We start from the raw sequence: 115,343 nt of genomic DNA on the forward strand, positions 1-115,343 counted from the left end.
TTTCTGCGGAAGTGTTCGTAGGCACATCCAGCTGTACCGGCAGACGGTCTTCAGCTCTTACGCTGGTCACCGGTATGTTACCGGCGTTCCGTACAGTGATGCGGTAAGTCAGGTTCTGACCCATGCGGTAAGGCCCTGTTGCCGGTGCGATGATCTCTTTCGTGACGATCAGGTCACCAGCCAATTTATCGTTGTCTGTGATGGTTACAGTGGCTGCGCTGGCTGCACCTGCGGTGAAGGTGTAGCTGGCGGATTTTCCGCCGTTGAGCATGAACACCACTGTTTCCGGTGATTCTATTTCATTATCGTCCAGCACATTCACGGGAACGGTTACACTGTTGGCTCCTGCCGGGATGGTGATAGTACCGCTGATGGCTGTGTAGTCAGCATCCGGTGTGGCACTGCCGCTTATCATGTATTGTATGGTGATAGCTTCTGCCGTACGCTTGCCACTGGCCAGACTGATGGTGAACGCTCCGTTGATATTTGGCTCGCTGGCGTCAGGCTTGCTGGCGATAACAAGCAGACTCAGATCGGTGTTATCATCATCCGCAATGTTGACAGTAGCCGTGTTGTTAGCGCCTACGGTGTAGTTAATGTTAGCCGATTTACCACCGGAGATCGTGAGTACCACTGTTTCCACCGGTTCTATCAGATCGTCGTCTGTTACATTAACTGGTACGGTTACACTGCTTTGACCTGCCGGGATGACTGCCGTGCCGGTGAGGGCTGTGTAGTCCGCGCCGCTCGTGGCAGTACCCGCCACCGTATAGGTAACCGTGATATCTGCCGCCGGTATTTTTCCGCTGGCGAGGCTGATGGTGAATTCCCCTGCGGTAGACGGTTCTGCCGCATTGGCTTTGCTGGCAGTAACCATCAGGTCGAGGTTGGTATTATCATCGTCGGCGATGATTACGGTAGCAGTATTGCTGGCGCCAGGTTTGAGGACAAGGCTGCCTGCATTGCCGCCGGTACCGGTGATGATCACGGTTTCATCGCCTTCAATCAGCTGGTCATCGATCACTATCACGGGCACGGTTACACTGTTCTGGCCTGCAGGGATGACTACGGTGCCGGTGAGGGCGGTGTAGTCTGTGCCACTGGTAGCAGTACCTGCCACAGTGTAGGTGGCGGTGATATCCATCGCGGCGGTTACTCCGGTCGGGAGACTGATATTGAAGCTACCGTTGGTGGCCGGTTCTGCACCATCTGCGCCTTTGGTGATGTTCAGCACCAGGTTAGCGTCGATGGTTTCATCATCCAGGATGTCCACAGTGGCACTGCCTGCGGCAGTGAAGGTGAAGTTGGCCGAGCTGGCGCTGGTCTGTGTCAGGATCACTGTTTCAGTCCCTTCTATTATTTTATCATCCTGTACAGTAACCGGTATGCTGATACTGTTCTGACCAGCCGGGATAATAACCGTACCTGTAAGGGCAGTGTAGTCTGCGCCCGCAGTAGCGGTACCTGCGACGGTGTAGTTGACTGTGATATCTTCTGAAGAAGTGATACCGGCAGGCAGGCTGATGGTAAAGTTGCCATTAGTAGCCGGTTCGGCACCATCTGCGCCTTTGGCGGCGGTCAGCACCAGCTTAGCCGGTGTGATGCTTTCATCGTCAGCGATATTCACAGTGGCATTACCATTGCCGGTGAAGATGAAGTTGGCTGAAGTACCACCGTTGAGCGTAGCAACTACGGTTTCAGTTACTTCTATGATCTGATCATCTATTACTATTACGGGAACGGATACACTGTTCTGACCTGCCGGGATGACTACGGTGCCGGTGAGGGCGGTATAGTCTGCACCAGCGGTAGCGGTACCAGCCACGGTATAGTTCACGGTGATATCTTCCGAAGAAGTAATATTTGCCGGCAGGCTTACTTTAAAGCCGCCGTTGGTAGACGGTTCTGCGCCATCGGTATCTTTGGCGATGCTCAGTACCATGCTCGCCGGTGTAATGCTTTCGTCATCGGCGATGTTGACAGTAGCATTACCATTACCGGTGAAGGTGAGGTTGGTGGAAGCACCACCGTTCAGGGTCATGATCACGGTTTCAGTCTGTTCAATCACCTTATCATCTATTACGGTAACCGGTACATCTACACCCGTTCCACCCGCAGGGATGGTGATCGTTCCGGTGATGGCTGCATAGTCAGCACCGCTGGTGGCGGTACCACTTACGGTGTAGTTCACCCTGATGTCTTCGGAGGCACGGATGCCGTTCGGGAGACTGATGGTGAAGGCGCCGTGGGTGGCTGGTTCAGCCGCATCTGCTTTTTTCACAATATTCAGTATGCGGTTACCTACTACGTTCTCATCATCTATGATGTTCACCGTAGCACTGCTGCCACCGGTAAAGGTGAAGCTGGTGGAGGTGCCTCCTGTGAGGGTCATCACCACCGTTTCGGTAGTTTCCAGGAGATTATCATCGATTACCGGTACCGCTACGGTCACTTTATCCAGACCCGCAGGGATAACTACGGTTCCGCTGAGGGCGGTGTAGTCTACTCCACTGGTGGCGGTACCGCTGATGGTATAGTTTACGGTAACCGGTTCGGAAGAAGCGATACCGTTCGGCAGACTGATGGTGAACTCACCTGCTGTACCTGGTTCTGCGGCGTCTTTGGTAGCCGTTACCGTCAGTACACGGTTAGCTGCGATGTCGTCATTATCAGTAATATTCACAGTGGCGTTGGTGTTACCGGTGAAGGTAAAGTTGGCAGAAGAACCGCCAGCCAGTGTCATCACCACTGTTTCTGTATTTTCTATCAGTTGATCATCGATCACCAGTACCGGCACGTTTACGCTGTCCTGACCGGCAGGGATTACCACAGTGCCGCCCAGTGCCATGTAATCGGTACCTGCGGTGGCGGTGCCGCCGATAGTATAATTCACGGTTACGTTCTCGGCTACGGTGATACCCTTAGGAAGACGGATCGTGAACACACCATTGGTAGACGGTTCTGCTGCATCGGTTGTTTTTGTTACCGTCAATACCCGGTTAGCCACTACGTCATCGTTATCGGTAATATTTACGGTAGCGTTGTTGTTACCGGTGAAGGTGAAGCTGGTAGATGTTCCGCCGTTCAGTGTCATGATCACGGTTTCTGTTGTTTCAATCACCTGATCATCCTGTACGATAACGGGGATGGTTACACTGGGTTGATTGGCCGGAATGGTAATTACTCCGGTGATGGCGGTATAATCTGTACCTGCCGTGGCAGTACCAGTAATGGTATAGTTGACCGTGATGTCCTGTGCAACAGTAACACCTGCAGGCAGGCTGATTTTGAAGCCACCGTTGGTACCTGGTTCTGCTGCATCACCATTGTTAGTCACCGTCAGTACGCGGTTGGCGCTTACATCATCGTCATCCGCAATATCCAGGCTGGCAGTGCCGCTGGTAGCGCTGGCGGTGAACGCAAAGCTGGTGCTGGTGCCGCCGGTGAGGGTCATGATAACGGTTTCGGTGCCTTCAATGATCTTATCATCGATGACTGTTACTGGTATATCAACGCTGCCGGGTTGTCCCGCAGGGATTACGACGGTGCCAGTCAGGTTGGCGTAGTCAGTGCCGTTTTGGGCAGTGCCGCTGATGGTATAATTCACCGTGATATCTTCCGATGCGGTGATACCGGCAGGCAGGCTGACAGTGAAGCTGCCGTTAGTACCCGGCTCTGCACCATCTGCTTTTTTCGTTACCTGCAACACACGGTTGGCGTTGATGTTGTCATCATCATCAATCGTCACGGTAGCATTACCGTTGGTAGCGCTGGCAGTGAAGTTAAAGCTGGTGCTGGCGCCGCCGGTGAGGGTCATCACCACTGTTTCGCTGTTTTCAATGATCTGATCATTGATCACATTCACAGGTACGAATACCGTGTCTTTTCCAGCCGGGATGACTACTGTGCCGCTGAGGGCATCATAGTCCACGCCGCTGGTGGCGGTGCCGGTTATGGTATAGCTGACGGTAATATCTTCGGCCGAGGTTACTCCCCCAGGCAGGCTGATGGCGAACCTTCCGTTAGTAGTCGGTTCAGCTGCATTGCCTTTGTTGGTTACGCTCAGCACCCGGTTAGCTGCCGTGTTATCGTCGTCTGCGATATTCACAGTGGCGCTTCCGCTGGTGCTGCTTGCCACGAGCGTAAAGCTGGTGGAAGTCGCCCCTGTCGCCGTCAATATTACTGTTTCTGTATTTTCTATGATCTTGTCGTCAATGACTGTTACTGGTACCTGAACGCTGCCGGGTTGTCCCGCAGGGATTACCACGCTGCCGCTCAGGGCAGTGTAGTCACCACCCGCTGTGGCAGTGCCACCTACGGTATAGTTCACCGTGATGTCTTCTGATGCGGTATATCCTGTAGGCAGGCTGACAGTGAAGGAGCCGTTGGTGGACGGTTCTGCGCCGTCAACAGGGTCTTTCACAATGATGATCAGGTTTGCCGCTACATTATCATCGTCTGCTATGTTCACCGTAGCATTACCATTGGTAGCGCTGGCCGTGTAGCTGAAGTTGGTGCTGGTACCGCCGGTGAGCGTCATCACCACTGTTTCGGTGGTTTCAATCACCTTGTCATCAATGACAGGCACAGTTACTGTTGCGTCGTTTTTACCTGCCGGGATGGTCACGGTGCCGCTCAGCGCAGTGTAGTCCTTGTCGCTGGTGGCAGTGCCGCCGATGGTATAGTTCACGGTGATGTCTTCCGATGCATAGATATTTACCGGCAGACTGATGGTGAACTCACCATTGGTGTTTGGTTCTGCAGCATCGGCCGTTTTCTTAACAGACAGTACGCGGTTGGCCGCTATGTTATCATCGTCTGCAATATTCACCGTGGCGCTGCCATTGCCGGTTAACGTGAAGTTGGTGGAGTTACCGCCGTTGAGGGTCATGATCACGGTTTCTGTATTCTCTATCAGCTGATCATTGATCACCAGTACTGGTACGGTAACACCTGGATCACCTGCTTTAATCACGGCGGTGCCGGAAAGGGCGGTGTAGTCCGCGCCACTGGTGGCTGTACCGGAGATAGTATAGTTTACGGTGATGTCTTCTGATGCAGTATATCCTGAAGGCAACGTAATGCTGAAGGCACCATTCACCGTCGGTTCTGCTGCATCGCTCACTTTAGCAACGCTCAACACAAGGTTGGCCGCCACATTATCATCGTCAGCAATATTCACGGTGGCATTACCCGTACCAGTGAAGGTAAAGCTGTTGGATGAACCACCCGCGAGGGTAGCGATGACGGTTTCTGTCGGCTCAATGATCTTATCGTCTGCCACCAGAACAGGAATAGCGACACTATCCTTACCAGCCGGGATAACTACTGTTCCGCTTAAGGCGGTGTAGTCAGCGCCTGCGGTAGCGGTGCCCATCACGGTATAGTTCACCGTGATATCTTCTGAAGCGGTGATACCGGTAGGCAGACCAACTTTAAAGGCGCCATGGGTAGACGGTTCTGCTGCATCTTTATCCCGCGCGATACCCACTACGAGGTTGGCCGGATCAGTGCTCTCGTCATCAGCGATATTAACGGTGGCGTTGCCTTTACTGCTGCTGGCCACAAGATTGAAGTTTGTGCTGTTGCCGCCTGTTAAGGTAACGATCACGGTTTCTGTCGGCTCTATGATCTTGTCGTCTATAACAACTACTGGCAGGTCTATGCTATCCTTGCCGGCAGGCAACACGATGGAGTTGCCGATAGCTCCGTAGTCAACGCCACTGGTGGCCGTTCCTGCTACAGTATAGTGTATGGTGATATCCTGAGATGCAGTATAACCTGCAGGCAGACTGATGGTAAAGGCTGCATTGGTGGATGGTTCTGCACCATCTTTCTTTTTATCGATGTTCAGCACGAGTGCCGCCGGTGTGTTGTCGTTGTCCACTATATCCATGGCTGCACTACCGTTGATGGTGCTGGCGGTGAAGTTGAAATTAGTGCTGGCACCACTGTTCAGTGTCATGATCACGGTTTCGGTGGTCTCAATGATCTTATCATCGATCACATTTACTGGTACAGTCACATCAGGTTGGTTAGCCGGGATCACTACGGTGCCGCTGAGGGTCGCATAGTCAGTGCCATTCGCTGCGGTACCGGTGATGGTATATTGAACCGTCACGTCTTCCGCTACCGTCACACCTGCAGGCAGACTGATACTGAACGCTCCGTTAGTGGAAGGTTCTGCGGCATCGGACTTCCTGATCACACTCAGCACCAGGTTTTCCGGTGTGTTGTCGTCATCGGCAATGTTTACGGTAGCGTTGCCGTTGGTGGTGCTGGCGGTGTATGGCGCAGCGCCGGTGCCACCGGTGAGGGTCATAATCACCGTTTCAGTGTTCTCAATGATCTTATCATCTATCACATTAACGGCTACGGACACACTGGGATCTCCGGCTGGTATCACCGCGGTATTGGTAAGGGCGGTGTAATCCGCGCCGGCGGTGGCAGTACCTGCTACGGTATAGTTCACGGTGATAGGCACTGCTGCGGTATAACCGGCAGGCAGGCTTATAAGGAACTTGCCGTTGGTGGCCGGTTCCGCGGCGTTGCCACCGTTGGTAACGCTCAGCACCCGGTTGGCAGCTATGTCATCATCATCGGCGATGTTCAGCGTAGCGTTGCCATTGGTAGTGCTGGCAGTGAAGGTAAAGTCCGGAGAAGCGCCACCTGTAACGGTGAGGATCACGGTTTCTGTCCCTTCTATGATCTTATCATCTGCAACGATAACAGGCAGGTCTACACTGTTCTGATTGGCGGGTATTACCACTGTACCGGAGAGGGTGTTGTAATCTGTTCCGTTGATAGCAGTACCTGCAATGGTATAGTTCACTGTTACCGGCAGGGCTGATGTTACATTAACAGGCAGGCTGAAAGTGAATGCACCGTTAGTGCCAGGTTCTGCTGCATCTGTTTTCTTCGTGATGCTGATCACCTGATTGGCCGCTGTATTATCGTTATCGGTGATATCCACGGTGGCGGTACTGTTACCGGTTGCCGGCGTGAAGTTAAAGCTGGTGCTGGTTCCACCGGTAAGGGTCATCACCACGGTTTCTGTACCTTCTATGATCTTGTCGTCGTTCACGATTACCGGTACGGTAACGCCAGGTTGACCGGCAGGTATTTTCACGGTAACTGGCAGGGTCGTATAGTCATAACCTGCACCAGGAGTAGCGGTACCGCCCACAGTGTAGGTTACGTCGATGTCTTCCGATGCGGTATAACCAGCAGGCAGACTGATGGTAAACTCACCAGGGGTACCTGGTTCAGCGCCATCGGCCGTTTTCTTAACAGACAGTACGCGGTTGGCGGCTGTATTGTCATCATCGGCGATGTTCACAGTGGCATTGTTGCCAGCCGGATCTGCCGTATAGGCGAACGAGTTAGCATCAGTACCGCCTGTAAGGGTCAGTATGGCCGTTTCGGTATTCTCGATGATCTTATCATCTATTACCGTCAGCGGTATGCTAAAGCTGTTGGTATTGGCTGGCAGGGTTACGGTGGTAACTGTGTAATCGGTATTACGGACAGCGGTACCACTCATGTTATAGGTCAGTGTGATATCTGCTGCGGAAGTATAACCGGCAGGCAGACTGATAGTATAAGCTCCGTTAACAGAGGGTTCTGCAGCATCGGTAGTCTTCTCCACTTTCAGTACCTGGTTGGCAGCAACGGCATCGTCGTCTGCTATGTTGACGGTAATATTATCCTTAGCCGGGTCTGGCGGGAAGATAAAGGCTTGCGTGCCACCATCTGTAGCGCTACCCGACAGGAGTTTGAATTTCATGGTTTCAGTAGGCTCGATGATCTTGTCGTCCAGTACATTGAGATCTACTGTTACGCCATCGACACCAGCCGGGATCACAATAGTGCCCAATGCCTGGTAGTCCACACCGGATATGGCTGTACCGGATATGCTATATCCTATAGTAACAGGCCATGCGGAGGTGGCACCACCTGCCAGCTGTACCCTGAAGGTACCTTTGGTGGCTGGTTCTGCTGCGTTGGTACCGGCAATTACCTGTATAGGTGTGCTGCTGGCAGCATTGGCATCTATGATGTTCACCACCGCGCCATTACCTGATGGGTCTATGGTGAACGGATAACTACCGGAGACAGCGTTCGTGAGGGTCAGTATTACTGTTTCAGGTCCTTCGATGATACCATCATTAATGGCGTCTACATCTATGAACACCTCATTGGCTCCTGCCGGTATCACAATATTGCCGGAAGTCAGGCCCAGTAAACTGTAGTCTGTTGTATTGATAGCTGTTCCCGCCAAGGTAAAGCTAACCACCACATCCTGGGAGCTGGTAATACCCGGAGGCAGGGAAATCCTGTACTGGCCGTGGACACTACCTTCTACCGCATCGGATACTTTGGTGAGCAGCACGATATTGCTATTACCTGCGAAATCATCATCAGCGATGGTTACGGTAGCGGAACCTCCTCCACTGGCTACGGTATAGGTGAACTGTGAATCATTACCACCGGTGATATTCAGGATCACCGTTTCATCCGGTTCTATCACTTTATTGTCTATGACATTCACTGGAACGGCTACACTGTTTTTACCTGCGGGTATGGTGATGGTACCGGTAATAGGCTGGTAGTCTGCACCAGGAGTAGCGGTACCGGCTACAGTATAAGTTACCTGGATATCGCTGGCTGAGGTGACACCTGTTGGCAGGCTCACGAGGAAGCCGCCGTTGGTGGACGGTTCTGCAGCATCGGCTGTTTTGGTAACAGCCAGTACCTGGTTGGCGGCGGTATTATCATCATCTGCTATATCTACGGTAGCGCTGCCATTGGTAACGCTGGCGGTATAGGCAAAGCTGGTGCTGGTGCCGCCGGTGACAGTAAGGATTACTGTCTCCTGACCTTCGATAATCTTATCGTCGATAACAGTAACAGGAACGGCTACACTGGATTGACCAGCCGGGATGGTAACAGTACCAGTCAGCGCGTCGTAATCTTTGCCACCGGTGGCTGTTCCACCAATGGTATAAGTAACAGTGATGTCTTCTGACGGTTTGATACCGTTAGGCAGACTGATTTTAAATCCGCCGTTGGTGCCCGGTTCTGCAGCGTTGCCGTCGTTGGTAACGCTCAGCACGCGGTTGGCCGCGGAATTTTCATCATCAATAATATTGACAGTAGCTGTACCATTGGTTGGGCTGGCTGTATAAGTCAGGCCAGCGCCTGTACCACCGGTAATTGTCATGATCACAGTCTCGGTGTTTTCCACGAGCTGGTCATCCATCACCAATACCGGTACGGATACACTGGGTTGTCCTGCAGACAGGACCACAGTGCCTGTCAGCGCGGTGTAATCAGACCCACTGGTGGCTGTACCAGCTATGGTATAGTTGATAGTAATCGGCGCAGCTGCAGTGTAACCGGCAGGCAGGCTGATCTTAAAGGCGCCATTGGTGCTTGGTTCAGCGGCATCGCCGTCGTTGGTCACACTCAATATCTGATTGGCAGCTACATTATCATCATCCGCAATATCAGCGGAAGCGCTGCCATTGGTCGGGCTGGCGGTGAAGGCGAAGCTGGTGCTGGCGCCACCGGTAAGGGTGAGGATCACGGTTTCTGTACCTTCTATGATCTTATCGTCCGTTACAGTCACCGGAATCAGTACGGCATTCTGCTCTGCAGGCAACACTACGCTGCCAGTCAGCGTCGTATAGTCGGTACCGTTGATACCAGTACCGCTAATGGTGTAATTAACAGTCACCGGTTCTGATGAAGCTACCGTTCCAGGCAGCGTAACCTTGAAGCTTCCGTTAGTGGAAGGCTCGGCGAGGTCTGACAATTTCACGATGCTGAGCACACGATTCGCTGCTGTATTATCATCATCCGCGATGTTAACGGTAGCGCTGGCGTTGGTTGTGCTGGCAGTATAAGTGAAGTTAGCCGAAGTACCACCTGTAACTGTGGCGATGACTGTTTCTGTATTTTCAATGAGTTGATCATCGATCGGGTTGACGGACACGTCCACGGCGCTGGCGCCGGCAGGGATGGTAGCTGTACCGGTGAGGGCAGCGTAATCCGTACCGCCGGTAGCAGTACCGGCAATGGTATAGTTGACCGTAATATTTTCAGAAGCCTTGATACCGGCTGGCAGGCTGATGGTATAAGCCCCGCTGGTATTCGGTTCTGCAGCATCGGCCTTTTTACTGATGCTGAGCACACGGTTCGCTGGTATATCGTCATCATCGGCAATGTTCACCGTTGCGCTGCCGGCGGTGGTGCTGGCAGTGAAGATGAAGTTAGTGCTGGCGCCACCGGTGGCCGTCAGTACAACGGTTTCTGTCGGTTCGATGAGCGGGTCATCTATCACGGTAACGGGAACGAACACGGTGTCTTGTCCGGCCGGCAGTACAACAGTGCCGCTCAGCGTTGCGTAGTCTGTACCGTTAATGGCGGTACCGCCGATGGTGTATTGGATGGTCACCGGTTCTGATGAGGTAATACCTGCCGGCAGACTGATACTGAAGCGACCGTTGGTGGACGGTTCTGCAGCGTTGCCCATGTTGGTCACTGTGAACACACGGTTAGCAGCGGTATTGTCATTATCAGCGATATTGACAGTTGCCGAAGCGTTGGTGGTGCTGGCAGTGAAGGTAAAGCTGGTGCTGGTACCACCGGTAACGTCGAGTGATACGGTTTCTGTTGTCTCGATGATCTTATCATCGATGACTGCTACCGGTACATCAATGCCGTTCTGACCTGCTGGTATTACCACCGTGCCAGTGAGTGCTGTATAGTCAGTACCGGCGGTAGCTGTACCCGCTACTGTATAATTTACAGTGATGTCTTCGGAAGCGGTTACGCCCGTTGGCAGACTGATAGTAAAGGCGCCATTGGTAGCTGGTTCTGCGGCATTGGCCTTGTTTTTAACACTGATAACGCGGTTGGCTGCAGTGTTATCATCGTCGGCAATATTCGCAGAAGCTGTAGCATTGGTGGTGCTTGCGGTATAGCTGAAATTTGTGGAGCTGCCGCCGGTGAGTGTCACCACCACGGTTTCTGTATTTTCTATTTCCAGATCGTTGATTACAAAGACAGGCAGTGAAATGCCGTCTTGTCCCGCAGGGATGGTCACGCTGCCGCTTAAGGCAGTATAATCCTTGCCGCTGGTAGCGGTTCCTGCTACGGTATAATTCACGGTAATATCCTCGGAAGGGAAAACACCTGCAGGCAGGCTGATCTTAAACAGTGCATTGGTGGATGGTTCTGCGCCATCGTTGGTTTTAGTGATGCTCAGTACACGATTGGCCGCTGTGTTATCATCATCCAGGATATTCACAGTAGCATTACCGTTGGTAGTGCTGGCAGTAAAGGCAAAGCTGGTGCTGGTTCCGCCGGTGAGCGTCATGATAACCGTTTCGGTGTTTTCCATCAGCTGATCATCGATGACAGTCACAGGAACGGATACACTGTTCTGGCCAGCCGGGATAACTGCGGTGCCAGTCAGTGTCGTATAATCGGTACCGTTAATAGCGGTGCCGCTGATGGTGTAAGTCACGGTAATGGGCTCAGCAGCGGTAATATCATCAGCAGCGGTGGCGCCTTTAGGCAGATTGATTTTGAACTTGCTATTGGTAGCCGGTTCTGAAGCGTCTCCCCCATCGTTGCTCACGCTGAGCACACGGTTGGCAGCTGTATTATCGTCGTCAGCGATGTTGGCAGTGGCACTGCCATTGGTGCTGCTGGCGGCGAAAGTAAAGCTGGTGCTGGTACCGCCAGTCACCGTTGCAATGACAGTTTCAGTGTTTTCAATGATCTTGTCATCGATAACGGTGATTGGCAGGGTAATGCTGTTCTGTTTTGCAGGCAGCACCACCGACGTTCCCAGAGCGGTGTAGTCTGTGCCGCTGGTAGCGGTACCGGAGGATGTATAGGCTATGGTTATATCTTCAGATGAAGTGACGCCAGCAGGGAGACTAATCGTAAACTCCCCGTTGGTGGCCGGTTCCGCGGCATCAATTGTCTTTTTGATGCTTAATACGCGGTTGGCGACGGTGTTGTCATTATCTGCAATGGCCACGGATGCGTTGCCATTGGTAGCGCTGACGGTATAAGTAAAATTAGTACTGGTGCCGCCGGTGAGTGTTACCACCACTGATTCCGTGTTTTCAATGATCTGATCATCGATCACATTAACGGGCAAGGCTACACTCTTCTGACCAGCCGGAATGGTAACGGTGCCGGTAAGGGCGGTATAATCAGACCCACCTGTGGCTGTACCGCCAACGGTATAGCTGACGGTAATGTCTTCCGTAGGTGTAATATTGGAAGGCAGACTGATGGTGAATCCGCCATTCACGGCCGGTTCCGCCGCGTCGGCAGCTCTGGCTATGCTCAGTACGAGATTGGCCGGTGTGTTTTCATCGTCGATGATATTTACAGTGGCGTTGGTAGCGCCGCTGCGCGGAGTCAGCGTAAAGTTGGCAGAGCTGCCACCTGTTACGGTAACCACTACTGTTTCAGGGCTTTCCAGGAGCTGGTCATCTATTACTACAACCGGTAATACCACACCGTTCTGGCCTGCAGGAATCACTACGGACCCGCTCAGCACATTGTAATCCGCACCCGGTGTGGCTGTACCGGCAACTGCATAGTTCACTGTAATGTCTTCCGATGCAGTCACACCTACCGGCAGGCTGATGTTAAATGCACCATTGGTAGCCGGTTCTTTTGCATCCTTACCCCAGGTTACCCCTACTGTGGTTTTAGCAGGGTCATTGCTGTCATTATCAGCAATGTTCAGCGTAGCCGTAGTCTGTGTGCTGCTGATATTATAGGCGTTACCGCTGGTGGTGCCGAAGGCGCCGTTCAGCGTAACAGTTACATTTTCTGTTGTTTCGAGGATGTTATCATCGGTCACTATTACGGGCAGGGCTATACTGTTGCTGCCTGCCGGGAAGGTCAGGGTACCGCTCAACGCCGTATAGTCGGTACCGTTAGTCGCAGTACCTGTCACCGTATAGTTCACGGTGATGTCTTCCGTAGCGGTCACGGTGCCAGGCAGACTGATATTGAAGGAGCCGTTCTGTGCTCCTTCTTTGCCGTCCTGACCTTTGGTGATGGCCAACGTCTGATTAACAGCGGTCACGCCACCGAAGGTGGAGAAATTCTGTATGCCGCTGAATTCAACGTAATCTACGCCATCCTGTTGACCAGTGGCTGAAGGAGTAAGCTCGTTAATATTAGCCAGCCCTTCAGGAGCCAGATCGGCCAGTGTAGCGGTAATATCACCGGTATGTTTGAACCATGTCCAGCGTTGTGTGCCTGTTACGCCACGGGTACCGGAGAGCATATTCTCTGCATTGGTTCTTTCAGCCGGGTTCCAGAAGAGGCGGAGCGTAACGCCGCCGTTCAGCGTCATGTCTGTACCGGTGTAGCTGATTTGTACCAGCCTGCGCATTAACTGTGTACCGTAGTCGGTGCCAACGTTCTTGCCCAGCGCTGCATTCATATTCCTGTTCACATCTACAACAGCAGACAGTTTGGTTACATCCATGGTGTTGCCATTCAGGGCAATGGAGGCGATGTATTTGTTCGCATCAGTAGGATCAATGAAATACAGGGTGCCCTTGTCGATACAGGTAGCCGCTACTGTTCTCACCGTAGCATCCGGCACCAGGTTAGCGGTACGCTGGAGATGACTGGTGATGAGCGTAAACACTACATTATCTTTCAGGGCGCTCACGTTTTCAAAACTCACGATACCGCCGTTAAAGCTGGTAGCAGGTATTTCGGTCACCGTACCGGTAGCGAAGTTACCGTCGCCGTCTTCGTCGATCATGATCGTGAAATCCGCCGCTGAAGTGCCTTTTACGGTGATGCCGTTCAGATCGAACTGCATGCTGAGCGGCTGGGTGCTGATATCGTAATTGGTGAACTGTGTTTTCCATTCCTGCGTGAGGCGCTCAGGGATACAGCTGCCCACGGGCAGATCTGTTCCGCCAACAGTAAGAGCGTTGCTGTTACTTCCCAGCAGGATATAACTTTTATCTGCACCAAAAGTATTGGTATTATCCGCATTGGTGGCGGCAATAGCGCGCATGCCGACAGTCAGGATGGAGCCGGTATGTACGCTGCGTGATTGTTTCTGCACTAAGGCTTCCCTGTCATCCCGACCAATACCGAAGATGTTGTTTTTATAAATGTTATTGGCAGTAGCATTCCAGATCACGGAGCCATCTGTAGCCAGGTAGTTCTGTGCAGTGCTCTGGTCGAGCGTGATGCCATATTTAATACCGAGGTATGATTCTACCTGTCGGGCTTCAGTAGCCGTGAGGGCAGATTTGTATACGATCACCTCAGGGATTTTACCGTTGAAGATGCGGTTATCAAGAGCTGCGTTATCTGTGGTACGACCGCCCACTTCAAAGAAAGAGCCGCCTGCCTGCGTACCGCAGCTAGCGCCGAGAGGACTTTGTTTGCCATTCAGCCAGGTACTTCCATTCAGCGCATTGTTGGCATTTACATACACGCCACGTACGAGATTAGGAGCTGCATAAGGAGGAAAAGATGGCGCCACAAGGCATCCGCCGCCGTCCAGGGCATAATTAACGCTGGTTGTATACACCAGTCCTCTGCCAGCATTAGCTGATGCCGACCATTCGCCGTTGGTGGTGAAAATACCTACCAGACCATTGACTGCAGGACCTTCCGGAGTACTAACAGAGAAGATGGACAGGTTAGGTGTAGAGTTCCAGTTGGCATCGGCATTACCTTTCAGAGATTTGCCTACTGCGCCAGAGAAGTCAACCGCCGGGTTGAAGTTGATGCCATTGGGCACACGAATAATGTCTGCCGAAGCAGCGATAGGATCTGTATGAGCAACAGGTGTCGCACGCAGTTCAGTAGGCATAGCGCTGCTTTGGTTCAGCCATTGCTCTACCTGGTTGCCTCCATTCACCTGTAAGTCGGCGTCTGCTTTCACCCACAGCATGTCACCAGACACACCGCCCGGTGAGGTCACGAAGCTGGCGAAAGTGAAGTATTGGCCGCTAGTCATGTCCAGTGTGGTGGAATAACTAGGCACGCCATTCACGTCACCGTCAGCCAGCTGTATGAACTGGTCCGTACCGTCAAAAGTAGCGTCGTTGCTGATGATCAGGTAAGGCCTGTTTGCGCTGCGAGGCAATTGATCTTTGCGGATGGAGATGGCCACCGTACCTACAGTACCGGATTCCTGCACTTTCCATGTTCTTGCCATACGGGTGGTTACAGCGGAGTTGCCGGTAACAGCCGTGGTGAAGGAAGTGCTGGCGCCATCATCGCCCCAGACCATATATGATTTATCTGCGGAGAATGTATTCGTATTGCTAAGGTTGTCTGTCGCGATGCTGCCCAGACCCACTATGGGCTGGAAGCCGGTGTTGATGCTCTGGCTTTGCTTCTGCGCAAGGCCTTCCACATCATCGCGGCCGATACCGGTTATGTTATTTTTATAAGTAGCATTGGCGGTGGCATCCCATACTTTGGTGGTGCCATCGGTAGCCAGATAGTCTCTTGCTGTAGTTTGATCCATCGTGTAGCCGTACTTGATAGCCAGATAAGTGGACACCCGTTGCAGTTCGTTGGTGCTTAACGCGGCGGGATATACGATCACCTCACCGATGGTACCTCTCCAGGACTGGTTAATGTCCCAGGGAGCACTACCGACTTGTGCACCGCCAATGGTTGTGTTCCAGCTCTTAGCCGCCGATCCCAAAGTCGCCATTTTGCTGTAGAGCGTGGCTGTGCCGTTAGCACCGCCGGCCCATACACCGACCATTTCATTAAACATGCCTGGCTGCCAGTTGCCTGCGGGGCTGATAACATCATTAGCCCAACCCACAAAATCGGCGGTACCGTTGCTGCCTACGAGCGCAATACCGACACCCTGACTGGTAGTGGCCCCACCGTATCCGAGTATATACTGATTGGCCCCGCTGACAGCCGGTACGCTACCTGCACCGAAGAATGTTCTGGCGCTGGTGCCCATTGGCAGTTTGTTGATATCGAGATTCAGAAAATCTGCCCCGTCGAATTTCACTACAGGGTTAAAGTTGGCATTGGTCGTTGCGTTCCTCATGTACAGCGGCTGGTTGACAGCGGTAGCTTGTGTACCGTTGTTCAGGTCTGAAGCATAATCTGTCCAGCCGTTGATAGCACTATTGTCAGTGGTGCTGGAAGTACCTGCATCTGCACGCAACCAGAGGGAAGTGCCCACTACCCCACCCGGTGTTTTGATAGACGCACCATAGGTGAAGTATTGGCCATTAGCCAGGTCCACATTGGCGGCGTAATGTTTCACGCCATTGAGCGTCATGGCGGTCACCGGAATGAACTGGTCCGTTCCGTCGAAAGTAGCGTCATTGCTGACGATGAGGTAAGTCTGCGCAGCATTGGGCAGCGCGTCATAAGGCACTGCCACCTGTACAGTACCGACAGTGCCGGATTTCTGTACTTTCCAGACTCTTCCCATGCGATAATTGGCTACAGGGTGACCTGTCAGCGCGGTTTTAAAGAGACCGCTGCCGGCGTTGTCGCCCCATACCATGTATGATTTATCAGCAGTGAATGCATTGGCATTGCTGTTGTTTGTTTCTGAGAGGCTATTCAGACCGATCGCCAGCTGCATACCGCTCATGGTATTGCGGGATTGTTTCTGGTTCAGGTCTTCTGCGTCATCACGACCGATACCGGTAATATAATTACCGTAGCCGGTGTTAGTGGCAGCATTCCATATCGCGCTGCCGTTAGTGGCCAGGTAGTCGGTAGCGCCGTTGTTCAGCGTGATACCATATTTGATGGCCATGTAGCTGTTCACCTTCTGCTGTTCAACCAGCGTAAGCGGCGTGGTATATACGATCAGGTCGCCCATACGGCCGTTATAGGAACCAGGGCCATTCCAGCCAAGCTGGAATGGAATGCCACCACCGGTGATGATATCAGTCTTATTAGAATTGGCCACATTCAACCCATTCTTGTAAATAGATTGTTTGTTAGCAGCAAGGCTTACATTGTTGGTGGCTGTCCAGAGAATTACCTGGTTATTAATATCCCCTGCATTAAAGGTAAGGCGGTTGTTGAGATACGGGGCATCCCAATACACCACATTATCATTCCAGGTAGCATGTAATGTAAACTGGTTAGTTCCGGCAACAGGAGCTGGTTCCGTAAAGATAACGGTGGGATTGGCGACAGCCTGACAACCCGCATAAAAAGCATAAGCAGTATTGTAAGTACCAGTCTTCAGGAAAGAGCCGCCTGCCATCGCATGAGGAGCGCCATTAAACTTCACCACCGGGTTAAAGTTCAGGTTGGTCGCGGCATTATCCATATATATCGGCTGATTGGCCGGCGTAGCCTGCGCCACGTTATTACCGTTAGGGCTATAGTCGTTCCAGCTGCTGATCGGCGTGTTGTCAGCCGTGGCAGAAGTAGCAATATCTGCGCGCAACCATATCAGGTTGCCGCTGGCTACGCCACCGGGGTATTTCACAGCTGCGCCGAAGGTGAAATACACACCTTTAGGCAACAGGCTGGTGTTGAGGGTAATGGTTTTGTCTGCATTCAGCGGCAGTTCCTGATTGATCGTTGCAAAAGTAGGATCTGTGCTGATCAGCAGATATACCTTGGTGCCTACCGCACTGGCTTTCAGTGTAATGGCCTGATCCGTCCAGTTGGTTTTATCCACTTTCCATACGCGGGAAAGACGGCGGGTGGCATTAGTGCCGCTTATAACTGTTGTGTAAGAAGTAGCTGACAGCCCGTTATCTCCAAATACAAAGAAAGATTTATCGTTGGTGATGGTATTGGTATTCTGTTCGTTGGTGAGCTGAATATTGTTACCCAGCGAGAGGGTCACAAAACCGGTGTCTACACTGAGTGATTGTTTGGTATTCAGCGCCGTGGCGTCATCTCTACCTATGCCGGTTATACGGGATTTATAGGTTGCATTGGCGGTCCAGTATTTGGAACCGTCTGTGGCCAGGTAATCGCTGGCGCCGTTGTTGATGGTGATACCGTATTTCAGGCCGAGGTAAGACTCTACGGACTGGCGCTCTACGTCTGACAATACGCGGTCATAAGCAATCACCTCTCCCATTTTGCCCATCCAGTAGAACCCTCTGGCGGCGATGGTACGAGAACCTATGGAAATAAGATTACTGGTAAGCGGCGTTAAATTGATAGTACCCTGATTGTCAAGCGCATAGTTGCCAAATATACGTACGCCATTGGCAGTATTGTTGGCCTGGGCGGCACTGAAAATATAGGGTTTGTCGGAGAGGTAAGTAGCGCTTCCGCCTATGCCAACCACCGATCCGGCGTTCTCCAGGTAGTTCAGTTGTCCGGTGCCGACAAGCCGGAATTCCATACCATGTGCCGAACCTACTGCTCCGCTGCTGACAAGGTCTCTTACTGTGGCAAATCCGGAACCGCTGGCAACCGCAAAAATAGTAGCGGTGGAAGGATTGATGCGGGTAGTGGTAATATCCAGAAAATCGTCTGTACCATCGAACACAAGGCCGTAGTTGAAGTTGAGTGCTTTCGCGTCGGTAATAGGCTGGCTGGCTACTACACCCTGTAATGCGTCATTACCGAGGTTGCTGTAATCGCTCCAATTGTTGCCACCGGATACACCATCATCTGCGCGCAGCCAGAAGGAAACGCCATTGTTTACGCCATTCGGTCCGGTGATATTTTTCGCAAAAGTGAAGTAAGCACCGTCGGGCAACAGGCTACTGTTAAGGGTCGTAGTACCATCAGCATTCAATGCATAAGCAGCATCTCCTGCACCGAAAGTATTGTCTGTGCTGACAAGCAGATAGATACGTGCATTACCGCCGGATAATCTGAAAGTAATGTCCTGATCTGCCCAGTTATTTTTCTGCGCTTTGAAGATGCGGGTCATGCGGCTGTTCACCTTATTGATACCGGCAACCGGTGTCAGGTAGGTAGTAGCGGCGCCATCATCTCCAAAAGAGAAGAAAGAAAGATCATTGGTGATATTGGTGGTATTGGCTTTATTGGAAGTAGCCACTGCTGCACCCGCAGCGAGGGTTACGATACCAGTGTCTGCGGCCACGGACTGCTTCTGCAGCAACATGCCTCTGTCATCACGGCCTATACCGGTGATATGTTTGGCGTAAGCACCGCCGGCAGCGGCTTTCCACATGGTGGTGGTACCGTCGCTGGCGACATAATCCATTGGTGTGCCTATGCCCAGTGTCAGGCCATAACGCAGCGCCATATAGGATTGTACCTGCTGACGTTCGAGCGCGGTCAGCTTGCGGGAATATAATATTACCTCTGGGATATCGCCATTCAGTACCGCATTGTGGCCGGCGCCGATATAATCCTTGTTCCCGGCTGGAGAGAGGAAACTCACAGCATTGGGATTGGCTGTCAGCAATACTTTACCGTCCACACCAGCCGCCCAGTCGTTGGTAGCGCTCCAGATGTTCAGCATATGCGCATTGCGTATGCTCACACCCGCGGGATAAGCGAAGTTCATACGACCGGTGTTGGTACCGAAATAAGTAAATTGATTATTGTTGGTGTAGTTATAAAACGCTGCTCCGCCGGCAAGGGTACCTCCAAATTCAAAAGGATACATCGCGTTACCGGTGTTGTCAACGTTGGATGTTTGTACAGAGAATACTTCACCTGCGGTAAAGGTATTGGCTATCTCCGGCTGCTGTATGAAATAGTTGCCGGTGGCGCCTGCTCCACTGAAGCTGATGCCCGGGTTAAAGTTGAGAGAAGCCTCCTTCCAGGGGAGTGCTCCCGTGGTAGCGAGCGTCCATGTACGTCCAGAGGCGCTCAGTTCTTTCCATTGGGTAGCGTTACCTCCACTTACCACCACCGCACTGTCGGCCCTGGCCCATACTTCCAGTCCCCCAGCTACACCAGCCGGAGCTGCCTGCGTATTGGCGAAAGTAAAGAAGGCGCCGTCAGGCAGCAGATCGCTGCTCAGGGTAAGCTGGCCGTTGGCATCCAGTGCATACGCTTTATCTCCTGCCCCAAAGGTTTCGTCGGTGCTTACCAACAGGAAGTTGGAGTTGTTACCACCGGTCAATCCCAGTCTGATGGAACTGGTAGCCCAGTTGGTGCGGTCTATTTTATAGATACGGCCCATGCGTGCAGTAACATTCCCCAGGCCTGTAACGCCCTGGCTATACGTAGCGGGCTGACCGTTATCGCTGAAAGTAAAGAAAGAAAGGTCGTTGGCGACAGTGGTGTTATTCTCTGCATTGGAGGCAGCCAGACCAGTGCCTGCACCAATAGTTACATTGGCACCATCCAGCTGTGACTGGCTTTGCTTCTGTAGCAGGGTACCGTTATCATCTCTGCCGATACCGGTGATACGTTCACCATAACCGGTATTTTTAGTCGCAGTCCACATTTTAGTACTACCATCACTGGCGAGGTAATCGGTAGAAGCTCCTGCGGCTGTCTTCAACGTGAGGGCGTATTTCAGGGCCAGATAACTGTTCACCTGTGCACGCTCAGCGGCGTTTAACTGCCTGTTGTAGAGGATCACTTCCGAAATGCGGCCATTGAAAATAGAATTATGTCCTGCGCCGATAGCGGAATTCAGCCCTGCCCCTCTGCTGAAAGTAACCGGGAAGGTAGTGCTGCTGCCGATGGTTTTGCCATCGAAGTTGACTGCCCAGTTGCCAGGAGCGCTCCAGTTATTTAATATATGTGCCTGTTGTATATTAATACTTCCCAGCGGATAACCAGGCCTTGAGTTGGTACCAAAGTGCGTATAGTGGGCCCCGTTATAAACATAAAACTGTTGGGTAAGTGTAGTGGGATCGCCGCCAAATTCAAACGGGAAGCTCGCTATGGTAGAGGTAGCCGCGAGGTTGGAAGCCTGCACAGAGAAGATTTCCCCAGCGGTATAGCTTTCCGTAAACCTGGGTACGCTGAAATAGTTATTTCCCAGGAAGTTGATAGCAGGATTATAGTTAATAGCATTCTTTTGCCAGCTGAGGGGCGCATTGGCAACACCGAGCGGCCATTCCCGCTGCACGGCCTGGTCCTGCCATGTGAGGATGCTGCCGTCCACTACCGATGTACCAGCGTCTGCTTTCACCCATGTCTGCAGATTGGTGGCTACGCCGCCTGGGAATCGCTGTTGTTGGCCGAAAGTAAAGAAAGCACCATTGGCCAGGTCTGCACCGGAAACGGTGACAGTTCCTGTGCTGCTCAGTTTCAGCTCTTTGGTAACAGTGCCGAATCCAGCGTCTGTACTGATGAGCAGATAATTATTCCCGGTGCCACCTGCCAGTTGCAGTGTTATCTGCTGGCCATTATCCCAGGAAGCAGTTTTCTGTATCTTCCAAACCCGGCCCATGCGGCGGGTAGCGTTCGCACTGGTGACTGCTGTAAAGTAGCCGGTGCTACCACTATTGTCACCAAAGACCAGGAATGACTTATCCTGCGTAAAGGTATTGGAATTGATGGCATTGGAAACAGCAATGGCATTTCCCAGCGCAATGGTCACGATACCGCTATCCTGGCTCAGGGATTGTTTCTGATTCAGTATGCTGCAATCCTCACGGCCAATGCCGGTAATGCGTGTGCCATAACCTGTGTTAGCGGCAGCCGTCCATATTTGTACGGTGCCGTCGCTGTTAATATAATCGGTTGCGCCGTTATTGAGCGTGATGCCGTATTTGAGCGCCATGTATGATTCAATGCGCTGTATTTCGGCAGGTGTAAGGTCTCGGTTGTAGATGAATACTTCCGGAATAAATATTTTTGAGTATTCAGCATAAGCATTGCCGCCTACGTCCAGTGTCCATCCGGAGGCGCTTGAGGTGGGGCCGTTTTTCCGTAATACGCCGTTGCTTTTAAATTCGTAGGCACCACTGGCCGCTCTTTCAAAAGAGTAAAGTTTTCCTTTTGCAGTAATGGCATTACCCGGATCGATCCAACCTTCCACATATGCGCGGTTTTCCATCCCGGCGTGCCATCCCATCAATTCATTGCTGGAAGAACTGGTGAATACGCGGCCGGTCTGCGACCCTTCCAGTAAGCCCATACCCATAATGGAGTATGCCCCGGAGACGCCTGCCGAAGCAGGCACCAGGTGGGCATCATTACCATCGTAGTAAATAGCAGGGTTGAAGTTGACCATGCCGGTGGTATTATCCGGATCACCGACAACCGTCATATGATTGGCGTTACCGGAAATATCGCCCCAGTTCACGCCGTTCACCGCCTGGTCTGCCCGGTACCATGCCACTACGCCGTTGCTCACACAGGCAGGGCCTTTGGCTGCCATGGGAATGCCGTTGCCAAATTCCGAAGTACCGCAGGTATTAGCGGGGATACGCAGCGTGGCCGTCCAGAAACCGAGGCCGGTAGCACCCGGACCAGCATTGTAAGTGATGGTCTGTGTAGAGGTGCCGGCAGAAAGTCCTGTTAAGGACGTAACATAATATTGCCCGCTCGTTTTGTTCGTAGCGGGATCGTTGGCATAAATGTCTACTGTATATTGTGCACCGGCGGTTATATTCGGAATGGTGAGCTGTAGCTGGTACTGCCCCCCTCCCAGCGCGGTGGATGACACCAGTACCGGCGTCTTACCCCCGGCGAGGGTATAGCTACAGTTACCGCCCTGTAAAGAGATGCCGGCAAGGGTATTATTATATATGGAGTTGTTGGTGATGATTACCTTGGTAGGCGCTACGTTTACGATGCCCGCACCACCATTATCATGTATCACACAACCATCCACCTGCGAGTCTGTCACGCCGGCGCTGCCATAAAACCAAATCCCGTGATTCGTATTATTCACTACCGTATCCCCCTTCAGGTCTACGTCGGTAACAGCGTTGGTACCGTTGATGACGATACCAGAGCGTTCCTGATTATAAAAAGATGAATTGACAATGTCTACATTACTTCTGGGAGCGTCACTGTAAAATTCAATACCATCCACGTTTCGCGTGAATTTGGAATTCGTCAGCTGAAAATTGGTGGCTGCTCCTATTACATAAATACCGTCTACATCAAATTCATTAAAAGTAACATTATCAATATTTACTCCGGTGGCAGAAGCATAAAAGCCGATACCCACGTCAGCATCATCCGTATTGGCAGGTTTGTCAGCATCTAATATGGAGTTAGTGCAGGTAAATCCGTTGACTGCCCCTTCAAACCGGACATTGGCATTACCGGCGAATTGGCCGGGTATCCTGTTTACGATGACTGCCTTGTTAATGGTTACATTGCTGGCAGCACCGTTGAACCAGATGGCGTAAATATCATTTTCATTAATATCAACGGTATCGATGTTGATGTTGTTCGCTGTGTTGTCAAAGCGGATGGCGTAGTCCCCGTCATCATCCGAAGTGACCACATTCATATCTATCGTCGTCTGTTTGATCTGGAAGTTGGTGGCCGGATAATCGCAATAGATGCCCAGTGATACCCCGCCCCATAAGCTATCTATGATCACATTCCTGAACAGCACATTATTGGCTGTTTCCACAGGGCCTGCGGTATTATCAAACAGCACTGCATTCTGGAAGCCGCTGATGTTACTGTTGGTGAACGTTAATCCGTTCACACCTGCGTCGCGGAACACGATACCTTCTCCCCCACGCGTATTGTTGGCCGTACTGAGCTGGATATTATCCATGATCAGGTCGGTCTGCGTACCGCCGGTAAAATAAAAAGCCCGCCCGATGTGTGTGGTGCCGGCACCTGCCGACTCTACGTCAGTAGAAGAGATGTTTCTCACCGCTAGCCTGGTGGAAGCTCCCTGTACCCGCATAAACGAATTCAGGTAGTTACCCACTGTGCTGAAAGAGCGTATATTCTCTATCGTTATACCCGTTGTATTCGGAAAAATGTCCACATTAATGTCCCCGTTATTCTGCACGGTAAAATTCCGGATGGTCACACTGTCCGCATTGATCACAAAAGGATTGATGACCGAATTGGTGCCCGTAGAATACAGCGTGATCTTGTTCTGTCCGTCGATCGTCAGCTTTTTGACCGTAATGGTGGGCAAGGAAGTGGCCAGCGTGATCTGTCCGTGCACATTAAACACGATCTGGTGCGGCCCTGCGCCTGCTGCGTTGGCATCCAGGATAGCCTGTCTTAATGATCCGGGCCCCGCGTCGTTGGTATTAGTGACGGGGAAGACGCCAGCAGTGGCGGCGACGGTCATCAGCATGCCAGAAAGTGCCAGTAACAACCTTTTACAGCTTTTACTGAATAACCTTGCATCGGGATTCAAAACATTTAAGAGGGACATCATGCAGTAAACTTTGGGTAATAAAGGGCCGAGACCACTATGGTATGCATAGCGGACCAGGAAACGATTTTTAAGAAACTATTGCGTGCTCAGCGGGGATATGGTTGATTGTTAAACCCGGCAAATAACTCTTCTATGCCGGTATCGATCAAACACAAGATTATGGTATTATGAATAACAGGATTTGTACCGGCGTATAACGGTAAAGTCCACATGTAATGACGATTGTGTAAAGTTCCCCATAGGAAAATATTAAGATTACAAAAAAAGGATACGGGTATCATTGGTTTGTCCTAAGTCTCAAATTGTTCACATGACTCAACGGAACAAATCTCTTAACGAAAGTAATCAAACTAACCTTACCCGATTGTCGCTGTAGTTCGATATATGCGTAGTAGTTATACTACAATATCATGTTTCTTATACTTCAGGGCAGTAGCACCGTCAGCGCTATACAATAAAAAAACTACAAACAACTATATACATCGGAAGAAAAATATATTACTTTAGCGACGATAAAAATCTATGCAACCCACGGGCCCTAACCTGGAACGGAAATGATACATGTATTGATAGCAGATGACCATTCGATAGTAAGACTTGGTATGAAACAAATTATCTGCTCGCTGCCTGGTGCTATGCTTGTTACCGAAGCGAAAACATTTGATGAAGCCATTTCTTTTATTGAAACCCAACACTTTGACCTGGCGGTATTGGATATTAATATGCCTGGCGGCAACAACCTGCAGATGATACAGGCAGTGAAGCTACGTCAGCCCGGCATCAGGATACTGATTTTTTCTGCGTATGAAGAAACATTGTATGCCCTTAGCTATGTACAGTCAGGTGCAGATGGTTATATTGAAAAGAATTCCCCGGATGAAGAGATCAAAACAGCCATCCATGCTGTTCTTGCGGGAGAAAAGTATATCAGTAAAGCAGTTCGGGAACAGCTGATCAGAAAATATACGGGGCAACCTGAACATCAAAACCCCTTCTCTGTTCTTTCCGGCCGGGAAATCGAGGTAATGAACCTGCTGATGAAAGGGCTTCCACTGGTAAAAATTGCAGAAATACTTCATTTGCAGCTAACCACTGTCAGCACTTACAAAACGCGCATCTTTGAAAAAACAGGGGTAAAAAATGTGGTTTCTTTAATCGAAAAAGCGCAAATGTACCATGTAACTAATCATGCAGTTGAAGCTGCAGCGAAATGATAGTGCCTCCGTTAGTACCCGGACTGACAAACAATCTTGCATTTATCACGGTAAGCAATTCCTTTACGAGAATCAGCCCTATTCCGGTGCCGTTTAAATGACCAGTGCCGTCATTGTCTGTATGATTGATCCAGTCTCTTACTGCAGGTGGCATGCCGCTGCCGGTGTCTGACAGATGTATTGTCAATACATGCTCACCACTTTCAGCGGTTATCTCCACCCCTCCCCTGACAGTATATTTTACGGCATTGTCCAGCAGGTTATGCAACACCACAGCCAGTAACAACTTGTTCACCACCACTATCATTCCCTGCGGAACATTATTGGTCATCTGTATCCCTTTTGAATCGGATACCGGTTTAAAAATCGCTGTCTTTTCTTCCACTAACTGAAACAGATCTACGACATCTTTGGAAAATTCGCCGGTCAGGAAGGAGGTGCGCATATAATGAATCAGGTTGTCCACCAGGTGATGCATGCGATAGAGGCTCTCATAAGTGACCGTTTTTATTTCTTCCTCCTGCAATCTATTGGATACCGGTTCATTTTTATTAACACGAAGTAAAAATTTCAGCGGTGTTTTAATATCATGGGTAATGGCAGTGAGTAAATGCTTATACATTAAACCCTGTTTACGCAGTTGCTCGTCCGATTCCTGGAGTATGGCCATCGTTTCTTCCAGCTTTTGGGTGCGGTTGAATACCTTTAATTCCAATAGTTTGTTCAGCTGCCGGATACGTCTGATGCGTATTTTGTACAGTACTATTATCAGACAGATCAAAGCGATCAATACCGCTGATCTGAACCAGCCTTTTTCATAAAAAGCTTCCTGTACATGGATGATGATTACCTTTTCAATATACTGGTCTCTTCCGAATCCCTTCAACTTCCGGACCCGGATGCGATAATACCCCGATGGTAAAGAAGATAAAGTGATCGTTCTGTCGCTATTTACGGGTAGCCATATCCGTTCCTCCTGACTCTCGTCTTTCTCCAGGCAATAATAAAAATACAGATTCCTGGGATCACCAAAATAGGGAGAGCTGACATGTAAGCGGAAGGTTTTAAAATTATTCGGTAATTCAAAATGATCACCTCCTTCCGTCACCTTCAGATTATGTTCCATCCAATCGACAAATATTCCCTTATCCGGCATCTCCATCCGGATGGCAGACGGTGTAAATTGAACCAGACCATCCAGCGATGGCAGGGAAATGTCACCGTCATCATATTTAAAGGCACATGGTTCACAGCCGCCATTAAATTCGTTCGTATTAAAGCCCTGATCTTTTCCAAAATAATAATAAAACAAGTCGCGCTGTTTCCCATCCGCAAAATCGAGTACATCCTGTCTGCTGACCCTGAATAAGCCTTTGTTGGTAGTCAGCCAGCAATAACCACGCTCATCTTCCGTAATACAATGGGTGGCAGCCATATACCGCTGGCGGTCCAGCGGCAGAGGCACCAACCGTTTATTCCGGTAAAGAAAAACACCCTGGTTATAGGTGGTGATCCAGATTTCTTCCTGTTTTGGAATGTAGATGCTTCTTACATTCCCTTGTTCCATGCCTTTGATAGTATCGGTACGCCCTGATGGAGAATGGACCCTATATAACCCCTTCTCTGTGCCCACCCATAAAATCCCCGGAGTCTGTTCCTCTTTTATATAGGAAACATCCTCTACTGCAGCGGGGAGAAACTGTAATCGCAGGTCCGGATCAGCCGTTTTTACATAGTATAGTCCGGGATAATTCCCACCCGCCCATAAATTTCCTTCAGCGTCGGCGTAGACCTGTTCAATGAGGTACGGTAATTCAACTTTGTGCAGTACATGGCTAAAATCCGGAGATACGCAGATCAATAGCATTCCATATCTTCCCCAATATCTTCCCTGCTTATCGCGGGCCAGCGTATATTTCTCCAGCGTGTTTTCCTTATTGAATGACAATGGCAGCCAGGTGTGTTTTCCTTTCTGGTTAAAGGTGAGCCCGGAAGCTGTTACCACAGCATTTCCCGGGAAAGGTGCCTGCGCATAAAACACTTCAGCTTCTGAAGCATCCGATTTACGTACAATAAATTGTTGCCGGGTACAAACATAGAGGCCCTTCGTGGAACTTCCCAGGAAAACACGGCTGTTAAGCTGATCGTAATAGATCGAAGTAATATAGTTCTGGTGAAAATCGAAATCCCTCAGCACAATCGAACTATGTATGCGTCCGTCTCGTTCCAGCTGTAATTGATAACAGTTGTTATCCGTATAAATAAAAACCTGGTGTGCTGCCAGATTCCAGAACAATTCTATTCCGCATTTACTAAATGCAGGATCTGACAATATATCTCCTGTAAGGGATACTTTTACCGGCCTCTCTCTCTCCCAGCCTGTTATGTGCCCATCCTTGCCAAGGTAAAAAAGTTTGTTACTGCATACAAACAGCCGCAGCAGGTCGAGCTGAGGTTGTATGATGCGGTACTCCACCTTCCCCTGCTTTACAAAGGAGATCGTATCACGATATGCTGCAAAATAACTGTCCGTACCCTGTGGCATCACAATAGGAGATATTTTTGCAAAATGTGCCGCATAGTCATCAGGCCATCCCCTAATGGGGTAATAATCCTTGAGGGTTTCCTTGTATTGCTGATATTTATATCCCGGCAGCTCCATTCCTACATGCTTTACCTTACTCTCCGTAACCGTGAGTATCTCCCCGATATCCGTTTCTACGGCTATAGCAGTATCATTGGGATAGATCCTGGCCATCCGGCTGCTTTTCAAACCCGGGACGTTATCGCTGCTGAAATTGAGAAAGTAATTGCCATCAAACCTTGTTAAGCCGTTTTCCGTGGCCAGCCACAAAAAGCTGTTCCTGTCCGGCACAATACCCTTTATACTGTTTTGAGGTAAACCATCTTCATCCGTCAAATGTCTGACAAAATAGTGAGCAGTCGTATCCGTCGGAACATTGGACTCCGTTGGCATCAAGTGCAGTAAGCATAGTTGAAAACAAAAAACAAGGTTCATCACAGGACGATATGGCTATACAGCTGTCTATTTTAAAGTGCTGTAAAGATATAAAATATTATTTGCATGATAAGTATAGGTGGCGGCTTTCCTTGTCGGGGCCATCGATCATTTCAAAGGTAAAGCAGTGACGGTGAGTATATACAAGTAATATAAATTCAATGACTTTGGGGTTATAAACGTAACGAATCTACGTTTTTTCGTAAAACTCACTACAGTGAATTCGCATCATATTAAAAATTATTTACCTATACTAAAGCCATATTAAATCCGCCCATGTTTGTATTCAGTCATTACTATGTATAGCCTGTTGCACCAATATCAATTCGCTTATATTGTCTTTATCCACCATTCCCAGCAGTCTTCCGTTTTCCAGAACGGGACAAACAGTCGCATCATTCGCCAGCATTTTCATGTAAACTTCCTGCAGATTCATATCTGGTGTAAGTATGGTAAAATCTGTTCTCATAATCCCTGATATAGGCGCTGATTGTCCAAAGGAGGAAAGTCCATGTATCAGTTCCTTCCGGGTAAGTACACCCTTCACTTCTTCATTAATAGTTACCAGAAAATCATGCTCCTGTCCATCCAGCAATATCTGCACAGCCTTTTCAATGTTATCACCGGGAGATAAGGGAGTAAATCGCCTCATCAGCACATCCCGTACTTTAAAACCAGCCAATACATTTTTTGTTGTTTCAAATGCCGCTTCAGTTCCGGCGCCCAGGTATATGAACAGACCGATAAACACCAGCCAGAAGTTATAGAAGAAACCGAAGAAAACAAAGATCACCGCCAGTATCTGGCCAATAAGGGCAGCCACGCGGGTTGCTTCAATCCGGCTTATTTTGAAGGAAAGGGCAGCCCGTAATACTCTTCCCCCATCCATAGGGAATGCCGGGATCAGGTTAAATACCGCCAATGCAATATTTGCAGCCATCAGATTAAATGCAAAAGGAAGGTCCTGCAGATGCTTTGCATTTTTCCATGCTCCCAGCTCCGGCATGGTCCCTGTTGCCCGCAGATATATCCACAATATCGCAGCTATTACAACATTCATTGCCGGACCTGCCAATGCTACCACCAATTCCTGTCCTGGTTTTTCCGGCATACTTTCCAGGCTGGCAATGCCGCCAATCGGGTAAATAGTAATATCCCTTGTACGAATCCCGTATCGCTGAGCAGTAAGTGCATGACTGAATTCATGCAGTACCACACAGGCAAATAAAGCCAGAATAAACGCCACTCCCCATAAGCCTGCCATCCAGTCATGCCCCATTTCCGCATGGAGCAGGAATATCCAGCCAATGAGTATTAAAAAAGTCCAATGGATATATACTTCAATACCAGAAAATTTTCCAAGATATAATGACAACCTCTTCTTTTTCATGGTATAAATTTTACGTAATCAACGCTTATGAAAATGCAGTTCCCAACCGGCCGCATCGAGATAATCCTCTTCCCTCGGCAGCAGTAATAAAGGCTGCAATAACTGTGCTGCATCATAGTAAGCGTCCGGCGCTTTTCCGCTGTCACCAATACCAGGTGCATCGCCGGCCTGAACAATATATCCTTTAGTCAGCGGGCGCAGAGAAACAGAAGGGTAACCGGCGGCCTGTTTCAGGAAACCCTCTTCCCCACCAAGAAATACCAGTGCCTCGTCACTGATCATATTCAGCCAGTTGATCCGTTTGAGCTGAGGCACAAAACAGTTTTTTTCCAGCGAGAAATGCCGTCCCAGCATCACAGTAATACCGGGGATGCGGTAATCGAAGCCGGGATGTTCTGCCAGCAGCTGCTTAAGTTTAGCCTGTGCCTGACTGTTACTGTAACCTTCCCATTTCACCATGGTATAACCCGCGGACGCTGAAAAAAAACTGCCGCTTTGTATTATCCGGAAACCGGACACCCAATCCAAAAACGCCGAAGCGCCGGTAAAACTGTCTACGGGCAGACAGATATTCATTTCACTGATGCTGACGCCCTTGTACAGCTGCTTACTACCCGTTGCTTCCAGTTCGGCCCGGTACTTTACTGCCAGCTCTGCTGCCGCAGCCAGGTTTCGCGGTGTGGCCGGCCGCCTGTGTATCAGACATTCAAACGAAGCATCACCGATACCACCTCCCTCATCTTTAATCCCTACCCCACCGCGGTTGGCCAGTCTTCTCCACAGAAAATTTTGCTTTGCAGCCAGGAAATCGGGAAACTGCTGCAGGGCTTTATCTTTGTTTCGTATACGCGTTTCCGCTGTTGTAGTACCACCGTTGTGATAGTTAAATACCGGCTCCAGAAGTTCCAATGCCCGGTTATAAAAATCGAGCATCAGTTCATCATCAGTATACTGGAAATAAACAGTCAGATACAGGCAGGGCTGCAGATATTCCTGCCAGTAACGAACAGGGGGCGTATGGTTTGTTTCCTTATAATCTCTGCATCTAAAGACATCCCAATTACGTTGTTCCATGCGGGTTATAATTGATTTTCATTTGAGAGATTAAAGCTACTCTATTTTCTTCAGTCATAGCTTGATGAAGGAGGGTACAATAATATTTTGATTTAATCAACAGAAAAGCCTTCCGTATCCGGAAGGCTTCCACGTTATTTGATGCAGGTACTTATACGTTTATTAGCTCCAATTTAATTGTCTTTTCACCACCTTCCGAAAGACCAAGGTTACAAAAACAGTAACAATTAAAGCGCAAAACGCCAGACTGGCCAACACAGGGCCCTGTGCTGCCGGTATTGGAGCATAATGCAATAGAATAACAATTAAATTATTTGTGATGTGAGCTGCTATCGCATACCAGATATTTTTCGACCACACAAAAATATACCCTAACAAAGCCCCTGATATCATGATGGGAATAAAGCTATAGAACTGAAAATGAAATAAACTAAACAAAAAGGCAGTAACCCATACAGCATAATGATGGTTCCTTAAATCATGCTGAAGCTGCAACTGAATCATACCCCGGAAAAAAAACTCCTCGACAATGCCCGGAATAACGGCCATAACAATGGCACTAACTATAAATCCTCTGGTATCATTCAGATTAAACAATGCATTGGTCATATTCCCTGCTTGTGCTTCACTCTCTTTTAAAAGTTTTTCCAATGCAGCAAACGAAGCAGGCAACTCAATACTATGGTTTAAATTAATCAGAATGGTTACCAAAGGTAACATTGTAACGATCGGCAGTATTGATAATATAAGGGGTAATGGCCGGACTTTATTATTTGCCCACAATTCACGCAGCAAAGGTTTATTCAGTAACAATAAAAAAAACACCGGCACTATTAAGAAACTAAACAGGGAATAACAAACTGATTGAAATAAAACAAGGGACTTATCCACGCTTCCGATATCCTTTGTCAGTTCCTCCATTTGAAAAGCATCTACAGTAAAAACCAGACTGGTCAATAACATGGTTAACAGCTGTCCCAGTAGTGGGCAAATAACTATAAGGATCGCTGTATAAAAAGTCCGGAATTTATCCATCATACTTTTCATGCTACAATAGATTATATTTGATTGAACCCGGCCACTTCGCACAAACCGTCAATTTTGCGCTTTATATAAGCCAGCAGCGTTTGCATCTGTGAAAATATAAAAAAATGCTGTCCTGGCAATTGCGTGTATTCAAAATCCGCGGTGGTCTCATTTTTCCATAATAAAGCCTGTTGAGGAGAAACATTTTCTTCTTTACCAGTCACCACATACATCGGTATGCTAAAAGGCGCTGTTGCTTTATACCTGCACTTTTCCAGCGCTTCGATATCTGCCCGGAAAATGGGTACATAGAACTCCATAAAATCGGAATTCCCCAAAATTTCATCCGGGAGTCCTCCAAGATGAGCCAGACTTCGAATAAAATCTTCCCTGGACATATTATATCTGATTGGCGCCTGCCATCCGTTTACAATAGAGCCTGCTCCTGTTAAAAACAGTGCCAATGGCGGCTCCAATTGATTCTCCAATATCTTTCTCACCATCAGATAACTTACAACAGCCCCCATACTATGACCATAAATCACATAAGGCCCTTCAACAGCCAACGCTTTAAACTGAACAAAAAGATCTTCAATGAGCACTTCCATATCATTAATCAGATCTTCCCCAATTCTGGAACCCCTACCCGGGTATTCTATCGTAATTAAGTTAATATAGTCCGGCAAAAACTTGGAAAATTCATCGTAGGAGTAGATATTCCCACCTGCAAATGGAAAACAAACCAGATTTATTTTTCTCATAATTTAAACTATTATCCTGTTAAAGTCCATTGTTTAATTTTGATTCTTTCTTCATCATTCATCATTGATCTTATATAAAGGGAAATAGCTGATCAGGTTACCGGTAGTGTAATCACTGCAAAGCCGGGGAATTTCATCCCATTCGTACACATAATCCACATCTACCTGCGGCATCCAGTTATTACGCAGTGCGTATTCCATGGCCTCTATTGCTTCTGCGTGTTTTGCATAATGGGTATGAACATGAATATGTCTGTTAATGCTCTCTATTGCCCTGAGATGGGATAACTCCATGCCCCATTTCCAACCGGATGTAGCAATGACACCTTGTCTTGACAACGCTTTTAAGGTAGCTCTGTATACCGACAATCCTATGTTATCGATAAATATTGCAGCCCCTGCCCCGCCTGTAATCTCATTGATTTGCTCCAGAAACAGTTTTTCGGACGCTCTGTAATTTTTCTTATATGCTTCATCATTCGTATAACGCTCATGATCATAGTGCAGATGAGGGAACCCTCTTCTGTCAACAGTGATAATACCAGCCTGTTCAAGACTTTCTTTTCTCTCATTCAGCGATGTTATCATGGCCGCATTAAATCCATAGTTTTTGGCCAGCAACAATTCAGCTAAACTCACGCCGCCTCCCCATGATACCACAAATTCATTTTCAACGGGAACATCTCCCATCTGGGACTGCCAACACTTCAGGGCAACTTTCCAGTTTGCCCATGCAGTAACATACCGCAGAGAAAAAGCGGCCCATTGTTTTAAGGAAAAGCCCGAGTTCTCCGGGATTGGGATCAAGGTATGCCTGCTTACTTTTGATTTCCTTGAAAGCAACCCAAAGGTATTCGGAGCATCATAGGCTAAAATCTTCTCCGGATAGCCATATTTATCGGAAATGGCATTGCAGAAAAGCATACAGACATCACCCGGTTTTAAATCTTTAACATTTTTTCCGGTATCGATTACCTTTACTACACCTGCATTGCCCAATACAATTTTATCCTCTTTTCTTTGCATACATATATCAACCGGGTCCCGCATGATAGCATGATGCATATTTCCTTCCCAACAGCCGTAGATGGGATGAATCAAGACCTCATCCGGCAATAGGACACCTAAATTCATTTCCTCACGTATTAACAATCCGGGCTCAGTATTTCCATTGCCACTGTTGAGAATCCATGCCTCTGTAATAATTTCTGCCATTTTGTTTTTAATTTTAGTTTTTTAAAAAAGAAGTAGTGAATATTCGATCGGCCTAATTATGTTGGCAAGCGATTCTTTTAGCTATTTGTTTTCATTTCATCCTGGGCAAGAGACACAGCCCTTTCACGGCTGTAGAATTGAACAAGCTTTTGAATGGTATTGTATTTAAACAAATCTGCCGGGCTGATATGCTCAAATCCGTCCAGTTCATTAAGCTTCTTTTTCAGTTGAATACTCAGTACTGAATTACCGCCTATTCTAAAGAAATTATGCTGGGTGCTGATTTGTTCGCTGGCAAGTCCCAATACTTCTGCATAGATCAGGCACAATTTATTTTCCAGTTCTGTAGCAGGAGGAACATGCGCTTCCTTCATCACATTAAAGCCCGGATCAGGGAAAGCCCGTTTATCCAGTTTTCTGTTAATCGTCAGCGGGAAAGATTCCATGGCAACCAGACCAGCAGGCATCATGTATTCCGGCAATACTTTGGCCAGTGTGTCCAGTATAAATTCCTGGGTCAGTGAAGCCGCATCGGGGAATGATCTATCCGGAACATAATATCCCACGAGATATTTAGTGCTGCCGGATGCTGTCTGTCTTTCCTTTGCCAGCACGCAGCTTTGCCGGATGCCGGGAATCTGCAGGAGCGCCTGTTCTATTTCCGGCAACTCTATTCTGAACCCGCGGATCTTTACCTGCTCATCATTTCTACCGATGTAATCTATACTGCCGTCCTCCATCCATCTTACCAGATCTCCTGTTTTGTAAAGCCGCGTATATCCTTTAGCGTTATCTCCTTCGGTTGCAAATGGATTGGCAATAAAACGCGCTGCCGTTAATTCTTCGTTATGGAAATAACCTCTTGCCAGGCCGGCGCCTCCTATATACAATTCTCCGGTAACGCCCACCGGTACCGGTTGAAGGCTGGGATCGAGGATATAGAACTTAACATTTTCAAGCGCTTTACCTATATTGGTATGCAGGTCCCCTTCTGAATACGAGTGCAGACTTGAACCAACTGTATTCTCTGTGGGGCCGTAACCATTGATCAGCTCCCGGCCCTGGCTCCATTGCTGCATTAACTTCAAGGCAGTCACCTCACCGGAAACGACCAGTGTCTTCAATGCCGGCATACCAGACGACGACATTACGTTTAACAAAACAGGAGGCAATGAAGCATTCGTTATTTTACATTTATCCATGTATTCAGTCAATAGCTGGCCATCCTGTCTGATAGCGCCGGTTACCACGAAGAGCTGGGCACCAAAGGCCAGCGTGCTGAATATATCCCACGCCGATGCATCAAATACCAGGGAAGCATATTGCACTACCTTCGATTCAGGGTTGATGTTAAATCTGTCTCTTTGTGAAAACACCAGGTTCATCAGACTTTCATGTTCTATCATCACACCTTTGGGTTTACCGGTGGTACCGGAGGTATAGATGATATAGGCAAGGTCCCGGGATGAACTGTATGCCGGCAGGTTGGCGATATCTTCATGGAGGTAAAAATCTTCCGTCAGGTCTGCATAAAGTATCTTCTCTTCAGGAAGCTGTACCTCTCTCCTTTTACGTTGGCACAGTATCAGCGCAGCACCGGTATCTTCCAATATATAATCGATCCTTTGCTGGGGGTAGGAAGGATCCAGGGGAACATAAGCTCCACCGGCCTTCAGCACGGCCAGTATGCTTACAATCATCTCCAGGCCCCTGCTCTGGCACAAGGCTATCAGGGTATCCGGTTTTAATTCCTGCCCCGTCCTTTGCCGGTATTGCGTTCTGATTTGACGGGCCAACTGATTGCTCTTTTCATTGAGCTGCTTATAACTCAGCTGCTGGTCTTCACAAACAAGCGCAATATTGTCCTCACTTTCCGTGGCCTGCTCTTCAAAATACTGATGAAAGGTTTTTCCTTTGGGATATAACTTATCGGTAGCAGTCCATTCGTATACGATCTGCCGGTACTCTTCGGGTGACAATAAACAGATGCTGTTATATTCTTTTTCAGGCGCCTTCGTCAGTGTTTCCAGCAGTTGGATAAAATGCCTGATCAGCCGGGAAATCGTTTCTTCCCGGAACAGGCTGGTGGCATAGCTGACCTGTCCTCTGATTTCTTCCCCGCTGTCATCAATTAAGATAGACAGATCAAATTTTTCTATTTCGAAAGAAAGCGAACCTTCGTAGGGCTTCAGATATGCTTTTTGCTGCTCGGCTGTCTCATTAGCAAAGCTCTGTACCGCAAACGCTACCTGGAAGAGCGGATGCCGTGAAGGATCCTGCTCCACGCCCAGTTCACTGACCAGTTTCTCAAAAGGCAGATCCTGATACTGTTGTGCCTCCATCTGTTGCTGATGAACATCCCGAACCAGCTCTTCAAAGCTCTGGGTATTGCTTAACAGCGCCCTGTTGGTCAGGGTATTGACAAAGAAACCGATAAGGTCCTGTGTCTGTCTGTGATGACGGTTGGCAATAGGACTTCCTATCAGGATATCATCCTGTCCGGTGTATTTACCAAACAGAATATAAGCGCTGCTCAGCAGTGCACTGTGTATGGTCACCCCATGCTGTCGCACCAGCGCCCGTAATCTGTCACTGAGGGCTTTATTGAGTAGGAACGCTTCTCTTGCTCCGCTGTAATCTATTCTGGCCGGCCTTGGATAATCGGTAGGCAAGACCAAAGTCTGATAACCGGACAACCTGTCCTTCCAGTAGTTGAGCTGTTTGTCCAGCATTTCTCCCGTCAGCCAGGTCCGTTGCCACAGGGCAAAGTCCTTGTACTGAATCTCTAAAGCAGGCAAGCTAAAGGAAGTATCCTGCTGCATATATGCCTGGTAGTAAGCCAGTAGTTCCTTTTGGAATATTTCGATGGACCAGCCATCAGTAGCAATATGATGTATATTGATGAGCAATATCCTTCTTTCCGTCCGGGTTTTGTAGAATTTCACCCGTATCGGGTAATCATGCTGCAAATCAAAGGGACGGTTGATATCTTCTGTCAGCAATACCTCCAGATCGTCCGAAGCGGTCAACTGTATCTCTTCCACAGGCAAAGGTTCCTGATGGACCAGCTGAATGCCCTGCCGGTTGCGGCCTTCTATCGTAGTTCTTAACACCTCGTGTCTGGCAACAATCTGCCGGAGTGCATACTTTAATCCTTCCGGGTCTGTGGCATCGCCCAGTTCATACACCGCCGGTATATGATAAGCATTGGTCCCTTCTTCGTACTCTTCAATAAACCAAAGACGCTCCTGGGCAAAGGAAAGGATGACCTGACTATCATCGGTCCGGGAGATAATGACCGCTGCCTGCTCCGGATTATGAAGCAGGAGCTGTGCAATGGTCCTGTGTTTGAACACATCTGTCACTTTTATTTCCTTCCCCAACAGTTTACTTATTTTGTGGGAAGCCCGTATGGCCAGGATAGAGTTGCCGCCTATCTTAAAGAAATCATCATGCAAAGAGATCTGCTCCAGGCCAAGCAGCTCAGCAAATATCTGCGCCACCTGGTATTCTGTTTCCGAATACTTATTCTCCAATATCTCTATTGTTTTTTCCGCTTCCGGGAGTTGTGCAGGCTCGTATGCTGACACATTATCCTTTCCTTTCTCCAGCCAGTACCTTCGATGATTAAACTGGTAGACCGGTAAAGAACGGAGTAGTACCGCCTGTCCGAACAACCTGCTTTCATTAGGTTGCTGAATAATTCCATTCATCCACAGTTTCGCAATAATACGTTCCCTGGAATCCATATTCAGATAAGCGTCATTGGCTTCTTTGGCGGAAGGCAACAGATGCAGGGCCCCGATCGAATAATGGCTGTATGCATCCCTATATTTGCCAACAAAATAGCACAACCCTTTTCCAGGGCCTATTTCAACAAAGCTGACTTTATGGTTATACTTCCTGCTCAGGCAGTCTATGCCCTTCGCAAACTGCACCGTATCCCGAAGTTGCTTGCACCAGTATTCCGGGGTCGCCACTTCATCAGTAGCAATCTCACCACTCAGATTTGAGATAAAGGGTTTTGCAGGCTTATTTAATTTTATATCTCTGATTAACGCATTGAATTTTCTTGCAGTTTCATCCATCATTCTGGAATGCCCTGCTACAGGGACACTGATTCTTACCACCGGGATTTCGAGTTGCTCCAATGCATATTGGAGGTTGTCTACGTCTTTCACCTCTCCGGAAGCAATAATATCTTCCGTTGAATTAATAACGGCGATATCACAATTGTGCTTTGTTACTATTTCCTTAATCGTTTCTTCTCTGGCATTAATGGCGAGCATGCCTCCCGGCTCCATCTCCAGCATGAGTTGACCTCTGGCGATAACCAGTCTGATGGCGTCTTCCAGCGCGAACACGCCCGCTATAGTAGCGGCTACGTATTCTCCCAGGCTGTGCCCGATGTAAGCATCTGCTTTGATACCCAGTTCTTCCAGGTACCTGGCCAGTGAATATTCAATGACAAACAGGGATATGGGCGCCCACTGCATATCATTGATGTCATACTGTACCCCTTCCCCATCAGCATAGATGACCTTAAAGAGATCAGCATCCAGGTGTTGGTTAGCCAGGGATATACAGTGGTCTATGGTGTTTTTGAAAGAAGGTCCATTTTGGTATAAGTCCCGGGTCATGTTTACATATTGTACGCCCTGACCGGGGAACATCAGCACCATCCTGTTTTCATCTGCGGAACCGGCCTGTCCGTAGGAAGTATCCTGCTTTAACCGGTCTGCCAGTTCAGTTATATTTTTAACACAATAAGCACTGCGGTGCTGGAAGTGCGCCCGTTTTTCCTGCAGCGTATAGGCGATATCGTTAATCTTTAATAAGGGATTGGCCTCACAGGTTTTTATCAGCGCCTGTTTGTAGTTCTCCAGGGACTGCCGACTTTTGGCCGATACAGGTACAATATACAGTACCTCCTCGTCCCGGACCGGATCTGTTTCCTGCGTTGCCGGTGTATCGGGAATATAGTCTCCTACAATTACATGCGCATTGGTGCCACCGATACCAAAGGCACTCACTCCTGCCAGGCGCTGTCTGCCAGGAACCGGCTGCCATGGCCTGTTCTCTTTAATAATCCCGAAGCCGGTATCTTCCAGCTTCAGCTCAGCATTAGGTGTGTTGAAGTTAACCTGACCGGGCATGATGTTATGCTGCAGCATGGCGCATACTTTAATCAACCCTGCAACACCGGCAGCTGTATCTGTATGGCCTATATTGGCTTTAACAGCTCCCAGCATTGTTTTACGGGCAGAGTCTTTCTTACCGGAACGGCTAAACGCAAAAGCATCCCTTAATGCCTGCACTTCGATAGGGTCGCCCAGTTGTGTAGCCGTACCATGGCACTCTACATAATCTATCTGGTCTGATGTTATGCCCGCCATCCGCTGGGCGTTGATGATACATTCTGTCTGACCTGTTACAGAAGGAGCAGTATAACCGGTTTTCCGGGCACCGTCATTATTGGTTGCATAGCCCTTGATAACTCCCAGAATATGATCACGGTCTTCAACAGCATCTTTCAGTCTCTTCAGTAATACCACGCCTACACCTGATCCGGAGGTAGTACCGGATGAGTCCTGGTCAAAAGTCCGGCAATGGCCGTCCCTGGAATGGGTCATTCCTTCCCGGTACAGGTAACCTATGTGTTCAGGCATACCCAGTGACACCCCACCGGCGAGCGCCATATCACATACACCCAGCTGCAGGTTTTTACACGCCTCTACCACAGCCACCAGCCCTGTAGAGCAAGCGGTATTGATAGAATTGGCAGGACCTGTCAGGTCCAGCAGGTAGGCTGTTTGAGTGGCTAAGGCGTGTTTACTGTTGGACACAAATGCCTCCCACGCATCCACCTGCCCCGCCATCTCTCCCCGCAGGACACGGTCATGTAAGTAAAAATTTTCACCACTGCCCGCAAATACACCGATATTGTACTTTCCGCGCTCAGTCACATAACCGGAAGATTCCAATGCAAACCAGCAATGCTCTATGAACTTCCGGATTTGCGGGTCCAGCTGTCTGGCCTCATTGGGCGAAAGCTCCCAGAACATAGGATCAAACAGCTCAATATCTTTCACTTTACCTGCTACCGGCACAAAATCAGGATGTTCTACCAATGCGTCGTCCAGTTGCAGCTCCCGGCATTCGTCTTTACTGTAGAACCGGAGCCCTTCCTGCTGGCTGGAGATAATTTGCCAGAGCTCATCCACATTGTCTACCCCACTGAATGCACCTGAAACAGCAACAATGGCAATTTCATGGCTTTCTCCCTGTATGTTTTTTTGCAGCTTGTAGGTTGTTGCAGCATCCTGACGGATACTTTCCACCAGCTTCTGAATAGTGTTATACTTAAACAGATCTGCCGCGCCGATATGCTTGAATTCATCGAGCTGATTGAGCTTTTTCTTCAGCTGAATACTCTTAATAGAGTTGCCACCTATTCTGAAAAAGTTCTGATGGATACCGATTTGCTCAACTGCAAGCCCCAATACCTCTGCATAGAGTTGGCACAGTTTATTTTCCAGCTCAGTAGCGGGAGGAACATGTGTATCCGTCGTATTAAATTCAGGATCAGGAAGGGCGCGTTTATCCAGCTTACCGTTAATGGTCAGCGGGAAGGACTCCATGGACACCAGGCTACCGGGCAGCATATAATCGGGTAATACTTCGGATAATCTGTCCAATACAAAATCCTGAGCAACCGGAGCTGTATCCGGAACATAATATCCTGCAAGATATTTATCATTACCAGACGCAGTAACCCGCTCCTTTACCAGGACACAGCTTTGCCGGATACCGGGTACATGCAGCAGTGCCTGTTCTATTTCCGCCAGCTCTATCCTGAATCCGCGGACCTTCACCTGTTCATCGTTTCTGCCCATGTACTCTATACTGCCATCCGCCAGCCACCTTGCCAGATCTCCCGTCTTGTAAAGCCGCGTATGTGCCTGGGCGTTATCTTCTTCCGTGGCAAAAGGATCGGTAATAAAACGTTCGGCTGTTAATTCGCTGTTATTGAGGTACCCTCTTGCCAGACCGGCACCGCCTATATGCAATTCCCCGATAACACCTACCGGCACCGGCTGAAGGCCGGAGTCCAGGATGTGTAACTTAGCATTATTGATAGGTTTTCCTATATTGGTGTTCAGGTCGCCTGCTGTATAAACATGCATACTGGCGATGACTGTATTTTCTGTAGGACCGTATGCATTAACCAGCTTCCGTCCCTGGCTCCATTCCTGCATTAATTTCAAAGCGGTCACGTCACCTCCGGCAACGAGTGTTTTTAATCCCTGCAAACCAGAAGAGGACATTACACTTAACAGAACAGGCGGCAGGAGGGCTGTTGTAGTTCCGTTTTCATTCATATACTCACTCAGCAGCTGAGCATCCTGTCTTATATTACCTGGAACGATGATCAGCCGGGCGCCTAAAGTCAAAGCGCTGAATATTTCCCACACTGATGCATCAAACACCAGAGAGGCATATTGTAATACTCCCGATGCTGTGTTTATTTCTAGTTTCTCCTTTTGTACAAACACCAGGTTCATCACGCTCTCATGTTCTATCATCACCCCTTTGGGTTTACCGGTGGTGCCGGAAGTATAGATGATATAGGCGAGGTCCCGGGCCGAACTGCAGGCTGGCAGATTGGAGGCATCTTCCTTGCGGTACAGCTCTTCTGTCAGGTCTGCATAAAGCACTTTCTCTGCCGGCAACTGTAATTCGCTGTCCCTGCGAAGGCTCAGTACCAGCACTGCCCCGGTATCTTCCAATATAAAATCTATCCGTTGCTGCGGATAGGAAGGGTCCATAGGAACATAAGCCCCTCCTGCCTTCAGCACAGCCAGTATACTCACCACCATCTCCAGTCCCCTGTCCATACACAGCGCGATCAATGCATCTGGTTTTAACTCCTGCCCTGTTCTTTGCCGGTATTGTTCGCGGATATAACGGGCCAGCTGATTGCTCTTTTCATTGAGTGCTCTATAGCTCAATTGCTGGTCCTGATAAACAAGTGCTATGTTATCCGGATGCTCCGCAGTCTGTTCTTCAAAAAGCTGATGAATCGTTTTCCCTTTGGGATATGCTTTACCGGTAGCGTTCCGGCTGTAAATATTTTCGCGATACTCTTCGGGTGACAGTAAACTGAAGCTGCTGTATGCTTTTTCCGGCGCCTGCGTAAGCGTATCCAGCAGGTATATATAGTGTTGGATCAGCCTCGCTATGGTTTCTTCCCGGAACAGGCTGGTGGCATAACTGATCCGTCCTGCTATCTCTTCGCCGCTATCATTGACCATGACTGACAGATCAAATTTTTCTACTTCGTAAGAGAGGGAGCCTTCGTAGGATTTAAGAAATACCTGCTGCTCCGGCGGCGGATTACTGCCAAAACTCTGTACCACAAATATGATCTGAAAAAGCGGATGCCGTGAAAGGTCCTGCTCCACCCCCATTTCACTGACCAGCTTCTCAAAAGGCAGGTCCTGATGCTGCTGTGCTTCCATCTGCTGGCGATGAACTTCCTGGATCAGCTCTCCGTAACTTTGGGTATTGTTAAGTTGTGTTCTGTTGATCACGGTATTGACAAAGAAACCGATAAGGTCCTGCGTCTGCCTGTAGTGGCGGTTGGCAATCGGACTTCCTATCAGGATGTCATCCTGTCCGGTATATTTACCCAGGAGAATATTAATACTGCTCAGCAGTACACTGTGCATGGTTACTCCATATTTCCTGACCAGCGCCTTTAACCTGTCACTGACCTCTTTACTAAGGGTGAATGTTTGATGGGCGCCACTGTAGCTTATCTTCTCCGGCCTTGGATAATCGGTAGGCAAGGTCAAAGTCTGATAACCGGAAAGCCTGTCCTTCCAGTAGCTTAATTGTCTGTCCAGTGTTTCTCCTGTCAGACAAGACCTTTGCCACAGGGCGTAGTCCTTGTACTGGATCTCCAGTGCAGGCAGGTTAAAGGCCATGTCTTTCCGGATGTATGCCTGGTAATAAGCAGAGAGTTCTCTTTCAAATACTTCGGCTGACCAGCCATCACTGGCAATATGATGCATGTTGATGAGCAATACCGTTTTGGCGTATGGCTTATCTGCATCAGCATTTTCTGCCTCTATCCTGTAAAATTTCACCCGTATTGGGTACTCTTTCCGCAGATCAAAGGGACGGTTGATATCTTCCAGAAGAAATTCCTCCAGATCGTCGTTGGCCGACAGCAGGAACTCCTGAATAGCCAGTGGTTTCTTGTGCACTACCTGCACTGCCTGGCGGTCCCCGCCTTCGATGGTTGTTCTTAATATTTCATGTCTGGCCACAATCTTCCGGAATGCATATTTAAGCCCTTCCACATCTGTGGCATCACCCAGTTCATACACCGCTGGTACATGATAGGCGTTGGTTCCTTCTTCATATTCCTCGATAAACCAAAGCCGTTCCTGGGCTGAACTCAACGGGTATTCAGCCGTCACATTATCCCGGAGAATAATGGTGCTCAGAAATTTTTCTTTCGAGAAAATCTCATTCTCCCGGAGAACAGACAATATTTCAGGTTTATGATGGACGATAAAGTTGTCCGTCTCTGCATCCTGAAATTTTTCAGGGGCCGAAAGTTTTATTTTTCCGTTATCAAGCCAAATAGCTCCGGCATTCAGTCTTAGCCTGTAAAAAAATGAATGAATATTCTCCATCGAACTATGATATTTTAAAATTCTTTTTCAATATTTTCTTCGCCGACTGTCAACATGGTGACGTTCCGCAACAAACTACCAATGCTTCTTGCCACAAACACATCCGCGACGCTTATCTCAGCCCCCAATGCGCGGCTCATCCTATGAGAAACCTGTATGGCCAGAATAGAGTTACCACCAATCTTAAAGAAATCATCTGTGGTCCCTACTTTTTCCAGTCCCAGTACTTCCTGCCAGATCCCGCATGATGCTATCTCAGTATCCGTAACCGGCGGAACATATTGTTCCGTCACATTAAATTCAGGATCAGGAAGGGCACGTCTATCCAGTTTACCGTTGGCCGTCAGCGGGAAGGATTCCATGGCCATGAGGCTACCAGGCAGCATGTATTCAGGTAATGTTTCTGACAGTTTATGTAATATGAGGTCCTGCGTAAGTGAAGCTGTTTCCGGAGCTGATCTGTCCGGGACAAAGTAGCCCACGAGATATTTAGCGCTACCGGATACTGTTGGCCTTTCTTTCACCAGAACACAGCTTTGCAGAATGCCCGGTACCTGCAGCAGCGCCTGTTCTATTTCTGCCAGCTCTATCCTGAACCCGCGGATCTTTACCTGTTCATCGTTTCTGCCGACGTAGGCGATATTGCCATCAGGCAACCATTTTACCAGGTCTCCTGTTTTGTACAACCGCGTATATCCTTTGGCGTTATCTTCTTCTGTGGCAAAAGGATTGTCAATAAAGCGTTCGGCTGTTAGTTCAGGATTGTTGAGATAACCTCTCGCCACCCCTGCTCCTCCTATATACAGTTCCCCGATAACATTTACCGGTACCGGCTGAAGGCCGGTGTCCAGGATATACAGTTTCTTATCAGACAGATGAGAGCCTATCGGCACTACGGCCGCTGTGTTGTAATCTGTCAAGTGACAATAGCTGGAAAAAACAATGTTTTCAGTGGGGCCGTAAGCATTGGTCAGCGATGTCTCCGGGAAATGCTTTTTAAAATCATTGACAATGTCAATACTACAGGCTTCCCCGCCGACAAATATTTGTTTCAAAACAGCCAGGCATCTGGATTGATGCGTCGCCAGAGAGTTAAACAGCGATGTGGTGACAAAGGTCGTATCTATGTTATGTTTAACAAACTGATCATCCAGCAAGGGCAAATCCAGTAAACAATGTTTAGGGATGATGACCAGCTTTTTGTTATTTAACAGGGAGAAGAATATATCAAATATGCTTCCATCAAAAGCGTAATTGGATATACCCGCCACCGTAGCCGCTTTATCGTAATCAATAAAATTGTTGTCAACAGCGAATGATAATACCTGATGCTGTTCTATCATTACCCCTTTGGGGTTGCCGGAGGTGCCGGAGGTGTAGATGATATAGGCCAGGTCATGGGCTGCGCTGTACGCCGGCAGGTTGGCGGTATCCCCGCTGTGATAGCAGGCTTCCGTCAGGTCTGTATAAAGCACCTTTTCCTCCGGAAGGTGTACCCCGCTGATCCTGCGGTGGCTGAGCACTATCGCTGCGCCGGTGTCTTCCAATATAAAGTCTATTCTTTGCTGCGGGTAGGAAGGATCCATGGGAACATAAGCCCCGCCTGCCTTCAGCACGGCCAGTATGCTTATCACCATTTCCAGGCTTCTGTCCAGGCACAGGGCGATAAGGGTATCCCTTTTCAGTTCCTGTCCTGTTTTTTGCCGGTATTGCTCCCTGATATGGCGGGCCAGCTGGTTGCTTTTTTCATTGAGCTGATGATAACTTAACTGCTGGTCTTCATAAACCAATGCAATATTGTCCGGATTTTTCAGCACCTGCGCTTCAAAATGCTGATAAAGGTTTATATCGCCGGGATATGCCCTGGCTGAAGCATTCCGCTCGTAAACGATTTGCTGGTATTCTTCCGGCGACAATAAGCAGCAGGTACTATATGCTTTTTCAGGTGCCTGTGTAAGTACATCCAGCAGGTAGGTATAATGCTGAATCAGTCTGGATATAGTCTCTTCCCGGAACAAGCTGATGGCATAACAGATCTGACCTGTGATCTCTTCATTGCTGTCATCCATAAAAATGGACAGGTCAAATTTTTCCACCTCGTGTAAAAACACGCCCTCGTAGGGTTTGAGAGATATCTGGTGTTCATCGAACGCTTTACTGCCAAAACTCTGGAGCGCGAATGCCACCTGGAAGAGCGGGTGCCGGGAAAGATCTCTTTCCACGCCCAGTTCATTGACCAGTTTCTCAAAAGGCAGGTCCTGATGTTGTTGTGCATCCATCTGCTGCTGGTGTACCTGCCGGATCAGCGCTTCATAGCTTTGGGTATTGTCCAGCAGCGTCCTGCTGACCAGGGTATTGACAAAGAAACCGATAAGGTCCTGTGTTTGCCTGTGATGGCGGTTGGCGATCGGACCTCCTAACAGAATATCGTTTTGTCCGGTGTATTTGCTCAGAAGGATATTAATGCCCCCCAGCAGTGCACTATACAATGTCACACCCTGTTGTTTGACCAGGGTCCTTAACCTGTTACTGATCTCCTTATTGAGTGTAAATACCTGATGCCCTCCCCGGTAATCTATGCGGTCGGGCCTTGGATTGTCAGTAGGCAGCACTAAAGTCTGATAGCCGGCCAGTCTGTCCTTCCAGTAGCCCAGCTGCCGGTCCAGTGTTTCTCCTGTCAGCCATGATCTTTGCCATTGGGCGTAGTCCTTGTACTGGATTTCCAAAGCAGGCAGACTGAAGGACGCATCTTTCCGCATGTATGCCTGGCAATAAGCCAGCAGCTCTCTCTGGAATACATCCATTGACCAGCCATCGCTGGCAATATGATGCATATTAATGAGCATCACTATTCTTTCATCCATGCCTTCCGTCTGGATCCTGTAAAACTTCACCCGTATCGGGTATGCATGCCGCAGATCAAAAGGACGATTGATATCTTCTATCAGCATTGCCTCCAGCGTGTCCTGGCCGGACAGCACAACTTCCTCCATCGCCAATGGCTTCTCATGCACTATCTGAATAGCCTGATGTTCCCTACCTTCTATGGTACTTCTTAACACTTCATGTCTGGCAACGATCTCCCTGAGTGCATATTTGAATCCTTCCAACGCAGTGACATCCACTAATTCATACACGGTTGGTATATGGTAGGCATTGGTTCCGCCTTCATATTCCTCAATAAACCAAAGACGTTCCTGGGCAAAAGAAAGCACCACCTGACTGTCATTGGTCCGGGGGATATTGATCCGCGCCTGGCCTTTGCTATTGCGCAGGAGCAGTGCGATGGTCCTGTGCTTAAATACATCCGCTACCTTTATTTCAACTCCCAATACCTTGTTTATTTTGTGGGAAGCCTGTATGGCCAGAATGGAGTTGCCGCCGATCTTAAAGAAGTCATCATGCAAAGAGATCTGTTCCATGCCGAGCAACTCAGCAAATATCAGGGCTACCTGGTATTCCGCTTCTGAATACTCTTTTTCCAGGATGTCTATCTGACTGATAACTGTCTGTGGAATGATTGGTTTGAACAACTCTCTTTTTAATTGTTGCAGGTCCAATCCGGATACCGCCACCTGTTCGTAACTGGTCTGGTTTATCAACCGGTAAAACAGCGCCGCATTTTCTTCGTGGCTGGCACCATTTGAATACATGAGTTTCTCCAGGCCTTGTAATGCACCCGTTTCAATACTATCAACCTGCCAGGCATTCCAGTTCGCTGCGATGAATTTAATACCCGGGAAGCGTTTTTTATCTACTGACAGATAATCCAGGTAAGCATTGGCGGCACAATATTCAATTCTGTTCACATCACCCAGCAAACTTGCCAGTGAAGAAGTAGAAGCAACAAACTTAACCTCGCTCAGTTCCAGGACGTTCAGCACGTTATCGATACCATAAACTTTTGCTTTAAAGGCATCTTTCATGGCTGCCAGGCTGTAATCATCCAGGTCAACAATGGTTCCTGACGCTGTATGAATGATCCCTGTTATATTGCCATATCGCTGACGGACCGCTTCCTGCATGATCTTTATTTCTTCAGGGCTGGAAATATCCGCAGGCTGCACCTCCACAACTGAACCATTATTCCTGATCCTTTCTATGGCCGCTATCTTTCGTTTAGTCGTTTCAGATGGATTGGTATGCTTATAGATATTGGTTCTGCTTACGAGGATAAACGTCACACGGTGGTGACCGGATATATGTTCAGCAACTGCCAACCCTACATTTCCCAGACCACCGGTAATGAGAATTACATCCCCATCCGCGATGAGACTTTCTTCGGTAAAAGTGTTACTGATGCTCTCAAGACCCTCGGTCCATAACTTTCCGAACCGGACAGCCAATAGCTCATCGGATTTATGGTACTTACTATTGTTCCAGATCTGAGCCACAGCAGCAGTTACATGTCCGGCATCCCCGATATCGATTATCCTGGCATCCATACTCAGAAATTCATGGTTAATATTTCTGATGGCACCCATCATGGTCCCATTAGCAGGAGATATTCTGTCTTCGCCGGTGATTTGCGCCAGGCCATTGGTCAGGACGATCAGATTTTCAGTATCCATCACCCTTAACAGGTGGTGGCGGACCAGGAACAGTGAATAATAACTGTTGTAAAGCGCCTGGTCCATGTCTGCATCATTATCTATCGATGTCGCATGAATGATCGCGTCGAATACGATCCGTTTGGATTTGATGTATGCAGCCAGTTTTTCAAAATGCCGCTCCTCTTCAGGGTTAAGCGTTATCAGTTTGCCGGCTTCGATGTTATCCGCAGAAGCATTCTTTTTACTCAGCACTACCAGCTGAACCTCCTGTGACAGCAACGTAAAATCATACAGGCCCAGCTGATCTTCTCTCAGCAATACAAGCGTATGGTTGAATTTTTTCCCATCCTTTACGGCGGCTTTATTCAAATTCGACACTGCAGACCATACCGGCGTACTTAACCATTTTTCCTTCGAAAGCATCTTCAACTCATCAGTGGAAGCATTTTCCTTTTCTTTTCTTTTTGTTTTCTCTATCCAACATCTCTGATGATTAAACTGATAAACCGGTAAACTGCGGAGTAGTGTTGCCTGTTCGAATACATGGCTTTCATTGGGCTGCTGAATGATTCCATTCATCCAGAGTTTTGCAATAATATTTTCCCTGGAATCCATGTTCAGATAAGCATCATTGGCCTCTTTGGCAGAGGGCAACAGATACAGGGTATTCAGCGACTGGTAGTTATTGGCATCCTTATATTTACCAACGAAGTAGCTCAATCCTTTACCTGGACCTATTTCAATAAAACTCACCTTATGACCATACTGTTTGCTTAAGCTGTCAATGCCTTTTGCAAACCGTACTGTGTTTCTAAGTTGTTTGCACCAGTATTCCGGGGTCGCTACTTCATCGGTAGCGATCTCACCGCTCAGGTTGGAGATAAAAGGTTTCGCAGGCTTGTTTAATTTTATATCCCTGAATAATGTTTTGAATTTCGCCGCCGTATCATCCATCATCCTGGAATGACCGGCCACATTAATGCTGATCCTTATCACAGGAATTTCAAGTTGTTCCAGGGCTTTTTGCAGGCGGTCCACATCTTTCTCTGCTCCGGAAGCAATCACATCATCCACCGTATTAACCACCGCTATATCACAGTTATGTTGTGCAACGATGGCTTTCACCTTCTCTTCTCTGGCATTAATGGCCAGCATACCACCGGCGTTCATGGCCCACATCAGGCTGCCTCTGGCCACCACCAGTCTGATGGCATCTTCCAGCGCAAACACACCGGCTAAAGTAGCAGCTACATATTCTCCCAAACTGTGCCCGATATAGGCATCCGCTCTGATACCCAGTTCCTCCAGGTACGTGGCGAGTGAATATTCAATGATAAACAGGGATATGGGCGCCCATCGCATATCATTGATATCATACTGTAAGGATTCATCCTCAGCATAGATGATTTTATAAAGGTCAACATCCAGATGCCGGTTAGCCAGGGATATACAGTGGTCTACGGTTTCCTTGAAAGAGGGTACATTCTGATACAAGGCTTTGGCCATGTTTACATATTGTACTCCCTGACCAGGGAACATCAGCACCATCCTGTTTTCATCTGCGGAACCGGCCTGCCCGTAAGAAGTATCCTGCTTCAACCGGTCCAGCAGTTCAGTTGTATTTTTGACACAATAGGCGCTTCGGTGCTGGAAATGTTCCCGTTTTTCCTGCAGCGTATAGGCGATATCGTTAATCTTTAATAAGGGATTGGCCTCACAGGCTTTTATCAGTGCCTGTTTATAGTTCTCCAGCGATTGCCGGCTTTTAGCGGAAACCGGGATAATATGCAGCGATTCATTGTCCGTGGCGCAATCTGTGCATGGTGTTGATATATCAGGGACATATTCTCCTACAATCATATGCGCGTTTGTACCGCCAACACCGAAGGAGCTCACCGCGGCCAAACGTTGTCTGCCCGAAACGGTTAACCAGGGCCTGTTTGCGCTGAGCACTTCAAAACTGCTCTCCTCCAGCTTCAATTCAGGATTAGGCGTATTAAAGTTCACCTGGCCGGGCATTATCTTATGCTGAAGCATGGCACATAACTTAATCAATCCTGCTACACCAGCGCCGGCATCAGGATGACCGATGTTCGCTTTAACAGCCCCCAGTACGGTTTTGCGTGCCGGGTCTCTTTGTTCAGACCGGCTAAACGCAAAGGCTTCTCTCAATGCCTGCACTTCAATAGGATCGCCTAAATGCGTGGCGGTACCATGGCACTCTACATAATCTATCTGGTCTGATGTGATGCCGGCCATCTTCTGGGCGTTGATGATACACTCTGTCTGACCTATTACAGATGGCGCAGTATAGCTGGTTTTCCGGGAGCCGTCATTATTGGTTGCATACCCTTTGATAACCGCCAGAATCTGATCCTGGTCTGCAATAGCATCATTCAGTCGTTTCAGTAATACCACACCCACGCCTGAACCGGTGGTGGTACCACCGCCCAGCCGGTCAAAGGTGCGGCAGTGGCCGTCCCTGGAATGAGTCATCCCTTCCTGGTACAGATAGCCTACCTGGTCTGGTAAATCCAGTGTCACCCCACCTGCCAGCGCCATATCACAGGCGCCCAACTGCAGGCTTTTACATGCCTCTGCTATGGTAACCAGACTGGTAGAGCAGGCGGTATTGATAGAATTGGCAGGCCCCGACAGGTCCATCAGATAGGCCGTTTTAGTGGCCAAAGCATGTTTACTGTTGGATACAAATGCCTCCCATGAACCGATCACACCTAAAGCCTGTTCCGGCAGAATATGTTCCTGTAAATAGTTGTTTTCACCACTTCCTGCAAATACACCGATACTGCATTTTCTTCGTTCAGCGGCATAGCCGGCAGACTCCAGTGCAAACCAGCAATGTTCAATAAACTTCCGGATCTGCGGGTCCAGTTGTTTGGCCTCATTGGGAGAAAGGTCCCAGAACAGGGGATCAAACAGCTCAATATCTTTCACATGGCCTGACACCGGTACAAAATCAGGATGCTCCAGCAATGATTCATCCACTTGCAGTTCCTGGCATTCTTCTTTGCTGTAGAACCGGATACCCTCCTGCTGGCTGGAGATGATCTGCCATAGCTCATCTACGTTGGCTACTCCACTAAAGGCCCCCGACACTGCGATAACAGCTATTTCCCGACTATCGCCCTGACGGGTATTGGTTTGCAGATTATAGCTTGTGGTTGCATCCTGACGGATGCTTTCCACCAGCTTCTGAATGGTGTTGTGCTTAAACAGGTCTGCTGTCCCTACATGTTTGAATTCCTTCAGCTGATTAAGTCTGTTTTTCAGCTGGATGACCAGTAAAGAGTTACCGCCTATTTTGAAGAAGTCGTCATGAATGGAAACCTGTTCTACCCCAAGCACTTCCCCAAATATCTGCGCTACCTGATATTGTATGTCAGTATAATCTTCATCCAACAGTCTGATGTCATTTTTATCCTTGCTAACATCGACGGGGGTATTTACTGTTTTGAGACCGGATGCATAACTTCCATCAAAATGATACCTTGACAGGACAATATTGTTTTTTTCCTTAAAGCGCATCAACGTCTCCAGTATACCAGGGAATTCATCGCTCTTAATTGAATTGGACGTTTTGCCCAACCTGGTTGCACGTTCGTTTAAAAAATCAAACGCCATACCCGCATCAGAGATCTGATTCAGATTAACCGTCAGTATGGAGTTGACACCAGGATGATTACTGAAGCTGACTTCATCCAGATACATGTTTGCTGCTGCATATTCCATATTTCCCACTGAAGGCAGAATACTGGTCAATGAAGAGCAACATACCAGTTTATCTATACGGACGGTAGCGGTAAGTTTAAGGAGGTTTTCAAATCCAACAATTTTTGGATGTACCACCTGTTCTATATCTTCATGTGTTTTCCCTTCCAGGAGGCTTTTAGCGGCAACACCGGCAGCATGCAGCACCACATCTACAGCATTGATTTCATATTGTTCCAAAATCGCTGCCAGTTGGGAAGATGCGTCTGCCTGACCAATATCTATTGACGAATAGATAATGCGGTGATGCGTATTGTTGAGACCATCCAGTCTGGATTTATACGCTTCTTTCAAATCTGATACAGCTGTACGGCCAATCAATATGATGGTACTTTTCCTTTCGTTTCTGGTAAGGTGGGAAGCATAGGCGTGACCAACAGCACCCAATCCCCCTGTAATTAAAAACACCTGCTCTTTTTCTTCGGCACTATCCTCAGACGCAGTCTGATTGCCGGAAAGCTGTACCTGTCTGTAGGATGGCTTCCAGCAGTACTTGCCCCTTACAACAACCAGGTCTCTGTCATCATTCTTTTCCAGGGCAAGCAGCAGGCTACTTTCGTAGTTACCTTCACCTGCCGGTAAGTCCAGATGGAAAACGTTGGTCTCCAATGTCAGGAATTCACCGGGAAGGGATTTTGTAACACCATATACAATGGATGGTTTTTCCTGTTTGCGTTCATTTCCCAGGATTTCATAATTATCAAAGGAGACAGAAACAAACTTTGGAATTTTGTTTCCGGATTCTATTGACCAGGAAAATACATTCCGCACCGCCATAATATCCAGTGCAGGGAAAGCCAGGTCTATACCGGGAGAGACATATATCACCAGGTCCAGTGGTTTGTCCTTCGTTTTTTCATGAAGGATGGCTACTACCTGTGACCTGTCGCTAAAATCGACAATAACTTCCGGATGAATATTATTCTCCTGTTGATGGACAACATAACTTACATTGTTGTTATGCTTCCTTAACAGCTGAAGCAGCTCAGCGCTTCCACTTTTTTCTATCGAACGATCATTGATGAACACCACCACATTCTTGTTGGCGATTCCCGCGGTAGTGCCGGGGCTTGCATTTAAATCCGTTCTTTCCCATGTTCGTTCATAAAAGAGCTCTTCGAGCGAATTAAATTGCTGAACAGCTTGAGCATTCGCTTTCTCCAGCCAGCATCTCTGATGACTAAACTGATAGACCGGTAAACTGCGCAGCGCTGTTGCCTGTCTGAACAGCTTACTATTATTAGGTTGCTGAATAATCCCGTTCATCCACAGTTTAGCAATAATACTTTCTCCGGAATCCGGATTCTGGTAAACATCATTGGCATCTTTTGCAGCAGGTAAAAGAGAAAGGGTATGGATAGCCGGATAAGTTTTTTGGTACTTACCTACAAAATAACACAACCCTTTACCAGGACCTATTTCTATAAAATTCACCTGATGATTGTACAGCCCGATCAAGTGCGTTATCCCTCCTGCAAACTGCACTGTATTTCTAAGTTGGCTACACCAATATTCCGGATGGGTAACTTCATCTTTAGCTACGGCTCCGCTCAGGTTGGAGATGAAAGTTTTGGCAGGTTTCCTTAACCTTACATCCCTGAATACTTCTTTAAATGCTGTAGCCGGTCCATCCATCAGCTTGCAATGAAAAGCATGGGAAGTATTTAACCTGACAGTTGAAATCCCTTGATTTTCCAATGTCTTTTGAAGGCTATCGATGTCTTTTGTGTGGCCGGAAGCAACGATATCTTCTATGGAGTTAATAACAGCTATCTCACAATGATGCTGTGCAATAGTTGCTTTTACCACTCCTTCCCTGGCGCTGATGGCCAGCATACTTCCGGCTTCCATCTCCTGCATTAACCTGCCTCTGGCGATGACCAGTCTGATAGCATCTTCCAGTGTGAACACCCCGGCCAGAGTAGCTGCCACATATTCTCCGATGCTGTGCCCGATGTAGGCATCTGCTTTGATGCCCAGTTGCTCTAAATACCGGGCCAGTGCATATTCAATAATGAACAGGGATATCTGCGTATACCTGGTTTCATTAATATCGTACGGTGAAGATTCACTTTCAGTATAGATAACCTTATAAAGGTCTGCATCCAGATGATGATTAGCCAGGGATATACAATAATCAACTGTGTTTTTGAAAGAAGGCACACGCTCGTACAAGGCTTTGCCCATGTTTACATATTGTACGCCCTGACCGGAGAACATCCATACCAATTTGTTTTCACTTGTCCCTCCTGCCTGACCATAAGCGGTATCCTGCTTTAATCTGTCTGCCAGTTCAGCAGTACTTTTTACGCAATAGGCACTCCGGTGCTGGAAGTGTTCCCGTTTCTCCTGCAGCGTATAGGCGATGTCGTTAATCTTTAATAAAGGATTGGCTTCACAGGTTTTTATCAATGCCTGTTTGTAATTTTCCAGCGACTGCCGGCTTTTGGCCGATACAGGAACAATATGCAGTACAGCCTCATCCTGGGCCGGATCTGTTTCCTGCATGGGTGTATCAGGAGTATAGTCTCCTACAATCACGTGCGCATTGGTACCACCGATACCGAAGGAACTCACCCCTGCCAGGCGCTGTCTGCCTGGAACGGGCAACCATGGCCTGTTTTCTTTAATAATCTCAAAATCGGTCTCCTCCAGTTTCAGTTCAGGATTAGGTGTATTAAAATTAACCTGTCCGGGTATTATGTTATGCTGAAGCATAGCGCATACTTTAATCAACCCTGCTGTACCGGCAGCAGTATCTGTATGGCCAATGTTGGCTTTAACAGCCCCCAGTACCGTTTTGTGGGCCGGGCCCTTTTTCCTGGGCTGACTATATGCAAAGGCTTCTTTTAATGCCCGCACTTCTATAGGGTCGCCTAATTGTGTAGCCGTACCGTGGCACTCCACGTAATCTATCTGGTCTGACGTTATCCCCGCCATCCGCTGAGCGTTGATAATACATTCCGTCTGGCCTATTACAGAGGGAGCGGTATAACCGGTTTTCCGGGCGCCGTCATTATTGGTGGCATACCCCTTGATGACTCCAAGAATATGGTCCTGGTCTTTCACTGCATCTTTCAGCCGTTTCAGCAACACCACGCCTACGCCTGATCCGATGGTAGTACCGGATGAGTCCCGGTCAAAAGTCCGGCAATGTCCATCCATGGACTCGATCATTCCTTCCTCGTACAGGTAGCCTATCTGGTCCGGCATGTTCAGTGTCACCCCGCCGGCAAGCGCCATATCACATACGCCCAGTTGCAATTTCTGGCAGGCCTCTACTACAGCCACCAGGCCCGTAGAGCAGGCGGTATGGATAGAAGTGGCAGGCCCTGACAGGTCCAGCAGGTAAGCTGTTTTAGTGGTCAGGGCATGTTTACTATTGGATGCAAAGGACTCCCATGCAGCTGCCTGGGCTGATATACCATCGTGCTGCACCCGGCCTTGCAGATAGTGGCTTTCCCCACTGCCTGCAAATACGCCAATGTTGTGCTTCCTGCGTTCAGGCGCATAGCCGGAGGATTCCAGTGCAAACCAGCAATGTTCTATGAACTTCCGGATTTGTGGGTCCAGCTGTCTGGCCTCATTGGGTGAAAGCTCCCAGAACGTAGGATCGAACAGCTCAATATCTTTCACCTGACCCGCTACCGGGACAAAATCAGGATTTTCCAATAATGCCTCGTTCACCTGTAACTCCTGGCATTCGTCCTTACTGTAGAACCGAAGCCCCTCCTGCTGGCTGGAGACGATTTGCCAGAGCTCATCCACACTATCTACTCCGCTAAAGGCCCCTGAAACAGCGATAATGGCAATTTCATGGCTTTCTCCCGGTGTATTGTTTTGCAGCTTATAGGAGGTTTGAACATCGCCCCGGACACTCTCAATAAGTTTGTGAATGGTGTTGTATTTAAACACATCTGCGGCCCCGATATGTTTGAATTCTTCCAGTTGATGAAGCTTGTTTTTCAGCTGAATACTCAGTATTGAGTTGCCACCTATTTTGAAAAAGTTCTGATGGATACCGATTTGTTCGCCGGGAAGCCCTAACACTTCCCCATAGATCTGGCACAGTTTATCTTCCAGCTCAGTAGCAGGAGCCACATATGCGTCCGCCGTATTAAAGTCAGGATCCGGGAGGGCACGTTTATCCAGCTTACCGTTAATGGTTAGCGGAAATGATTCCAGCACGACCAGGTTATCGGGCACCATGTAGCTGGGTAATACTTTAGACAACCGCTCTGTTATAAAGTCCTGCGTAATAGAAGCTGCATCCGGAACATAATATCCCACGAGGTATTTGGCACTGCCGGAGGCTGTAGCCCGCTCCTTTACCAGCACACAGCTTTGCCGGATGCCGGGTACCTGCAGGAGCGCCTGTTCTATCTCCGCCAGCTCTATCCTGAAACCGCGGATCTTTATCTGTTCATCGTTTCTGCCGATGTATTCCAGATGGCCATCAGCCTGCCATCTTACCAGATCTCCCGTTTTATAAATCCGCGTATAGCCGTTGGCGTTGTCCGCTTCAGTGGCAAAAGGGTTGTCAATAAAGCGTGCTGCTGTTAGCTCAGGGTTGTTGAGATAACCGCTGGCCACTCCTGCACCTCCTATATACAATTCACCGGTAATACCCACCGGCACCGGTTGATGGCTCGCATCCAGGACGTACAACTTAACATTTTCAATAGGTTTGCCTATGTTCGTATACAGGTCGCCTTCCGAATACACATACATGCTGGCAATAACGGTATTCTCTGTGGGACCGTATGCATTGACCAGCTGCCGGCCCTGGCTCCACTCCTGCATCAGTTTCGGAGTACTTACATCACCTCCTACTACCAGTGTTTTTAATCCCGGTAAACCGGAGGAGGACATTACGCTTAACAGGACTGGTGGTAACAGCGCTGTTGTTGTTTGGTTTTTATTGATATATTCACTCAACAATTGAGCGTCCTGTCTTACGTTACCAGGAACGATGATGAGTTGGGCTCCTAAAGTCAAAGCGCTGAATATTTCCCACACCGATGCGTCAAACACCAGCGCAGCATATTGCAGCACCTTCGACGCCGGGCTTATCTCCAGCTTGTCTTTTTGTACAAACACCAGGTTCATCACTCCCTCATGTGCTATCATCACACCTTTGGGTTTACCGGTGGTACCGGAGGTATAGATGATATAGGCGAGATCCCCGGCTGAGCTGTACGCAGGAAGATTGGCGGTATCTTCATGGAGATACAGGTCTTCCGTCAGGTCTGCATAAAGAACTTTCTCTTCCGGCAACTGTAACCCGTTGTCCCTGCGAAGGCTCAGTACCAGCGCAGCGCCGGTGTCTTCCAGTATAAAGTCTATCCTTTGCTGCGGGTAGGCTGGGTCCAGCGGAACATAAGCCCCTCCTGCCTTCAGCACAGCCAGTATGCTCACGATCATCTCCTCACTTCTCTCCATGCACAGGGCAATCAGCGTATCCGGTTGTAGTTCCGTTCCTGTTTTTTGCTGGTATTGCTTCCTGATATGGCGGGCCAGCTGGTTGCTCTTTTCATTGAGTTCCTTGTAGCTCAGCTGCCGGTCTTCATACACCAACGCAGTATTATCCGGATATACCGCAGCCTGTTCCTCGAAATACTGATGAATGGTTTTTCCTGTAGGATATACCTTTTCTGTGGCATTCCACCCGTAAACAATCTCCTGATACTCGTCAGGTGACAGCAAACTGAGACGGCTATACGCTTTTTCAGGTGCCTGTGTAAGCGCATCCAGCAGGTAGATATAGTGTTGTATCAACCTGGCAATAGTTTCCTCCCGGAACAAACTGGTGGCATAATTGAACTGGCCTGTGATCTCTTCACCACTATCATCCATAAACACAGACAAGTCAAATATTTCTATTTCATGCGAAAGTCTGCCAGTGAAGGGTTTGAGATAAGTCTGCTGCTCATCAGGAACTTTGGAGCCAAAGCGCTGTACCGCAAATGCAACCTGGAAGAGGGGATGCCGTGAAAGGTCCCGTTCCACGCCCAGTTCGTTGACCAGCTTTTCAAAAGGCAGGTCCTGGTGCTGCTGTGCTTCCATCTGCTGCTGATGGACCTCCCGGACCAGCTCCTCATAACTTTGGGTATTGCTCAGCTGTGTCCTGTTGATCAGGGTATTGACAAAGAAGCCGATAAGATCCTGTGTCTGTCTGTGATGGCGGTTGGCAATAGGGCTTCCTATCAGAATGTCATCCTGCCCGGTGTATTTACCCAGGAGAATGCTCATGCTGCCCAGCAGTGCACTGTGCAATGTCACCCCGTGTTGTCTGGCCAGTGACCTTAACCGGTCACTTATCTGTTTGTTGAGGGTGAACATCTTGTGGGCGCCGTGGTAATTCATCCGGTCCGGCCTTGGATAGTCAGTCGGTAAGGCTAAAGTCCGATAACCGGAGAGTTTATTTTTCCAGTAGTTCAACTGCCTGTCCAGCGTTTCGCCTGTCAGCCAGGACCTTTGCCACAAGGCATAGTCCTTGTACTGGATCTCCAAAGCAGGCAGGCTGAAGGAACTATCTTTCCGCATGTATGCCTGATAATAGGCAAATAATTCCTTTTGAAATATTTCTGTTGACCAGCCATCACTGGCAATGTGATGTATGTTGATGAGCAGGACTATTCTCTCTGAGAAGGGACCTGTGGCGGCATCTTCTGCCTGGACCCTGTAGAATTTCACCCGTATAGGGTACTCTTTCCGCAGCTCAAAGGGACTGTTGATATCTTCTGCAAGCAGTGCATCCAGATCGTCCTGAGCGGTGAGTAGTGTCTCTTCAATGGCCAGAGATTTCTGATGAACGGTCTGAACACCTCCTTGTATCGTCGTTCTTAATACTTCATGTCTGGTAACAATCTGCCTGAGTGCATGCTTTAATCCTTCCACCTTAGTGGTATCAGCCAGTTCATACACTGCTGGTATATGATAGGCATTGGTTCCTTCTTCGTATTCTTCGACAAACCAAAGACGTTCCTGGGCAAAGGAAAGTACCGCCTGATTGTCATGGGTCCGGGGGATATTAATCTGTGCCTCGCCCAGGGTATGGAGCAGGAGCTGTTCAATGGTCTTATGCTTAAACACATCTGCCACACTTATTTCAACCCCCAATACTTTATTCATCCTGTGAGAAACCTGTATGGCCAGGATAGAGTTACCTCCTATTTTAAAGAAATCATCCGTGATACCTACCTTTTCCAGTCCCAGCAATTCCTGCCAGATACGGCATAAGGCTATCTTTGCATCGGTAGCAGGGGGGACATATGTTTCCGAAACATTAAAGCGGGGATCAGGGAAGGCGCGTTTATCCAGCTTACCGTTAATGGTCAAGGGGAAGGATTCCATAGCGATCAGGCTATCAGGCACCATGTAGCTGGGTAATACCTCAGACAACTGCTCTGCTATAAAGCCCTGCGTAATGGAAGCTGCATCCGGAACATAATATCCCACGAGGTATTTGGCACTGCCGGAGGTTGTAGCCCGCTCCTTTACCAGCACACAGCTTTGCCGGATGCCAGGTATCTGCAGGAGCGCCTGTTCTATCTCCGCCAGCTCTATCCTGAAACCGCGGATCTTTATCTGTTCATCGTTTCTGCCGATGTATTCCAGATGGCCATCAGCCTGCCATCTTACCAAATCTCCCGTTTTATATAGTCGCGTATAGCCGTTTACGTTGTCAGCTTCAGTGGCAAAAGGGTTGTCAATAAAGCGTGCTGTTGTTAGCTCAGGGTTGTTGAGATAACCGCTGGCTACGCCTGCACCTCCTATATACAATTCACCGGTAATACCCACCGGCACCGGTTGATGGCTGGCATCCAGGACATACAACTTAACATTTTCAATAGGTTTGCCTATGTTCGTATGCAGGTCGCCTTCTGAATACACATGCATGCTGGCAATAACGGTATTCTCTGTGGGACCGTATGCATTAACCAGCTGCCGTCCCTGGCTCCATTCCTGCATCAGTTTCGGAGTACTTACATCACCTCCTACTACCAGTGTTTTTAATCCAGGTAAACCAGACGCAGACATTACGTTTAACAGGACTGGTGGTAACAGCGCTGTTGTTGTTTGGTTTTTATTGATATACTCACTCAACAATTGAGTGTCCTGTCTTACGTTACCGGGAACGATGATGAGTTGAGCCCCTAAAGTCAAAGCGCTGAATATTTCCCACACCGATGCGTCAAACACCAGCGCAGCATATTGCAGGACCTTCGACGCCGGGGTTATCTCCAACTTGTCTTTTTGTACAAACACCAGGTTCATCACCCCCTTATGGGCTATCATCACACCTTTGGGTTTACCGGTGGTACCGGAGGTATAGATGATATAAGCGAGATCCCCGGCTGAGCTGTACGACGGAAGATTGGCGATATCTTCATGGAGATACAGGTCTTCCGTCAGGTCTGCATAAAGGACTTTCTCATCCGGTAACTGTAACCCGTTGTCCCTGCGAAGGCTCAGTACCAGCGCAGCGCTGGTGTCTTCCAGTATAAAGTCTACCCTTTGCTGTGGGTAGGCTGGGTCCAGGGGAACATAAGCCCCTCCTGCCTTCAGCACAGCCAGTATGCTCACGATCATCTCCGGACTTCTGTTCATGCATAGGGCGATCAGCGTATCCGGTTGTAGTTCCGTTCCTGTTTTTTGCTGGTATTGCTTCCTGATATGGCGGGCCAGCTGGTTGCTCTTTTCATTGAGTTCCTTGTAGCTCAGCTGCCGGTCTTCATACACTAACGCCGTATTATCCGGATATACCGAAGCCTGTTCCTCGAAATACTGATGAATGGTTTTTCCTGTAGAATATACCTTTTCAGTGGCATTCCACCCATACACGATCTCCTGATATTCGTCAGGTGACAGTAAACTGATACGGCTATATGCTTTTTCAGGTGCCTGTGTAAGCGCATCCAGCAGGTAGGTATAGTGCTGTATCATCCGGGCGATGGTTTCTTCCCGGAACAAACTGGTGGCATAACTGATCTGGCCTGTAATCTCTTCACTGCTGTCATCTATAAAGACAGACAGATCAAATTTTTCCACCTCGTGGGAAAGTATACCTTTGAAAGGTTTGAGATAGTCCTGCTGTTCCTCAGGTACTTCACTGCCGAAGCGCTGTACAACGAATGCAATCTGGAAGAGAGGATGTCGTGAAAGATCCCGTTCTACACCCAGTTCACTGACCAGTTTTTCAAAAGGCAGGTCCTGATGCTGCTGCGCTTCTATCTGCTGCTGATGGACCTCCCGGACCAGCTCCTCATAACTTTGGGTATTGCTTAGCTGTGTCCTGTTGATCAGGGTATTGACAAAGAAGCCGATAAGGTCCTGTATCTGTCTGTAATGGCGGTTGGCAATAGGGCTTCCTATCAGAATATCATCCTGCCCGGTGTATTTACCCAGGAGAATGCTCATGCTGCCCAGCAGTGCACTGTGCAATGTCACCCCGTGTTGTCTGGCCAGTGACCTTAACCGGTCACTTATCTGTTTGTTGAGCGTAAATACCTGATGGGAGCCGGCGTAATTTATCCGGTCGGGTCTTGGATAGTCGGTAGGAAAGGCTAAAGGCTGATAACCGGAGAGTTTATTCTTCCAGTAGTTCAACTGCCTGTCCAGCGTTTCGCCTGTCAGCCAGGACCTTTGCCACAAGGCATAGTCCTTGTATTGGATTTCCAAAGCAGGCAGGCTGAAAGAACTATCTTTCCGCATGTATGCCTGATAATAGGTAAATAGCTCCCTTTGGAATATTTCTGTTGACCAGCCATCGCTGGCAATGTGATGTATGTTGATGAGCAGGATTGTTCTTTCCGGTGAATCATCTGCCTCGATCTTATAGAACTTCGCCCGTATCGGATACTCTTTACGCAGGTCAAAGGGTCGGTTGATATCTTCTGCAAGCAGTTCATCCAGATCGTCGTGGACGGTCAGCAGTAGTTCTTCAACGGACAAAGATCTCTGATGTACTATCTGAACTCCCTGCTGGTCTCTGCCTTGTATGGTGGTTCTTAATACTTCATGTCTGGCAACAATCTGCCTGAGCGCGTATTTTAATCCTTCCACCTTAGTGGTACCTGCCAGTTCATACACCGCCGGTATATGATAGGCATTGGTCCCTTTTTCGTACTCTTCAATGAACCAAAGACGCTCCTGAGCAAAAGAAAGCGCCACCTGGTTTTCATGGATCCGGGGTATGCTGACCTGTACCCCACCCTGGCTATGGAGCAGGAGCTGCGCAATAGTCCTGTGCCTGAAAACAGCTGTAAAGCCTATTCCATCCCCTAATACCTTATTCATTCTGTGGGACACGTGTATAGCCAGGATAGAGTTACCGCCTATTCGAAAGAAATCATCCGTGAGGCCTACTCTTTCCAGTCCCAGCGTTTCCTCCCATATATTACATACAGCGATCTCGGTGTCAGTAACAGGCGGTACATAGGTTTCCGCCAAACTAAAGTCGGGATCAGGGAAAGCACGTTTGTCCAGTTTGCCATTAATAGTCAGCGGGAAAGATTCCATGCCCATGAGGCTACCAGGCAGCATGTATTCAGGTAATGTTTCCGACAGTTTATCCAATATGAGGGCCGGCGTAAGTGAAGCTGCTTCCGGAGCTGATCTGTCCGGGACATAGTATCCTACGAGATATTTAGCGCTACCGGATACTGTTGGTCTTTCTTTCACCAGGACACAGCTTTGCAGAATGCCCGGTATCTGCAGGAGCGCCTGCTCTATTTCTGCCAGCTCTATCCTGAACCCGCGGATCTTTACCTGTTCATCGTTTCTGCCGATATAGGCTATATTGCCATCAGGCAGCCATCTTACCAGGTCTCCTGTTTTGTATAACCGCGTATATCCTTTGGCGTTATCTTCTTCAGTGGCAAAAGGATCGGTAATAAAGCGTCCGGCTGTTAGTTCCGGATTGTTGAGATAACCTCTTGCCACCCCTGCGCCCCCTATATACAATTCCCCGGTAACTCCTACTGGTACTGGCTGAAGACCGGTGTCCAGGATATACAGCTTCTTGTCAGACAGATGGGACCCTATCGGCACTACATCTGTTGTGTTGTAATCTGTTAAGTGGCAATAGCTGGAATAAACGATATTTTCAGTGGGACCATAAACATGGATCAGCGCTGTCTCCGGGAAGTGCTTTTTAAAATCATTGACGACGTCTATGCTACAGGCTTCCCCTCCGAAAAGTATTTGTTTTAAAACAGCCAGGCAGCGTGACTGGTGGGTCACCAGTGAGTTAAACAGCGCTGTGGTGACAAAAGCCGTATCTATATTATGTTTAACAACCTGATCGTCCAGCAGGGATAAATCCAGTAAACAATGTTTAGGGATGATGACCAGCTTTTTGTTATTTAACAGGGAGAAGAATATATCAAATATGCTACCGTCAAAAGCGTAGTTGGATATACCCGCCACGGTGGCCGCTTTATTGTAATCAATAAAATTATTGTCAACAGCAAATGATAATACCTGATGCTGCTCTATCATTACCCCTTTGGGTTTGCCGGTGGTGCCGGAGGTATAGATGATATAGGCCAGATCCCCCGCTGCACTGTACGCCGGCAGGTTAGCGGTATCCCCGCTGTGATAGCATACTTCCGTCAGGTCTGTATAAAGTACCTTTTCTTCCGGAAGATGTACCCCGCTGATACTGCGGTGGCTGAGCACCATCGCTGCGCCGGTGTCTTCCAATATAAAGTCTATTCTTTGCTGTGGGTAGGAAGGGTCTATGGGAACATAAACACCTCCTGCCTTCAGCACGGCCAGTATGCTTATCACCATCTCCAGGCTTCTGTCCAGGCACAGGGCGATAGGGGTATCCCGTTTCAGCTCCTGCCCTGTTTTTTGCCGGTATTGCTCCCTGATATGACGGGCCAGCTGATTGCTTTTTTCATTGAGCTGGCTGTAGCTTAACTGCTGGTCTTCATAAATCAGTGCAGTATTGTCTGGATTTTTCAGCACCTGCTTTTCAAAATGCTGATGAATGGTCATATCCTTTGGATATGTCTTCGTTGTGGCGTTCCACCCATAAACGATCTCCTGGTATGCCTCCGGAGAGAGAACAGTGTAGTTGTCAATATGGATTTCGCCTTTATTAATGAGTTCATCGACTGCATCCAGGAAAGCATCTGTAAACTGCCTTATCAAATCTTTATCAAAAAGATGAGACCTGTACACCAATTTAACTTTGATACCATCCGGGTAATTTTCATCATACAACAAGCTGATCTCATCATCAACTGTAGTGTTCAGGGAAATATCAACCGGTGAAACTTCCAGATCTTTTAATTTCAGCGGGCAGGTATTTAAATATATTTGTCCGAATCCTGCATTACACCCGTCACTGGTTTGACCTACAACATCCGTTAAAGAATAGTATTGGTATTGTTTAATCTTTTTACGTTGTTCGCCTATGACGGCTATCAGGTCAGAAAATGTGCCGATGGTATCCAATTCAAATTTCTGGTGTATTGTATTTTCAAAACACCCGAAGACATTACTAAAATCCTGCGCACGGGTATCTACCACATAACCCAGCACAAATCTCTTTTGACTGGTATATTTTGACAATACCAATCCATACAATGCGAATAAAACATCAAATGCAGTGGAACCTTTCTCTTTTATATAAGCTGTTAGTTGGGCTGTTTGGGTATTACTCAAACCAAAATCAACAACATCACAGGACTTGTCAGCCAATCTATTGTTCATGCCTGATCGGTAAGGAAGATCGAGATGCAGCGGTACATCTGCTGTATAATCCAGCCAGAATTCTTTAGCTGCTGTTTCAACATCCCCGTTTAAATTGTTACGTTCGGCTTCGACTGCCTGCGAAAAAGTTTTATCAATATTTAATGAGATGTTTCCTCCATCAGAAAGAACGTTATAACTTTTCTGTATTTCTTTAAAGAAATAGTGCATTGAAGTAGCGTCACAGATAATACGGTGTGCTACGAAAAGAAAGTAATACTCCCGTTCATGGCTTTCTATCAGGAAACATTTCAGCAAAGGCCCTTTTGTAAGGTCAAATGAAGCATTTATCTTTTCATTGATTAGTAACTCAACTGAATGTTTTGTATCAAGCGGCAATTCCTGATAAAAATCATCTATGCTAAATTCTCCATAATAACAGGTATTCCCATCTTCCGAATATTGTGCATGCATTACTTCATGTTGGTTAACCAATATCCCGCAGGATTTTCTTAATGCATTGCGGTCAATTTTACCTACTAATTTATTTACCAGAAATACATTATGAATATTTTTCTGAGAAGCTCCAGCCCACTCCAAAAAGATCTTTTTTTGAGATTTAGCAATTGGCAATTGTCTATAAGTATTGATGTTTCCGATCATCGCTGATTAAATTGAAATAAAAAGTGAAAGACTATATGCAATTCTCTCTTTACAAGGCATAATGGCAGCGCTACAGCATGCCAGCAAAGTAACAACGGTGCTGTTCTAACAACAAAATGACTTCCTATGACAGGAGTGACACCATAAACTTTTCGTAGTTAATCGCATACTATTAGATTTACATTTTGAGGGAATCTTATTTACTGGAATAGTGTGATGGCATTAAGTGTTCTTAAGAGGGACTTAATCATTATTCCTATAACCAATTGGTGTATGTATAAAGCATAAGCTTTTGCTATCCGGACTATCCGGAAGCAAAAAATGCAGTTTAATTAATGAATAGCCTGAAGGGGCATATCATTATTATGAAACTGTGTTTACGATAAAATTGAATTTACAAACCAAATTTTCATTGATAGTTAAACCGGGTTAAGGATTAAGGGTTATTGGTTATTTTGTTGTCACAAGTCAATCGTACTCTAAAAGCGTAGGGATTTCCCAGACTACACTAAATTGACATAGACTACTAAAATAGTCTATTTTTAGTTAACTGCAAAAACATTCCAGACATATTCCGCGGACTTGTTACAACGGAATGATGCCTGTCGAAACAACACTGCTGTTGTATCGCAGACAGCGATGTTTACACATGACCCAACAGAAGACACTGTCATAAATAATCCTGATGAGATCTCATTGCAGGCAATTTTTTTTCATCAATTGAGGTGAGTTTACCTATAGTGTCTGTCAGTATTTTAATAGTGTCAGTTGAGAAGTATTGATTCAGCGCAGTGTCCACGCTGTTTTCTGTTTTAAAAGAAACTTGTTAATAGTAACATTCAGGCAATCGGTCAGCTCCTCAATAGTACAAGGCTTCAGGAGGTATCCATCCGGGGCAAGACCCTCAAATTCCGACACTAGGTATTGGGACATATCAGCTGTCACTATTATGACAGGTGTTTCCGCCAACATTGAATCTTTCTGTTGTCTGATAGCAGTGAGTACCTCATAACCATTCATGCCCGGCATTGAAACATCCAGGAGCACTATATCTGGTTTTTCCAACAGGAATGCACGGAGACACTCATTGCCATCAGCGGCCTCAATGGTTTGACATTGTAATACCTTGCATAGACCAGAAATGGCACGTCGAATCAATAATTGATCCTCTGCTATCAGTATACGCAATTTCCGATTGTCGTCAAACTTTCTTAAGAAATATGTTTTGCCTGCTATGCCCGGTGAATCCTCTTCTTTACCTGCTATAAGGGGGATTATAACTCTAAAACAACTTCCCCGATCCAGCTCTGATTCAACCTGTATATCACCTTGCAGATGCTTTACTGCACTTTTTACAATTGGCAATCCCAACCCTGTACCGCCACCACCTTCTGTTACAAAAGGCTCAAAAATCTCCTCTATCTGATCGGTTAAAATCCCGGGGCCCTGATCCACTACTTCAATACATAACTTTTCTTCTTCTGTAATACCGGGATAAATATTGACAGTTACAACACTCCCTTCTTTGCTAAATTTAACCGCATTTATCAGTAGATTTTTAATTGCGTTATCCAACATTTGCCTATCCGACAGAATTAATGCAGGCAATTTCGCAGCATAGTTCGTGACAATTTTTATTTGTTTCCCATCTGCGACATGCTGCATCATCTCTGTAAGCCCATTAGCCCATTCCATTAGTGAAAAGCTGGTTATTTTAAGATCAAAAGAACTCCCCGTTTCTTCTGCGCGAGCAATATCGAGGACATTATTTACCATTGTCAACAAGCGGAGTGTTGTTGAATACAATGTTTTTATTTTCCCGGTAAGTAATTTAACATCTTCACTACCATTAATTGAGAAATCCTGCCCTTCACTTTTAGCTATTTTAAACCGGGTAAAAACGGTAGACTCCACACTCAATTGTACCGCTATTTCTGTACGGATTTCATGGGCCAGGGTGCGGGCAAAGACACGAAGATTTCCGTTTGCCTGATCAAGCTTTTTGTTAGCCAAACTTAATTCCTCCGTTCGTTTTTCCAGCGTCACATTTTTTTCTCCTAAAGCTTTATTCAGAAGCTGCAACGACCGATTCAGATCAGTGTCATATTTTTTGCTAAAGTATATAGCAACGAGAATCATAACAACTAATGCAAAGAGACCAAAAATGTGAAAAAGCGTTGCTGCTTTGACAGGATTGATTTCTACCAACCTGAATTGATATGTTATAATTATAACAACAATAATAGAAATGGATATCCCCCAGGCTATTAGCGTCTGCCATAGCGGTTTAAAGATCAGTGTCGCAGTTATACATAAAAAAATAGTAAGCAGCTCTCCCTCTATAACCATTTGCCGAAACAAACCGAAGTATAACACAGCAATATTATTGACCAGAATAAAACAAGCACCTGCCACCAGATACTTTTTCCTGTGGTTCAAAAAGATAATTCCACTGAAAATAAACACCTCTGCCCATGCAGCGATAAGAATACCATAGTCCCGGGAATGTAAGAAAATCCCCGTTCCGATTGTTCCAGCTAACACAACAGTCAGGAAACTCAAGGTGCTTAGAATTATTACGCGGTTTTTATCTTCTACCGGCATCCCTGGGGTTCCGGCCAGCAAAAGGGTTCTTATTGGGTGCATGATACTTTGAGGTTTATAGATAAAAGTGAACCTTATATTTTATTACTACATATCACATCTTTATATTAACGAAGAACCAGAAAAAAAGTACTTTACAAACACCAACTAATTCAACATTAATATACCTGTCAATTTCTGCTGGTTTGTTCGTACCCTTGAGAACAGGGCTGAATCTGCCCATGCCTCAAGGCCGGCAAACTGCCGCGGACCGTATTAAAAACCAACAGCCCCCTAAAAAAAACGCCGGGCAATTACAATACTGTAATTACCCGGCTTATCAGATATTATGAAGTGATTTTTAATTTACCCTATTGTACATTCCAGCGTTTTTTTCAGACCACCTATCGTATCGCCACTATTGGCAACCATCCATTCCAGTACCTGCCGGTGATAACCGATCATATGCTCAAACATCGCTTTACTGAACAGCGAATTATTATACCTCCATTCAAAGATGATTCCGTCTGTATATTCTATTATCACACATTCGATGGGATAGCTTAATTCATTGGTGGGATAGTGTTTGCCGGTATCATGAAGCTGGCGCCGTACTTTTTCATCCCTTCGGATATAATTGATGTAGATATCCGAAGCAGTCTGCATTTTAACGGCATCGAGTTCCAGGAACTCATGACTGAGGATCAGCTTCCTGGAATTAAACAGGATATCCTTCAGCACAGCTTTGACAAATTCATCTATCGTCATATCCTCTGTTACATTTCTCGGGAAATAGGTTGCTCCCAGCAAACAGCCGATCAGTTGCTGGTGAGCAGGCAGGAATCTGTCTGCAATCAATGCTACCAGCAATACCTGCGGCTTATCTGAATAAGTGCTGATAAACGCATACAAACTGGCGTATACCAGGGAGGTAAGTGTCCATTTGTTAAGCCGGGTAGCGGTGGTTAGATTTTCAAACAATACACCATCAATAATACTATTATAACGCGCTCCCTCGAAACGGCTCAACACCGCATGAAGCCCGGCCATACTATCAGGTGCGGCTGCCAGCCTTTCCGGAGGAACAGCCAGGCCTGTCAGCCGTTGGTACCTGCGGTAAAAAGCAGCAGTATCGAACAGGTTACAGAAGCCATCCAAACGCTTTTCCCAGGATTTTATCAGCTTTTCACGATGAGTGCGCAGGTAATGGTTCTGATGCTCACAATAGTGCCGAAGGTGGATGGTCATCGGCGGCGCCTCCGGCTCCAGGCTCTCAACATATGCATTATAGAATGCACCAATCTCCCGGTTAATGATTCCGCTTGACCATTCATCACACAATACATGATGTATATACGTAGCCATACCGTAACTACCCGACTTTCGCCTGAACAGGAAAAACCTGATCAACGGTCCGATACCTATCTGCGAAAAGGCATTCACCGCCCTGGTGGTACATTCGTTTTTAAGTTCGCTGTAAGCGCCAGTGTAATCCCGCTCGTCTATATGTTCTATCTGAAAGCGCTCATCTGCCGGCAGCACCAGCTGCCTTACCTGTCCTTCTATCAGTGGAAAAACAGTTCTTACGCTCTCGTGCCGCCGCACAAAGCAGGCAACCGCTTTTTCCAGTGCAGACACATTAAGTTCCACCATTTCCTCTTCCAGCAGGATAAAAGACGGACTGGAAGCATTTTCCCGGTGCAGGTACCTGATGTATTCGATTTGCCCGATAGAGGGTTCAAAGGTGGTGTCCAGAGAATAGTTCATGTTCAGGCAGGATTTTGGAGTGTTTGACGGATGATGGAAAAGCTGTCAGGTATCTTGTCTTCTTCCAGTGACGGCCATAACTTGTACTTCCCATTTTTGCCCCAGGATGAAAACTGTTTTTCGAGGCTGAGCCCTGCATCAGCGCATATCCTGGCAATTGTTTCATTGGTAACACTACTGCGCCACCCCATATTAAACCCCGTATTCCCCATTCTTCCATGGTGAATAACAGCTACCCCGCCGGGCTTCAGTATCCTTTTAAACTCCCTGAAATAAGCCGCTGCATCGTTCTCATTAACGTGCACGAATGTATGCATGGCCCAGATACCATCGGCGCCCTGGTCTGCAATAAATCCCAGACTACGTCCGTCATTCAGCTCGTAAGCTACGTTATCTGCGGTCGCAAACTTCTGACGGCAGATATCCAGACATTTGGGTACTATATCCACCAGTGTCAGCTGCTTACACAACTTTAGCAGTATTTCCGACCATACACCCGCACCAGCGCCTATTTCTACAATATGGTCCTTCCCTCCCAGTTCCGGAAGGATCACATGCCGCACGATACTTTTCACCCATTCTTCCGACATGCACCATTCACGGCCTTCATTGCTCCAGTCGTAGGTAGACCATAGCCGGAAGTTCTCCTCCACGGTATTTGTTGCACCCATCAGGTGATCGATTTCAATTCCATTGATATCTTTCATACTTATGCTGATTTAGATATACCGGCCTTCTTTATCAGTGTACGCAGATAGGCCTTTAATGTGGAAATATCATTTGTTTCGTTCTCCTGCTGCAGAAAGCCGCCGAGATGCGCTTCCAGGAATGTCTCATCTTTATTGACGGCGGCTTTGCATAAGCTCACCCAGTTTGCTATCTGCCCTGCAAGGGCTCCATCAGCGCAGGTTGCATCGATACTGCAAATCAGCTGCTCTCCTACCTGGAACTGACGGTTTTTAATATTGAGCTTCAGCACCTGGTTAACGATTTCCAGCAGCATGCCGTCTTTCAGTTGCCGGGGCAGCTCGTTGAACCTTTCCCGTTGCATCATTCCATAGCATACAGGCAGGTGATGATGAAGCAGGAAATGAATATTCTGCAACGTCACCTCGCTCCAGGCCTCCAGGTCATCTGCTGCCAGCAATACCCTTGCTTTATTCATCAGTAACTGTGAAATGAAAAGTACCATGACCGCTGAAGAGCGGTAATGCTGCAACGCCAGACCGGCCCCGATACCAGCATCGGTCAGTGCGGCAGCCCTGTCCGGTTCCCCTTTCCTGTAGGCAAGATAGGAACTGGTAGATGCAGCAATGGCCTGAGCATAACAGTGGCAGAATCCTTCCGGAGCATGAGATGCCACGATGGCGTCCGTTTTCCTGAACTGTAGTTCCGCTAATGCCAGATGACCATTCCGGGAAAACAGGAATCCTTTGTTATATTCCTTTACCAGGTAATGCACCATCAGCCTTTCATGCAGACCAGTGTTATCTTCAATTATTTTTTCAAACAGCGCTGCAATTTCATTGCTGATCGCAAGGCTGTTATTAACACCCGGTATACCTCCCGAGTGATGGGCTGGCACATACAGCTTCTGTGCGATCGTATTGTTAAGATCTTTTATCAAAGCCGGACACTGGACAGTACAATGCCCTACATATCCTCCACAAGCTGCGAGTGCATTACAATTGCGGCACTGAGGCGTGATCTTCCCGGACAACAATTCCTGCATACAAACCGGGTCTGTCAGCAAACCTGACAAAGGCAGTTCTTTGATCCAAGGATAATTGCTGCATGCCACTGATACCTGCTCCACTGAACGCAGGGCTGCATTACCAGGCTTCCTGTCTTCCGGTGACAGATGGTTCCATTCACCATCTGCCTCCGATAGTTCCACTAACCGCAGTGAGTCTTCTTGTCCCGACAGCATAAAATACCTGGAGCAGAGCATATCTACACCTGCTTCGCTCAAAGCACAACGGATTGCCGTGATGATGTTCTGCAGGTCATCTCCGGTATTCATCAGTACAAAGGAGAGATTTTTTATGTCATGCTGCCGGATAACCTGTTGCAGCAACGGCCAGGATATCAGCGGTACCGGCCGGTCAACCAACAGCGTCAGCTTGTCCTGTAGCTGTAACATATCCTCCATATGCTGCTCTTCATCAATACCGGTGGGAAGCAACATATCGTTATTGACCAGCTCTTTGAGCATCACATCATCAAGGCCGCTGAAGTCCTGCTTTTGCAGCTGTTTCAGCAAAGCCTGGTCCGCCCGGAAGAAACGCCGTCCCTGGAAACTGTAAATACCGGCGCATGTTTCTCCATTCAACGGGATATCGACATAGGAGATATGTGCAGACATCCTGAAGGCTGTAAGCGTTTGTCCTGTAGTATTCTGCATAGGCATCAGGAATTAGTGGGGATAGCCGGAGCCAACGATGCAATAAGCTCCTTGCCCCGTTGTTAATAACGGCACCTGGAAGTAGCAGCAAAAAAATGCGGGAAACTATTTATTTAATCTGTTGATTTCATCCTGGTTGGCAGCATCGACCTGTTCCTTCGACACTTTTTTCTTTCCACCCGAGAAATTGTACGAAACGCCGATCCCTACAGACCTTACGGGCAGTATGTTCTTCACGTACCTGTCGAATGTCTGTTCATGAATTTCGAAGCCGACTCTTTTGATATTGAATGGATCGTTGGCTGTCAGGGTAACGGTTAGTTTGTCTTCCAGGAAGGTTTTCTTAAATGACATATTGATCACTCCCTGTTCATCCAGGTCATAGATACCATAGAAAGCATTGATCAGATCATTGCCGGACACCTCAATGAAAAAGTTATGAGGAAGTGTGAATTTACTACTGCCCCAGATATAGGTGGTCCATTTCCGATAGGTAGTTGCCGGGGTTGCCCTGACCCTGATCTGGTTATAGGACAGGGAGGCAAAAGCAGATATTTCCCACCATTTGGTAAGCCGAACAGGCGCACTTACGGATAAACCGAGAACACGTTCATCGTTGATGTTATCATATGTTGAGACAATAAGCCTGCCCTCTGCCCGGTAAACATTATTGATAATATTGTCAGTACTCTTGTAGTACAGCGTGAAGTTGTATTTGGATTTCAGCAGGTAGGCAAGTTCCATCGAATTGGAGAAATACGGTACCAGCAAAGGGTTTCCACGGGTCAGAAAATACGGATCTTCCACATCTTCAAAAGGATTCAATAACTGGTAGGATGGTCTTGTTATCCTCCGGGCATATGAAAAAGTAAGTGCGTCCTTGTTCAGCTTCCGTTGCAGGAAAAGGCTGGGAAATAGCGCCCAACTGGACCTTCCGATTACTTTTTCACCTGTCTCCGACCGGCCTTCATAGCCGGTATATTCCGCTCTCAACCCGGCATTCATACTCCAGTCCTTCCACTCTTTGCTGTAACTGGAATAAAGTGCAAAAATATTTTCCCGGTAGCGGAAGATACTCGATCTGCCGGAGTCCAGTTTGGAATCAGGCAGCTGCCCGTTGTAATAGGCAATATTGTTATCTGTATAGGAATTACTGTACTTGGCACCAGCCTTAAGGGTGGTTTTGTTACTGAAAACCTTCTGCAGGTCCAGGTTCCAGGTGTGAATATTAATCTTTAAAGGATTGTAAATGTACAGATATTGCGGGCTGCGCAAGGTGGTTGAATCCGGCCTGAAAAACCGGCTGTCGATGCTGGAATTGATATTGTTGTCATATCCAACGAAGTTATACCCCGCATCGAGCCTGCTGCCCAGGGAATCGAGCCGGTTACGGTAGAAAACATTCAGGAACTGGTTTTTCAGGAGATAATCCTTTTCACTGTTGGTTACAAAAAAGGAATCTATGTTATTGAACATGGGCGCACTGCGGGAAACGTTATCGGCAACACTCGTTCCTTTAGCCCTGGTATGTGTGTACTGGTAGTTGACGCCCAGCACCTGTTTATCAGTGATGTTATAGTCCACCCCTATCCGTGCATCCTGGTAACTGATTTTTTCCTGATACCGTTCAGTCTGAACTGTATTCAGCCCGATATTATGATAATACTGGGATTCCGTATTGTCGGAAAAGCCGTGATAGTCTGCGTAGGTATAACTACCCTGGAAGTTGAATTTACCCGTACCATAATTCAGCAATGCGCTGTTGGTGAAGTTAGGGAAGCGGTGCTGCTCGTAGTAGGAAGAAACAGTACCCGAAAATCCTTGTTTATAGCTTTTTTTGAGGATAATATTCACGATAGCGCCTGTATTCTGTGCGTCGTATTCAGAAGCCGGAACAGAGCTGATTTCAATGGATTTAATCGATTCCGAAGGAATTGATTTCAGGTAATTCATCAATTGGTTGCCGGATAGCTGAATTTTGCGGTTGTCGATATAGACGGTAATTCCTTCAGTACCGCGGAACGAGATTTTGCCGAGATTATCCGTCTGTACTCCCGGAACCACATTAAAGAGCCGGAAGCCATTCTCACCTTTGCTATATACGCTGTTCTCAATATCCAGCACTGTTTTATCCAGGTTTCTGGTAATAAAAGGCCGGCGGGAAGTAATGACTACAGTTTTCAGTTCACGGGAACTGGTCTGAAGATTTATCCGGCCGAGGTCCACAGCGTCATTCACGGTTATATCCCGGTTCCAGGATTGGTAGCTGGCCATATGTACCTGCAAAACATAACTGTTCTTTTCAGCCTGCATTTCGAACGTACCATGCTCCGATGTCACCGTTCCGGCCACCAGCGCGCTATCGGTTTTACTACGAAGCGTGATGATAGCACCAGGAATCCTGACAGAATCTCCGGTTACCATTCCGGTTATTTTGTACCGTTGTGCATTCACAGACAATGCGCTTGCCAGAAGGCCCAGACAGCATAAGGCCCGAATAAATCCCATAAATCACTATAATTATAAATACTTCTGAATTTTTTCTGCAACTCCGTCTATGCTATTGAAGAAAGTCATATCCACTTCATCATCTTCAAATTCGATTCCGAACTCGTCTTCAATGGAAGCTATAAAGATCAGTGCCAGCATGGATTCAGAAGTAAGCAATTGCAGTTTGGCATTCGCGGGCATTCCATCGTGGAAAATCTTTTTATACTCATTAGCGGTTACATCCGTGAGTATCTGTATCACTTTTTCTTTCACTTCCATATAGAATCATTGAATCAGGTTATACTTGAGCGCCAGGCTATACCTCGGCGTTTTACAGATCCGGGATGCTACAGAACCCATATGTTCGATCTTTCCAGGGAAAATCACAAACCTTCCGGGTTTGGGCAGGATAGCAAGCCGGGTATCATGCTCTTCATAAAAGATAGTTTCTCCACCAAATGTATTGTTCCATTTTAAGTTAACATAGTACAACACGGTAATGTCTTTCTGATCAGCCTGACAATCATAATGTGGATATTCAACATCTCCATACGTGGACAGGTTAACATAGGCCCTGAAGAGGTTATAATGCTTTCCTTCAGGTACATATGTCTCCAGGAGCAGCCGGGCTTTCTGTCCGATATAAGTACTCTCTTCGAATACCACAGGGTCAAAGTCGGTGCTAAAGATAGGAAAATTGTCATATTCATTACTTTTTTCTTTTCGGCGGAATGGTAGCTCTTCCACATACTCAAAAAAAGCCTGTATTTCCTCTTCGGAGAAGGTATCATCAATAATATGGATGTTCTCCCCCTGTACCAGCTCAGTTCTTGTTTTCATAAGGAATTGTATTTATGTTATCCTTCATGTTCAGAAACCCTTCTTTAATAATATCGTCAATCATCCTGATATTATTGGTATTAGACCCTTTCCGGAAGTACATTCTCACCATATCATAATTGGTTTCATTCATAAAGTTCTCTGTCAGCGAGATCGTATCATCCAGGTTAATGACGCTGTGATAACAGTTTCCAGGCACAAAAATCAGCTCCCCTTCTTCCTGTATGCATACGAGGGGTTTGTAAATACCGCCGTCTCCATCCAGAAGCCGCCCTGGCTGCCCCTTCAGTTTATAGGCGTCCATATTCGCTTCGATACCGGGGGTATAGGCTGCAGGGTAGATCAGCCACAGTTTGCGGCCCCTGATCAGGTAATTCCATGCGCTGGTCCACCAGATATCACGATGCAGCTCACTGAAAGTGTCTTTCATCCCTACATATAACCAGGAAAGCCGGTTCCTTGGGTTGCCTACGGTTGTATTCGCATACCAGCAACTGAACTGCCCTGGTGTGGTAAAATCGTCTGCCAGTGCATTGTTCACATGACGGCTGGTTTTGTAGTAAAGGGATGGATCACGGAGAAGCATATACTCCGCCAGTGTCATGCTCTTCGTTGTATTACTGCCATCAAGCACCTCCAGCTCTTCAGGCTCCTGCATGACGGCCCTGAGATATGAAAAGTCCCATTTTTCCTTCACCGGCATGTCCTGAAAAGCATGGGAGAAAACAACGGGAATGCCGGGAAACCCGTAATGCTCGTTGAAATAGTCCCTGCTGACATGGCTACTGTTGTCGCGGGTAATCTGCATTAAATGTTTATCTGATAAATTCATCCTGCATCGGTTTTATCGGGTGAAAAGAATTGTAATATGATCCTCAGTAGTTCCGCGTGGGTTTCCCTGTTCATAATATCAAACACAGGAGCATCCAGCTCTTTACGATAGAAAGCAAGTTTTTCCTGATATTCCTCGTTGGATATCCGGCGATAAGTCATTACTGACGGGCCGCTCCCATGATGGAAATTAAATTCCCAGGGGGTGAGCACATAAAACAATACCAGGGAGTTAACGAAAGCGGTAACTACATCTCTTGTTTTATGGATGAAAGCGATGGAATCGTTCGGGCTGATGGAACAAATAAGCGCGTCCGGGTAAAATGCCTTTACATAGCTGAGTTTTTCGGGAGGGTCTTCATCATTAACAGGATGACGGGGGATGATGCCCCCCTGCCCGCCACTGATAATGATATCAGGTTTCCGGATATCTGCCAGCAGCAGCTGCAAACGTTTCAGGGTCCTGTTCCAGTCTTTCAGGTCAAGAACCACCGTATCATTATGACCGATGGGAAAGGTAAGATCTGCGCCCAGTAATATCCCCTGCGGTTCTGTAGAGATATGGGACACCTGATAGCCGGCGTCCTGCAGCAATTCTTTCAGGATCATCTGGGTAGTGAATTTTCCCTGCTTTTTACTGGTACCGATCACACATAAGGAAGGGGTGGTCACTGCCGTATTATCCACTGCCTGGAGCAAACGGTTGCGGTCCTCCGCATTGAATCCCGCGAGATAGATAGTACCCTTGTATGCCGCTCCGGCTTCACCGGCCACTGTCTGTATCAGCTTGTATGCTACCCTGTCCCATACGAGAAAATGTTTATTCCGGCGGATACATTCCCGGATGAGCTGGTAGCCGTAATATGCATTGTGGTCATCTGCCTTATCCAGGAAGTAGCCTACTACCAGGGTATCAAAACTGTCAAATTGTTCTTCCGTAAGCTGTTGCAGTGTATAAGGAATTTTTTTCTCTTCCAGCAGTGCAATGGACTGCTCCAGCTTCAACGGCCGGGGATAGCTGATAGCAAAGCTGAGATGACAGGTAAGCTTTTCTGAGAACTCCAGCACCGTCCTCATCTCCTTTTCTTCGAAAGGGAAAATAGCCACCTTATTCATGCAGGCTGGTATATTGAGGCTGCTGAAGACTTCCGCAGGTGTCACTTCTTTTTTGTCTTGCTGCTCATGCCTGTCGATAGGCTGGTCATGGCCGGTAAAGCTCATGACCGAGGTGACTGAATGATGCCTGAGCCATTCCCGGAGAGAAGACAGATCCGTCCATTCTCCGTTCAGGTGTGATTTTGAAATGATCCCTGTAAAATGAGCAGTGGCCAGACTTGTACCTGTGCTGAATTTAAATCCGTTTCCCGGCACAGCCACCCGTTGAAATCCGCCTTTGGCAAGGACATCCGCCCATCTGTTTTCCATGAACCGGAATTCATGCTTCGATTTAACGATGCCTTGTCCAACTCCGAAAACAGTATTGAAATGCGCAGGGTAACACCATTCATTGTACAGATAATAGGCCGACGCTGCGATAACAATACCTTTACCGGCAGCTCTCTCACATACCTGCCGGAGCGCGGCGGAAGGCTGATTGGTCCTGATACCCATGCTGATATTGATGATCCTGATCTCCTCATCGTCCGTCAGCAGATCAATAGCTGCTGCCAGCAATTGTTCGGATATCTTCCTGTTCCGGGTCGCCAGTTTGACGGCCTTCACAGTGGCTTCCGGCGCATGATTCAGTATAATGGATGCAATACCTGTTCCATGCCCTTCCTCGTCATCGGTTTCATTGCAAACAGATATCATCCCGTTCTCTTCTTCCATCAGGCCTATACGCTCTATCTGTTTATGGTCAAACCTGCGGTGCCCTGCATCGATACCTGTATCTATTATTCCAATCTTCATAGCGTCTTATTTATTGACATGTCCGGTATTACCGGTTTTCATTTCGGCCTGGACTGGTCTGCCGATAGTATCCGGCTCATTCATCATCCTGAGGTACTGATCCCTGATATATCCTTCCCCGTTATATTTCCATTGGGTACAGCGGGGAACAGCATACTTGATCGATTCAAATGAGCAGTTGATCGTATCACAGGATGGCAGGAACCTGCAGTTGGCGCATACGGGGTTGTGATTATACCGGTTGTATGAATTATAGAATGTATAGTTTTCGGCTTTAAATTCCTGGAAAATGGAAGTAGGGGCATAACCATCGTCATGTATGGTTTCCCAGCATTTGTGGATATTTCCCTGCGGATCTATCACCAGGCTCAACGGGTTTGCCCAGGTAGCACAGGTGCTCTGATACTCGGGCAGGTCCCATTTCAATTTTGCAATTCTTGTGTTATTGGCGGCAGCCCACTGGTTATATCTTTTGATAAGACGCAGTCTGAAATCCTGCTGAAAAGCATAGAACTCTTCGTTATACATTCTCTTGTCCCGCTCTTCTGCTGTAATTTCTATCTCTTCGTAAGTTCTCATCCATGAAACATCGAAGAGGAATTGCCCATGCCGCTGTGGCCAGATCTCATGGCGGTACATATCGTCCAGCAGTTCATCCACCGTATCCCTTACCTCCCTGTCCACATTCAGCCGGATCGTCACTTGCAGCTCCGGCGGAATGGCGGCCAGGTTTCTGACAATACGTGTGTAGTTCTCCGCTCCTTTCTGTTTCAAGGGTCGCTTTACATCATGGGTTCGTTGCGCACCGTCCAGTGTAACCTGTGCTGTTTTCACTTTACATTCGATCAGCGTGCGGACATTCTCTTCAGACAGGTAGATACCATTGGTTACCACACCTGCGGTGTACTCCAGCTGGTATTTATCTACCAGGTCCATTAATCCGGCAGTCACTTCACGGATAGCCCGCATATTGATCAGCGGCTCCCCTCCGTACCACATCACCCGGATACCTTCAATATGACCATTCAGTTTGATAATGATCTCTTCCACATAGGTGACGAGCTGCTTCATGACTTTTTCATCCTTCAAGGTATGATTAGGCTTCACAAATTCGAAACAGTAGGCACAACCCATGTTACAGGTGATGGTGGTGCCAATGGTCAGCAGTATAGTCTTGCCCTGTTTGTACTGGGTAGCAGCAGTATGCGCTTCCAGCTGCTTCTTCAGATTACTGTCCGCCTCAATAAAGTACTCCTGCTCTATCCAATGATCCATCATCCCCTGGTCTCCCCTGAAATGCAGTTCCCTGTCAAATTCCCTGACCGTCATTAATTCCGCAATCGCTATACCTTCGTCCCGGTTCAATATTTCCATGCCGCTGGTCAGCGTATTGTACAGCAGAAATTCATTCCGCGGCTCAACAGGTATCAACATATTATACGGACTGGCCTTGTATAATTTCATAACTAAGGTTTTTAAAGGGTATCAATTACCAGACAGTAGCAACAGGCGCCTTCCAGCCACCTGTTACTACTGATAAGGCTTTACACTTCTTAGAACAGGATGTCACTGTCTTGGATAGGCGCAGATCCTTGTCCTCTACCCAGGTTAGTGCTCTGGTTGCAGAAACCGTCGCAGAGAGACTCTACTTCCATTGACAAGCGCTCTTCAACGCGATTAGGTTTAACAAGCTCTTTCTTTTGCAGAGAAGCTTTTAATTGCTCTTTTAATTCTGTGTTTTTCATAATACAGATTTTTAAAGATGAGAATGAAAGATGACAATGCACTTCTTGAAAAAACCTTGTGCTGAAGAGGGCTTCAAAGAGTCCTGAGAATGTACAGGATAGTAATAAACAATTCAGCAATTATTTGTTACTATGCATTCACATTGTTTTTTTTCCTAGAAAAGGATGTCGCTGTCCTGGATAGGTGCAGATCCCTGGCCTCTACCCAGGTTGGTACTGCCGTTGCAGAAACCATCACAGAGTGATTCTACTTCCATAGACAGACGGGATTCAGTGAGATTTGGTTTTACCAGCTCTTTCTTTACCAGAGCTGCTTTCAATTGATCTTTAAGCTGATTGTTGTTCATAGCTTTGAAATTTTAAAGGGTGAAAAATTGGATATATCTATTTCGAAATAGCGGAGATCATGCCCATATGCGCATGGGTCTTTTGAATAGCGTACAGTATGTTTACTGCCTGATGGCCATCTGTAACACTTTGTCTTCGTATGGTTGCAAATCATTTACCTTTTCGATCAGTACAGTATTATCCGGCCGGATGCCTGTACCTTCAATGGATTTCTTGTCCAGCAGTATCTTCCAGTTTCCCAGCGCGTTTGTTCCGATACCTGTACGGCCATCCGGCATGGAGATGTCGTGTATAATAGCGAGCGCCCCCTTCGTTTCTTCCTTTCCCCAGACCTGTGTTCCCTGCTTCCAGGTCTTAAGGTTATGGATGAGCAACTCGGCCGTGCAGGCAGTGTTCTTATCCACCAGCAGGATAATGCGGCCATCATCCCGGTAATGGAAAGGAGCCGGGTTAGCGCGCACCATCACTGAGTCTGTTGCATTACCGTTTACTGCTACCAGGTCGAAGTAGCGGAAAGGCTTATGAATGATATAAGAGAGGAATGTAGCGCCCGCGAGGAGATCACCTCCTCCGCATCCGCGAAGATCAATCACCAGCCGTGATGTACTGTTGATACTGTCCAGCCTCGACGCAAAATCCGTGGGCAGCCTGGCATCGATCCTGTTGATCTTGTAATAGGTGGTACTGTCATTTATTTTCCTGAACGCCAGGTTGGCCGGCATCATATTGGCGGGCATCCTGTACTTGTCTGCAATCCGGTAGGTAACTGTCGCCTCCTTCCCTGCCGGCGACAGGAACGTCAGCGTTACCTGCTCTCCGCTCTTACGGCGCAATAACCTGTTTACTTCGGATACGGAGGCATCCTCCCTGACCACAGTGCCGTTTATTTTCCTGATCCTGCTTCCCGGCGGAACCATACTCCTCAATGTATCATCCATCACGGCTGCTACCTGTACACTGCCATTGACTGAGTAAACCTGTAAGGGCGACTGCAACGGTACAGTAGTAGCGCAGGCCGAACGGATGAAGAAATGAGGATCATTGATATGACTCAGCAGGTAGCGGTTGAGCGTATCCACCATCTCACATACAGACAGGCTGCCAGTATGGTCTATTGTGCTTTTTACCTCCTGCAACACCTGCTCTTTAATCAGCCGTCTTTCTGTATAGAAAGGATAATTATCCAGTAAAGCCAGCAAGGTCTGTCCCAGTAACAACCGGGTGTCCTTCGTGCTGTCGGAAATAACCAATGCAGCTTTGGAGGCTTCCTCCTTCTCGCCGGCAGGATAGTGAATGTAATTGCCATAGGAATCAAATGGCGTCAGTGTAAGTCCGCCTGAAACGCTGGCATTGGCAAACGGAGCCTGTTGAAAAATCCCGACCGGAGAAATATGCCGGGTCACACGGTCTGAACAAACCATCATCTCTCCCAATATGAAGGACATAGGCTTGCCGGCATTCACAGGTTCACAGGACAAGTGCACCGGCAACGGGCCTGTCTGATCACCACCAGTCAGTAAACGGCCTATATCCACCCCATCCGGGAACTGGTAACCGTCACGAATAAACGTCATTAACAGTTCCTCCTTCGATGTGTCTATCCTGATTTTTATTTTACTGATATTGACGGAATGCACTCTGAGATATAGTATTGCCTTGTTTATATCCTTTACAGATGCGTATTCCGATAACATCACCGTAGTATCCGCCGGCATCACATAACCCGTCTCCAGCTGTTTCCACTCGTCGTAATTAGGGAAAAAGAAAGCCGTTTCCCTGGACGAGTTACCGGGCTTCATTTCATATACCGTGTCTGTTTCCTTTACCATATAATGAACGAGGGTCTGTGCATGGCATAAGCCAGCGCCTCCAAACATTATAACAGCCATCAACACTGGTACAATAGCATAAATAATACGGAAACTAAGCACGTAGTGCAGAGAAAGTTTACAACGCGAGTTTTTCATACGTGGTTTCAATATGATGGACATCCAGATGATAGACAGCACCGAGTGCGGCCAGCAATTCTCTTTCAATAAATTCCCATTGGTGGACAGGTGTAAACCCGCTTATCCTTGAGCGGCAAATTGTGACAAGCTGAGGCCTGATAGCGGCTTTCTGCAGGCATTCGGTGAAATATTGTATCCGGTTACGAATCTCCGGTTCAGACACCTCTCTCTTACTGGGATACTGTTCAGGGAAACTATTGAGAACGTAAAAGAATCCGCCATTGTACTCAATAGCATTTACTTGTGCCGTAATGAAATTAAGGTAATGGTACCTGTCGTTTTTGAAAGACTCGTATTCGTTCTTCGTTATTTCAATCAGCACTTCGTTGCTTTCAGATGGCACCTCGCAACAGGAAAAATAATCCAGGTCAATATCCAGCAGCACGGGGATATCTGTACCATGGTCCATTTGAAGGAAACTGGTTGCATCTGCTTTCACATAACGGTAGGGCCGATGATCGGCAGACATTTCTTTCAGTTTGTCAATCTGGTCTGACAACAATTTTTTACCACCATTATTATATGACCTGACATACATCATCAGGTCCAGTTCTTTGGTCATACCATGTCTGATCCAGCACATCTCGCTGATGATGCCAATATAAATAGCCGGTATAATGAAGGTATCTATTTTCAGGACCCTGTTGGTAAAATCTGCCAGGTATGTGGTGTCTTTACTGATAATATCATGAACAGACTCCGTCAGCACCGGCACTTTCAGGTCGGCGTGATCATCAAAATGAAGCAGCCGGCTACCTGGCAGAATGGTACCCTGCTGCAGGGCTTCCACCCATACCATAAAAGCTTCGTTGTGTTCTTCAACGATGAACACAGGGATTGATGTGTGCATTACAGGATGATTCAATATGAAAGATAAGTGTCAAACTAACACTCAAATGATATCCGTCTGAAAGTTGGTATGAGTGATCACTGAAAATTCTTCCGGTGGGCCTTTCTTAACAATACTACCATTGGCGACTGAATAAACATAATCTACTGCCCGGAGTGAATGTAAACGGTGGGTAATGATGACAATGACTGCATCTTTATGATGGGCCCGTAAACCGTCGATAACATGCTGTTCCAGCTGTATATCGAGTGCCGCCGTGGCCTCGTCAAAAACAATCAGTCTGGCTTTCCGCACCAATGCCCTGGCAATGGATATTCTTTGTTTCTGGCCATCCGACAGCGTAGTACCGTTTTCATTGATGATGGTGTCTATTCCTTCCGGCAGGTCCTCTAATACCTCTGCCAGTCCGGCCTGAGTAGCAGCTTCGCGCACCTCCTTCATTGCAGCATCGAAACTGCCGTATCGCACATTCTCAAAAATTGTCTGGCTGAACAGCTGGTTTTCTTTTTCTATGAGCCCGATCGACTGATGCCAGTCAGACAGGCTATGGACCGGTATTTCATCATCCAGCAGCACATGACCGGAGGACGGTTTTACAAAGTCGCACAACAGGTTGCATATAGTACTCTTTCCTGATCCGCTGGGGCCGATGATGCCATATATTTTTCCTTTCTGCAAACGCATGTTCACATCATCCAGTATACATTTCCCATTATCTGCCAGCGATACATGTTCCAGCGTGATAGCCTGGAAATCAGGTGTGGGTATACGGTCTTTAGTTACCGGAGAAACATCGTCCATATATTTACTCACCCGCTCCATCGACACCAGTGCTTTCGTCAAGTTGTTATAGCTGTTCATGATGTTCATGGTGGGAGAATACAACCGGTTCAGGTACTGGATGAAAGCGATCAGGGCGCCAATGGTCAGCAGGCCTTCAAACACAGCTTTCCCTCCGTACATCAGCACCACCACCGGTCCTATCGCCACCAGGAATACAGTGGCATTGCTGTTGAGTGAACTCAGTAAGGCATTCCTGGTACCGAGCTGTATGTCCTGCTGCTGGAGAGCATGCAGTTTATCCTGCTCATAGGTGGCCGTACTATAACTTCTTACTACGCGGATGTTTTTTATTTTCTCCAGCACAAAATTATTGAGCAGTTCCTGCAGGTCCTGGCTCTTCCGGAAGTTGGCCTGCAGCAGTGGTGTAAATTTCCGGATGCTGAAGATCATCAGTGGCAGTATGAGAAAACTGATAAGGGTAAGTTTCAGATTCAGCAGGGCCAGCATGATGACAATACCAGTAACAGTGAGTAAATCCGTCATGAAAGTCAGTACCAGTACGGAAACTGCCGCCTGTATATTCTGTACGTCATTCATCACTGTAAACAATATATCACCTGGTTTCGCCAGCCGGAAAAAACTCATGGGCCGCGCAAGGATGTTTCGCAGGATATCCGATCTGATAGCGGCTACAATACGCAGGCTCACCCTGGCATACAGCATGTCTGTACATACCGAGCAGAGAATACGTATAACATAGATAACCACAAGAACCGCCAGTATCCACACCAGCTGCGTATAATTTCCTTTCGGAAAAATATCATCAATGATGATCTTGAGTATATAGGGCGTAGCTAATGATCCGGCACTGGTAATGATCATCAGGAGGAATATCAGCAGTTCGAGTCCCAGATGAGGGTACAGGTACCTGATAAATCGTTTTATGTATGAAGCATGATGATGCTTTGCAGCCATCGAACACGTGGTTTTGTTCACTATTAATAACAGGTATCGGCAGCTCTTGTGAGAGACCCGACCGGCATATCCACCAGTATAACGCGGCTCAGCAGGGTTACACGTACCAGGATCTTATCCCTGCCGTGATACTGCACCATTTCACATTCCAGCCCTGAAAGCGGGCCATCCGTGATATGCAGCGGTTCGCCGGTGGCAATATTTTCCCGACACAACAGCAATTCCTTTTTTGAATCAACAACTATCCGGAGACTTTTAACTACGGATTCACTGACACCGGCCAGCTGCTTGCCAAATCGTATATATTCAATGGTTCCGGGAATTTCCAGTGAAGTAAAATAGTCGGAAGAAGAATGAAGATTAACGAAGATATAGGAACTAAACAAAGGAGACTCTACAACCTTTTTTCTGTCAGACCATTTTTTACAAACCCTGATCGTAGGCAGATAAAAATCCATTGCTCTGCGTTCAAGGTGTGAAGCAATAGCTCGTTCACGATTGGGCCTGGTATATAGCACATACCATCCCGGATTAAAGCTGCTCATAGTTGACATGTTACGTTCGACAAATGTGGAATTGTAGTATCAGGGTTTCTATTTCTTAATTCATCATAGACGACAGGACAGAGCTATCGCTACAATCAGTTACATAGTTGATTACCGTAGAGTTGACAGGTTTGTTTCTTTCTCTAAAAAATAAAAATGTTAACGAACTAACCAGGAAATTTTGTTCACTCGCCGTTGCAGGAGAAATATGATGTGCTGTTGCTTTTATTCCTTAGCAGGTTGACGGTGCATAAAACAAACAATACTATTAAATGAGTAACACAGGATCTAATACATTAGCAAAATAAAAAATTGAAACAGAAATTCCAAACTTCTTTTCTTAAAAAAAAGAAAAATAATATTGTAATGACTGCGAAGTATATTTCATCACATTATTTTTTCACCGCAATTTATTTTTGCTATATTGTTATTGATTCAACTTCGCAAATTTTCAATAACATTTTGCTGAGTCCCCTTCCATTTGTTTATATGCATGTGACATATATCAGCGATAGCTATAAGCTGAAACAACACGATCTTCCATCATTTCAACACGATTATTCATAACATAGTATCTGCACTTATGCTTTCTTCCTCTATCCAAAAAGTAAGCCGGTTCAGGTGGATTGGGCAACCCGTTCCCCAGGGCGCCAGGAAAGTGGCATTACTCATCCCGCAATACAACGAAAGCAGTAACTGCCAGTTTGAGCAGCGGCTCCGGTATTTCCAGTCTATAAAGGAAAAGTACCACGATATACTCGATACGATCCTCATTGATGATGGTTCTACAGACGATAGCCTGGTAAAGCTGAAAATGTTTTCAGACAATACACCGTCGCCATTTTATGTGGCTGCTGTGTTTCCGAATGCACAGAAGGTCGGGGCATTATATGCTACTATATTGTCGCTGTCTCATGAATTCATCATCCTTTCGGATTTTGACACCGACATACATGGTGTGGAGCAATTGATCAACCACCTTGATAGCCTCCGTAACGGCGCTATGATGGGCGGGTATTTCCGGATGCTTCCCTACGAAGGGGAAGGCGCCACCTTCCGGTTCCAGCAGCTGGAATACGCCTTACTCAGAAGTCTTTACAAATACCATCAGAAAGAACAAAGTATACCGGTGATGCCCGGGGCGGGATGCTGTTACAAAAGAAGTGTACTGATAAGCATATACGAAAAACATAGCGGGCTGCGGAGTGGCGAAGACAGGGAAGCCACGTTATTAGGGCTGAAAATGGGATACGGCACGAAATACATCAGGGAAGTGATGACACTGACCCGTCCCCCGCTTTCGTTTAATGCACTGATCAGACAGCGGACACGATGGTATCTGGGGTATATCGAAACGTTGAATAAAGAACGGTCGTATTATCGCTCTCAGATCAGCAACCGAACGGCAATGGGTATACGAACGATCCTTGAGATGCTGACAGTATTACTGATCCTGCTGCTGGTGCCTGCCGTGATAATAGCTGGCATCATCAACCCCACCGTTGCAGCAGGAATACTGGGCATAGTATACATTAGTTATGTTGCCGGTAGCCTGTACCTGGCCGTCACTTCACCAGGAGAAATCGGTAAAATGAACTGGAAGAACTGGGGTACTATCCTGGTTTTTCCCTTTATGAAAGTCACCCTGGAATATGTATCCTGGATAAAGGCCATGCTGATATATCGCAGGAAAAAGCATTCCTATGCCGATCCTGCACCACGGGCAACGGATATCTATATTTACCGTCAGGCAGCGAGGCAATCACTCGAATATTGATATCAGATCCTTGCAATCAATTCCTGTATCCTCTCTCCCACCTCCTCACTCCCCCATTGTTCGGCTATCCACACAGCTCCCATCCCCGCAAGCCGCTGGTAATGCTCCCTGCGCTGATAGATGTCCGTAATGGCTCTTTTTATTTCTTCCACTTCAATATTATTCCAGGAACCATATACCGCACCATTGAAATCTGCGGCTACTTTGCCTGTGGCCCGGATAACGCTGTAATAGCCGCTCTTCACCAGTTCATCGTGCACCGGAATATCGCTGATAATAGTCGGAATACCCAGGTACATGCTTTCCCTCGGCGTGTAAGACCATCCCTCTCCGCTGGAAGGGAATATGTAACAATCCAGCTGATGGTACCATTCAGCAGTTTCCTGCGGCGTATATTTTCCACTGGTCCAGCAAACCATCCCATCACGCTGCATACGCTCAAATGGTTGAGGGTCCAGCCAGTCATAGAAGGCAGCCACATGTACATGCAACTTCAGTTCCGGTATATCCGCCTGCTGCAGCTCCCTGCACGCCATGTATAATTTGCAGAGATTTTTTCTGTTCACCGGCGCTCCCAGGAACCCTATATGAAAACTTTCTGTTGCCTGCTTTGCTGGCTTCCTTCTTTCGTAACGCCGGTATCCCTGGTGAACTACGGAAACGGGTATACGTACTCCCGACGATACGAACACTTCCTTTATCGCAGCATGCGGTACAATACAGTGTTGGTACCGGTTGATGGCAGTTACCCAATGCTCCGGAAGCGCATCTGATTCGAAAGTGGTAAATATCACATTCCTGTTCCGGGCAGAAATCCTGTGTTCATACAGCGGAGCGATCCCACATACCAGTACCGTTTTTTCAGACAGCATACTGGAATCCTCCACCACCCTGCCTAACGGTGCCACTACATTGAATATTCCCGATAAACCATCATAGGGCGCCACTCCGGCGGGGTAAGTTTCAAGGATCAACAGCTCTTTGCTGTTGATGAAATCGTGATGTTCCATATTATCTCACTTCATTTTTTTCCAGGTCTCCTACTGTCTGCCAGCGCCATGCACCAAAATGCAGATGCCTGGCATAATCACCGAAGTGACAGGATGCAGGTCCGCAGGCTACCGGACAGGGATGGGAAGCATTGTGCAGCAGTTTCAGTTCGGGGTATTTTTCTGCATGCTTGTGATATACGTCTGTCAACAAGCCCGGGCCGGTAGTCTCCAGCACGTCGGACTCACAGGTAATGGCTTCTCCCGCCCTGTCCAGGGCGGCGGCCAGAAAGTCGGGCCAGAAGGCATGCAGCGGCCGGCTTCCAAACATATAGTTGGCGATCCGCAGCGGATAACGGTGGCCAAGCTGCTCACATTCCTGTTGCGAAAGTATTTTCTCTACGCCCAGTACCAGCTCCTCGTTCAGCAGATCGTCGAGGGGACGCAGACAAAATATATCCATATCCAGATAAAATCCCCCGTAGAGATACACCAGCATCACCCGGAGGATATCCGTTCTTTGCACATTTTTTTCGTATCCCTGGTAATGCGGCAACCAATCAGGAAAGAACTCCTCCACGAGCCGGACAGCAGCCACATCATCCCATATCCTGATACGCCAGTGCGGATGATGCTTCCGCATTTCGTGCAGGCATTGGGCATAACGGGCAGGCGGTTCGCTGGTGGCACTGATCAGGTGAATGATAGCTGGTATTGCAGACATGGGACTAGAGGATGATTTCAGGTATAGATACCAGGTTTTTTAATTCGCTGATTGGCAGCTCTTCATTATGTGCAATATACTGTACAAGCATTTCGTAATACCTGACCATATCTTCTATCATATTGCTATCAAACAGGAACCTGTTATATTTCCATACAAAAACCAGGGCATCGTCATACACCGTAATCAGGCAATAAACAGGGTAATTGATCGCATAATCTTCTTCCACATGTTTATGGCTACGTACCTGGGCCGGCATATTACCGGGTTTACGGAGATAGTTGACATACATATCACAGCAATTGCGAATCAAATCGCCATCAAGGTCCAGGAAATTGTGACTGAATATAATATGCCTGCAGGCAGCTGCCAGCTCATTTTTCACAAGCTGCTCAAATGCCCTTACTGTCATATCTTCCTGTATATCCACTGCCAGGTAAATACTTCCCAGCAGGCAGCCTACCAGCTGCTGATAAGATGGTTCCAGCCGGTCAGTCACCAGGCTGGGAACAAGCAGCTTTTTCTTGCCCGTATAGGCATACAGGAATAGTAACAGTGACGCATATACGGAAGAATCAACACTTTTGCCGGAACCTGTTGCAGTTTCACTGAAAGCCGGATGCCATATCACGGATGTATAGGAAGATGCTTCAGGACGGTCCAGAATAGCGCCCAGCTCAGACGTTTTATAGGAATGCCGCCGGGTAAAAACGGGGAACAGCACATTCCTTCTCCGGTTATACATCTTCCTGTAAACTGCTATATCAAAGAATTTGTCGAAACCGCTGAGTTTCCGTTTCCAGAAGAAACTGATCTCCTGCTGGTTGTCCCGTAGCCAGGTGTTTTGTTTTTCACAGTAATTCTTCAGTTGTACCTGCACTGGCGGCAACTGAGGCTCCTTACCTGCCGTAAAGGCTTCGTGTATTATTTTAAGTTCGTTCCGGATCAGTATGCAGGACCATTCATCGCAGATCACGTGATGAATGAGCAACGACAACAGTCCATCGCTACCGTTGTCAAACAGGACCGCGCAAACCAGCGGCCCGTTGCCGATATCTGAGAAAACAGCAGAAGCCTTGTCGTAAACATCTTTCCGGATATGATGAAAATTGGCAACCTCTTTTCCCGTCTTCACCACTTCCATCTGAAAACGGCTATCGCCAACAGGCAACACAACCTGAACAATCCGGTTGTCCTGCATCGGGAAAATTGTACGCAGACCGTTGTGCCGATCCAGTAACAACCTGATGGTTTTGCTGACGACCTCCTTGTTCAATTGCGGTAATTCCAATTCTACCTGTACGTAAGAAGGCTTTTGTACAGTGCTCATCACCTGCAGGTACTTCAGGTATTCCACCTGACCGATTGAAGGCTCGCTGGCCCCGGGCCAAACATTTTCCATAAGATCTCCTTTATTGCATCATTAATCCGGTAACAGTGCGCGTCCGGAAACGTTCCACGATTTCATCCAGCAGTACCGAACCGGTATCAACTGTATATACCCCACCCAGGATATCTGTTATCTGGGTAGCATCAGCCTCCGGAAGCTGTTCACTGCATTCGAAGATATACTCCCAATGGTCCGCATTCCATGTATTGTTACCGTGGTAGATATAGATATACAGGCCTGGCTGATCATCGATCAGGTGAAGGTGATTTTCTGCGGCCAGGTAGTCGGTAGTGGCGGTATCTTCCCCGATGCGCTTACTTTCATATGGTTTTAACAACATGGTCGCTTTCCTGCAGAGAATGCTGCCTTCCCATATCCTTTGGTTGGAGATATAAGCGTTTTTCCTCACCGCATCGTACACCATCCAATGGGTCAGCACCGCACCATGACGATTGTTTCGTAGCAGCTCATTATACTGCCTTTCCAGGCGGCCGCTATGGTACCAGTCATCATCATCCCACTGACAAATAAATTCTCCAGCAGCTTTTTCGATTCCAATATTTCTTAACTCGCCCAGGGTATAACCAGACGCTGTTCTGACACAGAGAAAAAACACCTCCTTATCATTGCATTGCCGCACGTATCCTGCAGTAGGCTGATCATCCTCTTCATAAACAACAATCAGCTCCTTATTGGGATAGGACTGCATTTTGAAACAGGCGACTGCCCTTGCCAGCATAGCGGGTTTACCCCTGGTTATGCATATACAGGATATCAGTGGATGGTTTGTATTCATACAGTTTAATTTTTCCACCAGGTGCCTGCAAAACGGTGGATCCCGTATGCATACGGCACCCTGGATCTAATGGTCGTATTAAATGGTTGGTCGCCCCAGGCATCGATCTCATCTTTCGTCAGTGGGTACAGTATTTCCGGTTCCAGTAAGCTCACATCGTTTTTGTGCGGATACTGCTCATAGACATGGGAAAGCATAAAAGGGCCGGTGGATTCCAGCACCTGATCGTTCCGGTGGTCTGTTACACAGCGGCCGGTCTCCAGTACACCACATACTTCCCCGATGAAATGGCAGCCCGGAACAGCGCCCATAAAGGCATTGCTGATAATCATGTCTTTCCCGTGGATAAGACAATGTTCCGATGGTTCTTTGCCGAAGACGCAGGGGCCTTTCTCTGCAAGGGGATCTATATTCGCCAGGCATTCAAAATCGAGATCGATGAAAAAGCCGCCGTATTTCAACAGGATAAAGTACCTGACTGCATCCACCCGCTGAATAGGCATAGGGTACGCATCATATACCGGCAGAAAATACGGGTAATGTGTAGCGATAAACACCCTGTTCATTTCATCTGTCCATAAATGGTATTCCCAGTGCACATGGTTATTCCTCCATGTACGCGACATACGTTCAAAAGCCTTAGGAAGATGCTCATCTTTCCAGGTCTGATGGATAATAAAAGGTATTTTCATATTTTTTCCCTTTTTCTCATTTCTGCCTTGACAGCCCTGCAAACCCGCTCTATCGGGTGTTTATAAATGCTGTTCATCACGGCTACAAAATCCTCCCGGAGCGGTTCATTTTTCCATTTCATGTATTGCCGACAAAGTTCATCATCATTATTCAGCCTGACCAGATAATCCGCTAATTCTCCAGGAGAAGAAAAGTCATTCACATTAATATAGCAATGATCTGCCGGAGCAAACGCCTCAATATTAGGCGCACCCAGATAAACCGGGATAGATCCCACTATAAGCGGATGAAAGAATTTTTCCGTAACATAATCCTTCGCAATGGCATTTTCAAAAGCTATAGTGAACTTATAGGTAGCCATCATGCGTCCTTTACTTATCACCCCTTCGTCTTGTTCCAGCTTTCTGTTGTTAAATAACTTCCCGTAGGAATGTACGTCGATGTATGACATCAATTCCTGCAAATAACCTACCCTCCCGCTTTCATTAATACCGCTCGAAATAAACGCATTGATAAACCCTGTTTTAGGCTTGGGTACACGTTTCAGCATATCGAGATAGGGCGGATAAAAATAAGGCACCGGCACATCCGAATCCATCCTGTAAGTCATCATCAGGTCAAACAGTCCCCGGACCTCCGGTCGCTGTTGCCATTTATAATTCTCTTCACATTCCATGGACCAGAAAACCCATAGCTGCCCTTCCCTTTTCTGTGTGTTGTTCAATACAGGATCTGTTTCAGCGATGCCCGGCATATGAAACACCACAGCATCGGCTTCCTGCATGTATTTCCGGTCAGTAACCAACTCAAACTCCTCCCCTATAGGGATGTCGGTGAAGTCGAATTCCTGGTCCCACATTTTATTGTAGAACAGCACCCTATACCGGCGAGGCAAGGTGCTTTCCGGGTGTTCTCTTAAACGTTTGTCCTCCATATGATCCGGACTTTATTTCAGGCAATTTATTATCTCATTCAGCAGATTAAAGCTGGGGAACATCGCTCAGCGTTAGCCGGGATTTCGTTTTCCTGATGCGGGAAAGTGCAAAGATATAAGCCAGCAACACCATAGCATTCAGCACGGGCATGGCTATACGTACGGACATATCTTTCAGGACGGTGTTCTCCACCCATATAAACAGCAGTATGCCCACTACCCTTCCCATCGCCAGCGGGATCTCCCTCGCAATCATAAAATCACCCATCGTTTCCCGGTTATTCATTACACCCTGTGCCACCTGGTATTGTATCATGTAAAACGGGATCAGCCAGCAGTTATTAAAGATATTGGTGAGTACACCGTATATGACAACGGTCTGTACAGAGGTATGCAGTACCAGTATCAGCGTTGCAGTTAATGTCATTATACTGCCGATCAGAATGCTTTTGTAGCTATTTTTTAAAGTGACGTATTTTCCGATCATAATGGAACTGATAACGCCGATCATGGATATCAGTGTTGTAAAGCCTCCTAACGACAGCTCATTCCTGAAAGTCAGGAAGTACAGTATATCTATAATAAAATAGATGGCCCCCTCTCTGAAACCCAGAAAGAAGTTGGACTTCATGATATAGTTCCAGTCCGGGTGAGTGGAATAGGAAAGTATCCGTTTCATGCTGAAATCGCCTTCCTGCACTCTCGATTCCAGGAAGTAGCTGATAATACAGGATATGACATAGATGGCAAAAGTGATAAAAAATACGTATTGATATCCCTGTAATTCATGTCCGCTGACAATGATCGCACCGGAAACTGTTGGCGCCAGAATCCCCATGATAGCGCCCAGCGCGTTGCTGATCCCCAGATAGATCCCTCTGTTGGTCTCTGATGTATAATAATACAACAAGGTATTGTTAGAGTAGTAAAACAAACCATATCCAAGTCCGTAAGGAATGCCAAGCAGCAATAAATACCTGACGGATTCACTTTTGAGCCAGAGCACAGCAATAAAATAAACAATCAGGCACAACATGCCTGCCCGGAGACAATAAGGAATCCCCTTCCGTCGCGAGATGACGCCCGAAAGTATGAAACCCAGTACCATGAAGCAGTATATGCTTACATTATAAAGTGATACCTGGACATAACTCTTCGTGATCTTCCAGATAAAAACCGTTACAAATACTGTTGATAAGCCATTGGCCAGTACAAACAGGCTTCCTATAACCAGGAGGATAACAGCATTCCTGGACAGCTGCTGGTCCGGATTTTTTTTAAACAGCGCAAACATAGAAGATGTATTTGAGAACAAACAAAAGCGGGAATCAGATTAATTTCGGTCATGAGGGAATAAAATGCTGCTATTGCTAAACATCAGGGCATCATTGACATAGCGTTTTCATCCTCAGGAATTTTTGTGGCATAAGATAGATTTTAGGTCAAAAAAATAAATGGACAGGGTATTGCTGTTACTTCACACGTGGATACAGGTAGCTATTCACTGTCAGGGCTATCCTGTTTTGCGTACATATCGCTTCTGATTAAAGATAATCAAAATATAATATCATCCAAGTTATTTATTTTTTCTTTTAAAGAAGATGGGCAAAATGCGCAAAGATTCCAATGGTCAATACAGCCTCTGCCGATTACCTACATTTTTTTGACATAAACTACTACTATCTTTTCACCTTAACCCTTCTGACTTCTTTTTTACTAATTTTATCATTGGGCAAATTAAATTCTGTACCCTAAAAATAAAATTATGAAATCAATGAGAATGCAAACCACGCTTTTAGCTGCTGCAGTAATGCTGTTTGCTGCTTGTCAGAATGGTCAAAAAGATCAAACCAACCAACAAGAACAAGGTAAAGCTACTGCTCCGGAACAACCGGCTTTAGTAAATAAGGAAAAGCTGGCTGGTAAATGGACGCAGCCAATTCCAGGTCAGGAGCCCGCTGTTCAGGGTATTGAGATAAAAGCTGACGGCTCAGCAAGCTCCATTAATATGCACACACTTATTTACGAAAAATGGCAATTAAACGGAGACACCCTTTTATTGTGGAATCATACTACTGGTGTTAAAGAATCAGGTGCTGGTGTGGATACTGCTGTAATTACAACACTCACCGATTCCACACTAACACTCACCAGCAGCAATGGCTCTCATTCCAATTACACACGTGAGAAATAATTTCATCTGTTTTCTGGTTAAGATGCCATCCGTAGAATGTGGCGTAACAATATCATAAAGAAGCGCCCTTTTCATGAGGGCGCTTCTTTATATTCCCAAAAAAGAAAATTTATCAGGTAAAAAAGAAGGCTGACCAAAAGCCTTCTTTTTCTTTTTGGTCAGCCTTACATAAACTGCGGAAATTAATCCGTGATCACGATCTTACCTGTTTTCAGCGGTTTGGCTGAAGGCAGTTTGCTGTTGAAAATACTGTACAAGTAAACGCCTGCACTCAGGTCGCCGGTGCTGACAGTACCGGCATCGTTTACATATTCGAGACGTATCATCCTGCCTTTGAGGTCATAGAGGCGCAACAGCAGCGTAGCATTTCCGTGGCTGTGTATATTCACGCTTCCGCCGCGTTGTAACCTGGTCGGATATACGCTGATGTTACCGGCCTGCTGTGAGCCAACCGGCGCTGTTTTTGTCGAAGCCGCTCTTGCCGGGGAGGCCGTGGTATCCGGACAACCGGTGAACGACAACTCTGCAACGGAGGTCCATGGATTGGCATTCACTTCGGAAGTGGCTACCAGCTTCACATAGCGAGCCTTCACGGTGGGTGAGAAAACAACATCCTGTGCCGCAGTGCTGTTCGCAAAGTTACCGCTGGCTACCTGTGTCCAGTTGATGCTGTCAGCGCTCACATGCACCTGGTATGCATTGATGCGTCCATTAACACCCGACTGCCTTGGCAGATAGGTGAGCCTGCTCAGATTATAAGCACCGCCGAGATAGATGGAAATATAATGTGGCATGGGCGCGGTGCTGTTGTACCATTGTGTGTGCCAGAAGGTACTGTTGTCACCGTCAATAACATTCGTAGCCGGAGCGTTCTCTCCAGCTGTTTCCTGACTGTCGAACTGCGATACCCTTAGTTGAGTGCGCGGTATCGGGGTGTTACAAGTCCCGGCTACAGGCGGATTACCCGGACTGCCTGCGCCAAAGCCACCCATACCGGTATTGAAGGTGCCTGACACATAGTAGATGGTAGCGCCTTTCTTTCCGCTGCTGTCGCGCGATACATAGATTGTGCCGGCGCCGTCAGGCGAAGGGTTAGATGACGTTACATTACTGATATTGCTCTTCACCTTCACCACCTTTGCAGAATCCCAGGTCAGCCCTGTAGTGGCCTCCCAGCCTTGTTTTTCAGCCGCTGTATAATACAATGTTACATTCAGGCTGCCGGCTGTGTTGTTATTGGCAGGTGTGATCTTCAATGTTTTTGATGCCAGGTAATGCACTTTGCTAGTATCCCAGAACTGCGTAGCACCGGTACCTGCACGGTCTATCTGCACAGTGGTACAGCCATAATCAAAGGCCGACAGGTTCTTCACTTTCGCAATGATTTTACCGAGGCTGTCTGCAAAATATACCGTTGCATTGGGACCAAGATACTGCGTGGTGCTGGCATTCAGCGTACCTGCCACGGTTGTGACAGCCGGTTGCGCACTGAAGATCAGGTTAGGTCTTGTAGAACCATAGCCTGGCGCTGTGAAACTACATCCTGCGCCACTGGTCTGCCGCTGGAATGCAGTAGGATTGGCGCCGCTCACAGAGATGGATGCTACGAGATTATCTCCCTGATCTGTTCCATCTGCGTTGTTATAGCAAGACTGTATGAGGATACTGGAACTACCATCCCAATAGAAAGGCTGTGAGAAAGGAACCTGTACCCAGCCTGTATCTGTAACGCTGATACTGCCGCTATACACAGTTGTAAGCGGACTATTATCAAATTGTGTATCCGTAAACGCAGTCTGCGATGTAGTACCTATCGCTACATTGAAGTTCTGGAACGAGCTGGTAGTGGTAACCGTACGTGAGATCACGTGATAAGCGACAGCATAAATGTTACCGCGCTGTAACCCTGCCGCTCTCAGTTCATCCGCCGGATAGATAGTCTGGGTGCGCTTATCAGACTGTGTGCCATTGAACGGACTGGATGCGCTACCGCCCGTAGTGCCGTTACCGTAAGTCAGGTTGATGAGCGCTGTGTCTCCCACCGGCGATGCATCGGGGTAGTTGATATTCACACGGCACGTTTGCGCAGACGGATTAGCCATTGCATTCGTAGTACCGTTGACGTTAAAAGATAACAAAGCATATTTGCCGGCCGGATCTGTTTTACTGCCATATACCCTGACAGTAATCGGGCGCGATGTGGTCTGCCCCGATGCAAAGATCAGCGTATCACTGGGGGTGGTAAAGCTGCCGTTGGTGGTCACGTCGTAATCAATGCCTTTCACTGCGGAAGACGTAGAACCTGCTACCAGCTGTACATTCGCGTCGCCGGAAGGTGCCGGGCTGGTGGCAAGATTAACCATGTAATCCGTATACGGCCTACAACCGGATTTATTCAAGCCACCAGCGGTAGTATTGACCGTGGCAGCGGCAAAAGAAATCAGCGGTGTTACCGCATTGTTGAACTTAGTGCCGAAAACACCACGACCATAGAAGCTCACACGCAACTCACTGCTATCGGCTACACCGTTGTTGTAGGCAAAAATGTCTGTAATATCAGCGACAGTCGGAAGTCCGATGGAATACAGCGACCAGTCGGCCATGTTCTTATTACGGTAATATACGCCGCGTGCCGTGGCAAGGTATACAGACTCGTTGGTAGCGTAGCGGTCTTCCAGCAGCCGGATAACATTCACCGGTGGCAATGTACCAGAGATGTCCGTGAAGGTACTTCCCTGGTCTGCGGAGCGGTATACCCTGCTGCCGCAGGCGACATACACAACATTGGTGTCGCTTTTGATGGTGGTAACGCTGGCGGCTACACTGGTGGCTACCGGTGCGGCCACGCTGGTGAAGGCAGGTGATGTCGCCAGCGCATTGCGGGAGCGATATACTTTCTGATTGGTGGTAACATAATAAACCACATTGGCATCAGCGTTGCTGATGTGCAGCGCCTTAATCTTTTCGGTATTGTTCACTAGTTTTGTCCAGGCTGGCGAAGCCGCGGTGATATTGGTACTACGCCACAGCCCTGTATCTGCAATAAAAGCAACGCCCACATTCGCGGGTGTGAACTCCAGCTCCATTTTGTTGGATGCAGTGAATGGCACGTTGTAGGCACTTTCACTTCCTGTTACCGCTCTCCTCTTGCCATTCTCATAATAATATACCTGGTTGTTGGTATTATAATCAAATGCAGAGCGTGAGCCCCAGTCGCCGCCCCTGTTGGTAAACCAGGGATTGCCGGCATACTTATAATATAACTCTCCATTGTCCTGTGTGCCAATGCTGATCATATCACGGCGAATAGGGCTGCCGGAAGCGTGATACACTTCAGTAGATGAAAGCCCATCGCTGCGTGGTACCCAGTTGACACCGCCGTCAGTACTGAGCCAAACGCCACCATCATTATAATTAAACACCTTACTGTTATTGTAAGGATTTACTTTGATACCATGCATATCGGTGTGAACCATGGTCCACCAGCCGGTCTGTATCTGTGTCCAGCTGGTACCGCCGTCTGTGCTTTTCCATACAATATGCGCCACGAGATAAAGGATGTTGGCATTCACAGGATCCGCTCCAATAGAGAAGTTGTAATTACCCTGTCCGCTGGAAGTGCCGTTGTAGCCTACAAGATTAGGCGCTACATCTCCTTTCACCTGTGTGAAAGTGATGCCACCATTTGTTGATTTGTAGATCACCCCGCCGGTAACAGCGTCGTTGGCGCCAACCATCCCTACATACACACGGTTGGAATCGGCAGGTGTTACGGCTATCCTGCTGCCTTTGGCCCCGCTGGCCGGTAAGGTGAGCGTAACGGGCGTCCAGGTTTCGCCCATATCGGGAGATACATAGAACCCGCCAGCCATGTTCACTGCGTAGATGGTGGTGGTGTTATTGGAAGCTTTGTATGTCATGTCTGTGAACTGACCACCACTGAGCTTGTTGGTCCAGGAAGTGCCACCATCCGTGGTTTTCCAGATGCCGTCGTTGGTAGCGGCAATCAGCACATTGTGATCTGTGCGTGACATGAGTAGCTCTACCGCCATGCGGTTTCCGATGCTGCTGTTGGCCGGCAGCCACGATTGACCGCCGTCCGTGGTTTTGTAAACGCCCAGCGCAGTGCCGTAGTAGTTAGGGTCTCCGGTGCCGAGGTACATGATCTGATCGTTGGTATAATCTATGCACACGGAAGCGCAGGCTGCTTTAGGCAGCTCGTCGGTGCCCTGCAGCTGCCAGGTATTGGCAGTATCAGTGCTTTTCCAGAGGCCCCACACACTGGTGGCATAGACTGTGGCGGCATTGGCAGGATGGAACTTCATCTGTGTAACGCGGCCTATGCCGTTGATCTGTCCCGAAGAGTTGACCGGAAACAGCATGGGGCCGATATTCCGCCAGTTGCCATAGTTCTGTGCAGCAACTGATGCGGATAACAACAGGGTAGATAAAAACAGGGATATGTATTTACGTATCGTCATTGCGGTTATTTCGGTTGATGATTGGGAAATAGATAATTTGTTTACTATCATTGCTGGCCTGGGTTACCATTCTTCCTTACCATTGTTCTTATGCTCTTTCTTATCCTTCGCCTGCTTTTCCATGATGTTGCTCTTTAGCTGCTTTTGCTGCTGCCAGATCTGCACCTGCTTTTCGCTACTGAGGATAGAGCCGTCCGGCTGTACATAGGGCAGTACCTGCCTTCTCCACCACTGATACTTCTTGTAGGCAAAAGCGTATTTGCGTGCATCTTCCTCCCTCGCACGTTCCGCTTCAGATTCCTTTCTTCTGAAAATACCCAGGAACCGGCGTTTCCGCTCGGTATTCCTTTTCACATCCAGTATTTCATCTTCCTCTACCGGTAATTCTTTTCCTTTCCAGAAATCATTGAAAGATTTTTCTATAACGAAGAAATTAACGTTGGGATCATCCATCATGGTGACCCAATCAGGTTCTTTAACCTGCTGACGTGACTTCTGACGTTGTGCCGATACCGTTATCCCGCACAACAGTAATGTCATCATCAGCACTAAAGGCTTCCAGACAAATTTTTTTTTCATTATTCAGGTGATTTAAGAGTGAGAAACAGATTTTGGTTGATGATAAACGGGAATGAGCGCTGTGATGTCTTCAGGATCCAGCTGGTATACCTGTTGAATGTAAGCCGGCGTCAGCACTTCTTCCCGGCTGCCCTGCGCCACCATCCTGCCATTGTGCAGCAACAGAATATTGTCTGCAAACTTCGCGGCGATGTGCAGATCATGCAACACCGCCACGATCACCAGGTCTTGCTGTTGCAGCAACGTTTTCAGCTGGCGCATCAACCTGAACTGGTAGTGCACATCCAGGAAAGTGAGCGGCTCATCCAGCAGCAGATAACGACAGGCATTGGGTGGTCTTTCCCAGATCTGAGCCAGCACGCGCGCAAAATGTACCCGCTGCTTTTCACCGCCGGAGAGACCCAGGTAATCCCGCTCCGATAAGTCTTCCAGACCAAACAGCTCCATAGCCTCCCGGCAATAGCGTTTATCCGTTAACGTTGGCTTACTCCCGATATGTGGATAACGGCCCATCATCACCACTTCCTGCACTTTCAGCGGAAACGCCAGCTCCTGCTGCTGCGACAACGCCCCACGTATTGCTGCCAGCTCCTTAACGGAGAAATCAGTGACCAGCCTGCCGTCATACATTACGGTACCCGATGCGGGCCGGAGTTGCCCTGCCGCGATCTTCAGCAACGTCGACTTGCCGGCACCATTTGGCCCCATCACTACATGCAGCCTGCCGGGGCCCCATTGTACGCTGATGTCTTTCAGCAATACCTTGTTATTTTTCACACAGGTAATACCAGATAATACAAGCATCAGAAATAATATTTTTTCTTTCTCAGTAAAAAAATAAATACAGGCACACCAGCAAAGGAAGTGACGATACCTATCGGCAGCTCCGCAGGCCGTAGCAGCAGCCTGGCCGCTATATCCGCTACCGTCAGCAATACCGCGCCAGCCAATGCGCCGCCAGCCACCAGATAGCGATTGTCGGCTCCTTTCCAGATACGCAGCAAATGCGGTACTACCAGTCCCACAAAACTGATCACACCCGTGAAAGCAGTTACCACCGCTATCATGACCACGTTAATGATCATCACTTCCATTTTTAGTTGCTTCACCGCCACACCGGATAGCTGTGCTTCCGCTTCACCCAGCATCAGTAGATTGAGCTTCGCCGCGCAGGCCATTGCACGCCAGCAACACAGCGCCACCACGATAGCTGTGATGATCACCGATTCCCGGTTGGCGCCGGACAAAGTACCCAGGTTCCAGAAAGTGATAGAACGCGCCTGCGGGTCCCGCGCGATATAGGAGAGAAAACCGGTGCCGCTGAGGAACAAAGCATTGATGGCAATGCCCGTCAGCAATAAAGTAACAATGCCCGTCCCGCCTTCCTCTTTGCCGCCTGACAAGACCAGCACCATGAAAGTGGCCAGCATGGCTCCTGCGCAGGCAGCTAACGGCAGCATCCACACGCCAACATGAAAGTGGAACATAGCACCTGTTACAAAATACAGCGCCGCGCCAAAGGCCGCCCCGCTGGAAGTGCCTATCAGTCCAGGTTCTATGATGGGGTTCCTGAACAGCGCCTGCAACAATACACCGCCCACCGCCAGCGCTGCGCCTGCCAATAAACAGAACAACACACGGGGCAATCGTATTTCCAGGAAAACACGTTCGTGCAACGTATAGTCGTTGCCATTATGAAACAGTTTACTAAATGCTCCGGCTATCTCCCCTATGCTGATATCTGTTGCACCCAGGCAGGCAGACAACAGCACTGCTACTACCAGTAGCATGGTCAGCAACGGAAACACTCCGCTATATGTTCTATTTTGCATGTATTAATTTTTGCAGTGCCAGCACATTGGCGCCGGTACGCGGCCCCAGGTATATCAGATCATGTTCTTCCACACGGTAGATGTGGTTACTGCGTGCGGCTTTCGTGCCGGATACGCCAGGCAGTTCTTTAATCTTCTCTATAGATCCCAGCCTGTCGTAACCGAAGTCTGTCAGCAGTATCACATCAGGGTCCGCCTGGGCTATCAGCTCGGCAGAAACCTGTTGCATTCCTTTTGCACCTTCAATAGGAATCAGGCCACCAGCCCATCCTACCATCTTCGCCGCTGTGCTCTTCTGCGTCACGGCGAGATAAATATTCATGGCACGACCAAAATGAATGATCACTACGCGCGGCGTGTCCGTATAGTGCTTACTGTTAGTCAGCGCTTCCTTCATCTGCGTATCCAGTATCCGGCACAGACTGTCCGCCTGTCGTTCTCTCCCAAAGTAAGTACCCAGCTCTGTGATCATGGCCTTGTCCTGATCTATCGTAAACACGCTGTCAGCAAAGGTTTTCATGGGTATCTTCATTTTCTCCAGCTGTTGCATTACCTGTTCTGGTCCCACGTTATTATCATGGATCACCAGCGTAGGTTCCTGCGAGATAATGCCTTCTGCGCTCAATGCACGGTGGTAGCCCACTGTAGGCAATGCCTTGATGGCCGGCGGATAAGTGCTGGAAAGATCTACCGCCACCAGATTCTTTTCTGCGCCCAGCGCATAGATCACTTCATTGTACTGCTTCGCCAGACAAACGATACGGGTGCCTCCGGAATGCTGATCTTTATTGGCAAATCTGCCGCAGGCACCTATCATCAGCATGATGACCGGCAGCATATATGTATTTTTCATGATGATATTTTAGGGAGATGATTAACTTTTTCAGAACTTATAGGTCAGGTTGAAACCGCCGTACCACGTAGCTTTATAAGGTCCGGGCAGATAGATGTTGGGCGGTGCTGCGCTGTAGTTGGCGTTTAAAAATACCATCGTGTAATACCTGCTGCTGGTGATATTATTGCCGCCGGCAAATACATCCAGGTTGAAATGCCGCCCCAGATCATGCCGGTAGCCCAACTTAGCCTGCAACAGCGTATAGGCGTCAGCATAGTGTGCGTTGTCATACGTAATGGGCATTTTATCTACATACTGCCAGGTGGTGTTCAGATAAATGCCCCATTTGGAGACGAGATCCACGCCGGCATTGAACAGGTGCGGCGCTACGCCGGAAGCCTTTTTACCGCTGTAGTCGATCGTTTTGGCGTTGTTGTTATTATCGCTTTTAAAGTCCCGGTAAGTAAAGCTGGAATACGTGTAGTTTACAAATGGCCTCACCAGCGAAAAAACGCGCGGATGCTGCGGCTGCAGCGTATAGGCAATACCTGCTTCCACACCGCGGTTCTGTTGCCCGCCGGCATTGGTGGTCATCGTATACAGCACTGTACCGGTGTTATTATCTGTAATTGCCTGTGAAGTGAGTTTGTCTTTGATCTCCATATCAAACACCGTCATCTGGAACGACAGCCGTTTATCCAGCAGACTGCCTTTGGCCCCAACCTCGTACTGCACTGCTTTTTCAGGCCGCAGGTCTGTATTCACCTGTCCTATCTGCGGAATCACCACCTGCCCTGATACCGGAGGCGAATATCCTTTACTGATACCTGCGTATACGGACACCGTTTCATTCAGGGCCTTGAGCACGCTCACCTGCGGCGTCAGTACGGGTGTAAAGGTTTTGTGCCCCGACTGGTCCTTATGCGTTGGATTTGCAGCATTGGTAAGCCTGTCTGTGATACTATACTCAATGTAATTGTTGCTCACACCTGCCGTAATGAGGAAACCCTGCGGCAGCTTCAGTTCCCACTGGGTGAAGAGACTGTACTGCATGACAGACAGTTCCAGATCGCCGGTGAGCGGCCCCTGTACAGCGTTTGCGAGGGCATAGCTTTTTTTGAAGGAATTGGTTTTCTGATATTCAGTGCCCACTGTACCATTCAGGGTTACTGTTCTGCCGCTGAAGCTCAGCCCAAAAGCAGTGCGTGCGCCGAAGTTCTGCGCGATATTGGACGACAGCCCTGCTGCAAAAGCCTGCGATTGTTTGTAGCCGCTGAAATAAGCACTGGTGGTATTGCTGACGTGCGATGAGAAGGCATATTGATGGGAAAGCCCCGCGCGGTATGTTTCAAAAGCAACATACCCTTTATTCTTCAGGTATGGCACTTCACCGGTATCTTTCTTCTGAGCAAACTGGCTGCTGTCGAGCTGTCCGGCCAGCTGATCATTGGAGTTGTTGTAGGCGGCGTATACAGAAAACGTTTGCTTTTCATTGCTGTGAAAATCCCCTATGAAAGACACAAAATCTTTTTTGGATGCACTGTTGATACGGTAGCTGTCGTAGTTCTGATGGCCGTAGTTCAACATAATAGAAGACTTATCGTCCGCATATTCCAGGCGGGTATTGGTTCTGAACAGGCCATAGCTGCCCGCCAGCGTTTCCTGGGAGATGCGTGTACCATACACCACCGGCTTGAGCGTATACATTTTCAGCACACCGCCGATGCCGCTGCCATAGAGGCTGGAAGCGGGTCCTTTGATCACTTCCATACGGCCCAGGATAGAGAAGTCTATATCATCGAGGATGGTAGTGCCTTCCGCATCAGTTACCGGAATACCGTTCAGGTAAGCCTTATAGCCCGTTCCATTGAAGTTGGTGCCATTGCCGTAACCACGTAGGGTGATGCGCTGACCGCCGGCCATTGTTCTTTTCTCCATGCGCACCCCGGGAATCAGATTGAGCGCATATTCCGGGAAAATGCCATCATTCCGTTGCAGGTCTTTCCTACCAAGAACGGCCACCGACTGCGGTTGTAACAGATTGCTGCGGGGCTTCGCCGCATTGACGGAAATCTCGCTGAGATTATAGGAAGTAGCCGCAAGACCTATCAATATCAACGGACTACCGTCCTTTGCCCGCACAGTCTGCGGCTCATAACCGGAGGCCATCACCAGTAACCGGTTGTAATGCGCGCTGATACTGAAACTGCCTGCAATGTCGGTTGTTGCCAGCAGCTGATCACCGGAATAAATGCCAGCACCTTTTACGGGAGATAACGTATACAGATCATACACCCTGCCTTTGAGAGGCTGTTGGGCATAGGCATACAGCACACATAGCAATGACGCCATCAATAGGGAGATTTTTTTCATTTTTTTTCAAATGTTTGGTTGATATATAATGCTCATCAGTATTATCTATGGGCCAACTTCAGCAGGTTCATTGTTCACAACGGGATCGGGTTGACAGGGGCATCAGGGTTTTCATTGTCAGCTCGGATATTCAATTTAAACAAGAATACCCCTTCTTCGCTAAAGCTAATAAAAAATTATCATGAAGTACATTTTTTTTTGCCAGGAGACACACTTTGTTCGCGGGGATTTTTTTTATATATTTACAGGCAGAATGTTAACGCCCGGATCATTAGTATACCCAACTTTTTCTGGTAATTTTCGTTCTTAATTCCATTTGCTAACCTTTTCCCTGTAGGGAAATCCTAATTTGTCTGTATGAACCATATTCTTTGCCTTTTTATTGATTGTGCGCCGGCACTCACCTATCGTTTTCTGCAAATAAGTAACCAAAACTAAAATATTCATCGTATGGCCCAACTTACCAATGCAACGTTCAGCATAGGTGGTAACCCCGTAGCACAATTCACCTCCTTTTCGCTCCACCAGCGCATCTTTGACCATCACCAGTTCACATTTGTTTGTCCTGCACAAACCATTGACGGTGTGAGTGGCCTGTTCTCGTCTTCCCGCGAGATGATCGGCAGCGCTTTTGAAGCGCATATCTCCGGTGTGGGACTCAAAGGAGATTTGTTGTTTAATGGTATTATTACAGGCATTGAAACCTCGAGGGTCAACGGCGACTACGGAGAGGTTATTATCTCCGGCCACAGTCCTACCGTGATGCTGGACAGCGGCCCACACTGCAAGACCTGGGAGCAAAAAAATCTGAAGAGTATTGCCCAGGACATCTTAAAGTTTTTTCCGCAACAACAGCTGGCGCCCAAAGTGCAGCCATTGTACAGGGAGCCATTTGAATACATGGTCCAATACAAGGAAACAGCATGGGCCTTCCTGCAGCGGCTGACGGCCGAATGCGGGGAATGGCTTTTCTGGGATGGCCGTAACCTCGTTATCGGCCCTCCGGACGGGACTGACAAAACCAAACTGTTTTATGGCAGCCACCTTAGCCACTTCAGCATCAACCTCAATGCCAGACCAGCCGGGATGCAATATATGGGCTGGGACTACCAAAGCAGCCAGCTGCATACCAGCCGTCCGCTCAGTGAAAGCATCCATCAGAAAGCGGGATTAAACTCCCTCGGCGAAAAGGTGTATGAGAAAGCGCAGACCATATATGCCACCCAACCCAAACAATGGAATTTCCGCTTTGCCGACAGCAAAAAACAACAGGATGAAATGGCTACCCTGCGCAACGCCATGGAAAGCACCCGAATGATCCATCTGACAGGGAAAAGCGGGCATCCGGGCCTTGCCATCGGCAACAAAGCTGAAATAGCCAATATGAATGTGTTTAATGGCGATGCGGAGGAATATGGTGAATACCTGATCACTGAAATCAATCATTTTGTAGATACCAAAGGGGATTACAGCAACCAGTTCACTGCCATCCCCTCCTCCATCCAGCTGCCACCGGTAGCGATCCCGGAATCCCCGGTCTGTGAGGCGCAAAGTGCCATCGTCACAGACAACCACGACCCGCAGGGCCTGGGCAGGGTCCGTGTAAAATTCCACTGGATGAACGGAGAAGAGAAGACACCGTGGATACGCGTTATGTCTTCCCATGCCGGCGGCGGCAAAGGCATCTTCTTCATTCCGGAGCTGGAGGAAGAAGTGATCATCGGTTTTGAAGGAGACAATCCTATAAAGCCCTATGTGCTGGGGACCGTCTACCACGGCCGCGCCGGTAACAGCTTCAGTAATCCTGGTAACGATATAAAGACGATACAGACGCGTAGCGGAACCAAAATCCGTATGGACGATGCCGCCGGATCCGTATTTGTGGAAGACCCCAGCGGCAACACCTGGTTTATGGACGGCAACGGAAATATCAGTGTACAGGCACCCCATAACATTCGTATCAATGCAGGGCAGGATATACAGCTGAATGCCGGCCAAAATATGGAAATCAATGTCGGGAACGACTTTAGCCATATTATCGGCAACAAGGCCCTGCTGCTCGCCATGAACCAGCTTTTTATACAAACGCCGTTCATGAACCAGATCGTATCCAACTACCTGCATACACAGGCAGGAACGGCCCTGTTCAATACGCTGACGGAACTGAAATTTGAAAGCCCTGAGATGTACCTCTCGGGAGAAAAGAAACTGTTCCTGCACTCAGATACCGTAGCTACCCTCAATTCCAAAGGGAAAACCGAGATCAAAGGAGCGCAAGGCAATGCTCATACCAATGTCGCCGATAAATTCCTGAAGTCGAAGCCCGAAAAAGTGGCGCTGGCCGTTGTACACTTCCGGCCGGAAACGGCCTACGCAGGAGAATTCGGGTTTGACTGGCTTCGTATAGACGACAACGGGCTGACTACCGAACCCGCCTATGAGAAAATCATAGAAGGGGGCTACTCAACACTGACAGACGCCAGTGGTAATCGCAGGGACCTTACCAAAACAGAGGCTTTTGACAAACTGAAGAAAGAGTATTTAACCCTGCCCATCGAGCGGAAAGCACCGCCGGCAGGCTCACCCCCTCCTGTTAAGGCGCCATCTGCAGAATACTTTGTGCCTTATCTCACGCTTTTCTCCCAGGAGTTCGTCAATACCCTTACACTGCCGGCAGGAGCCGTCAAACCTAAATATGAAGCCACTTTAAGGGTGTTGGTGGATATAGAGGAAAACCTGGACAAACTGGAATTTGAGTTTGACACCAAAGTGTTTTCACTGGACAAAACCACACTGTCAGATAAAAATGTAACCGGCGGACTTAAACAAAGCGCCAGCACCACCATCAAAATCACCTGCCTGAAAGACTTCGACCGGGATAGTGAGATCCGCATTTATGCATACCCTCAGGGCATCACGGCCAAAAGCAAGGCAGAACAACTGGCCGCCAGAAGACTGGCAGGGAAAATAAGAGTGCTGCGCAACGGCAAAAAAGCAAGGCGACAACGTAACTTCGCTCTGGTGGGTATTGACACCAATATCAACGCCATCGCGCAGGGCCGGTTCAAAGGACAGGAAAAAATAAACCTGTATAATGCACTACACCAGGCACTGATTGTTCCCACCATTGTTGAAACAACCCTCGATCTGACCGGAGTGGCCGACTTTCAAAATGGCGGACAACATGTTGACGGCAATAATATTGCCTATCTGGACAAAAATAATCCCAACCGCGCTAATCCAACCTTGTACCCCGATGTTCAAAAGGCGTTTTTTAACGATAAGGACGCTCACGGCAAACCCAAAAACCAGCAATACAAGAGAGGATATTTTACTATTTTCGTCTTTGGAGTAGAGTCCAATATACCCGGCGTTTTGGGAGCAGTACAGGATATCGGCAAAACCAATGTTATCATGTTCACCCTGAGCGGAGGCGGAGATGATTGTACCCTGAACCATGAAACATTTCATGGGCTCGGCTTATGTCATACCCATCGTGATGGTATTCCAGTGGACATGCCGGGATACAGGTATATCTATCCAAATGCTATCGCCTCTTCACTCCAGCCGGCAGCCAATCCAACGGATGCAACAGACAATATCATGAGTTATCAGTCTGTTGCTATTACCTCCTGGCACTGGCAATGGAAGATAATAAACACTAAAATTTGATACTATCATGAACGGATTTTTTTTATCGGTAATGTCGCTACTACTTTACACATCCAGTTGTGTAAGTCAGGGAAATCAGCCTATTAAAAATCAAAAACAAGACACAATGAAACGATTCAATGAAGCGCTATATAAAAATCTGCCTGTAGATGAAAAAACAGGCTCCTACCGGCTTAGCAACGGCAACCTGGTACAGCTCATCAATAAAACACAGCATCACGGCTATGTGGAAAAAATAAACAAATACCCTACTGCCTATACCACCTACTATGAGTACCATCTCAATGATGTTCTGAAAAAGGAAGGGCAACTCTTTTATGATTTTAATACCGGTAAGTGGAAAGAGTATGACGCCAATGGTAGCTTTGTAAAGGAAACTGATATGGACCAGCCCTATCATTTCTCTTTAGATAAGCTGATCGATAAAATAAAAAAAGAATATTTCGTTGATCTGACACTTAAAACACCCGGCAATTCAGTAAGCCGGTTTCAATATGAAAAACTGAGCAACCGCCCTTTTTATGAGGTAAAGCTGGCTTCCAAAGAGAACAACATGAAAATAAACTATATTCTGGTGGATGGCAACAGCGGAGAGACATTGTTCAAAAGTTCCTATTATTTAAAACAGCGGGCTAACCCATTCAATGAATATCTGAAATCACAACAGGCAAACTCCACGAAATAATATGCCCCAAAAGATAACGGAAAAGGCTATACTGACATGTGACAAGGGCGTCAAGCCCTCGTCATTAAAAGTTACGAGCCAACAATTCTGCATGGCCGAAAACAAGCTGATTGCCACCGAACAGGATATTGCGCCGGAGGTGAACATACCCAATTTCGGTATGTGCTCCATTACCCGCAGTCAGTGTGTGCCCGCCCCTACAGCCTGGGATAAAACCACGTCCAAAGACACGATTAATGATTTAAGGATCCTCACCACGGAATCTTACTGCCAGTGTGCCATAGGCGGAAAGATATCTGTTCAGCATAAAGGATTCGGGGAAAATCACGAGCTACCATAAAACAATCCCCGGGAGACCTGTTTGGTTCCCGGGGATTGTATTTGTCTTTTTACAAAGGCTGACCGGGCATCAGTTTACCCGAAGAAGCTCCGACAAACTCCAGCACTTTCACCGCGTGAGAGCCATTGAGACCGCTCTCATCCCGCTCCTGCTGAAAAGCCTTGAAGGACGCTACATTCAGCACCTCCTGCTGAATCTTCTCATCCCGGTAGGCTGAGAAATGCGAGAAGGTAACACCGTCATCCATCAGAGAAATATGGTACCAAAAGGCGGAATCGTCCATTTTTTTGAAATCTGCCAGGAATCGTTGAATGTTTTCTTTATTCTTCGCTACAAATTCCGGTTTTACTGTATAAGTAACCTGTACTGTGATCATGTCCATGTAAATTTTAATAGTCTAAAATAGAAAGCCTTATCAGGCATCTTACAACTATACAACAACCGGGCTGTCGTATTTTGGACATGTGCAGCGAAAAATTTTATTTTTTTCCCGTAAATCTCCTGATATAGTATCCGAAAAGGTCGTTATCTGAAAATAAATCCTTCTCTAAACGGATCTTCCGGGTCAAAATAAAAGGTATGTTGTCCGGTAACAAAGGCTGTTCCGCTCACTTCCGGTATTACTGCGCGATAGTCGCCAAAATTGGTCAGTTCTCTGACAGTTACCCCCATGGTGCTACCTGTGATACTTTCTATTATAATAGTTTCATTGAGCTTTAATTCGCCTTTGGCATGATGCAATGCCGCACGCGCGCTCACCCCGGAGCCGGTAGCAGAGCGGTCCACTTCTCCTTCTGCAAAAATGCATACATTACGGCTATGATGCCCCTCTTTCAGGGCTTTCCCTGTGAAAATGGTGCCATACAAAAAACTCAGGTCTTCTTCAAATGGATGCCTGATATCAAAATTGCTCATGACTGCGTATTTGATCCGACGTCCATAATCAATCAGCTGGTTGTAGTGGGCGGCATCCAGGCTAAGTGGCAGGTTCTCCACATCCACAAATGCATAGAAAGCACCACCATAGGCCACATCAAACTTTACATTACCGATACCAGAAACCATTATTTCCTGATCAGACAAATACAAAAAGGAAGGTACATTACGGAAGGCAACGTTACTTACTTTCCCATTCTCCATAGTGGCATGGGCAAAAATTTTACCGGCAGGCACATTGATAGTCAGCTCAGGATTTCGCCCTTCTTTTCTGACAATACCCGTTTCCAACGCCAGCTTGGTCAGTGCAATAATAGCGTGCCCACACATGGTGCTGTAGCCTTCATTATGCAGGAAAAAAACATCCATATCTGCATCTGCAGATTCAGTGATCACGGCTCCATACATATCCGCATGGCCACGAGGCTCCCACATAGTGCCCGTTCGTATAAAATCCAGGTGTTCCTTGAAGTACCTCCTCTTTTCAAGAACGGTCAATCCTGCTATTGGAGGCAATCCGGAAACAAAAACACGTAAGGGTTCACCACCGGTGTGCATGTCTATCGTTCCTATCTTTAACCATTGGGCAGGAGATTCCCAATGCAGATTATTAAGCAGCATTTGCATTTAACATGAAATTTTTGATTGATAAAGAAGGGATGAAACAAATTACTGTCTAAAAAGGGATGTTGGTCCCGATGTTCCTTGCCTGGGCCGCTTCGTACAGGGCTTTTGCCATGAACAGGTCAAAAAGGGCCATACCAGCAGATTTGTATGCGGTAGTACGGGTTACATCCACCTTAACCTCACCCGTTAATAGTTTTCCGATAGTGAACACATCTTCTTCCTGCAAAATTCCTTTTCGTAATGGATTAATGATATCGCCTGTTTCTACTTTAGCAAACACAGAATCAATCGCCAACTTCCCTGATAACCGGAAAACATGATCCGGCAATTCCTGCATATCGGGTTTGTAGGAACCAATACTGATAAAATGTTTGTTCTCCAGCAAAGATGCATCATCCGGTAAAACCGGGGTAGCTGAACGGCTGGCAGCAACAATCACATCTGTCTGTTGCAGGATAGTGACAACATCACTGCAGGGAACAATCTGCACTGACGGACTGTACTTCCTGAGCGCTGCGGTAAATGTAGTCATACCGGCTGCTGACCGCTGCAAGCAGTATATTTTTTTCAGTGGCCGAACAACAGCGGCAAAAACAGCCTGCTGTATACCCTGTACGCCGCATCCTATTAATCCGATAGAATCAATATCAGGAGGGGTCATATATTTGATTCCTATTGCTCCCAGCGCCCCGGTACGCAATGCTGTCAGTTTTGCGGCATTCATAATGGCCAGCGGAAAACCGGTACATGCATCATTCAGCAACATTGCTCCATTGGTTACAGCCAGTTGCTGGCTTCTATTTGCCGGTACAACAGATACCAGTTTAGTCCCGAAATAGGTCTCTGAAAAAGAGGGCATGGAAAGAAAAGTATTTTCTCCCCAGTCAATGTGCATACGTTTGGGAACAACACAGCTATGCTGCTCATTGGCAACCAGCGCTGCTTCTACTGTGGCTATCACTTCCTCTGATGAAAGGAGACCACCAATTTCATTATCGTTTAGTACCAGCATAGTAATGCTATAAAAAAAATCAGCTCACCAAACTGGTAAGCTATACACTTAATTCCAACCGTGTAAATGTATTGACTATTGCTATCGTGGCTAGCATCAATGTTAACCACTTCTTTACTAAAATTAACCTGCTAAAAACCCGAACAGGTTTGGGCAGAGTCTGCGAATTATAGCTGTATTTCTTTCAACTATTGGAACTATCTTATTGTTATCTATTCTGGAAGTCAGGAGTATTTACCAAACTCTTTAGTCTATAAGGTATTATTATTTAAAACTTAGAAACGACTTTTATGAGAACAATCTGCCTTTTTGCAGCGATTGCTTTTTTAGCAGCCTGTAACTCCAACATCAAATCAAAAATGGAAGCTACGAAGACATCCGATGCAGAGTCCGCAAAACAGGAAAGCCTGACATATCCTTACACAGCAACCTATTCTTCTGACTTTGAGATCGGCGATGCAAAAAAAGCACAAATACTTCTCGAATTGTTCAAAAACTGGGACAACAACACACTCGACAATTCCAAGAGTTCTTTCGCAGAAATGGACACCATCTTTTTTTCCGACGGTGCTGTCTTTTCCGGCAGCAGGGACAGCCTTTTTGCTCTTGGTAAAAAGATGAGAGCACAGAAGGGCGATCTCGTTGATTCTATTCATGCCTGGGTACCGCTCAGAAGCAAGGATAAAAAAGAGGATTGGGTACTGATATGGACCCGGGAGCATTCAACAGATTCAAAAGGAAAAAAGATAACCAGGGAACTGCAGGAAACATGGCGGTTTGATAAAGATGGGAAAATTAATCTGATGTATCAATACGAGCAGATGCCCCCAAAAATGTCACCGCCACCGGCTAAAAAATAAAATTTGTTTTCATAGGATTTTTCAATGCTGGTGCCGGGATGGCGCCCCAGTATACTAAGCGCCAAAATAGCGGTACAGCAGGAAATAACCACCGCCAATCATCAGAAGATCTACCGCCAGGGCCATCAGACTCAGGGGCCACCAAAAAAGGCCCCAGAAATTGACGAACCTTACAGTATACGGTTTACCAGGTTCGAATATGAATGCAGCTGTCTCCCCTACCTGCCATGCTGCGGGAGAAGAACCCGTTCCATGCCTATACGTAATTGTTTTCTGCTGACGAGTATGGATATCGAAAACAGGATAAAAATAACACGTACCCTCATCATCTTTTTTTTCAACAAGCTGAACAACGGTGCCAACTGCCCGCTCGCCACCTTTTACAAATGCCAGCCTACCTATGAGACTCCTTACAGCACAGAATAATAATAAACCGCCAACGATTACCAAAATGAGATATAGGATCATCTGCTTAACATTAAATAGTTTATGTAATTATCAGCAATTTCCATTCAATTTTCCAGTATAGCTTTTACCCTGTAATCTCATCAGCGGACTAAGCAAATAGTAACCCAAACCGACAATAATCAACGGAATAGCGATGGCCATAAAAACGATAGCCCAGCTGAAAAGCAGAAAATAATCCTTCATCGTAACAGAATCCGGATCTCCGGGATCATACAGAAAGATGGCTTCTTCTCCGATATCCCAGGTTGGTGGGCCATTGGCAACCGGGTGGTTGTAAATCACCTCGTTTTCTTTCATTTTTACCACAAAAACCGGAGAGTAAGCACCATCACCGTCATCCTCCAGCGAGATAACGATACCAGTGGCCTGTTCACTTCTGCCAATGAAATCAATGGACCGGTTCAATTTGTATAATGAAGCGGTAAGTAAAATGAGACCGGTTAACAAAGATATTTTGTACTGCATATAATGATTTATTGGGGCTTTGCATCACTATACCAACTTAATAAATGTAGTAAGATGTGTTTCAATATAATTCCTGAATCGTGTCACCTCGCCGTCCATGATGTCATAGAAAGCGCTGTCCAAAGGTTCAAAGCTGGTGAATTTCTTATACAGCAGGGAGAACTCCTCCAACTCCCTTTCCTGTTCCAGAAATGCCTTATTCTCCACATAAATGCCTTCTGCCTTTCTGAGAAGGGCAGCCGTTTCGCTCAGGGACCATCTTTGAAGATCATCAATAAAAGAATTTTCAAAAACAAACTGTCCATAACCATTATGTATCAGCTGTAAAAAGCCCCCATTGGTGACCTGTCCGTAAAGTGCATCATAGATCAGCAGAACATGTTGGTCATCGCTCAACTGATCAAGAATTGTTTCTTCATCTTCTGCTTCCTCTATGGCATCCTGATACGGTTCCAGTACTGCATAGATAAAATCCCATTCATCTTCACGGGCAGCTTCAATAGCTTCTTTTTTGACGGTCGGTAGAAATTCCATATCGATATAAAATAAATTTATCTTTTTTTCAACTCCATTATCATATCAGTTGTCATCTTCCTGCTCATAAGCCAAACGAACCCAATCGTCTCCCGGAAATCTGCGGTCTGCAAATTCTCCACAAGCCAGATCTGCCACCTCATTGAGCGTAGTATCCAGTGCCACCACGTCACGCAGGCAGACCAATACGGCTCCCTCTTCTGCGGCGATCAACTCTTCCTCTGTGGTAACGTTCAGAAATTCTGTTGTAAGAAATTGCCAATATCCATCATGTTCATGTACTACACGTAGCACAGGCTGCAGTCCATCTACAAAACCCTTTGTGCTCAATACGCCCAGTGTTTCCGGCTCCCGGAATTTATACCCTGTGGTTTCCATTTTTATTTTATTGTTAATATTCAAGTTTCACACCGTCAATAATCAGGCCTTCACAGTTCAGTGTCATAAAAGCGCTACCGTAGTCGCCTGTAACCTGATCATTCATCGTCTCCAGCACAGCCAATTTAAACTCAATCTTTCTGGAAGGGAGCTTTCCGTACGAGTCTGTCACAATTATCTGACCGTCGAGACCACCTTTATTTTGCATGAAAGCGCGCAATAATTGGATATCCTGCTTCTCGAAATCTATTGACAGGTAATGCCCCCGGGATGGTCC

53 protein-coding genes (2 of these 53 cut by a window edge) are annotated in these 115,343 nt (G+C 47.5%); 7 read left to right on the plus strand and 46 right to left on the minus strand.

The genetic code is table 11. The annotated features are described in order from the left end of the window. On the minus strand, window positions 1–24,292 hold the 5' portion of the coding sequence (locus KD145_RS04250; RefSeq protein WP_212004665.1) for a Calx-beta domain-containing protein. The gene continues 467 nt to the left of window position 1, outside the view; only the first 24,292 of its 24,759 coding nucleotides appear in the window; the start codon lies at window positions 24,290–24,292; its stop codon lies beyond the left edge, outside the window. A gap of 554 nt (window positions 24,293–24,846) precedes the next feature. Here KD145_RS04250 and KD145_RS04255 point away from each other — a divergent pair. Continuing rightward, window positions 24,847–25,506, plus strand: a complete 660-nt coding sequence (locus KD145_RS04255; protein ID WP_212004666.1) for a response regulator transcription factor — start codon at window positions 24,847–24,849, stop codon at window positions 25,504–25,506. On the opposite strand, the gene KD145_RS04260 is transcribed toward KD145_RS04255, so the two are convergent. The 24 genes from KD145_RS04260 to KD145_RS04375 form a co-directional block, all read right to left on the minus strand. Then, complete coding sequence (locus tag KD145_RS04260; protein ID WP_212004667.1) at window positions 25,475–28,483, minus strand: sensor histidine kinase; 3,009 nt, start codon at window positions 28,481–28,483, stop codon at window positions 25,475–25,477. The two genes, KD145_RS04255 and KD145_RS04260, sit on opposite strands and share 32 nt — an antisense overlap. Window positions 28,484–28,811: 328 nt before the next feature. After that, entirely contained in the window at window positions 28,812–29,915 is a 1,104-nt protein-coding gene (locus tag KD145_RS04265; RefSeq protein WP_212004668.1) for a site-2 protease family protein, read from the minus strand. An 18-nt stretch (window positions 29,916–29,933) separates the two neighbouring features. Next, the gene (locus KD145_RS04270; protein ID WP_212004669.1) at window positions 29,934–30,989 is read right to left on the minus strand and encodes a type VI immunity family protein; all 1,056 of its coding nucleotides are present in this window, start codon (window positions 30,987–30,989) and stop codon (window positions 29,934–29,936) included. 162 nt (window positions 30,990–31,151) lie between these two features. Next, window positions 31,152–32,036, minus strand: coding sequence for a CPBP family intramembrane glutamic endopeptidase (locus KD145_RS04275; protein WP_212004670.1), 885 nt, complete (start codon window positions 32,034–32,036; stop codon window positions 31,152–31,154). Between the two features lie 11 nt (window positions 32,037–32,047). Next, complete coding sequence (locus KD145_RS04280) at window positions 32,048–32,776, minus strand: thioesterase II family protein (RefSeq protein ID WP_212004671.1); 729 nt, start codon at window positions 32,774–32,776, stop codon at window positions 32,048–32,050. A gap of 54 nt (window positions 32,777–32,830) precedes the next feature. Next, window positions 32,831–33,991, minus strand: coding sequence for a zinc-binding alcohol dehydrogenase family protein (locus KD145_RS04285; RefSeq protein ID WP_212004672.1), 1,161 nt, complete (start codon window positions 33,989–33,991; stop codon window positions 32,831–32,833). A gap of 77 nt (window positions 33,992–34,068) precedes the next feature. Next, on the minus strand, window positions 34,069–43,698 hold the full coding sequence (locus KD145_RS04290; protein ID WP_212004673.1) for a non-ribosomal peptide synthetase/type I polyketide synthase: 9,630 nt from the start codon (window positions 43,696–43,698) through the stop codon (window positions 34,069–34,071). Window positions 43,699–43,712: 14 nt separating this feature from the next. Then, entirely contained in the window at window positions 43,713–65,411 is a 21,699-nt protein-coding gene (locus KD145_RS04295) for a non-ribosomal peptide synthetase/type I polyketide synthase (RefSeq protein ID WP_249219737.1), read from the minus strand. Between the two features lie 783 nt (window positions 65,412–66,194). Continuing rightward, window positions 66,195–68,057 carry a hybrid sensor histidine kinase/response regulator gene (locus KD145_RS04300; RefSeq protein WP_212004675.1) on the minus strand — a complete coding sequence of 621 codons (1,863 nt, stop codon included), beginning with the start codon at window positions 68,055–68,057 and terminating at the stop codon, window positions 66,195–66,197. 303 nt (window positions 68,058–68,360) lie between these two features. Beyond that, window positions 68,361–69,761 carry a condensation domain-containing protein gene (locus KD145_RS04305; protein WP_212004676.1) on the minus strand — a complete coding sequence of 467 codons (1,401 nt, stop codon included), beginning with the start codon at window positions 69,759–69,761 and terminating at the stop codon, window positions 68,361–68,363. A 2-nt stretch (window positions 69,762–69,763) separates the two neighbouring features. After that, window positions 69,764–70,468: a class I SAM-dependent methyltransferase gene (locus tag KD145_RS04310; protein WP_212004677.1), complete on the minus strand. Its 705-nt coding sequence runs from the start codon at window positions 70,466–70,468 to the stop codon at window positions 69,764–69,766. Between the two features lie 2 nt (window positions 70,469–70,470). Beyond that, on the minus strand, window positions 70,471–72,165 hold the full coding sequence (locus tag KD145_RS04315) for a hypothetical protein (RefSeq protein ID WP_212004678.1): 1,695 nt from the start codon (window positions 72,163–72,165) through the stop codon (window positions 70,471–70,473). A gap of 105 nt (window positions 72,166–72,270) precedes the next feature. After that, window positions 72,271–74,673 (minus strand): TonB-dependent receptor, encoded by a 2,403-nt coding sequence (locus KD145_RS04320; protein ID WP_212004679.1) that lies wholly within the window; start codon window positions 74,671–74,673, stop codon window positions 72,271–72,273. A 12-nt stretch (window positions 74,674–74,685) separates the two neighbouring features. After that, entirely contained in the window at window positions 74,686–74,934 is a 249-nt protein-coding gene (locus KD145_RS04325) for a hypothetical protein (protein WP_212004680.1), read from the minus strand. 6 nt (window positions 74,935–74,940) lie between these two features. Next, window positions 74,941–75,495: a 2OG-Fe(II) oxygenase gene (locus KD145_RS04330; RefSeq protein ID WP_212004681.1), complete on the minus strand. Its 555-nt coding sequence runs from the start codon at window positions 75,493–75,495 to the stop codon at window positions 74,941–74,943. Then, window positions 75,479–76,327: a cupin-like domain-containing protein gene (locus tag KD145_RS04335; protein WP_212004682.1), complete on the minus strand. Its 849-nt coding sequence runs from the start codon at window positions 76,325–76,327 to the stop codon at window positions 75,479–75,481. The genes KD145_RS04330 and KD145_RS04335 overlap by 17 nt, the downstream gene beginning before the upstream one ends. Next, window positions 76,324–78,237, minus strand: coding sequence for a S8 family serine peptidase (locus KD145_RS04340; protein WP_212004683.1), 1,914 nt, complete (start codon window positions 78,235–78,237; stop codon window positions 76,324–76,326). Before KD145_RS04340 ends, KD145_RS04335 begins: the two co-directional genes overlap by 4 nt. A 6-nt stretch (window positions 78,238–78,243) precedes the next feature. Further along, window positions 78,244–79,701 (minus strand): radical SAM/SPASM domain-containing protein, encoded by a 1,458-nt coding sequence (locus tag KD145_RS04345; RefSeq protein ID WP_212004684.1) that lies wholly within the window; start codon window positions 79,699–79,701, stop codon window positions 78,244–78,246. Between the two features lie 89 nt (window positions 79,702–79,790). Next, window positions 79,791–79,982, minus strand: a complete 192-nt coding sequence (locus KD145_RS04350; protein WP_212004685.1) for a hypothetical protein — start codon at window positions 79,980–79,982, stop codon at window positions 79,791–79,793. Window positions 79,983–80,137: 155 nt separating this feature from the next. Further along, a complete protein-coding gene (locus KD145_RS04355; protein WP_212004686.1) occupies window positions 80,138–80,329 on the minus strand; it encodes a hypothetical protein in 192 nt (63 codons plus the stop codon). A 102-nt stretch (window positions 80,330–80,431) separates the two neighbouring features. After that, entirely contained in the window at window positions 80,432–82,297 is a 1,866-nt protein-coding gene (locus tag KD145_RS04360; protein ID WP_212004687.1) for a S41 family peptidase, read from the minus strand. Then, window positions 82,278–83,189, minus strand: a complete 912-nt coding sequence (locus KD145_RS04365; RefSeq protein ID WP_212004688.1) for a UPF0489 family protein — start codon at window positions 83,187–83,189, stop codon at window positions 82,278–82,280. The genes KD145_RS04360 and KD145_RS04365 overlap by 20 nt, the downstream gene beginning before the upstream one ends. A gap of 42 nt (window positions 83,190–83,231) precedes the next feature. Then, window positions 83,232–84,947 (minus strand): ABC transporter ATP-binding protein, encoded by a 1,716-nt coding sequence (locus tag KD145_RS04370; RefSeq protein ID WP_212004689.1) that lies wholly within the window; start codon window positions 84,945–84,947, stop codon window positions 83,232–83,234. Window positions 84,948–84,970: 23 nt separating this feature from the next. Beyond that, entirely contained in the window at window positions 84,971–85,492 is a 522-nt protein-coding gene (locus tag KD145_RS04375; protein WP_212004690.1) for a transcription termination/antitermination protein NusG, read from the minus strand. Between the two features lie 583 nt (window positions 85,493–86,075). Here KD145_RS04375 and KD145_RS04380 point away from each other — a divergent pair. Then, complete coding sequence (locus KD145_RS04380) at window positions 86,076–87,269, plus strand: glycosyltransferase family 2 protein (RefSeq protein WP_212004691.1); 1,194 nt, start codon at window positions 86,076–86,078, stop codon at window positions 87,267–87,269. Window positions 87,270–87,271: 2 nt separating this feature from the next. On the opposite strand, the gene KD145_RS04385 is transcribed toward KD145_RS04380, so the two are convergent. The 7 genes from KD145_RS04385 to KD145_RS04415 are packed head-to-tail and all read right to left on the minus strand — an operon-like array spanning window position 87,272 to window position 94,089. After that, on the minus strand, window positions 87,272–88,279 hold the full coding sequence (locus KD145_RS04385; RefSeq protein WP_212004692.1) for a glycosyltransferase: 1,008 nt from the start codon (window positions 88,277–88,279) through the stop codon (window positions 87,272–87,274). Between the two features lies 1 nt (window position 88,280). Next, complete coding sequence (locus KD145_RS04390; protein WP_212004693.1) at window positions 88,281–88,982, minus strand: glycosyltransferase family 32 protein; 702 nt, start codon at window positions 88,980–88,982, stop codon at window positions 88,281–88,283. 4 nt (window positions 88,983–88,986) lie between these two features. After that, window positions 88,987–90,384: a condensation domain-containing protein gene (locus KD145_RS04395; protein WP_212004694.1), complete on the minus strand. Its 1,398-nt coding sequence runs from the start codon at window positions 90,382–90,384 to the stop codon at window positions 88,987–88,989. A 10-nt stretch (window positions 90,385–90,394) separates the two neighbouring features. Next, window positions 90,395–91,168, minus strand: a complete 774-nt coding sequence (locus KD145_RS04400; RefSeq protein WP_212004695.1) for a glycosyltransferase family A protein — start codon at window positions 91,166–91,168, stop codon at window positions 90,395–90,397. Between the two features lie 5 nt (window positions 91,169–91,173). Then, on the minus strand, window positions 91,174–91,860 hold the full coding sequence (locus KD145_RS04405) for a glycosyltransferase family 32 protein (protein WP_212004696.1): 687 nt from the start codon (window positions 91,858–91,860) through the stop codon (window positions 91,174–91,176). After that, on the minus strand, window positions 91,857–92,795 hold the full coding sequence (locus KD145_RS04410) for a glycosyltransferase family 10 fucosyltransferase (protein WP_212004697.1): 939 nt from the start codon (window positions 92,793–92,795) through the stop codon (window positions 91,857–91,859). Before KD145_RS04410 ends, KD145_RS04405 begins: the two co-directional genes overlap by 4 nt. A gap of 46 nt (window positions 92,796–92,841) precedes the next feature. Further along, window positions 92,842–94,089, minus strand: a complete 1,248-nt coding sequence (locus KD145_RS04415) for an MFS transporter (protein WP_212004698.1) — start codon at window positions 94,087–94,089, stop codon at window positions 92,842–92,844. Window positions 94,090–94,560: 471 nt separating this feature from the next. On the opposite strand from KD145_RS04415, the gene KD145_RS04420 reads away from it, so the two are divergent. Beyond that, window positions 94,561–94,989 carry a lipocalin family protein gene (locus KD145_RS04420; RefSeq protein WP_212004699.1) on the plus strand — a complete coding sequence of 143 codons (429 nt, stop codon included), beginning with the start codon at window positions 94,561–94,563 and terminating at the stop codon, window positions 94,987–94,989. A 182-nt stretch (window positions 94,990–95,171) separates the two neighbouring features. On the opposite strand, the gene KD145_RS04425 is transcribed toward KD145_RS04420, so the two are convergent. The 6 genes from KD145_RS04425 to KD145_RS04450 all read right to left on the minus strand — a co-directional run bounded on the left by KD145_RS04425 (window position 95,172) and on the right by KD145_RS04450 (window position 105,089). Continuing rightward, entirely contained in the window at window positions 95,172–99,470 is a 4,299-nt protein-coding gene (locus tag KD145_RS04425; RefSeq protein WP_212004700.1) for a discoidin domain-containing protein, read from the minus strand. A gap of 63 nt (window positions 99,471–99,533) precedes the next feature. Next, complete coding sequence (locus KD145_RS04430; RefSeq protein ID WP_212004701.1) at window positions 99,534–100,049, minus strand: hypothetical protein; 516 nt, start codon at window positions 100,047–100,049, stop codon at window positions 99,534–99,536. A gap of 12 nt (window positions 100,050–100,061) precedes the next feature. Continuing rightward, a complete protein-coding gene (locus KD145_RS04435) occupies window positions 100,062–100,853 on the minus strand; it encodes a heme ABC transporter ATP-binding protein (RefSeq protein WP_212004702.1) in 792 nt (263 codons plus the stop codon). After that, window positions 100,853–101,881 carry an iron ABC transporter permease gene (locus KD145_RS04440; RefSeq protein WP_212004703.1) on the minus strand — a complete coding sequence of 343 codons (1,029 nt, stop codon included), beginning with the start codon at window positions 101,879–101,881 and terminating at the stop codon, window positions 100,853–100,855. The genes KD145_RS04435 and KD145_RS04440 overlap by 1 nt, the downstream gene beginning before the upstream one ends. After that, window positions 101,871–102,734: a hemin ABC transporter substrate-binding protein gene (locus KD145_RS04445; RefSeq protein WP_212004704.1), complete on the minus strand. Its 864-nt coding sequence runs from the start codon at window positions 102,732–102,734 to the stop codon at window positions 101,871–101,873. The genes KD145_RS04440 and KD145_RS04445 overlap by 11 nt, the downstream gene beginning before the upstream one ends. Window positions 102,735–102,764: 30 nt before the next feature. Then, the gene (locus tag KD145_RS04450; RefSeq protein WP_212004705.1) at window positions 102,765–105,089 is read right to left on the minus strand and encodes a TonB-dependent receptor; all 2,325 of its coding nucleotides are present in this window, start codon (window positions 105,087–105,089) and stop codon (window positions 102,765–102,767) included. A gap of 450 nt (window positions 105,090–105,539) precedes the next feature. Here KD145_RS04450 and KD145_RS04455 point away from each other — a divergent pair, with 450 nt between their 5' ends. From KD145_RS04455 to KD145_RS04465, 3 genes are all read left to right on the plus strand, one after another. Beyond that, window positions 105,540–108,761: a type VI secretion system Vgr family protein gene (locus KD145_RS04455; RefSeq protein ID WP_212004706.1), complete on the plus strand. Its 3,222-nt coding sequence runs from the start codon at window positions 105,540–105,542 to the stop codon at window positions 108,759–108,761. Window positions 108,762–108,867: 106 nt separating this feature from the next. Continuing rightward, complete coding sequence (locus tag KD145_RS04460) at window positions 108,868–109,446, plus strand: hypothetical protein (protein WP_212004707.1); 579 nt, start codon at window positions 108,868–108,870, stop codon at window positions 109,444–109,446. 1 nt (window position 109,447) lies between these two features. After that, entirely contained in the window at window positions 109,448–109,786 is a 339-nt protein-coding gene (locus KD145_RS04465; protein ID WP_212004708.1) for a DUF4280 domain-containing protein, read from the plus strand. 49 nt (window positions 109,787–109,835) lie between these two features. On the opposite strand, the gene KD145_RS04470 is transcribed toward KD145_RS04465, so the two are convergent. The 3 genes from KD145_RS04470 to KD145_RS04480 all read right to left on the minus strand — a co-directional run bounded on the left by KD145_RS04470 (window position 109,836) and on the right by KD145_RS04480 (window position 112,361). Beyond that, window positions 109,836–110,162, minus strand: coding sequence for a hypothetical protein (locus tag KD145_RS04470; protein ID WP_212004709.1), 327 nt, complete (start codon window positions 110,160–110,162; stop codon window positions 109,836–109,838). A gap of 149 nt (window positions 110,163–110,311) precedes the next feature. After that, window positions 110,312–111,349, minus strand: coding sequence for a proline racemase family protein (locus tag KD145_RS04475; RefSeq protein ID WP_212004710.1), 1,038 nt, complete (start codon window positions 111,347–111,349; stop codon window positions 110,312–110,314). A 49-nt stretch (window positions 111,350–111,398) separates the two neighbouring features. After that, on the minus strand, window positions 111,399–112,361 hold the full coding sequence (locus KD145_RS04480) for an ornithine cyclodeaminase family protein (RefSeq protein WP_212004711.1): 963 nt from the start codon (window positions 112,359–112,361) through the stop codon (window positions 111,399–111,401). 290 nt (window positions 112,362–112,651) lie between these two features. Between KD145_RS04480 and KD145_RS04485 the strand changes: the two genes are divergently transcribed. Beyond that, window positions 112,652–113,221 (plus strand): hypothetical protein, encoded by a 570-nt coding sequence (locus tag KD145_RS04485; protein WP_212004712.1) that lies wholly within the window; start codon window positions 112,652–112,654, stop codon window positions 113,219–113,221. A gap of 54 nt (window positions 113,222–113,275) precedes the next feature. Here the strand turns inward: KD145_RS04485 and KD145_RS32555 are convergent, their stop codons facing one another. The 5 genes in view from KD145_RS32555 to KD145_RS04510 are tightly spaced (at most 45 nt apart) and all read right to left on the minus strand, a layout consistent with a single transcriptional unit that may run on beyond the window. After that, the gene (locus KD145_RS32555; protein WP_212004713.1) at window positions 113,276–113,689 is read right to left on the minus strand and encodes a DUF3592 domain-containing protein; all 414 of its coding nucleotides are present in this window, start codon (window positions 113,687–113,689) and stop codon (window positions 113,276–113,278) included. Between the two features lie 30 nt (window positions 113,690–113,719). Beyond that, window positions 113,720–114,154 (minus strand): DUF3592 domain-containing protein, encoded by a 435-nt coding sequence (locus tag KD145_RS04495; RefSeq protein ID WP_212004714.1) that lies wholly within the window; start codon window positions 114,152–114,154, stop codon window positions 113,720–113,722. Between the two features lie 27 nt (window positions 114,155–114,181). Further along, window positions 114,182–114,688, minus strand: coding sequence for a DMP19 family protein (locus KD145_RS04500; RefSeq protein WP_212004715.1), 507 nt, complete (start codon window positions 114,686–114,688; stop codon window positions 114,182–114,184). Window positions 114,689–114,733: 45 nt separating this feature from the next. Then, complete coding sequence (locus KD145_RS04505; protein WP_212004716.1) at window positions 114,734–115,066, minus strand: hypothetical protein; 333 nt, start codon at window positions 115,064–115,066, stop codon at window positions 114,734–114,736. Between the two features lie 13 nt (window positions 115,067–115,079). After that, window positions 115,080–115,343, minus strand: partial view of a hypothetical protein gene (locus KD145_RS04510; protein ID WP_212004717.1) — the 3' portion only. 216 nt of this gene lie beyond the right edge of the window; only the last 264 of its 480 coding nucleotides appear in the window; its start codon lies off the right edge, out of view; the stop codon is at window positions 115,080–115,082.

It is taken from the genome of Chitinophaga sp. HK235 (genome assembly GCF_018255755.1).
Classification (GTDB): domain Bacteria; phylum Bacteroidota; class Bacteroidia; order Chitinophagales; family Chitinophagaceae; genus Chitinophaga.

Bases quoted from the DNA above. Each gene is read 5' to 3' on its own strand.
- KD145_RS04255 (WP_212004666.1), top strand. From the start codon at position 24,847: ATGATACATGTATTGATAGCAGATGACCATTCGATAGTAAGACTTGGT.
- KD145_RS04260 (WP_212004667.1), bottom strand. From the start codon at position 28,483: ATGCCAACGGAGTCCAATGTTCCGACGGATACGACTGCTCACTATTTT.
- KD145_RS04265 (WP_212004668.1), bottom strand. From the start codon at position 29,915: ATGAAAAAGAAGAGGTTGTCATTATATCTTGGAAAATTTTCTGGTATT.
- KD145_RS04270 (WP_212004669.1), bottom strand. From the start codon at position 30,989: ATGGAACAACGTAATTGGGATGTCTTTAGATGCAGAGATTATAAGGAA.
- KD145_RS04275 (WP_212004670.1), bottom strand. From the start codon at position 32,036: ATGAAAAGTATGATGGATAAATTCCGGACTTTTTATACAGCGATCCTT.
- KD145_RS04280 (WP_212004671.1), bottom strand. From the start codon at position 32,776: ATGAGAAAAATAAATCTGGTTTGTTTTCCATTTGCAGGTGGGAATATC.
- KD145_RS04285 (WP_212004672.1), bottom strand. From the start codon at position 33,991: ATGGCAGAAATTATTACAGAGGCATGGATTCTCAACAGTGGCAATGGA.
- KD145_RS04290 (WP_212004673.1), bottom strand. From the start codon at position 43,698: ATGGAGAATATTCATTCATTTTTTTACAGGCTAAGACTGAATGCCGGA.
- KD145_RS04295 (WP_249219737.1), bottom strand. From the start codon at position 65,411: ATGATCGGAAACATCAATACTTATAGACAATTGCCAATTGCTAAATCT.
- KD145_RS04300 (WP_212004675.1), bottom strand. From the start codon at position 68,057: ATGCACCCAATAAGAACCCTTTTGCTGGCCGGAACCCCAGGGATGCCG.
- KD145_RS04305 (WP_212004676.1), bottom strand. From the start codon at position 69,761: ATGAACTATTCTCTGGACACCACCTTTGAACCCTCTATCGGGCAAATC.
- KD145_RS04310 (WP_212004677.1), bottom strand. From the start codon at position 70,468: ATGAAAGATATCAATGGAATTGAAATCGATCACCTGATGGGTGCAACA.
- KD145_RS04315 (WP_212004678.1), bottom strand. From the start codon at position 72,165: ATGCAGAATACTACAGGACAAACGCTTACAGCCTTCAGGATGTCTGCA.
- KD145_RS04320 (WP_212004679.1), bottom strand. From the start codon at position 74,673: ATGGGATTTATTCGGGCCTTATGCTGTCTGGGCCTTCTGGCAAGCGCA.
- KD145_RS04325 (WP_212004680.1), bottom strand. From the start codon at position 74,934: ATGGAAGTGAAAGAAAAAGTGATACAGATACTCACGGATGTAACCGCT.
- KD145_RS04330 (WP_212004681.1), bottom strand. From the start codon at position 75,495: ATGAAAACAAGAACTGAGCTGGTACAGGGGGAGAACATCCATATTATT.
- KD145_RS04335 (WP_212004682.1), bottom strand. From the start codon at position 76,327: ATGAATTTATCAGATAAACATTTAATGCAGATTACCCGCGACAACAGT.
- KD145_RS04340 (WP_212004683.1), bottom strand. From the start codon at position 78,237: ATGAAGATTGGAATAATAGATACAGGTATCGATGCAGGGCACCGCAGG.
- KD145_RS04345 (WP_212004684.1), bottom strand. From the start codon at position 79,701: ATGAAATTATACAAGGCCAGTCCGTATAATATGTTGATACCTGTTGAG.
- KD145_RS04350 (WP_212004685.1), bottom strand. From the start codon at position 79,982: ATGAAAAACACAGAATTAAAAGAGCAATTAAAAGCTTCTCTGCAAAAG.
- KD145_RS04355 (WP_212004686.1), bottom strand. From the start codon at position 80,329: ATGAACAACAATCAGCTTAAAGATCAATTGAAAGCAGCTCTGGTAAAG.
- KD145_RS04360 (WP_212004687.1), bottom strand. From the start codon at position 82,297: ATGAAAAACTCGCGTTGTAAACTTTCTCTGCACTACGTGCTTAGTTTC.
- KD145_RS04365 (WP_212004688.1), bottom strand. From the start codon at position 83,189: ATGCACACATCAATCCCTGTGTTCATCGTTGAAGAACACAACGAAGCT.
- KD145_RS04370 (WP_212004689.1), bottom strand. From the start codon at position 84,947: ATGGCTGCAAAGCATCATCATGCTTCATACATAAAACGATTTATCAGG.
- KD145_RS04375 (WP_212004690.1), bottom strand. From the start codon at position 85,492: ATGAGCAGCTTTAATCCGGGATGGTATGTGCTATATACCAGGCCCAAT.
- KD145_RS04380 (WP_212004691.1), top strand. From the start codon at position 86,076: ATGCTTTCTTCCTCTATCCAAAAAGTAAGCCGGTTCAGGTGGATTGGG.
- KD145_RS04385 (WP_212004692.1), bottom strand. From the start codon at position 88,279: ATGGAACATCACGATTTCATCAACAGCAAAGAGCTGTTGATCCTTGAA.
- KD145_RS04390 (WP_212004693.1), bottom strand. From the start codon at position 88,982: ATGTCTGCAATACCAGCTATCATTCACCTGATCAGTGCCACCAGCGAA.
- KD145_RS04395 (WP_212004694.1), bottom strand. From the start codon at position 90,384: ATGGAAAATGTTTGGCCCGGGGCCAGCGAGCCTTCAATCGGTCAGGTG.
- KD145_RS04400 (WP_212004695.1), bottom strand. From the start codon at position 91,168: ATGAATACAAACCATCCACTGATATCCTGTATATGCATAACCAGGGGT.
- KD145_RS04405 (WP_212004696.1), bottom strand. From the start codon at position 91,860: ATGAAAATACCTTTTATTATCCATCAGACCTGGAAAGATGAGCATCTT.
- KD145_RS04410 (WP_212004697.1), bottom strand. From the start codon at position 92,795: ATGGAGGACAAACGTTTAAGAGAACACCCGGAAAGCACCTTGCCTCGC.
- KD145_RS04415 (WP_212004698.1), bottom strand. From the start codon at position 94,089: ATGTTTGCGCTGTTTAAAAAAAATCCGGACCAGCAGCTGTCCAGGAAT.
- KD145_RS04420 (WP_212004699.1), top strand. From the start codon at position 94,561: ATGAAATCAATGAGAATGCAAACCACGCTTTTAGCTGCTGCAGTAATG.
- KD145_RS04425 (WP_212004700.1), bottom strand. From the start codon at position 99,470: ATGACGATACGTAAATACATATCCCTGTTTTTATCTACCCTGTTGTTA.
- KD145_RS04430 (WP_212004701.1), bottom strand. From the start codon at position 100,049: ATGAAAAAAAAATTTGTCTGGAAGCCTTTAGTGCTGATGATGACATTA.
- KD145_RS04435 (WP_212004702.1), bottom strand. From the start codon at position 100,853: ATGCTTGTATTATCTGGTATTACCTGTGTGAAAAATAACAAGGTATTG.
- KD145_RS04440 (WP_212004703.1), bottom strand. From the start codon at position 101,881: ATGCAAAATAGAACATATAGCGGAGTGTTTCCGTTGCTGACCATGCTA.
- KD145_RS04445 (WP_212004704.1), bottom strand. From the start codon at position 102,734: ATGAAAAATACATATATGCTGCCGGTCATCATGCTGATGATAGGTGCC.
- KD145_RS04450 (WP_212004705.1), bottom strand. From the start codon at position 105,089: ATGAAAAAAATCTCCCTATTGATGGCGTCATTGCTATGTGTGCTGTAT.
- KD145_RS04455 (WP_212004706.1), top strand. From the start codon at position 105,540: ATGGCCCAACTTACCAATGCAACGTTCAGCATAGGTGGTAACCCCGTA.
- KD145_RS04460 (WP_212004707.1), top strand. From the start codon at position 108,868: ATGAAACGATTCAATGAAGCGCTATATAAAAATCTGCCTGTAGATGAA.
- KD145_RS04465 (WP_212004708.1), top strand. From the start codon at position 109,448: ATGCCCCAAAAGATAACGGAAAAGGCTATACTGACATGTGACAAGGGC.
- KD145_RS04470 (WP_212004709.1), bottom strand. From the start codon at position 110,162: ATGATCACAGTACAGGTTACTTATACAGTAAAACCGGAATTTGTAGCG.
- KD145_RS04475 (WP_212004710.1), bottom strand. From the start codon at position 111,349: ATGCAAATGCTGCTTAATAATCTGCATTGGGAATCTCCTGCCCAATGG.
- KD145_RS04480 (WP_212004711.1), bottom strand. From the start codon at position 112,361: ATGCTGGTACTAAACGATAATGAAATTGGTGGTCTCCTTTCATCAGAG.
- KD145_RS04485 (WP_212004712.1), top strand. From the start codon at position 112,652: ATGAGAACAATCTGCCTTTTTGCAGCGATTGCTTTTTTAGCAGCCTGT.
- KD145_RS32555 (WP_212004713.1), bottom strand. From the start codon at position 113,689: ATGATCCTATATCTCATTTTGGTAATCGTTGGCGGTTTATTATTATTC.
- KD145_RS04495 (WP_212004714.1), bottom strand. From the start codon at position 114,154: ATGCAGTACAAAATATCTTTGTTAACCGGTCTCATTTTACTTACCGCT.
- KD145_RS04500 (WP_212004715.1), bottom strand. From the start codon at position 114,688: ATGGAATTTCTACCGACCGTCAAAAAAGAAGCTATTGAAGCTGCCCGT.
- KD145_RS04505 (WP_212004716.1), bottom strand. From the start codon at position 115,066: ATGGAAACCACAGGGTATAAATTCCGGGAGCCGGAAACACTGGGCGTA.